Origin of the sequence: Microcoleus sp. FACHB-1515 (assembly GCF_014696105.1) — a bacterium.
Classification (GTDB): Bacteria; Cyanobacteriota; Cyanobacteriia; order Elainellales; family Elainellaceae; genus JAAUTJ01.
In genome coordinates this window covers 115,344-227,353 of record NZ_JACJPO010000066.1, presented here as the reverse complement: position 1 = coordinate 227,353, position 112,010 = coordinate 115,344, and the positions used below count along the sequence as shown (strand labels likewise).

114 protein-coding genes, 1 other RNA gene, 1 pseudogene and 1 riboswitch (2 of these 117 cut by a window edge) are annotated in these 112,010 nt (G+C 53.0%); of the genes and pseudogenes, 61 read left to right on the top strand and 55 right to left on the bottom strand.

Annotated features, from left to right (window positions below; all coding sequences use genetic code 11):
* A protein-coding gene (locus H6F67_RS23325) for an FHA domain-containing protein (protein WP_190769045.1) crosses the window boundary here: on the top strand, positions 1-220 show its 3' portion. 203 nt of this gene lie to the left of the window's left edge; 220 of the gene's 423 nt are visible here — the last part of the coding sequence; the start codon falls outside the window, past its left edge; it ends in the stop codon at positions 218-220.
* A gap of 33 nt (positions 221-253) precedes the next feature.
* Here the strand turns inward: H6F67_RS23325 and H6F67_RS23320 are convergent, their stop codons facing one another.
* The gene (locus H6F67_RS23320; protein ID WP_190769044.1) at positions 254-601 is read right to left on the bottom strand and encodes a hypothetical protein; all 348 of its coding nucleotides are present in this window, start codon (positions 599-601) and stop codon (positions 254-256) included.
* A gap of 327 nt (positions 602-928) precedes the next feature.
* Between H6F67_RS23320 and H6F67_RS23315 the strand changes: the two genes are divergently transcribed.
* On the top strand, positions 929-1,285 hold the full coding sequence (locus H6F67_RS23315; RefSeq protein ID WP_190769043.1) for a hypothetical protein: 357 nt from the start codon (positions 929-931) through the stop codon (positions 1,283-1,285).
* 101 nt (positions 1,286-1,386) lie between these two features.
* Here H6F67_RS23315 and H6F67_RS23310 read toward each other — a convergent pair whose 3' ends face one another.
* Both H6F67_RS23310 and H6F67_RS23305 read right to left on the bottom strand, forming a co-directional pair.
* Positions 1,387-2,349 (bottom strand): glycosyltransferase family 10 domain-containing protein, encoded by a 963-nt coding sequence (locus H6F67_RS23310; RefSeq protein ID WP_190769042.1) that lies wholly within the window; start codon positions 2,347-2,349, stop codon positions 1,387-1,389.
* Positions 2,350-2,406: 57 nt separating this feature from the next.
* Complete coding sequence (locus H6F67_RS23305) at positions 2,407-2,691, bottom strand: DUF2470 domain-containing protein (RefSeq protein ID WP_190769041.1); 285 nt, start codon at positions 2,689-2,691, stop codon at positions 2,407-2,409.
* A gap of 407 nt (positions 2,692-3,098) precedes the next feature.
* Here H6F67_RS23305 and H6F67_RS23300 point away from each other — a divergent pair, with 407 nt between their 5' ends.
* Both H6F67_RS23300 and H6F67_RS23295 read left to right on the top strand, forming a co-directional pair.
* Positions 3,099-3,728, top strand: coding sequence for an SAM-dependent methyltransferase (locus tag H6F67_RS23300; RefSeq protein WP_242020759.1), 630 nt, complete (start codon positions 3,099-3,101; stop codon positions 3,726-3,728).
* 148 nt (positions 3,729-3,876) lie between these two features.
* A complete protein-coding gene (locus H6F67_RS23295) occupies positions 3,877-5,082 on the top strand; it encodes a class I SAM-dependent rRNA methyltransferase (protein ID WP_190769039.1) in 1,206 nt (401 codons plus the stop codon).
* Positions 5,083-5,131: 49 nt separating this feature from the next.
* Here H6F67_RS23295 and H6F67_RS27430 read toward each other — a convergent pair.
* Positions 5,132-5,383 (bottom strand): annotated as a pseudogene (locus H6F67_RS27430) (ester cyclase); the annotation flags it as partial.
* Positions 5,384-5,721: 338 nt separating this feature from the next.
* Positions 5,722-6,312: a hypothetical protein gene (locus tag H6F67_RS23285; protein WP_190769038.1), complete on the bottom strand. Its 591-nt coding sequence runs from the start codon at positions 6,310-6,312 to the stop codon at positions 5,722-5,724.
* On the opposite strand from H6F67_RS23285, the gene rpsL reads away from it, so the two are divergent.
* The 6 genes from rpsL (at position 6,311) to H6F67_RS23255 (ending at position 11,915) form a co-directional block, all read left to right on the top strand.
* Positions 6,311-6,685 (top strand): 30S ribosomal protein S12, encoded by a 375-nt coding sequence (gene rpsL / locus H6F67_RS23280; RefSeq protein ID WP_190769037.1) that lies wholly within the window; start codon positions 6,311-6,313, stop codon positions 6,683-6,685. The two genes, H6F67_RS23285 and rpsL, sit on opposite strands and share 2 nt — an antisense overlap.
* A gap of 25 nt (positions 6,686-6,710) precedes the next feature.
* Entirely contained in the window at positions 6,711-7,181 is a 471-nt protein-coding gene (gene rpsG / locus H6F67_RS23275; RefSeq protein WP_190769036.1) for a 30S ribosomal protein S7, read from the top strand.
* Between the two features lie 168 nt (positions 7,182-7,349).
* Positions 7,350-9,470, top strand: a complete 2,121-nt coding sequence (fusA, locus tag H6F67_RS23270) for an elongation factor G (RefSeq protein ID WP_190769035.1) — start codon at positions 7,350-7,352, stop codon at positions 9,468-9,470.
* A gap of 25 nt (positions 9,471-9,495) precedes the next feature.
* The gene (gene tuf, locus H6F67_RS23265) at positions 9,496-10,725 is read left to right on the top strand and encodes an elongation factor Tu (RefSeq protein ID WP_190769034.1); all 1,230 of its coding nucleotides are present in this window, start codon (positions 9,496-9,498) and stop codon (positions 10,723-10,725) included.
* Between the two features lie 100 nt (positions 10,726-10,825).
* A complete protein-coding gene (rpsJ, locus tag H6F67_RS23260; RefSeq protein WP_272120102.1) occupies positions 10,826-11,134 on the top strand; it encodes a 30S ribosomal protein S10 in 309 nt (102 codons plus the stop codon).
* A 142-nt stretch (positions 11,135-11,276) separates the two neighbouring features.
* On the top strand, positions 11,277-11,915 hold the full coding sequence (locus H6F67_RS23255) for an LON peptidase substrate-binding domain-containing protein (protein WP_190769033.1): 639 nt from the start codon (positions 11,277-11,279) through the stop codon (positions 11,913-11,915).
* Positions 11,916-11,930: 15 nt separating this feature from the next.
* Here the strand turns inward: H6F67_RS23255 and pheA are convergent, their stop codons facing one another.
* Entirely contained in the window at positions 11,931-12,758 is an 828-nt protein-coding gene (gene pheA, locus H6F67_RS23250; protein ID WP_190769032.1) for a prephenate dehydratase, read from the bottom strand.
* 230 nt (positions 12,759-12,988) lie between these two features.
* On the opposite strand from pheA, the gene H6F67_RS23245 reads away from it, so the two are divergent.
* Positions 12,989-13,573, top strand: a complete 585-nt coding sequence (locus tag H6F67_RS23245; RefSeq protein ID WP_190769031.1) for a DUF1997 domain-containing protein — start codon at positions 12,989-12,991, stop codon at positions 13,571-13,573.
* On the opposite strand, the gene H6F67_RS23240 is transcribed toward H6F67_RS23245, so the two are convergent.
* From H6F67_RS23240 to H6F67_RS23225, 4 genes are all read right to left on the bottom strand, one after another.
* Positions 13,570-14,154 (bottom strand): ribonuclease HII, encoded by a 585-nt coding sequence (locus tag H6F67_RS23240; RefSeq protein ID WP_190769030.1) that lies wholly within the window; start codon positions 14,152-14,154, stop codon positions 13,570-13,572. The two genes, H6F67_RS23245 and H6F67_RS23240, sit on opposite strands and share 4 nt — an antisense overlap.
* A gap of 16 nt (positions 14,155-14,170) precedes the next feature.
* Complete coding sequence (locus tag H6F67_RS23235; protein ID WP_190769029.1) at positions 14,171-16,207, bottom strand: Rne/Rng family ribonuclease; 2,037 nt, start codon at positions 16,205-16,207, stop codon at positions 14,171-14,173.
* A 436-nt stretch (positions 16,208-16,643) separates the two neighbouring features.
* Positions 16,644-19,229, bottom strand: a complete 2,586-nt coding sequence (locus H6F67_RS23230; RefSeq protein WP_190769028.1) for a TIGR03960 family B12-binding radical SAM protein — start codon at positions 19,227-19,229, stop codon at positions 16,644-16,646.
* 203 nt (positions 19,230-19,432) lie between these two features.
* Complete coding sequence (locus tag H6F67_RS23225) at positions 19,433-19,771, bottom strand: STAS domain-containing protein (protein WP_313926918.1); 339 nt, start codon at positions 19,769-19,771, stop codon at positions 19,433-19,435.
* A 529-nt stretch (positions 19,772-20,300) separates the two neighbouring features.
* On the opposite strand from H6F67_RS23225, the gene H6F67_RS23220 reads away from it, so the two are divergent.
* The gene (locus H6F67_RS23220) at positions 20,301-20,495 is read left to right on the top strand and encodes a hypothetical protein (protein WP_190769027.1); all 195 of its coding nucleotides are present in this window, start codon (positions 20,301-20,303) and stop codon (positions 20,493-20,495) included.
* A 117-nt stretch (positions 20,496-20,612) separates the two neighbouring features.
* A complete protein-coding gene (locus H6F67_RS23215) occupies positions 20,613-21,785 on the top strand; it encodes a pyridoxal phosphate-dependent aminotransferase (protein ID WP_190769026.1) in 1,173 nt (390 codons plus the stop codon).
* Here H6F67_RS23215 and H6F67_RS23210 read toward each other — a convergent pair.
* Positions 21,776-22,129, bottom strand: coding sequence for a hypothetical protein (locus tag H6F67_RS23210; protein WP_190769025.1), 354 nt, complete (start codon positions 22,127-22,129; stop codon positions 21,776-21,778). The genes H6F67_RS23215 and H6F67_RS23210 overlap by 10 nt on opposite strands.
* Before the next feature lie 308 nt (positions 22,130-22,437).
* Here H6F67_RS23210 and clpS point away from each other — a divergent pair, with 308 nt between their 5' ends.
* Positions 22,438-22,725: an ATP-dependent Clp protease adapter ClpS gene (gene clpS, locus H6F67_RS23205; RefSeq protein WP_190769024.1), complete on the top strand. Its 288-nt coding sequence runs from the start codon at positions 22,438-22,440 to the stop codon at positions 22,723-22,725.
* A gap of 6 nt (positions 22,726-22,731) precedes the next feature.
* Positions 22,732-23,613, top strand: a complete 882-nt coding sequence (locus H6F67_RS23200) for a CPBP family intramembrane glutamic endopeptidase (RefSeq protein WP_199304590.1) — start codon at positions 22,732-22,734, stop codon at positions 23,611-23,613.
* Positions 23,614-23,671: 58 nt separating this feature from the next.
* On the opposite strand, the gene H6F67_RS23195 is transcribed toward H6F67_RS23200, so the two are convergent.
* Complete coding sequence (locus H6F67_RS23195; RefSeq protein WP_190769022.1) at positions 23,672-24,379, bottom strand: HAD family hydrolase; 708 nt, start codon at positions 24,377-24,379, stop codon at positions 23,672-23,674.
* Positions 24,380-24,759: 380 nt separating this feature from the next.
* On the opposite strand from H6F67_RS23195, the gene H6F67_RS28230 reads away from it, so the two are divergent.
* Complete coding sequence (locus tag H6F67_RS28230) at positions 24,760-24,882, top strand: hypothetical protein (RefSeq protein ID WP_277874624.1); 123 nt, start codon at positions 24,760-24,762, stop codon at positions 24,880-24,882.
* Between the two features lie 104 nt (positions 24,883-24,986).
* On the top strand, positions 24,987-25,574 hold the full coding sequence (locus tag H6F67_RS23190; protein ID WP_190769021.1) for a DUF3611 family protein: 588 nt from the start codon (positions 24,987-24,989) through the stop codon (positions 25,572-25,574).
* Positions 25,575-25,577: 3 nt separating this feature from the next.
* Here H6F67_RS23190 and H6F67_RS23185 read toward each other — a convergent pair whose 3' ends face one another.
* The gene (locus H6F67_RS23185; RefSeq protein ID WP_190769020.1) at positions 25,578-27,029 is read right to left on the bottom strand and encodes an ATP-dependent DNA helicase RecQ; all 1,452 of its coding nucleotides are present in this window, start codon (positions 27,027-27,029) and stop codon (positions 25,578-25,580) included.
* Positions 27,030-27,360: 331 nt separating this feature from the next.
* Here H6F67_RS23185 and H6F67_RS23180 point away from each other — a divergent pair, with 331 nt between their 5' ends.
* From H6F67_RS23180 to H6F67_RS23165, 4 genes are all read left to right on the top strand, one after another.
* Entirely contained in the window at positions 27,361-28,413 is a 1,053-nt protein-coding gene (locus H6F67_RS23180; protein ID WP_190769019.1) for an aspartate-semialdehyde dehydrogenase, read from the top strand.
* A 22-nt stretch (positions 28,414-28,435) separates the two neighbouring features.
* A complete protein-coding gene (gene dapA / locus H6F67_RS23175) occupies positions 28,436-29,326 on the top strand; it encodes a 4-hydroxy-tetrahydrodipicolinate synthase (RefSeq protein ID WP_190769018.1) in 891 nt (296 codons plus the stop codon).
* Positions 29,327-29,432: 106 nt separating this feature from the next.
* Positions 29,433-31,220 carry a ribonuclease J gene (locus H6F67_RS23170; protein ID WP_190769017.1) on the top strand — a complete coding sequence of 596 codons (1,788 nt, stop codon included), beginning with the start codon at positions 29,433-29,435 and terminating at the stop codon, positions 31,218-31,220.
* Positions 31,221-31,527: 307 nt separating this feature from the next.
* On the top strand, positions 31,528-31,881 hold the full coding sequence (locus tag H6F67_RS23165; RefSeq protein ID WP_190769016.1) for a Mo-dependent nitrogenase C-terminal domain-containing protein: 354 nt from the start codon (positions 31,528-31,530) through the stop codon (positions 31,879-31,881).
* Positions 31,882-32,027: 146 nt separating this feature from the next.
* On the opposite strand, the gene H6F67_RS23160 is transcribed toward H6F67_RS23165, so the two are convergent.
* A complete protein-coding gene (locus tag H6F67_RS23160; RefSeq protein WP_190769015.1) occupies positions 32,028-32,195 on the bottom strand; it encodes a DDE transposase family protein in 168 nt (55 codons plus the stop codon).
* A gap of 87 nt (positions 32,196-32,282) precedes the next feature.
* Positions 32,283-32,425: riboswitch (cobalamin riboswitch) on the top strand.
* Positions 32,426-32,456: 31 nt separating this feature from the next.
* Between H6F67_RS23160 and H6F67_RS23155 the strand changes: the two genes are divergently transcribed.
* The 4 genes from H6F67_RS23155 (at position 32,457) to H6F67_RS23140 (ending at position 36,007) form a co-directional block, all read left to right on the top strand.
* Entirely contained in the window at positions 32,457-33,197 is a 741-nt protein-coding gene (locus tag H6F67_RS23155; RefSeq protein WP_190769014.1) for a ferredoxin--NADP reductase, read from the top strand.
* 41 nt (positions 33,198-33,238) lie between these two features.
* Positions 33,239-33,832, top strand: a complete 594-nt coding sequence (gene lepB / locus H6F67_RS23150; RefSeq protein WP_190769013.1) for a signal peptidase I — start codon at positions 33,239-33,241, stop codon at positions 33,830-33,832.
* A gap of 116 nt (positions 33,833-33,948) precedes the next feature.
* Positions 33,949-34,734 carry an S-adenosyl-l-methionine hydroxide adenosyltransferase family protein gene (locus H6F67_RS23145; RefSeq protein ID WP_190769012.1) on the top strand — a complete coding sequence of 262 codons (786 nt, stop codon included), beginning with the start codon at positions 33,949-33,951 and terminating at the stop codon, positions 34,732-34,734.
* Between the two features lie 145 nt (positions 34,735-34,879).
* Positions 34,880-36,007: a hypothetical protein gene (locus H6F67_RS23140; protein WP_190769011.1), complete on the top strand. Its 1,128-nt coding sequence runs from the start codon at positions 34,880-34,882 to the stop codon at positions 36,005-36,007.
* An 82-nt stretch (positions 36,008-36,089) separates the two neighbouring features.
* Here the strand turns inward: H6F67_RS23140 and H6F67_RS23135 are convergent, their stop codons facing one another.
* Positions 36,090-37,136, bottom strand: coding sequence for a glycosyltransferase (locus H6F67_RS23135; RefSeq protein ID WP_190769010.1), 1,047 nt, complete (start codon positions 37,134-37,136; stop codon positions 36,090-36,092).
* 630 nt (positions 37,137-37,766) lie between these two features.
* On the opposite strand from H6F67_RS23135, the gene H6F67_RS23130 reads away from it, so the two are divergent.
* Positions 37,767-38,768, top strand: a complete 1,002-nt coding sequence (locus H6F67_RS23130; protein ID WP_190769009.1) for a glycosyltransferase family 2 protein — start codon at positions 37,767-37,769, stop codon at positions 38,766-38,768.
* Between the two features lie 50 nt (positions 38,769-38,818).
* Here H6F67_RS23130 and gndA read toward each other — a convergent pair whose 3' ends face one another.
* Positions 38,819-40,339 carry an NADP-dependent phosphogluconate dehydrogenase gene (gene gndA, locus H6F67_RS23125; protein ID WP_190769008.1) on the bottom strand — a complete coding sequence of 507 codons (1,521 nt, stop codon included), beginning with the start codon at positions 40,337-40,339 and terminating at the stop codon, positions 38,819-38,821.
* A gap of 250 nt (positions 40,340-40,589) precedes the next feature.
* On the opposite strand from gndA, the gene H6F67_RS23120 reads away from it, so the two are divergent.
* Complete coding sequence (locus H6F67_RS23120; protein ID WP_190769007.1) at positions 40,590-40,868, top strand: DUF4090 family protein; 279 nt, start codon at positions 40,590-40,592, stop codon at positions 40,866-40,868.
* Positions 40,869-41,071: 203 nt separating this feature from the next.
* Here the strand turns inward: H6F67_RS23120 and radA are convergent, their stop codons facing one another.
* Positions 41,072-42,505, bottom strand: a complete 1,434-nt coding sequence (gene radA / locus H6F67_RS23115) for a DNA repair protein RadA (RefSeq protein ID WP_190769006.1) — start codon at positions 42,503-42,505, stop codon at positions 41,072-41,074.
* A 169-nt stretch (positions 42,506-42,674) separates the two neighbouring features.
* Between radA and rpaB the strand changes: the two genes are divergently transcribed.
* Genes rpaB through H6F67_RS23100 form a run of 3 tightly spaced genes read left to right on the top strand, consistent with a single transcriptional unit; the run spans position 42,675 to position 45,505 of the window.
* Positions 42,675-43,403: a response regulator transcription factor RpaB gene (gene rpaB / locus H6F67_RS23110; RefSeq protein WP_190769005.1), complete on the top strand. Its 729-nt coding sequence runs from the start codon at positions 42,675-42,677 to the stop codon at positions 43,401-43,403.
* 57 nt (positions 43,404-43,460) lie between these two features.
* Entirely contained in the window at positions 43,461-44,507 is a 1,047-nt protein-coding gene (gene plsX / locus H6F67_RS23105; protein WP_190769004.1) for a phosphate acyltransferase PlsX, read from the top strand.
* Positions 44,507-45,505: a beta-ketoacyl-ACP synthase 3 gene (locus H6F67_RS23100; RefSeq protein ID WP_190769003.1), complete on the top strand. Its 999-nt coding sequence runs from the start codon at positions 44,507-44,509 to the stop codon at positions 45,503-45,505. The genes plsX and H6F67_RS23100 overlap by 1 nt, the downstream gene beginning before the upstream one ends.
* A 14-nt stretch (positions 45,506-45,519) precedes the next feature.
* On the opposite strand, the gene H6F67_RS23095 is transcribed toward H6F67_RS23100, so the two are convergent.
* Together H6F67_RS23095 and H6F67_RS23090 are read right to left on the bottom strand one after the other, a co-directional pair.
* A complete protein-coding gene (locus H6F67_RS23095; protein WP_190769002.1) occupies positions 45,520-48,444 on the bottom strand; it encodes a GAF domain-containing protein in 2,925 nt (974 codons plus the stop codon).
* A gap of 190 nt (positions 48,445-48,634) precedes the next feature.
* On the bottom strand, positions 48,635-49,471 hold the full coding sequence (locus H6F67_RS23090; RefSeq protein WP_190769001.1) for a DUF1206 domain-containing protein: 837 nt from the start codon (positions 49,469-49,471) through the stop codon (positions 48,635-48,637).
* 129 nt (positions 49,472-49,600) lie between these two features.
* Here H6F67_RS23090 and H6F67_RS23085 point away from each other — a divergent pair, with 129 nt between their 5' ends.
* The gene (locus H6F67_RS23085; RefSeq protein WP_190769000.1) at positions 49,601-50,401 is read left to right on the top strand and encodes an RMD1 family protein; all 801 of its coding nucleotides are present in this window, start codon (positions 49,601-49,603) and stop codon (positions 50,399-50,401) included.
* A gap of 17 nt (positions 50,402-50,418) precedes the next feature.
* On the opposite strand, the gene H6F67_RS23080 is transcribed toward H6F67_RS23085, so the two are convergent.
* From H6F67_RS23080 to rimP, 6 genes are all read right to left on the bottom strand, one after another.
* A complete protein-coding gene (locus tag H6F67_RS23080) occupies positions 50,419-50,883 on the bottom strand; it encodes an MgtC/SapB family protein (RefSeq protein ID WP_190768999.1) in 465 nt (154 codons plus the stop codon).
* An 80-nt stretch (positions 50,884-50,963) separates the two neighbouring features.
* Complete coding sequence (locus H6F67_RS23075) at positions 50,964-51,338, bottom strand: DUF1815 family protein (RefSeq protein ID WP_190768998.1); 375 nt, start codon at positions 51,336-51,338, stop codon at positions 50,964-50,966.
* 508 nt (positions 51,339-51,846) lie between these two features.
* Complete coding sequence (locus H6F67_RS23070) at positions 51,847-52,059, bottom strand: DUF2839 domain-containing protein (RefSeq protein ID WP_190768997.1); 213 nt, start codon at positions 52,057-52,059, stop codon at positions 51,847-51,849.
* A 53-nt stretch (positions 52,060-52,112) separates the two neighbouring features.
* Entirely contained in the window at positions 52,113-53,480 is a 1,368-nt protein-coding gene (gene trmFO / locus H6F67_RS23065) for an FADH(2)-oxidizing methylenetetrahydrofolate--tRNA-(uracil(54)-C(5))-methyltransferase TrmFO (protein ID WP_190768996.1), read from the bottom strand.
* A gap of 167 nt (positions 53,481-53,647) precedes the next feature.
* Entirely contained in the window at positions 53,648-54,976 is a 1,329-nt protein-coding gene (gene nusA / locus H6F67_RS23060; RefSeq protein ID WP_190768995.1) for a transcription termination factor NusA, read from the bottom strand.
* Between the two features lie 64 nt (positions 54,977-55,040).
* Positions 55,041-55,502: a ribosome maturation factor RimP gene (gene rimP, locus H6F67_RS23055; protein ID WP_190768994.1), complete on the bottom strand. Its 462-nt coding sequence runs from the start codon at positions 55,500-55,502 to the stop codon at positions 55,041-55,043.
* Positions 55,503-55,589: 87 nt separating this feature from the next.
* On the opposite strand from rimP, the gene H6F67_RS28225 reads away from it, so the two are divergent.
* The 6 genes from H6F67_RS28225 (at position 55,590) to H6F67_RS23030 (ending at position 58,523) form a co-directional block, all read left to right on the top strand.
* Positions 55,590-55,712: a hypothetical protein gene (locus H6F67_RS28225; RefSeq protein ID WP_277874623.1), complete on the top strand. Its 123-nt coding sequence runs from the start codon at positions 55,590-55,592 to the stop codon at positions 55,710-55,712.
* A gap of 42 nt (positions 55,713-55,754) precedes the next feature.
* A complete protein-coding gene (locus H6F67_RS23050; protein WP_190768993.1) occupies positions 55,755-56,153 on the top strand; it encodes a hypothetical protein in 399 nt (132 codons plus the stop codon).
* A gap of 15 nt (positions 56,154-56,168) precedes the next feature.
* Positions 56,169-56,519, top strand: a complete 351-nt coding sequence (locus H6F67_RS23045; RefSeq protein ID WP_190768992.1) for a DUF433 domain-containing protein — start codon at positions 56,169-56,171, stop codon at positions 56,517-56,519.
* A complete protein-coding gene (locus tag H6F67_RS23040) occupies positions 56,497-56,856 on the top strand; it encodes a DUF5615 family PIN-like protein (protein ID WP_190768991.1) in 360 nt (119 codons plus the stop codon). The genes H6F67_RS23045 and H6F67_RS23040 overlap by 23 nt, the downstream gene beginning before the upstream one ends.
* Before the next feature lie 272 nt (positions 56,857-57,128).
* Entirely contained in the window at positions 57,129-57,746 is a 618-nt protein-coding gene (locus H6F67_RS23035) for a superoxide dismutase (protein WP_190768990.1), read from the top strand.
* 108 nt (positions 57,747-57,854) lie between these two features.
* On the top strand, positions 57,855-58,523 hold the full coding sequence (locus H6F67_RS23030; RefSeq protein WP_190768989.1) for a class I SAM-dependent methyltransferase: 669 nt from the start codon (positions 57,855-57,857) through the stop codon (positions 58,521-58,523).
* Between the two features lie 3 nt (positions 58,524-58,526).
* On the opposite strand, the gene H6F67_RS23025 is transcribed toward H6F67_RS23030, so the two are convergent.
* From H6F67_RS23025 to nth, 3 genes are all read right to left on the bottom strand, one after another.
* Positions 58,527-60,920, bottom strand: coding sequence for a type II CAAX prenyl endopeptidase Rce1 family protein (locus H6F67_RS23025; RefSeq protein WP_190768988.1), 2,394 nt, complete (start codon positions 60,918-60,920; stop codon positions 58,527-58,529).
* A 144-nt stretch (positions 60,921-61,064) separates the two neighbouring features.
* Entirely contained in the window at positions 61,065-62,735 is a 1,671-nt protein-coding gene (locus H6F67_RS23020) for a DEAD/DEAH box helicase (protein WP_242020758.1), read from the bottom strand.
* Positions 62,698-63,414 carry an endonuclease III gene (nth, locus tag H6F67_RS23015; RefSeq protein ID WP_190768987.1) on the bottom strand — a complete coding sequence of 239 codons (717 nt, stop codon included), beginning with the start codon at positions 63,412-63,414 and terminating at the stop codon, positions 62,698-62,700. The genes H6F67_RS23020 and nth overlap by 38 nt, the downstream gene beginning before the upstream one ends.
* Positions 63,415-63,572: 158 nt before the next feature.
* Here nth and gcvT point away from each other — a divergent pair, with 158 nt between their 5' ends.
* The 8 genes from gcvT to H6F67_RS22975 all read left to right on the top strand — a co-directional run bounded on the left by gcvT (position 63,573) and on the right by H6F67_RS22975 (position 69,502).
* The gene (gene gcvT, locus H6F67_RS23010; protein WP_313926914.1) at positions 63,573-64,691 is read left to right on the top strand and encodes a glycine cleavage system aminomethyltransferase GcvT; all 1,119 of its coding nucleotides are present in this window, start codon (positions 63,573-63,575) and stop codon (positions 64,689-64,691) included.
* A 78-nt stretch (positions 64,692-64,769) separates the two neighbouring features.
* The gene (gcvH, locus tag H6F67_RS23005; RefSeq protein ID WP_190768986.1) at positions 64,770-65,159 is read left to right on the top strand and encodes a glycine cleavage system protein GcvH; all 390 of its coding nucleotides are present in this window, start codon (positions 64,770-64,772) and stop codon (positions 65,157-65,159) included.
* 82 nt (positions 65,160-65,241) lie between these two features.
* On the top strand, positions 65,242-66,156 hold the full coding sequence (speB, locus tag H6F67_RS23000; RefSeq protein WP_199304588.1) for an agmatinase: 915 nt from the start codon (positions 65,242-65,244) through the stop codon (positions 66,154-66,156).
* Positions 66,157-66,357: 201 nt separating this feature from the next.
* Positions 66,358-66,897 carry a thioredoxin family protein gene (locus H6F67_RS22995; RefSeq protein ID WP_190768985.1) on the top strand — a complete coding sequence of 180 codons (540 nt, stop codon included), beginning with the start codon at positions 66,358-66,360 and terminating at the stop codon, positions 66,895-66,897.
* An 82-nt stretch (positions 66,898-66,979) separates the two neighbouring features.
* Positions 66,980-67,708: a UMP kinase gene (gene pyrH / locus H6F67_RS22990; protein WP_242020771.1), complete on the top strand. Its 729-nt coding sequence runs from the start codon at positions 66,980-66,982 to the stop codon at positions 67,706-67,708.
* Complete coding sequence (gene frr, locus H6F67_RS22985) at positions 67,695-68,243, top strand: ribosome recycling factor (RefSeq protein WP_190768984.1); 549 nt, start codon at positions 67,695-67,697, stop codon at positions 68,241-68,243. The genes pyrH and frr overlap by 14 nt, the downstream gene beginning before the upstream one ends.
* Before the next feature lie 128 nt (positions 68,244-68,371).
* On the top strand, positions 68,372-68,953 hold the full coding sequence (locus H6F67_RS22980) for a Uma2 family endonuclease (RefSeq protein WP_190768983.1): 582 nt from the start codon (positions 68,372-68,374) through the stop codon (positions 68,951-68,953).
* A gap of 135 nt (positions 68,954-69,088) precedes the next feature.
* On the top strand, positions 69,089-69,502 hold the full coding sequence (locus H6F67_RS22975; protein WP_190768982.1) for a hypothetical protein: 414 nt from the start codon (positions 69,089-69,091) through the stop codon (positions 69,500-69,502).
* Here H6F67_RS22975 and H6F67_RS22970 read toward each other — a convergent pair.
* Positions 69,499-71,007: a UbiD family decarboxylase gene (locus H6F67_RS22970; RefSeq protein ID WP_190768981.1), complete on the bottom strand. Its 1,509-nt coding sequence runs from the start codon at positions 71,005-71,007 to the stop codon at positions 69,499-69,501. The genes H6F67_RS22975 and H6F67_RS22970 overlap by 4 nt on opposite strands.
* Positions 71,008-71,292: 285 nt before the next feature.
* Here H6F67_RS22970 and H6F67_RS22965 point away from each other — a divergent pair, with 285 nt between their 5' ends.
* The 4 genes from H6F67_RS22965 to H6F67_RS22950 all read left to right on the top strand — a co-directional run bounded on the left by H6F67_RS22965 (position 71,293) and on the right by H6F67_RS22950 (position 73,001).
* Positions 71,293-71,544, top strand: a complete 252-nt coding sequence (locus H6F67_RS22965) for a hypothetical protein (RefSeq protein ID WP_190768980.1) — start codon at positions 71,293-71,295, stop codon at positions 71,542-71,544.
* Between the two features lie 113 nt (positions 71,545-71,657).
* The gene (locus H6F67_RS22960; protein ID WP_190768979.1) at positions 71,658-71,966 is read left to right on the top strand and encodes a DUF4258 domain-containing protein; all 309 of its coding nucleotides are present in this window, start codon (positions 71,658-71,660) and stop codon (positions 71,964-71,966) included.
* 2 nt (positions 71,967-71,968) lie between these two features.
* On the top strand, positions 71,969-72,211 hold the full coding sequence (locus H6F67_RS22955; RefSeq protein ID WP_190768978.1) for a YgiT-type zinc finger protein: 243 nt from the start codon (positions 71,969-71,971) through the stop codon (positions 72,209-72,211).
* Between the two features lie 85 nt (positions 72,212-72,296).
* Positions 72,297-73,001, top strand: a complete 705-nt coding sequence (locus H6F67_RS22950) for a cytochrome b/b6 domain-containing protein (RefSeq protein WP_190768977.1) — start codon at positions 72,297-72,299, stop codon at positions 72,999-73,001.
* Here the strand turns inward: H6F67_RS22950 and H6F67_RS22945 are convergent.
* Together H6F67_RS22945 and H6F67_RS22940 are read right to left on the bottom strand one after the other, a co-directional pair.
* Entirely contained in the window at positions 72,994-73,482 is a 489-nt protein-coding gene (locus H6F67_RS22945) for a CYTH domain-containing protein (protein ID WP_190768976.1), read from the bottom strand. The genes H6F67_RS22950 and H6F67_RS22945 overlap by 8 nt on opposite strands.
* The gene (locus H6F67_RS22940; protein WP_190768975.1) at positions 73,472-74,452 is read right to left on the bottom strand and encodes a PfkB family carbohydrate kinase; all 981 of its coding nucleotides are present in this window, start codon (positions 74,450-74,452) and stop codon (positions 73,472-73,474) included. The genes H6F67_RS22945 and H6F67_RS22940 overlap by 11 nt, the downstream gene beginning before the upstream one ends.
* 176 nt (positions 74,453-74,628) lie before the next feature.
* Here H6F67_RS22940 and H6F67_RS22935 point away from each other — a divergent pair, with 176 nt between their 5' ends.
* Positions 74,629-74,991: a hypothetical protein gene (locus H6F67_RS22935; protein WP_190768974.1), complete on the top strand. Its 363-nt coding sequence runs from the start codon at positions 74,629-74,631 to the stop codon at positions 74,989-74,991.
* Between the two features lie 86 nt (positions 74,992-75,077).
* Here the strand turns inward: H6F67_RS22935 and H6F67_RS22930 are convergent, their stop codons facing one another.
* A complete protein-coding gene (locus tag H6F67_RS22930) occupies positions 75,078-75,779 on the bottom strand; it encodes a hypothetical protein (RefSeq protein ID WP_190768973.1) in 702 nt (233 codons plus the stop codon).
* Between the two features lie 188 nt (positions 75,780-75,967).
* Here H6F67_RS22930 and H6F67_RS22925 point away from each other — a divergent pair, with 188 nt between their 5' ends.
* Positions 75,968-78,226 carry a Tex family protein gene (locus H6F67_RS22925; RefSeq protein WP_190768972.1) on the top strand — a complete coding sequence of 753 codons (2,259 nt, stop codon included), beginning with the start codon at positions 75,968-75,970 and terminating at the stop codon, positions 78,224-78,226.
* Between the two features lie 27 nt (positions 78,227-78,253).
* Here H6F67_RS22925 and H6F67_RS22920 read toward each other — a convergent pair whose 3' ends face one another.
* On the bottom strand, positions 78,254-79,030 hold the full coding sequence (locus H6F67_RS22920; RefSeq protein WP_190768971.1) for a PepSY domain-containing protein: 777 nt from the start codon (positions 79,028-79,030) through the stop codon (positions 78,254-78,256).
* A 250-nt stretch (positions 79,031-79,280) separates the two neighbouring features.
* On the opposite strand from H6F67_RS22920, the gene H6F67_RS22915 reads away from it, so the two are divergent.
* Positions 79,281-80,336 (top strand): Fe(3+) ABC transporter substrate-binding protein, encoded by a 1,056-nt coding sequence (locus tag H6F67_RS22915; protein ID WP_190768970.1) that lies wholly within the window; start codon positions 79,281-79,283, stop codon positions 80,334-80,336.
* A gap of 72 nt (positions 80,337-80,408) precedes the next feature.
* Here the strand turns inward: H6F67_RS22915 and H6F67_RS22910 are convergent, their stop codons facing one another.
* Together H6F67_RS22910 and H6F67_RS22905 are read right to left on the bottom strand one after the other, a co-directional pair.
* Positions 80,409-80,906: a pentapeptide repeat-containing protein gene (locus H6F67_RS22910; RefSeq protein WP_190768969.1), complete on the bottom strand. Its 498-nt coding sequence runs from the start codon at positions 80,904-80,906 to the stop codon at positions 80,409-80,411.
* Complete coding sequence (locus tag H6F67_RS22905; protein ID WP_242020757.1) at positions 80,903-82,561, bottom strand: iron ABC transporter permease; 1,659 nt, start codon at positions 82,559-82,561, stop codon at positions 80,903-80,905. The genes H6F67_RS22910 and H6F67_RS22905 overlap by 4 nt, the downstream gene beginning before the upstream one ends.
* An 80-nt stretch (positions 82,562-82,641) precedes the next feature.
* Here H6F67_RS22905 and H6F67_RS22900 point away from each other — a divergent pair, with 80 nt between their 5' ends.
* Positions 82,642-83,703, top strand: coding sequence for an ABC transporter ATP-binding protein (locus H6F67_RS22900; protein ID WP_190768967.1), 1,062 nt, complete (start codon positions 82,642-82,644; stop codon positions 83,701-83,703).
* A gap of 77 nt (positions 83,704-83,780) precedes the next feature.
* Here H6F67_RS22900 and H6F67_RS22895 read toward each other — a convergent pair whose 3' ends face one another.
* From H6F67_RS22895 to H6F67_RS22845, 11 genes are all read right to left on the bottom strand, one after another.
* Entirely contained in the window at positions 83,781-84,215 is a 435-nt protein-coding gene (locus H6F67_RS22895) for a hypothetical protein (protein ID WP_190768966.1), read from the bottom strand.
* 18 nt (positions 84,216-84,233) lie between these two features.
* Positions 84,234-84,605: a phasin family protein gene (locus tag H6F67_RS22890; protein ID WP_190768965.1), complete on the bottom strand. Its 372-nt coding sequence runs from the start codon at positions 84,603-84,605 to the stop codon at positions 84,234-84,236.
* A gap of 99 nt (positions 84,606-84,704) precedes the next feature.
* An RNA gene (gene ffs / locus H6F67_RS22885) (signal recognition particle sRNA small type) lies at positions 84,705-84,801 on the bottom strand.
* Between the two features lie 38 nt (positions 84,802-84,839).
* Entirely contained in the window at positions 84,840-85,829 is a 990-nt protein-coding gene (locus H6F67_RS22880) for a permease (protein WP_190768964.1), read from the bottom strand.
* 76 nt (positions 85,830-85,905) lie between these two features.
* The gene (locus H6F67_RS22875; RefSeq protein WP_190768963.1) at positions 85,906-87,048 is read right to left on the bottom strand and encodes an FHA domain-containing protein; all 1,143 of its coding nucleotides are present in this window, start codon (positions 87,046-87,048) and stop codon (positions 85,906-85,908) included.
* Positions 87,049-87,084: 36 nt separating this feature from the next.
* The gene (locus H6F67_RS22870) at positions 87,085-87,762 is read right to left on the bottom strand and encodes a carbonic anhydrase (RefSeq protein WP_190768962.1); all 678 of its coding nucleotides are present in this window, start codon (positions 87,760-87,762) and stop codon (positions 87,085-87,087) included.
* Between the two features lie 103 nt (positions 87,763-87,865).
* Complete coding sequence (locus tag H6F67_RS22865) at positions 87,866-89,503, bottom strand: acetolactate synthase large subunit (RefSeq protein WP_190768961.1); 1,638 nt, start codon at positions 89,501-89,503, stop codon at positions 87,866-87,868.
* 66 nt (positions 89,504-89,569) lie between these two features.
* Positions 89,570-90,949 (bottom strand): NAD-dependent succinate-semialdehyde dehydrogenase, encoded by a 1,380-nt coding sequence (locus H6F67_RS22860; RefSeq protein ID WP_190768960.1) that lies wholly within the window; start codon positions 90,947-90,949, stop codon positions 89,570-89,572.
* A gap of 32 nt (positions 90,950-90,981) precedes the next feature.
* Positions 90,982-91,188: a hypothetical protein gene (locus H6F67_RS22855; protein ID WP_190768959.1), complete on the bottom strand. Its 207-nt coding sequence runs from the start codon at positions 91,186-91,188 to the stop codon at positions 90,982-90,984.
* A 366-nt stretch (positions 91,189-91,554) separates the two neighbouring features.
* Positions 91,555-92,382, bottom strand: coding sequence for a hypothetical protein (locus tag H6F67_RS22850; protein WP_190768958.1), 828 nt, complete (start codon positions 92,380-92,382; stop codon positions 91,555-91,557).
* Positions 92,383-92,659: 277 nt separating this feature from the next.
* Positions 92,660-93,157 carry a helix-turn-helix transcriptional regulator gene (locus H6F67_RS22845; protein WP_190768957.1) on the bottom strand — a complete coding sequence of 166 codons (498 nt, stop codon included), beginning with the start codon at positions 93,155-93,157 and terminating at the stop codon, positions 92,660-92,662.
* 554 nt (positions 93,158-93,711) lie between these two features.
* Between H6F67_RS22845 and H6F67_RS22840 the strand changes: the two genes are divergently transcribed.
* From H6F67_RS22840 to H6F67_RS22825, 4 genes are all read left to right on the top strand, one after another.
* Positions 93,712-94,155, top strand: a complete 444-nt coding sequence (locus tag H6F67_RS22840; RefSeq protein WP_190768956.1) for a hypothetical protein — start codon at positions 93,712-93,714, stop codon at positions 94,153-94,155.
* Between the two features lie 55 nt (positions 94,156-94,210).
* On the top strand, positions 94,211-94,723 hold the full coding sequence (locus H6F67_RS22835; RefSeq protein WP_190768955.1) for a hypothetical protein: 513 nt from the start codon (positions 94,211-94,213) through the stop codon (positions 94,721-94,723).
* A gap of 93 nt (positions 94,724-94,816) precedes the next feature.
* Positions 94,817-95,230, top strand: a complete 414-nt coding sequence (locus H6F67_RS22830; protein WP_190768954.1) for a CAAD domain-containing protein — start codon at positions 94,817-94,819, stop codon at positions 95,228-95,230.
* 115 nt (positions 95,231-95,345) lie between these two features.
* Positions 95,346-96,785, top strand: a complete 1,440-nt coding sequence (locus tag H6F67_RS22825; protein WP_190768953.1) for an alpha/beta fold hydrolase — start codon at positions 95,346-95,348, stop codon at positions 96,783-96,785.
* Between the two features lie 52 nt (positions 96,786-96,837).
* Here H6F67_RS22825 and H6F67_RS22820 read toward each other — a convergent pair whose 3' ends face one another.
* Positions 96,838-98,304: a TldD/PmbA family protein gene (locus tag H6F67_RS22820; protein ID WP_190768952.1), complete on the bottom strand. Its 1,467-nt coding sequence runs from the start codon at positions 98,302-98,304 to the stop codon at positions 96,838-96,840.
* A 67-nt stretch (positions 98,305-98,371) separates the two neighbouring features.
* Positions 98,372-98,665 (bottom strand): hypothetical protein, encoded by a 294-nt coding sequence (locus H6F67_RS22815; RefSeq protein ID WP_190768951.1) that lies wholly within the window; start codon positions 98,663-98,665, stop codon positions 98,372-98,374.
* A gap of 295 nt (positions 98,666-98,960) precedes the next feature.
* Between H6F67_RS22815 and H6F67_RS22810 the strand changes: the two genes are divergently transcribed.
* Positions 98,961-99,347, top strand: a complete 387-nt coding sequence (locus H6F67_RS22810; protein WP_190768950.1) for a M48 family metallopeptidase — start codon at positions 98,961-98,963, stop codon at positions 99,345-99,347.
* 345 nt (positions 99,348-99,692) lie between these two features.
* Positions 99,693-100,934: an S-layer homology domain-containing protein gene (locus H6F67_RS22805; protein ID WP_190768949.1), complete on the top strand. Its 1,242-nt coding sequence runs from the start codon at positions 99,693-99,695 to the stop codon at positions 100,932-100,934.
* A gap of 34 nt (positions 100,935-100,968) precedes the next feature.
* Here H6F67_RS22805 and H6F67_RS22800 read toward each other — a convergent pair whose 3' ends face one another.
* Both H6F67_RS22800 and H6F67_RS22795 read right to left on the bottom strand, forming a co-directional pair.
* Entirely contained in the window at positions 100,969-101,574 is a 606-nt protein-coding gene (locus H6F67_RS22800) for an L-threonylcarbamoyladenylate synthase (protein WP_190768948.1), read from the bottom strand.
* A gap of 82 nt (positions 101,575-101,656) precedes the next feature.
* On the bottom strand, positions 101,657-102,760 hold the full coding sequence (locus tag H6F67_RS22795; protein WP_190768947.1) for a serine/threonine-protein kinase: 1,104 nt from the start codon (positions 102,758-102,760) through the stop codon (positions 101,657-101,659).
* Positions 102,761-103,154: 394 nt separating this feature from the next.
* Between H6F67_RS22795 and H6F67_RS22790 the strand changes: the two genes are divergently transcribed.
* Positions 103,155-104,504 (top strand): sensor histidine kinase, encoded by a 1,350-nt coding sequence (locus H6F67_RS22790; RefSeq protein WP_190768946.1) that lies wholly within the window; start codon positions 103,155-103,157, stop codon positions 104,502-104,504.
* A gap of 206 nt (positions 104,505-104,710) precedes the next feature.
* Here the strand turns inward: H6F67_RS22790 and sppA are convergent, their stop codons facing one another.
* The 4 genes from sppA to H6F67_RS22770 form a co-directional block, all read right to left on the bottom strand.
* Complete coding sequence (gene sppA, locus H6F67_RS22785; RefSeq protein ID WP_190768945.1) at positions 104,711-106,480, bottom strand: signal peptide peptidase SppA; 1,770 nt, start codon at positions 106,478-106,480, stop codon at positions 104,711-104,713.
* Positions 106,481-106,555: 75 nt separating this feature from the next.
* Positions 106,556-107,368 (bottom strand): YwqG family protein, encoded by an 813-nt coding sequence (locus tag H6F67_RS22780; protein WP_190768944.1) that lies wholly within the window; start codon positions 107,366-107,368, stop codon positions 106,556-106,558.
* Positions 107,369-107,395: 27 nt separating this feature from the next.
* Positions 107,396-108,454 (bottom strand): type 2 isopentenyl-diphosphate Delta-isomerase, encoded by a 1,059-nt coding sequence (gene fni / locus H6F67_RS22775; protein ID WP_313926913.1) that lies wholly within the window; start codon positions 108,452-108,454, stop codon positions 107,396-107,398.
* Between the two features lie 109 nt (positions 108,455-108,563).
* Complete coding sequence (locus H6F67_RS22770; protein WP_190768943.1) at positions 108,564-109,529, bottom strand: sterol desaturase family protein; 966 nt, start codon at positions 109,527-109,529, stop codon at positions 108,564-108,566.
* A 310-nt stretch (positions 109,530-109,839) separates the two neighbouring features.
* On the opposite strand from H6F67_RS22770, the gene H6F67_RS22765 reads away from it, so the two are divergent.
* Entirely contained in the window at positions 109,840-110,517 is a 678-nt protein-coding gene (locus tag H6F67_RS22765) for a gamma-glutamylcyclotransferase (protein ID WP_190768942.1), read from the top strand.
* Between the two features lie 283 nt (positions 110,518-110,800).
* Here H6F67_RS22765 and H6F67_RS22760 read toward each other — a convergent pair whose 3' ends face one another.
* On the bottom strand, positions 110,801-112,010 hold the 3' portion of the coding sequence (locus H6F67_RS22760; RefSeq protein WP_190768941.1) for a DUF3084 domain-containing protein. 233 nt of this gene lie beyond the right edge of the window; the window shows 1,210 of its 1,443 coding nt (coding positions 234-1,443); its start codon lies off the right edge, out of view; it ends in the stop codon at positions 110,801-110,803.

Genomic DNA, 112,010 nt, shown 5'->3' with positions numbered 1-112,010 from the left:
CGATGGCAACCTCAAGGGCAAACCTAGCGCCAATGGCCTGCTGATCAACGGTCGCAAGCTGCAAGCTCATAACCTGCAAGACGAAGACAAAATTGTATTTGGCCCGCAGGTTCACGCGATCTACTATCTGCTCAAGCGCGATGCGGTTGCCACCGTGCCGCCCGATGAGTTTGACATTACCTTGATCAGTCCCGGTATGGTGGGCGACCCCGAAGAATAAGCTGTTCGCTTCAATCGCCTGCAAAGCGCCGCTCTAGCTAGCGGCGCTTTCGATTAAGTGCCACTGGCGATTTTCTGCGATCGCCTGATTCACCTGATTAAACACTTGACGGCAGTGGTTATCGACCTTCAGGGGCAATTCTTCGTTTTTTACCACGAAGTTCATCCGCACTTCGTCATCAGTGGTCGGAAAGCGATCGATCAGCACTTCGACGGTGACGAGCTTGGCGTAGGAAACGCGCCCCGGAGTTTCACGGGCAACCAGATAGTCACCAGAATCATAAATAATGTCAAACTGGCAAGATTTAAGCAGATCAATCAGCAAAAGCCGCAGGCTGTCGATCGAAACGGCGATTGTAAAGAGACTGGTGTAGCGAGCCATAGGCAACCCCGGCAAATAAGAACACGGCTTGATCATATCTCTAGCCACAACCAACTTAAAATCGATTGCAACCAAACAATAAATTTAATTTCAGATGCACACTATCCCTAGCATACTAACTCGTTCTCTAGCGAATACTGAATCGCCAGCAGACAATTTGCCTTTGTCGTTGCTGCGACGATCGCACCGCGCAGGTTGTTCCTCAATCGATTTCACACTAGATGCACGGGTCATACAACCGCTGCCAAAATCGATAGGCTAGAAGCAGCAATCTCGCCCTCGACCTATTGCAAATCAATCCGGACGCGCTCAACGGTTGCCCTGCCCATGAAACCCGATCGCTTTGGCACTGAAAACATCAATCATCTGCGGCTGTTTATCTACCTTGTCCCTGTTGTTGGCTTTTTCCCCGCTCTGTGGACGCTGTATCGCGGGCGCGGCAGTCGCGAACAGCGATCGCTCAGCCGTTTGGTGATCACGCTGGCGATGGCTTGGCTGCTGGGCTATGTGCTGCTGGGAACCGGAGCGCAAACCAGCGATACGATGGCGCTGCCGCTGCTGGTGATGAGTAGTTTGCTCTCGTCAGGCTACTTTTTGGTCAATTTCTGGCTGATGGTGCGACTGTGGCAGCGCAAATCGTTGAGATTGCCGATCGTCAGTCAGATAAGCGATCGCCTGCCCTAGCGCCAAAGAGTCGATCGAAGTTGGTAAGGTCACATGGGAACATTAAGAGACTTCGATTGCTGCCTTAAGTAATGCCTTGCTGTTTGATGAAGGTGACTGACCTACAAACTTCCGACATAGTTTGATAGCCAGTTTAGTAAGTTTAATTCGTATAAAATTATCTCTCTGGCTTGCGCGATCGCGCCGTGTGCCGCCATCCAAGCATCCGGTGTGGCGGTCACTTCCCGAATAAAATCAATTCCGGCTTGGTCAAAGCTGGGCAAACGCAAAAAACTTCCTGGCGGTAAGAGGCGATCGGCAGCAGAACCGCCGTAGTAAATCGGTAAACACCAAGCTAATAACGCATCCCAAAGCTTTTCAGTGGCGTACCATTCGTTCTCGGCGTAGTTTTCGATCGCCAGATTATAAAAATACGGAGCCATGCCGTTCCATTTATTCGCAAGCACTCCTTTACTCTTCACCCAATCAGGTAAACCGCGCCCATACAAATCAAATTCAAACTGTTGCTGGAGCTGCTGTAAAAAAGCGAGTCGTTGCCGATGATTTGCGGTGCGATCGATTCCCGATGTAATCCAAGAACACGATCGAGTTTTCGCTGGTGCGGGCATTTCAGCGAATTCTCGAAACGAATTCACGTGATACCAAATCGCAGGCATATAGTCGGGAATCGGAGCAAATTTATCGGGACCAGAAACATAACCGCAGTAGTGTTCTGAAAGCGCATAGCCTGCGATTCGTTGCGATCGCTTCTCTTCAAACGGCGGTTCTCGCCATAAAGAGATAATTCGTTCTTTTGGTAAATAGTTAAGTTTTTTTTGAATTTCAGCTTCACTCAAAGAGTGATGAAATTGCCAATTGAATATTTTTTTTAATTTGTTGAATTGAGCCGGAGAGCAATCGAAATCATGGCAGTTATATAGCAGCAAGAAATCCGGTTGCGCTGCGGTTGCCTGCATCTGAATGTTGCCCCAACGTCCAAACGGATGTGGCGTTTGCTGCCAGAGCCAATCGCTTTGCTGAATGCCGCTGTAGGAAGTGAGCATTCCAATCATGCTAATTCCCATTTCGATCGCTCAGTGCAGTTAGATTGCTGTCGTGATCTTTATTGATAGTTTGACGAACTACACTGACAGTTTGCGAGCCTGCTTCACCATATCAATCAGAGTATGATGGGCATCTTCAGAATCTTTCAATTCGTGGTCAAAAGTGATGCGAATGGGCGTGGTTTCTGACTCAGTTTGAACCATTAAATCCATACCTTGAGCATCAATTTTTTCCATTTGGGCAGCGATCGCATTCTCCGCACCACCAAACACGCGAGCATACAGCACGATCGCATCAGCATGGTCGTCATTCATGTGAGCGCAAATGCGATCGCTGATTTCAGAAGAAAAGGAGTTTGTCATGACTGTCTTATCCGTAAGCTAATTAGACTTTGTAGCAATAAGTACAATGATGTAGAAGTAACTTCAAAGTGTTTACTTGAGCTTCGATCGATTCAAAGAGATGTGACCCTTCCTTCTAGCCTAGTTTGTGCAACTTTTAGCATCTTACAGCCTGTAATTGCGAGAAAGATACAAAAGTTGTTCCGCCGTAAGATCACGGCGGGAACTAATATTCTGTTAATTTAGTAACACTCCTAAAGGTAGATGCTCTTCGTGCGAGCAAAATTTTAACTTTCAAAGAGTTGTTGAAAAACTTTTGTATGGTTCTCTCATCTAACGCGCGTCGTCACGGCTCCGCTCAGAAGTCGCTTCGAGAAGTTTTCTTCTGCCCGGAAGAGTCAAACTTTTATTCTTACTGCTTAGAATCAATGGTTTTGAACAATCGTGTCGATCGAGATGCGATCGTTGAATTCGGCTCTGGGGACGGCTCTCCCGTAATCAAAGCGCTGCTGCGATCGGACTTTAACGGCACAGTACACGGCTTTGAACTAAACGCTTCGGCCTGCGAAATTGCGAGCGCTCGCGTCCAGGAATATGAGCTAGAACCGCACTATCAGCTTTACAACACTTCATTTTTTGAGGCTGATCGACCGATCGCTTCGGTAATTATTTCTAATCCGCCTTATTTGCCTGCGATCGACAACAACCTTTATCAACCGCTGCTACATGGCGGCATCGACGGCATCACCATCACCAAAAAACTGCTCGAACTCGGCTACGACGAAGCGATGATGATGATATCAAGCTATTCCAATCCGAAAGGACTGATCGATTTCGCTGAAAAACAAGGTTACTGCGTCAGCAATTTTCTAGTTTCACCGCTGCCGTTTGGCTACTACAGTTCTGATCCAAAAGTGAAATCTCGCATTACCGAAATGCGCGAGCAAGATCAAGCATTCTATTCCAGCCAAATGTATTGTTTGGCAGGCGTTTTGTTTAGCCAGCGTTGTGAAACTGACCTGACTGAAGAGTTTTTGAAGGTGATTACCACGCTGTAAAAAGTTGGAGCGCGATCGCAAAAATTGCGCTCTGTTCAACCTCAATAAAAGCAATCAGAAGTTTGATAATTATTGCACTTCTGGCTGCTTTTAACGCTTCAATAATCTCAAGATAGAATTATTTAATTCACCTCGCTCGATCGCACCCATGCCGCTGCGCGAAATTCGACTCTCTCCCACGCTCAAAGAGCGATTAGCGCAAGGCCATCCCTGGGTCTACCGCAATCACGTTCCGCCCGATGTGCATCTGCCGTCTGGAACCTGGGTGAAAGTCCGCTGCGCCAACTGGACAGGCTTCGGACTCTGGGACGCGAAAGGGTCGCTCGCCATCCGCATCTTCTCCACTCGCCAACTTCCCGATGCTCACTGGCTGCGCGATCAGGTGAAAGCGGCGTACTCACTGCGATCGCCCCTCCGCCAGCAAGACTGCACCGCCTATCGCTGGCTATTTGGTGAAGGCGACGGTCTTCCCGGTATCACGGTCGATTTGTACGGTGAATTTGCCGTCGTCCAAACCTATATGGAAGGCGCAACGGTTCTGCTCGATTGGCTCGTCGATGCGCTCAAGTCGATCGCTTCCTTGCAAGGTGTGCCCCTTCAGGGAATCGTGCTGCGATCGCAACATATCGCTAACGAAGGTCTGCGAAGCATTCGAGACACCGAATCAACCGGAAAAACGCAGCTCCTCTGGGGCAAAAATCCCCCGATCGATCTCGTCGTCCGCGAATACGGCCTGCAATTTCAGGTGAATCTGCAAACCGGACAGAAAACCGGATTATTTCTCGACCATCGCGACAATCGCCGTTTCGTCGAAGGCATGAGCCGCGATCGCACCGTCCTCAACTGCTTTTGCTACACGGGCGCATTCTCGCTCTACGCGCTGCGAGGCGGAGCTAGTCACGTCACTAGCCTTGACATCGGCAAAGGTTTAGCGGAAGCTGCCGAGATTAATGTTTGCTTGAATGCGCTGGATGTCGATCGCCACACGTTCGTCACCGCAGACTGTTTCGACTGGCTCGATTCGATCGTTTCTCAAAAAACTTTCGATATCGTCATCCTCGACCCGCCCAGCTTCGCCAAAAGCAAGCAAAATCGCTTCGCCGCCCTCCGCGCCTACACCAAGCTCAACGCGCTTGCCCTCCGCTGTGTTGCTCCCGGTGGCTTTCTCGTCACGGCAAGCTGCACCAGCCAAATTAGCCCAGAAGCCTTTAAGGAAATGCTGGCGACGGCAGGCGGAAACTGTCAGAAACAGGTGCAAATTATTCACGAGGCAGGACAGGCGATCGATCATCCCGTCCCCGCCCAATTCCCCGAAGGCCGCTATCTCAAATTCATCGTCGGTCGCGTTCGGTAATTGCTGTTCTCTAGTTTGCAATTGTTGTAGCGATCGCCCCAAATCGAAATCAAGCCTTCTTCTTAAACAGCTTAGCGATCGAGTTTCTAGCAATCTGCGGTAGAAGTTTAGAACTCGGTAGAAACATAATGCCCAACTGCTGCATTAAACCCTGTGCATCGCCTTGTCCCCAATGCTCGACAATTTTGCCGCTCTCAACGCGATCGATGTGCATCACCGCTAACTGAATTTGTTTACCTGTTGCAGGCAATCCTTGAAATTCACCTGAATGTCTTGCCGTAAAGGTTCCACAGGTAACGACCTTATTGTCTGCAACATTACCTTATCAAACCGATGCTGACCGTTCATAAAAGTCGAGTAGAACGACATTCCAAATTGCTTGAAGCCTTCACTGTTGAGCAGTTCAGGAACTCTATCCAGATGAGCAATGAAGTTAGGCGCGAGAAGTACGAATGCTTGTTCGATGTTGCGATCGTCAAAAGCTTTGTAGAACTGAAGAACAATTGATTTGTTTTGCTCGAGCGATATTATTAGAGGTTTCCTAAGTAAAGAAGTTACGATTAGGATAGTCAAGCTACTTAGATTAGTTGTAGCGACTTCCGCCATTCGATCCATCGCTAATTCGATCGCTTCGCTGCATCAGTACATTGCCCAGACTTGTTTCAATTTACAGTTGAGTATCGTTTCGATTAACTCGATTTCTCTTTCTGTTAGATCTCCTCTATTTGGATTGCGTACTGACAATACGAAGCGAGCAAATCCTGCTGGTGCTCTGTAGTCAAGCTTCTCTAGCGAGGTTTGTTGGTGACAGCAAGGTGTGGTGATGGACAAATCCTCAAATGCGGCTTCATAGGCTGCGTCCATCGCATCTCCCCACCAAGCTACTAAATCTGCCCCGCAAAAAGGACAGCGCACGTACTCGAAGTTTTCTCCTTGATCAATAAATTCTGTCGTTTTGTAAACTTCTAGATAAATATCACCTTCTGGAAACAAACGCGAAAGCGCCTCTTGTGCCACCGAATGGGTTGATTCTGGAGGAATGTAGTGCAAACTTGTTGGGATTAGCCGTAGGTATAGAACTGACATAATTAAACTTCTTTGTAGGTTGCGGCTGGCAAGCTGACTCAAAGCCTTTGACGATCTTGCATTTGACACAATGGCAAATCGATCGCTACGATTAGAGATCGTTGCAAGTTCATCCCCGCAAAAAACAGCCTGACGGTAACTCATGCCCACGATTCAACAGCTTATTCGCGACGAGCGCCAGAAAACCACACAGAAAACCAAGTCACCCGCCCTCAAAAGCTGCCCTCAGCGTCGAGGCGTTTGCACCCGCGTTTACACAACCACGCCCAAAAAGCCGAACTCCGCACTGCGTAAGGTGGCACGGGTGCGCTTGACTTCCGGTTTTGAAGTGACGGCGTACATTCCGGGCATTGGGCACAACCTTCAGGAACACTCGGTTGTGATGATTCGCGGCGGACGGGTCAAAGATTTGCCGGGAGTCCGCTATCACATCATTCGCGGTACGCTCGATACGGTCGGCGTCAAAAACCGGATGCAAGGTCGATCGAAATATGGCGCCAAGCGTCCCAAATCCTAATTAACCTTTTCACTGCAAGAAGTCTATGTCCCGTCGCACAAAAATCCCCAAGCGCCCGATTCCGCCCGATCCCGTCCACAACAGCCGTCTCGTCACGATGATGGTACGCCGTCTGATGAACAGCGGTAAAAAATCGATCGCCTTCAACATCATTTATGATGCGTTCAAGATCATCGAAGAGCGCACGGGTGGCGATCCGCTCGAAACCTTTGAAAGAGCAGTGAAGAACGCCACGCCCTTAGTTGAAGTCAAGGCGCGTCGGGTCGGTGGTGCAACCTATCAGGTTCCGATGGAAGTGCGGAGCGATCGCGGTACTGCCTTGGCTCTGCGCTGGCTCACCCAGTTCTCTCGCGCTCGTGCAGGCCGAACGATGGCAGGCAAACTGGCGAACGAACTGATGGATGCCGCCAACGAAACCGGAAGCGCAATTCGCCGCCGCGAAGAAACGCACCGGATGGCCGAAGCGAACAAGGCATTTGCCCACTATCGCTACTAGGCTCGGCGCTACTGAAGTTCGGTCGAATGTGGATCTCCGAATCTGGCGTTCTATGGATGCCAGATTTAGCGCTTCTAGCTGAAGGTCGATCGCCCTGTCAAGGGCAAAAAAGTATAAAATCTTAATAGAGCCGCAAAAGAAGCCCTGCGGCAGTTTAAGGAGGTAACTGTGGCACGTAACGTCCCACTTGAACGGACACGGAATATCGGAATTGCCGCGCACATCGACGCGGGCAAAACAACAACGACAGAACGCATTCTGTTTTATTCCGGCGTGGTTCACAAAATTGGCGAAGTTCATGAAGGGACAGCCGTAACGGACTGGATGGCGCAAGAGCGCGAGCGGGGAATCACCATCACCGCCGCTGCGATCAGCACCACCTGGACGCGCCGCGATCCCGAAAATCCGACTCAGCCACTCGCAGGCGAACCGGAACATCAAATCAACATTATCGACACGCCCGGACACGTTGACTTCACGATCGAAGTCGAGCGATCGATGCGCGTTCTGGACGGTGTGATCGCGGTGTTCTGTTCGGTGGGCGGCGTTCAGCCTCAGTCTGAGACGGTGTGGCGGCAAGCGGATCGGTACAGTGTGCCGCGCTTTGTCTTCGTCAACAAAATGGATCGCACCGGAGCCAACTTCTATAAGGTCTATGGTCAAATTCGCGACCGACTTAGAGCCAATGCCGTGCCGATTCAGTTGCCGATCGGTGCTGAGTCGGATTTCAAAGGCATTGTCGATCTGGTGCGGATGAAAGCCTATATCTACAAGAATGATATCGGTACGGACATCGAAGTGACGGACATTCCGGCTGACATGGCCGACTTGGTCGAAGAATATCGCACCAAGCTGATCGAATCAGTCGCAGAAACCGATGACGCTCTGACTGAGAAGTACCTCGAAGGCGAAGAACTCACCGAGGAAGAAATTCGGACGGCGCTGCGGAAGGGCACGATCGACGGATCGATCGTCCCGATGCTCTGCGGTTCGGCCTTCAAGAACAAAGGTGTTCAGCTCATGCTCGATGCGGTCGTAGACTATCTGCCTGCGCCGATCGATGTTCCCCCGATTCAGGGAACGCTGCCGGATGGCGAAACCACTGTCCGCCACGCCGACGATTCAGAACCGCTGTCGGCTTTGGCCTTCAAAATCATGGCCGATCCCTATGGTCGCTTGACCTTCGTGCGCGTTTACTCTGGTGTCCTCAAGAAGGGCAGCTATGTGTTGAACTCGTCGAAAGGCAAGAAAGAGCGGATCTCCCGTTTGATCGTGTTGAAGGCGGACGATCGCATTGAAGTCGATGAGCTTCGGGCGGGCGACTTGGGTGCGGCACTCGGTCTGAAGGACACCTTCACAGGTGACACGATCAGCGACGACAACGCTCCGGTCATTTTGGAGTCGCTGTTCATCCCGGAACCTGTGATTTCGGTAGCGGTCGAGCCGAAGACGAAGCAGGACATGGAAAAGCTTTCCAAGGCACTGCAATCGCTGTCTGAAGAAGACCCGACCTTCCGCGTCAGCGTTGATCCCGAAACGAATCAGACGGTGATCGCCGGAATGGGCGAGTTGCACCTGGAAATTCTGGTCGATCGAATGCTGCGCGAATTCAAGGTCGAAGCCAACGTCGGCGCACCGCAAGTCGCCTATCGCGAAACGATCCGCAAGCCTGTCCGCGCTGAAGGCAAGTTTGTCCGTCAGTCGGGTGGTAAAGGTCAATACGGCCATGTTGTGATCGAAGTGGAACCGGGCGAAGTCGGAACGGGCTTTGAGTTCGTCTCGAAGATCGTTGGTGGCGTTGTGCCCAAGGAATACATCGGCCCTGCTGAGCAAGGCATGAAGGAAGCTTGCGAATCGGGAATCATTGCGGGCTATCCGGTCATCGATCTGAAAGCGACGATGGTGGATGGTTCTTACCACGATGTAGACTCTTCGGAAATGGCCTTTAAGATCGCCGGATCGATGGCGATCAAAGAGGCGGTGCAAAAGGCTTCGCCCGTCCTGCTAGAGCCGATGATGAAAGTTGAAGTCGAAGTTCCTGATGACTTTTTGGGAACGGTGATTGGCGACTTGATCTCGCGACGCGGACAGATCGAAGGTCAAAGCTCAGAAACGGGACTTGCCAAGGTGTCAGCCAAGGTTCCCCTTGAGCGGATGTTTGGATATGCTACTGATATCCGGTCTAACACCCAGGGTCGGGGCATATTCTCGATGGAGTTTAGCCACTACGAAGAGGTGCCTCGCAGCGTGGCTGAAACGATCATCGCAAAGAACAAAGGGAACGCTTAATCAGTAGAAAGGAACGGAAAGATTCATGGCACGCGCAAAGTTTGAACGGACAAAACCCCACGTCAACATCGGCACGATCGGTCACGTCGATCACGGCAAAACCACCCTCACCGCAGCGATCACGATGACGCTGGCGGCGGGCGGTGGCGCTCAAGCCAAGAAGTACGACGAGATTGACGCGGCTCCTGAAGAGAAAGCTCGCGGCATCACGATCAACACGGCTCACGTCGAATACCAAACCGAAAGCCGTCACTACGCTCACGTGGACTGCCCCGGCCACGCGGACTACGTGAAGAACATGATCACGGGCGCAGCGCAAATGGACGGCGCAATCCTCGTCGTTGCGGCAACGGACGGTGCAATGCCCCAGACGAAGGAGCATATCCTGCTGGCTCGTCAGGTTGGCGTTCCCAGCTTGGTCGTCTTCCTAAACAAGGTTGACCAAGTTGACGACGAAGAACTGCTCGAACTGGTGGAACTCGAACTGCGCGAATTGCTCAGCGACTACGAATTCCCCGGTGACGACATCCCGATCATTCGCGGTTCCGGCCTGATGGCATTGGAAGCAATGCAGGCCAACCCGAAGACGGCTCGCGGCGACAACGAGTGGGTAGACAAAATCTATGAACTCATGGACGCTGTGGATTCCTACATCCCCACGCCAGAGCGTGACGTTGATAAGCCGTTCTTGATGGCCGTTGAAGACGTGTTCACGATCACGGGTCGCGGTACGGTCGCCACTGGCCGGATCGAGCGTGGAAAAATCAAGCTTAACGACACCGTCGAACTGGTTGGCATCCGCAACACCCGCAGCACCACTGTCACGGGTATCGAGATGTTCAAGAAGAGCCTTGACGAAGGTTTGGCAGGTGACAACGCAGGTCTGTTGCTGCGCGGTTTGAAGAAGGAAGACATCGAGCGCGGCATGGTGCTGGCTAAGCCCGGTTCGATTACACCTCACACGCAGTTTGAAGGCGAAGTGTACGTGCTGCAAGAAAAGGAAGGCGGACGCAAAACGCCGTTCTTCCCTGGCTACCGCCCGCAGTTCTACGTCCGCACCACCGACGTGACCGGAACGATCACCGCCTTCACCTCGGATGATGGTAGCGCCGCCGAGATGGTGATGCCGGGAGACCGGATCAAAATGACGGTGGAACTGATCAACCCGATCGCCATCGAACAGGGAATGCGCTTCGCCATCCGTGAAGGTGGCCGCACGATCGGTGCAGGCGTCGTCTCCAAAATCGTCAAGTAGTCTGCTGCTTGTACAATTGATTTGATTGATCAGCAGTCAGTCGCAAGGCTGGCTGCTGATATTTGTCCGTTTGTCGCCCAAACTCAAGATCATGGCAACGATTCAACAGCAAAAAATTCGCATCCGGCTCAAAGCCTTCGATCGCCGCCTCCTCGACACCTCCTGCGAGAAGATCGTCGATACTGCCAATCGCACGAATGCCACTGCGATCGGTCCCATTCCCCTCCCGACCAAGCGTCGCATCTACTGCTTGCTGCGATCGCCCCACGTCGATAAAGACTCCCGCGAACACTTCGAGACGCGCACACATCGCCGCATCATCGATATCTATCAGCCTTCTTCCAAGACGATCGACGCTTTGATGAAGCTTGATCTGCCTGCGGGCGTCGATATCGAAGTGAAGCTCTAGTAAATTCTCCTTGTGTCTCCCTTGAGGGATTGGAACAATGCGATAAGCTATATATTAAGGTTGCTTAACAACTTTTATTAAACGCCTTCGATTCGCAGCTTTGTTCTAAATCTTTGTAAATCCCCCAAGGGATCAGACTGCAATGACATTTTCCTCGGTTGCCGTGCGCGAACTTCCGCTATTTCCCCTGCCCGATGTCGTTCTGTTTCCGGGCAGACAACTTCCGCTACATATTTTTGAGTTCCGCTACCGGATCATGATGAACACCATCCTCCAGAGCGATCGCCGCTTTGGAGTCTTGATGGTCGATGCGGTAGACGGCAAAGTTTCTAACGTTGGCTGCTGCGCCGAAGTGATTGATTATCATCGGCTGCAAGACGATCGCATGAAGATCGCCACTTTAGGACAGCAGCGCTTTCGTGTCCTCGAATATGTGCGGCAAAAGCCTTACTACGTCGGATTGGTCGAGTGGATTGAAGATGAACCGACCGATCGCGACCTTCGACCGTTAGCAGGCGAAGTCGATCAGCTTTTGCGCGATGTCGTGCGACTGTCCGCCAAGCTGATGAGCGAAGACATTCAGCTTCCGAACGATATTCCCGACTTGCCGCTAGAGCTTTCCTACTGGGTCGCCGGAAATCTGCATGGTGCAGCCCCCGAACAGCAAGCCCTGCTCGAAATGCAAAGCACGGCAGCACGATTAGAGCGCGAAGCCGAAATTCTCACCTCGACGCGCAATCATCTTGCAGCCCGCACCGTTCTCAAGGATGCGCTGAATTAATCGAAACCTGCCAAGCTACGCTAGCGCATAGCTTCCAAACACTTTCAGGGTTTCTGTGTAGTCTGCTAGTTCGCTTAAAGCCGCCTGCACGATCGGCTGACTTGAATCTGCCTCGATATCCACGAAAAAGCGATATTCTCCCAGCGATCGCTTCGTTGGACGCGATTCAATGCGACTGAGGTTAATTTCGCGTTTGGCAAACGCCTGGAGCGGCTGAACCAGTGCGCCGGGGCGATCGGGTAAACTGAACGCCAGTGAAGTATGATCGCCACCCGGAGCCGGATTTAGACTCATCACCCAGAAGCGAGTGCAGTTGTCGGGATGGTCGTTAATCGGATGCGCGAGAATTGGCAGATTGTAAAGTTCGGCGGCGCGTTGAGAGGCGATCGCTCCGATCGAAAAGTTTTCTTCTAGATGCTGAAGTGCCTCGGTTGTCGAGTTGGTCGGCACAAGTTGAACGGTCGGCAAATGTTGCTCCAGCCAATCTTGACACTGAGCCAGCGCTTGTGGATGCGAATAGATCGTTTTGATTTCAGTGAACGCCTGAGCTTGCGAAATCAGCGCGTGTGAAATTGGCAAAATTAGCGCTTGCTGCACCTGGAGGCGATCGAGATGCCAGAGTGTATCGAGCGTCATCGTGACACTGCCCTCGATCGAATTTTCGACAGGCACGACTGCCCATGCTGCCTGTTCGGTTGCGGCTGCTCGTAGCGCTTGGGCAATGCTCGGACAAGCAAGCAGTGTCGGATTTTCACCTGCTTGATGAAGTCGAGCACTCCAGCGCAGGGCAGCGACTTCTGCGTAGGTTCCGGGGGGACCAAGATAGGCGATCGACGTTGCCATAGTGCATTTCGCGAAGCGGTGAAAATCTCAGTGCGATTTACACTATGCCCTAAAACTGAGTGTCCTGTGAAAATCCGGGCAGTTGTTGCATCTGTACAAAAATCAATCGCCTAGATGATAAATAAGTCAGAGTTTTCTGAGAAATTTCTGCATCTTGAAAATGATTTGTAAAATAAATGTAAAGGATCATGTAAATACTCGTATGCTGTAATCACAATGCAGCAATTTTCATGAACATTCACTTCAGCGCGATTCAGGCCGTCGAAATTGCGGTTACTACTCAGCCGATCCCAATTCAACATTATTTGCGCCAGCCTCAACGCCTTGTTGCCGCGCTCGTTGATCCAACACGGGTTGAGCAGCTAGGCGAAGACTGTTTTCGCCTGAAGATGCGACCGTTGAGCTTTATGATGCTGAGCATTCAGCCGACCGTTGATATCCGCGTGTGGTCGGAGGCCGATGGTACAATTCATGTTGAATCAACGGCCTGTGAAATTCGCGGCGTTGAATACATCGATCGCCGCTTCAGCCTCAAGCTTGTTGGTCGATTGTCGCCGCGATCGCTCCGCAACACCACGATGCTTTGCGGTCAAGCCGATCTCGATGTGCAGGTTGAGCTGCCGCCTGCACTGTGGTTTACGCCACGCCCCATCCTGGAAGCGACAGGCAACGGTTTGTTAAAAAGCGTGCTGCTGACAATCAAGCAGCGATTGACGCACCATCTGCTGCAAGATTATCGGCAATGGGCAGCAGTCCAGCTTGAAGCTCAGCCGGAAGCCGCTCGATCGAATCTGGGTCTCAGCTTTCCGACTTAGCGGCAGGGGCTAAACGAGCGGCGATGGTGGATTGTTACGCCAAATTGCGCGATCGCCTGACGATGGCCGATCGTGCCGTAGCCCTTGTTGGTTGATAAACCGTACTGCGGATATTTTGCCGCCAGTCGATCGAGCAAAGCATCACGCCACACTTTGGCGATGATGCTAGCAGCGGCAATTGCCAGCGAAGTTTGATCGCCTTTGACGATCGTTTGCTGTGGCATCGACAGCCCTGGAACTCGTTGGTTGCCATCGATCAGACATAGGGTTGGAGCTGGATCGAGACGGACAATCGATCGCCGCATTGCCAGCAGAGACGCTTGCAGGATATTGAGGCGATCGATTTCGCGTACCGAAGCGATTCCAATACGACAAATTGCCGTTTGCTGAATTTGAGCAGCGAGGATTGTGCGACGCTGTGGCGTTAAGCGCTTACTGTCTGTGACGCCAGCCAGCGTGAGCGGTTCAATCGCTGAGACAGGAAGAATGACGGCAGCAGCTACAACTGGCCCAAACAGCGCTCCTCTCCCAACTTCATCGACTCCGGCAATTCGTTTGCCAGCCTGCGGGGTTTGCAGCATGACACCTGCGCCGAGCTTAGCTTTCTTCGGGCTGGGCCATCGCCGCATCTAGATCAGCAGATGAACGGCGGCGACGACGACGGCGATGAGTGAGTGTGCTTTCCTCTTCTGGCTCCGATTCACTCGCTTGCGCTTCGGGCTGAGTCTCGATCGCTTCACGAGGTGGCGCAGATTCAGCTTCTACTGTTTCGATCGGCTGCTCAATTTCCGCTGGTGCAGGCGATGCGGCAACGCTTCCATTGCGAACTGCACCACTTTCACCCGGCAGCGTGACCGTGATCACAGTGGATTTTGGATCTTTCACCGTTTCTGTACTTAAAACGAGCGGCGAAACGCCCATAACTGCATACACATCTTGTTCTTCAGGTGTCATCTCGATCGCAATGACCTGAGGCGGTTCCGCAGGCGGACGTTCGCGGCGATTGCTGGTGCGCTGGCGATCGGGTCGTTCACCGCGATCGCTGCGGTCGCTGCGATTTTCGCGGACTGGAGTGATCGTCGGAGTTGGAATCGGTTCAACTCGGATCGGTTCTTCGATTGCGATCGCAGTGGTGTCTTCCGTTTCATCTGGACGAGGCGATCGACCAAACGGTTCTTTGCCGACACGACGACGACGACGACGATTGTTTGCGCCGTTGCGGTCTTGGTAGCTGGGATGATTGGTTAGATCAAGCTCTTGTAAATCCGGGGACGGATCGTGGTCATACTCATCGGCTGTGAATGTGTCGGGCGGCGCAATTATTTGAGGGGCACGAGTCGGGGCGGGAATATGGCGAGCTTCACGAACTTCGATCGGTTCGGCCAACGCCCGCTCAGATTCGCCGGGCAGGTGAACCAGATGACCCAAACCGCCACAGGTCGGGCAGGGACGGCCAAACAGTTCGTAGATGTTTTGGCCTTGGCGTTTACGTGTCAGTTCAACCAGTCCCAATTCGGTCAACTGAGCAATTTGCGGACGAGCTTTGTCAGCACGGAGGGCTTTGTTGAACTGCTCTAGGACTTGAAGCTGGTCGCGCCGTGCATCCATGTCGATGAAGTCCACGATGATCACGCCTGCAATGTTGCGTAACCGCAGTTGACGAGCGATTTCAGTGGCAGCTTCGCAGTTTGTCCACAGTACGGTTTCGCGGGCAGTTGCCGATCGCGTAAACGACCCAGAGTTCACGTCGATCACGGTTAAGGCTTCCGTCCGCTCAATGATGATGTAGCCGCCGGAAGGCAGATCGACTCGCGGCTTCATGGCTTCACGAATCGCAGCATTGACGCGGAAGTATTCGAGAATCGGGGCGCGATCGCGGTGATGATCGACCAAAACACCCTGCGGACTTTTGCCGCCGCTCCAGCCAACCAAGTGCTGCTTGACGCGCTTCATGCCCGTATGGGAATCGACGACAATGCGATTCACGTCTGCACTATACATGTCGCGCAAAACGCGCTGAATAAAGTCATCATCGCGATTGAGCAAGCTAGGAGCGCGAGTCGTCATCGCTTCTTGCTGCACATTTTCCCATTGCTTCTGCAAAGCTTCGAGATCTTCTAAAATTGCTTCTTCAGCAACCCCTTCTGCCTCAGTTCGCACCAGCAGCCCCATTCCTGCGGGCTTGATCAGCACGGCAAGGGCGCGGAGGCGGTTGCGTTCGCTTTCGCTGCGAATCCGGCGAGACAGGTTTACGCCGCGACCAAACGGCATCAGGACAAGGTAGCGACCGGGAAGGCTGACGTTTCCAGTCAGGCGCGGACCTTTGTTGCCCGTTGGTTCTTTCATCACCTGCACCAGCACTTTTTGCTGGGGGGCAAGCAGTTCAGTGATCGATCCGGCAGCGCGTTTAAGGCGGAGCGGACCCAGATCGGTAACGTGAATAAAGCCGTTGCGCTCGGTATCACCTAGATTGACAAAGGCGGCGTCAATGCCAGGGAGGACGTTTTCAACGACGCCCAGGTAAATATCACCGACTTGGTGACTGCCTGTGGCAACAATGAGTTCTTGAATTTGATCTTCGGAAAAAACAGCGGCAATGCGATGTTGTTCGGCAATAATAATCTGCTTGGACATTCAACTTCCTCAAAAATTAGCAGACACAACGGCTCTAAATTTGGTAGAGCGCCGTTGCGCTGGTTAGAAAAGGGTGGAGAAAAAACTCGACGGGGAGACAACGAGGCTGCTCCTACCTGAAATCAACAAAAAGCCCAGCAGTCCCAGAAAGGCTGGACGGTTTGACAAACAAATAGCTAGCATAGCCAGCAACGAATCCTAGATAAGATGCTTGTGCCTGGGAATAAAGCACCTGATGCTAAGAGCGTCCGAAAAGCTTTGCGGGTACGAATCTTGCCCTACCTCTTTTGCCCATTGACCACAGGACAACCAGGACATTTGAGATTCGTATCAGCCGCTTTTGAAAAGCATTATAGCGCAAGTTACCGCAATGCTACAGTAGTAGATTTATTTTGAAGCATTGCTTTTTAATTTGAAACTTTTCTTAATTTTTGAGTCAATTTGTAGCGATCGCTTCTGCCGCCAAAACCAATTGCTGCCGATGTACATGCAGCAGTTGAAATGATTGGTTTGTGATTTGCTCCAGCATGAAAATTAAATGTTCTGGCCTTAGCATTGTTCCATCCGGACGGCAGCTTCCTTCATAGCAGAGCGTTTGAGCGTCAGGTGAAGCTGACTTGATTTCTAAACGAAATAGGCGATCGCGCAAATTAATCATCTGCCGTTTACCCGACTTCGTGATTTGCTCATACGCGATTGCTTCCGCTGCCAGAATTCGATCGATCCAAGCTTGCCATTGATAGGTTGAATCTTTAGTACGGACAGTGATTTCATAAACAGCACGATCGAGCCATTTGTTCGCAGAATCAGCATTAAGCGCGATCGACTCGACGCTGTAGATCGGCACATCAGCGGGCAGTGCTGCCGCCAACCTCGCCTGAAATTCTTCCGGTGCAATCGCTTGAGTCAATTCAAAATCAGCAATTTCGCCGGAACTGGTTGCACCGAGCGGCAGGGCAGACGCGATCGAAATGCGCGGATTAGGATGAAAGCCGTTTGTGAAGGCGATCGGCAAGCTGGCGCGGCGGATGGCGCGATCGAACAGACGCACCATGTCGAGATGGCTGACCAAGCGCATATCGCCCAGTTTGCCAAAGCGGATGCGGAGTCGCTGAGCGCGATCGGATGGCTGAAACGCTCCAGCAAATGCGGGAATCGGTGGCGGTTCAATCACAATATTGTGGCCGAAGTCTGAGCCGCAAACGCCGCAGTGCGAACACTCATCAAACGAGCAGTCAGGGACGATCGCCGCCTCTAGTGCCCGCTGCAAGTCGTCTTTGAGCCACTGTTTATCAATGCCTGTATCCAGATGATCCCAAGGAAGCGGACTATCCAGCGTCGAGGTAGCAGCTTGGTCTGAGAAAACATTCCATTCGCCATTGGCAACCTGACGATACTTCCAGTCCAAGCCAGATTCAGCGATCGCATCTTGCCAAGCAGCAAACGCGCGATCGAGACTTTCCCACCAGGCATCCATGCCTGCACCAAGTTCCCAGGCTCGACGGATGACCGAGCAAAGGCGGCGATCGCCTCGTCCGACAAAATCTTCCATTGCCGACAAGCGAACATCGGTAAAGTTCGCTTTCAGGCCGCGAATCCGACGAAACGCCTGCTTCACTAACGCCTGCTTGCGCTCAAATTCCGATGTCGAAACGGAGTGCCACTGAAACGGCGTATGCGGCTTGGGCGTGAAGTTGGAGATTGTGACGTTGAAGCTGATCGACTTGCGCCGCGTGTTGCATTCCTGCTGAAGCCACTGAATCGTTTCGGCAATGCCCAAAACATCTTCGTCGGTTTCTCCCGGCAGGCCGATCATGAAGTAAAGCTTTACTTTGTCCCAGCCTTGTTCGTAGGCGGTTTTGACGCCGCGCAAAAGTTCTTCGTTGGTTAAGCCTTTGTTGACGATATCGCGCAATCGCTGCGTTCCGGCTTCGGGTGCGAAAGTGAGGCCGCCCTGTCGATTGCCGCCGATCACGTTGGCGATCGTTTCGTCAAATCGATCGACTCGCTGACTTGGCAACGTCAGGCCGATATTGTCTTCGCGAAGCCGATTGCGAATTTCAATGCCGACTGCGGGCAACGCGAGATAGTCTGAACAACTCAGCGACAGCAGCGAGAACTCGCTGTAGCCTGTGGCTCGCATTCCCTGCTCGATCGATTCAACGACCTGAGCAGGTTCGACATCTCGCGCCGGACGAGTCAGCATTCCTGGCTGGCAAAAGCGACAGCCCCTCGTGCAGCCGCGTCGAACTTCGATCGTGAGGCGATCGTGAACCGTTTCGACCAACGGCACCAGTCCGATCGAATACGCTGGAATCGGAGTGGCGACGCGCCGCAAGATGCGATCGGGCACATCTGGACGGTTGGGCTGAACCGAGCCATCCCCTGCCATGTCATAAAACTGCGGAACGTAAACGCCTGGAATCTGCGCGAGATCGAGCAGCAGCGCTTGACGGCTCAAGTTGGCTGCTTTGCCTTCCTCCAGAACAAGACCAATTTCGGGCAAAAGCTCTTCACCATCACCCAAGACGATGAAGTCAAAAAAGTCTGCATAGGGTTCAGGATTTGAGGTCGCGGTCTGTCCACCTGCAAAGATCAGCGGATAGTTGCCGTTTGCTCGATCTTGCCAAGTTAGAGGAATGCCCGTCAGATCGAGCATTTCTAGAACGTTGGTTGCACCAAGTTCATAGCTCAAGCTGAAGCCGAGAATGTCAAATTCGAGGAGCGATCGCCGCGACTCAACGGCAAACAGCGGCGTTTGGGTCGATCGCAGCTTTGCACTCAGATCGGGAGCGGGCAAATAAGCGCGATCGCATAGTTGCCGAGGCTGCGCGTTGAGAATGCTATAGAGAATGATGTGACCGAGATTAGAAGCGCCAACTTCGTAGATTTCTGGGTAGGTCAGCACCCAGCGAACTCTTGCCGCTTCCCAGCTTTTGTGGACGGCTCCAAGCTCGTTGCCAAGATAGCGGGCAGGGCGGAGAATTTCTGAACTAAGAAGCGCTTCAACGGCAATAGTCACGGCTGCGATCGCAAAGGTGGAGCTTACTGACTCCACTATACTGAACATCGCGATCGCCCACTGTCGAAACGAACCTGCGATGTGCCGAACAGACTGGACAGATGCACCCCAATACGCAAGAACCTCCAGTTGCCTGCGTGAGGACAATCAAATTTATGGACAGTGGAGGGTCAAGCGCGACTTTTCGCAACAGGTAACGATTGCTAGACGATGGTTGCTTCGTAGGCTGTGCGGCTCTCAAAAATTTCAAACACGCGATCAAGCTGAGTCAGTTCAAAAATAATCCGAATCGCAGGTGGAACGCAGCAAAGGCTAAAGCGCTTGTCTACCTGCTGTGCGAGTGTGAGGGCGGCAACGAGCGCCATCAAACCTGCGCTGTCGAGTGATTCGACCTGGTGCATATCCACAAGTAGCCGCGAGCACTCTTCTGAGGTGACGATCGCTGAAAGTTGCTCTTTCAAAAGATCTGCGTTTGCGGCATTGAGATGGCCCTTGGGCGCGATCGTTTCTGTTTTGGGAAGTACAAGAACATTTTGCATCATTACAATCCTGCCTGATCTAGCATTGAATCAATCGCATTTTGGATATCTACAAACCATAGCTGCTGATCTCAAGATGAACCAGCAGTCTTGCTTCATTTTGCTGAAACTTTATTTGTCAAGTCCAGTAATTTAAAGATTCCAATAAGTATTTCTGCTAAAAAGTGTGCAGAGCTACAAATCACCGTAGGAATACGAGTTCTATTTCAAATTCACGGTAAACCAACTGAGGTGAATTGTTCGCCGTTTTCAGTAAGTGCACGGTCTTCACAGCACTAATACTGCCTTATCTCTATTATTCGGTAGACGACGAGTGGTCGCAACCGTACTTGCACGGTAGTAGAAATACGAGGAGTCGAGCAGGTCGATCGATTACTAAAATTGTCATTACTGTGAATGACGAAATTACTGATGGATCGACGTGATTGAGATCACTAATGTCCCTAGGGCTGGATCACTTCGCAACCTGTTGATTGCACCGAAAATGACTGTTACATCAATGCTCCATACCTAAATAGCGGCAGCACTTGCCATGAAAACAACCTACGCCATTCGCAAACTTGTTCAAGAGGCTTTGCACATTCGCAAGCTGACACCTGCAATTGAAAATGAAATTAACTACGAGCTAACTCGCTTGGGCTACATTTCTGATGCGGACTATGAAGCGCTGGAGTTACTGATGTCTGAAATGGATGCAGGTCGCGTTCAGCTTGTTCCCAATCCTTAAAGTCAGCTCATCCTACGATCGAACTTGCGTGGCGAAAGCAGACAAATTTTCGATCGCGGTACGCTCAACGGTAGACTGTTTGAATCAACTCTTCCTTGAGGATCGTGCTGCGCCGTCATGCAGTTTGCCAAGCGGTTAGAAAAAATTCCGCCCTACCTGTTTGCTCAACTCAACCGCCAGCGGCAAGCGCTTCAAGCCCAAGGCGTTGATGTGATCAATCTCAGCGTTGGCGATCCCGATCGCCCCACACCAGCGCATATCGTGCAGGCGATGCATCAGGCGATCGACGATCCCACGACGCACAGCTATCCGCCCTATCAGGGAATGCCGGAATTTCGACAGGCAGCAGCAGACTGGATGGCGCACCGATTTGGCGTTGCGGAACTTGACCCCGATCGCGAAATCATTGCTTCGATCGGCTCGAAAGAAGCAATTCACAACACGTTTTTGGCCTTTGTCGAATCAGGCGACTACACGCTAATTCCCGATCCGGGCTATCCGGTTTATCGAACCGCAACGATTTTTGCGGGCGGGGAACCTTTTGTGATGCCGCTGTTGAGCGATCGCGGCTACCTGCCGGATCTGAGCGCCATTCCTGAAGCAGTTGCCGATCGTGCCAAGCTGCTGTGGATCAACTACCCCAACAATCCGACGGGCGCAGTTGCTCCGCTGGAATTTTTCGCTGAACTGGTGGCATTCTGTCACAAGTACCAAATTTTGCTGTGTCACGATCACGCCTATGCAGAAATGGCCTATGAAGGCTATAAGCCACCGAGCGTTCTGCAAGTTCCGGGCGCAAAAGAAATTGCGATCGAATTTCACAGCTTGTCAAAGTCATACAACATGACGGGCTGGCGCGTTGGCTTTGTGGCCGGAAATCCAATTGGAATTAAGGGCTTGAGTCAGGTAAAAACCAATGTCGATTCTGGCTTGTTCAAAGCGGTTCAGCAAGCGGCGATCGCTGGGTTCAAAACGGATGAAAGTCAGCTTCAGCAGCGCATGGCGATCTACGAAAATCGGCGCGACCTGATTGTGGCCGGATTGCGATCGCTCGGCTGGCCGATCGAACCGCCCAAAGCCACGCTGTATGTTTGGGTTCCGGTTCCTTCTGGCTACAGTTCAACCGAATTCGTGATGCTGCTGATGGAAAAATGCGGCATCGTGGTTGCGCCCGGCATCGGATATGGTGCGTGTGGCGATGGGTATTTTCGGATTGCGCTGACGATCGCGGCGGAACGAATGCACGAAGCGATCGAGCGGATGCGCGAAGCCGGAATTCGCTACGCCTGATTTGCCTGCCACACCTGCTGCATCAAGATTTGAAGCTGCTGACGAGCCGCCCACACTGCTTCTGGCTGTGCGGCTTCCTTAAGCTGCGCCAACAGCGGCAGCACTTCTGTGTCGATCGCCGCTCGAAACGCATCGATCGGCCACAGCAAATCGGCGCACTGCCGCAAATCATGCCGCAGCGTCAATCCAAAATTGCTCGAACCGTCGGCTTCTGCCAGCATCAGCGGACGCACCCAGCACATCTGGCGCGGCTCGGCGACCTGAATCACTTCGACATAGAGACGCAGGCGATCGTGTTCGAGGCACAAAATTTGGAGTGGCTGAAAGTTAACGGCAGATTTCATCGATCGAGGGACAGGCTGGAAAGAGCGATTGCCTGCGCTGGCTTCTATTGTATCGATCGATTGTGAAGTTCCGTGACAGCAGTGGACGGCGATTAGTGCAGTAAGTTCCGGCTAAAAGCAGCGCTCTTCTCCAAGTGAAAGTGATATAAATGAAGTAATGTCACGAACGGCAAAAGCTGAAGCAATCAGCCGCTTGTTTGTGTCGTTGCGTTTTCGATTCGCCGCAGCGATCGAACATTTCCAGCCGAGCCGCTGCGAGCCAATGATTTTTCCACAAGCCCATCTTTCGATCAAAACGGAGATTTGCCGTGCCAGTTGAAACGATTCAACAGAGTTCAACCTCAACGATTCGCAAGCCCGCGCCTCGCTATCGCGTCTTGCTGCACAATGATGACTTCAACTCGATGGAGTATGTGGTCGAAACGCTGGTGAAAACCGTGTCAAGCTTGACTGTGCCGCAAGCCGTCTCGATCATGATGGAAGCTCACACGAACGGTACAGGTTTAGTGATCATCTGCGCCCAAGAACATGCCGAATTCTACAGCGACACGCTGAAAGCACACGGACTGACTAGCTCGATCGAACCGGACGAGTAGTTGCGCTTGCTTCTCGCTCGACTCGATCGCACGTCTGCTCCTGTTCGCCTGCTGGCCTTCATCGGACTGCTGGCGATTTTTTGGCTGCCGCCCTATGTTCTGATTCGCGCCACTGTCACCGATCGCAACACGGTCAGCATTCTGGCGATGACGCTGCTGTTTATTGAATTTGTGCTGCTGCTGCGCTGGTGGACAAAGCGAATTTATCGCGCACCAAATTGGCTGCGGCACTATGGCCTGCAACCCACTCGGCAAAACGGTCGATTGCTGCTGCTGGGTTTTGCGATCGGTTCTTTTAGTTTATTCACGCTCTTTGCGATCGAACTCAGCTTCGGTTGGCTACGCTGGCAGTGGCCGACTTTGCAGTTGATTCGGATCGCGATCGAAGGCTTGCTTGTCGCGATCGGCGTCGGACTGGGCGAAGAACTAATCTTTCGCGGCTGGCTCTTACAAGAACTAGAGCGCGATTATCGTCCTGTTACGGCATTGCTGGCGAACAGCTTAATCTTTGCGCTGCTACACTACACCAAACCGATCGAGGGCGCGATCGTGACGCTGCTCGGATTGCCCTTCGACTGGTCAGCCGTGCTGCGATCGCTGCCGCAGTTTCCCGGTTTGCTGCTGCTCGGCGTTCTGCTGGTCAGGGCGAAGCAAGTCAGTCGGCAGCAGTTGGGATTGGCGATCGGACTGCACGCGGGATTGGTCTGGGGCTACTATCTGGTGAATGTCGGTGAACTAGTCGAGTATGGCGATTCCGTTCCGCAGTGGGTGACAGGAATTAATCAAAATCCGCTGGCGGGTGTGATGGGAATGTTGGCGTTGGTTGGGTTGCTGTTGGGTATGAAGTGGTTTGGGAGGTGGGGTGAGCGATCGAAATTTACGAATTAAGCACTAACGATGCCCATCACCCGCCGCGAATAACCTCTCAAACTCAACCAGTAACCTTTCAACGGTCGGGTGCATGGGCATCGTTAGCTGGCTGGCAATTACTTTCAAATTGCTCAAGAATCGAAGGAATTTCACTGAGTTCGTCAATGATTGCATCTGCCTCCTTTGCCTCTTGCCAGTACGAACTGCGTTTCCAAATTGCTTTCATCTCTGCGTTCTTTGCGCCCATGATATCCGCTTCGGGGTGATCTCCAATAAACACACTGTTCTTAGCGGTCACTCCTAATCGCTTCGCGGCTCGATGAAAAATTTCTGCTTGTGGTTTTCTCATTTGCTCGATTTCAGAAATCAGGATCACTTCAAAGTAGTCTTGAATCCCCAACCCCTTGATAGCACGAGTTTGAAACGTTCCCAAACCATTACTTACAATTCCCAACGAGTAACCTTGCTGTTTCAACCCACTTAGCACCTCAACGAGAGAAGGAAAGGGAACACAATAATCCTGAAACTGTGTTTCATAGTCCTGAAGCAACGCCTGCCAACTCAACCTCCGAATCTCAAACTCTGTCACTATCTTTTGATAAACCTTATCCTTCCAAACATGACCTCGACAGTCTAATTCGATGAATCTGCTAACGTAATCGGATTGAGGAATGTGGTTCAAGTGCGTGATGAGTCTTTCATACTGGGCAGCAACAAACTGTTGAATTGATGTATCGCGATCGAGCAGTGTTCCATCTAAGTCGAAAAGAACTGCTTGAATCATTTATTGAACTCCCAACGACTATTTCACAAGTGCGCCCCAACGACCGAAACGAAGCTAGCTAATGATTGAGTTGAGCCGCAACGCCGACGTGCCGTCTTCGTGCGGCTAACCGTTGGCGTTGTCGGCTCTAACGAGGTTGTTCTACTGAACTGGTAGTTGTTATGGTGTTCCCATCGAGTAACATTTAATAGCAGTTCTATGGGACGATCTGTACAGATCTACTATGCCTAATCTCCTGATACGGGGAGTTATGCAGACTGCTTGCTGTTTATTTGTCTAAATTGGGCATGATGAACAGCAAGTAGTCTGCATAATACCTCTAGTTCGGTGGATTAGACAGAGTAGCTCCGTCTATTTTTTCCAAGAGGATTTCTTGCTAGTTGAGCGAAGATAGAGAGGTGGGTGCGATCGCCCATGCGCCCAAATCCCACACTCCGCAAACCTGCCTTGCAACTTGGCAGCGATCGCCCCCACGCCTCACCGAATTCCCCTCGCAACAGTGAAAAAATCCTGTTAGTCTGGTAGGCACAGCGAATCCATTTCGCCAGCTCAGGCGAGTCCGGTTTGGCAGCGCTGAAGCGATCGATTTCTCTCTTCAGGTCGTCCCATGACAAGCGACAAAATCGAATCCTACTCTCCTCTTTCACCAGCAGTGCGGCGCGTTGCCAGCGCGTTTCGTGTCGTCGGCACGATCAGCTTTTGGGTGCAAATCGTCCTCGCCGTTGTCTCGACGCTGGTGCTGATCTTTTCGACGACGACGCTGAGCCTGCGAGCAGGCAGCGGCAATCCTGGAACTGGAGCAGGCTTGCTGTTTGCCGTCTTTGGCGTGCTGGTGCTGTTTGCCGGAGCGTACTGGGCATTTCGCTACACGCAAATCGGGAAGCAGTTGCGTTCTGGAGATGCCCGGACTCGGCCAAAGCGCGGCGATGCGATTCAAGCGTTGCGATTGGGGATTGTCATTAACTTAGTGGGTCTGCTGTTGACGCTGTTGGGAGCGCAGGCAACGGTCGGGGTGCTGTTGGCGAAGTCGCTGTCACAGCCGCAGGGAACCGCAATCTTCGATCCGAGCCAGGTGACGCGCTTGATTCAGCCGCTCGATATTTTTGTGGTGCAGGCAAATATCAATACGATCTCGGCGCATTTTGTGGGAGTCGCTGCTTCGCTGTGGCTGGCACGGACGATGAGCCGCCAGTAGCGCTCAGCTTGTGCAGCGATCGCAATGCCCACACCGCCACTGCGAATCTTGAGCAAAACCAAACGCCGACAACAAAAATCGCCAGCGACACTGCTTTGAGTTGGCAAAAGCTGAAAGATCGATCGCGGCTGTCGGAGAATCGATCGCGGTTGACAACAGTTGATAGTTGAAGGGATCTTGCCATTCGAGCGAACCCGATCGATGCAGCAGCGCCAGCGTGGTCGCCACATCGTCTGCCCGAATCGATCGCGCCTGCAATGGTCGGATCGCTTCGCTCAGATTGCCCGCTAGCGGAAGCTGTTTGGCGATCGATCGTGCTTTTTGCTGCTGAAGCTGGAGGCGATCGCGCCAAAATCTCTGCCGCTGACGGTCTTCTGGATCAAGCCAACTGCTCATCAACGTCAGCGCGTGGGCAGGCTTGCCATCACGTCCGGCGCGGCCAATTTCCTGCATGTATTCCCACAGCAGAGCGGGCGCGTGAAAATGCACAATCCAACGAACATCCGGTTTATTCACGCCCATGCCGAAAGCGGATGTGCAGATCACAAAAGGCAGCGTTCCAGAAAGCCATGCGGATTCGATCGATCGTCGCTCTCCCCCAGTCAGTCCGGCATGATAGGCGGCAGTTCGAAAGCCCTGTTCGCTCAGCCAGTCGGCCAACTGCTCGCTTTCACGGCGCGATCGCACATACACCAATCCAGTTTCGCGGGAATTTTTGATCTGCTTGAGGAGTTGTTGACGGCGAGCGCGTGGCGTTGAAATCCGGTTGACGCTGAGATGCAGATTCGATCGATACGGACTGACGCAAATCGTTTGCGGGGAGTTCAGCTTGAGCGCGGCGCGGATTTGCTGTTGAGTTTGCGGGTCGGCGGTGGCGGTGAAGGCGGCGATCGCCATTCGACTTCCAGGCGGCTTTGACTTCAGTAAGGCAGGGCGGACGGCTCCCAAGCGGCGATAGGCAGGCCGGAAGCTGTCGCCCCAGTGAACGAGGCAGTGCGCTTCGTCGAGGATCAGGCCATTAATTTGAACATGAGGGAGACAAAGCCGCTGCCAAACGGGTTCGCTGAATAGCGTTTCAGGTGAGAGATAAAGAAGACGAAGCTGCTGTTTTTCGATCGCCATCAGGGTTTGGCGACGCTGATAGCTCGACTGTTCGCTGTGCAGCAGGGCGGCAGGCAGGCGGCGATCGCGCAAATCCTGCACCTGATTTTCCATCAGGGCGACGAGGGGCGAAACGACCAGCGTTAATCCGGTTCGCAGCAAGGCCGGAAGCTGAAAGCAAATCGATTTGCCTCCGCCTGTCGGCATCAGGACGATCGCGTCTTGGTGCGCCAGCAGAGCGCGAATTACTTCACCTTGCGGTGGACGAAAATCTTCATAGCCCCAAATTTGCTGGAACGTGCTGCGAACATGACTCCAGGCAGTCGGCTCAAAAGACGGCTGGGCAGAAAACATGATGGCGATCGATAGGGACAACTTCAGCGTTCCCACTGGCGATCGTGAGCATTTCGGTGTTTTCCGCAGCTTCGCCGCGCAAAGCAAGATGTCTTTCTATCAGCAGGCTTGTTTACCTTTATGCAATATGAGTTGAATTAGGCAGCAGGGCGCGATCGAAAGTGGTAGATTGATGGAAAGCAAAGATGAGCTTGTTAAAAGGATCGCAATATCTAAGCTGTGGTATCTGCCGAAATTATTTAGTGCCGTTATGATGAATGGCGATCGACGCGATCGCGGCTAAGAAAATTTTGATTGCTGGGTTGATTTGCAGAGTTGAGGAGGAAATCGTTTGTCTGAAGCTTTTCGCGTTGCCATTTTAGGCGCAACGGGTGCAGTTGGTACCGAGTTGCTGCAATTATTAGAAGAACGAAATTTTCCGATCGCCAGTCTCAAACTGCTGGCCTCGCCGCGATCGGCAGGTCAAACCGTCACCTTTGAGGGCGAGGAAGTTGCGATCGAAGCTTTGGGTGACGACGCTTTTGCGGGAATTGATATTGTCCTGGCATCGGCGGGCGGCAAAATCTCTAAGGCTTGGGCGGCAAAAGCGGTGGAAGCGGGAGCCGTTTTTATTGACAACTCCAGCGCATTTCGGATGGATGCGGATGTGCCGCTGGTTGTGCCAGAAGTGAATCCCGAAGCGGCGCGATCGCATCAGGGCATCATCGCCAATCCCAACTGTTCAACGATTCTGATGAATGTGGCAGTCTACCCGCTGCATCAAGTCCAACCTGTCCAGCGCATCGTTGTTTCTACCTACCAGTCGGCCAGCGGAGCCGGAGCGCGGGCGATGGAAGAAGTCAAGCGGCAGGCGCAGGCAATTCTCAATGGCGAGACGCCGGAAACTGAAATTTTTCCTTATCCGCTCGCCTTCAATTTGTTTCCGCACAACACGCCGATCAACGAGGCGGGCTACTGCGAGGAAGAAATGAAAATGATCAACGAAACGCGCAAGATTTTCGGAGATCCTAACATTCGGATTTCCGCCACTTGCGTTCGGGTTCCGGTCTTGCGGGCACACTCAGAAGCGGTTAATTTGGAATTTAGCAGTCCGTTTGAGGTTGCCTCTGCTCGTGAAATTCTCAGCACGGTTGCGGGGATCAAGCTGGTGGAAGACTGGCAGGCCAACCACTTCCCAATGCCGATCGAAGCGAGCGGCAAAGATGAAGTTCTGGTCGGTCGCATCCGTCAGGATCTTTCGCATCCAAACGGGCTAGAGCTTTGGCTGAGTGGCGATCAAATCCGCAAAGGAGCCGCGCTAAACGCCGTGCAGATTGCCGAACTGTTGATTCAAGAATCTTGGTTGCGCCCTCAGCAGCCAGCGGCGATCGGTCTGGGCGTGTAGGCAGGGAAAAGAGGAGTATTGCGTGACGGAATTTGGACGAGTTGTAACCGCGATGATTACGCCATTTACCTCCGATGGCGAAGTCAACTTTCCGGTTGCAGAAGCGCTCGCCGCGCATCTAGTCAGTCATGGCACGGATGCGATCGTGGTCTGCGGCACAACCGGAGAATCACCGACGCTAAGCTGGGACGAGGAATATGAACTGTTTCGCGTCGTTCAGCAAGCCGTATCTGGAAAGGCAAAAATTATTGCGGGAACCGGGTCAAATTCGACGGAAGAAGCGATCGCAGCTACGCAAAAAGCCGCTAGAATAGGAATACATGGTTCGCTCCAGGTTGTGCCCTATTACAACAAGCCTCCGCAGGCGGGACTGTATCAGCACTTTCGAGCGATTGCCGAAGCAAGCCCAGATTTGCCGCTGATTCTATACAACATTCCTGGACGTACCGGACAAAACTTGCTGCCAGAAACGATCGCCCGTCTTGCCTCTGTGCCAAACATTGTCGCCGTCAAAGAAGCCAGCGGCAATCTCGATCAGGTCAGCCAAATCCGCCGCATCACCTCGCCTGATTTCAGCATTTATTCCGGCGATGATTCTTTGACGCTGCCGATGCTTTCAGTTGGGGCAAAGGGCGTGATCAGCGTAGCAAGTCATTTGGTGGGCGATGCGATTTCCCAGATGATTCGGGCTTATGCCAGCGGTGAGACGCAAACCGCAAGCCGCATTCATCTTCAGCTATTTCCGCTGTTCAAAGCGCTGTTTGTCACGACGAATCCGATTCCGGTCAAGGCGGCGCTGAGGCTGCAAGGTTGGCAAGTGGGCGCGACCCGATTGCCGCTGCAAGACGATTCGATCGATCTCGATTCTCTGCTGCAACCGCTCCTCGACGAACTGGCGCTTGCGACGGTCTAGCAACCCGAAGTTTCCCCACAACCGAATAGCTTTTCTTCCCGCAGCTTAGACATTGTTCGTCTACAGACTGCCACGGTTTTCCTTTTACTGTTCATACGAGTACCACATGACATCTGAAACCCAATCCGCCCTCAAAATCATTCCGCTCGGCGGCCTACACGAAATTGGTAAGAATACCTGCGTTTTTGAATACAACGACGAGATCGTGTTGCTGGATGCAGGTTTGGCCTTTCCGACGGATGGAATGCACGGGGTCAACGTTGTCCTGCCCGACATGACCTATCTGCGCGAAAACCGCCACAAGATCAAAGGCATGATCGTGACGCACGGCCACGAAGACCACATCGGCGGCATTCCCTTTCACCTCAAGCAGTTTGATATTCCGGTCATGTACGGCCCGCGCTTGGCAATGGCCTTGCTGGAAGGCAAGCTCGAAGAAGCAGGCGTAGCCGATCGCACCGAGCTTCGCACCGTTCGACCTCGCGACATGGTTCGGATCGGCAAATCCTTCCTGGTTGAGTTCATCCGCAACACCCACTCGATCGCAGACAGCTTTACCGTCGCCCTACACACTCCGGTCGGCGTGGTCATCCACACGGGAGACTTCAAGGTCGATCACACTCCGGTCGATGGCGAGTTCATGGATTTCCAGCGCTTAGCTGAGCATGGCGAAAAAGGCGTTCTGTGCCTAATTAGCGACTCGACCAACTCGGAAGTTCCGGGCTTCACGCCGTCTGAGCGATCGGTCTTCCCGAATCTCGATCGTGCCTTCTCACAAGCTCCCGGTCGCCTTTTGGTCACAACCTTCGCCTCGTCCGTCCATCGCGTCAACATGATTTTGGAGCTTGCTAAGAAGCACAAGCGCCAGGTTGCTGTTGTCGGTCGATCGATGCTCAACGTGATTGCCCATGCCCGCAACTTGGGCTACATCAAATGCGAAGACGATCTGTTCGTGCCTTTGCACATGGCGAACAAGCTGCCGGAAGACCAAATCTTGATTCTGACAACCGGATCGCAAGGTGAGCCGATGGCCGCACTGACGCGGATCGCCAATCAAGCCCATCAGCAGATCAAGATTCGCAAAGGTGATACGGTCGTGCTGTCCGCAAACCCGATTCCGGGCAATACGATCGCCGTCGTAGAAGTGATCGACAAGCTGATGATGCAGGGCGCAAACGTAATCTACGGGCGCGACAAAGGTTTGCACGTCTCTGGTCACGGCGCACAGGAAGATCAAAAGCTGATGATCGGCCTGACTCGTCCGAAATTCTTCCTGCCCGTTCACGGCGAACACCGAATGCTCGTTAAGCACGCCCAAACCGCTCAGAGCATGGGCATTCCTGCCGAGAACATGGTGATCATTAACAACGGCGATGTCGTCGGTTTGACGCCAGACAGCATCAGTGTGATCGATCGCGTGCCTGCTGGTATCGAACTGGTGGATGCTTCGCGATCGGGCGTTGTCGATCAGCGTGTCCTCGAAGAGCGTCAGCAACTCGCTGGAGATGGCGTGTTTACGCTGGCCGCTTCGATCGGCTGGGATGGCAAGCTGACCGCGAAGCCGGAAACGCATCTGCGCGGAGTTGTGACGACGATCGATCACGCTCGGCTCGACTCGATGATTACGGGTACGATCGAATCGCTGCTCGAAAACCGCTGGAAAGAGTTCGTTCACAACTTCGGCTCGGATGAGATTGAGGTAGACTGGACGAAGCTTCAGGCGCAAATTGAAATGGAGATTCGCCGCTTGTTGCGCCGTGAGTTTCAGAGCAATCCGCTCCTCGTTGTGCTGCTGCAAACGCCGATCGAGCCGCCTGTTAAGGCTACGACCGGACGCCGCCGCACCCGCAGCAGCGCGGTTGATGCTGAAGCGCCGACCAAAGTTGCATCGTAGCCGTGCAAAAGCTGCATCTTCGCTGAAACTTTTCGATCGAGTCAGTTGTATAAAGTCTTGATAGGGTCACAGAAATTTCTGTGACCCTTTCGGCTCAAGCGACTATAACCGAAGAAGTTTGGTTGACTGATTCTGTTGACATATCGCTGTAATTGGGAATTCTCACTTCAGAAAGAACAGATGCATTGCAACTGTCGGCTACAATCGAAACATAACTTCAATAAGTTTCGTCAGTTTTACCCGACAAGCACACTTCATCTGCTGTAGTACCGGATAGAACTAGCCTCTCTTCACCAAAGTACAAGTCATGAGTGTTTCAGACCGCACTTCTTCCAACCTTGTTCTCGAAAGCTGGACTTACAACCAACCCAAGTCAGCTTCATCTCAAAAACCGTCTCGCCCGATCGCTCCCCTCAAGCCGCTGCGCCAGTGGCTCGACAACGTGACCGTCCGCAACGACAAGCAAGCTCACGCCATCTGCAAGCACATTCCCGCTCAGTGCCCGTTTGAGCGCGACGTGAATCTGTTTGGCCGCACCTTGTTTCACATTCCGCCGCTGTGCAAACTCAATCCGCTCTATGACGAACTGGTTGGTCTGCGCTTCCGCGCCCTGTGCTATCTGGCTGACGAGTGCGGCGAAGACATTTCGCAATACTGCTAATCGAATTCACTGACCGCTTTTCACTTTGCAGCGATCGATCCCATCAGTTCGCCGCATTGAATCAAAGCTTTTTCCATAGAAACCGCTCAAAACTCCGCGATCGCTTCAATTACGGAGATGGGCGGTTTCCACTTTCTTAGTCTGAATTAGACAGGCAGACATTTTCCCGATCGAATCAATCCGACCCGACGAGCGATCGCTTCTCCCTGCGACTCAAACGGTCCCCACTTTTCTGCTTTCTCGGCAGGTGGAGTTGGCACGATGGCGCAGTGTCCGTCCGCCTGTTTGACGATGTACCATTGCGATTCGCTCATCTTAAACTCTCCGAAAATTATGGCCTTAGCGTAGCCGAATTTGCGCTACAATCGCCAAGCCGCTTCAGAAATTGTCTGGGGGAGTCAGCCCAGACACAGCGATCGGATTCGCGCCAGCGCTTCGCGATCGCTGAGGGAAAGCCAGTGAAAGTCTGGCGCTGTGCCGCAACTGTGAGCGAGTTTTGTGCAAACTCCGAGCCAGGATGCCTGTTTTTGAGGCTTTATCCACCTCGCCGACTCGCGCTGCACGAGTCGAAGTGAATGATGCAAAGCTTAGAACTAGTACGTCCGTCCAAGGCGATGGACTGTATTGCGACCGTTGTTGCGTCCGACTGGCTGACGCCGACGATTAAATCAATTCGACTGGATTTGCACAATCCTGATTTCGCGTTTTTGCCAGGACAGTCGGTTTGGCCGAAGTTTGAGCGGGACGGCAAGCGATTTAGCAAAATCTACTCGATCGCTTCTTCCCCCTCCCAATGTCCGATCGTGGAGCTTTGTGTCTCGCGCGTTGGCTGGAGTTCGGCCTACTTGCAGGATTTGCCGATTGGCGCGTCGCTGCCCTTGCGCGGACCATATGGCTTGATGACGATCGATCGCCTACCCACACTGCCGCGCCTTTACATCGTGGAAGGGTCAGGAATCGCGCCGATTAAAAGCCAAATTGAGTGGCTGTATGAGCAGCAGTATGAGCACCCCGTGTGGCTGGTGCAGGCAAATCCTGAAACGCCAGATGAACTGCCGTATGAAGATCTGTGGCGATCGCTCACTTTGCAGTGGCCGCAGTTTCGCTATTTCGAGACGATTCGGCCAGAATCAATTTTGCAGACGATCGCCAGCTTTCGCAACGGCATCGTCAGCTTTCGCAACGGCATCGATCTCGATGATTTTGAAATTGATATTTGCGCGGTAGACGATCGCAGCAGCCAAATTCGCGATGCGGTTTTGGCGCATGGGGCAAATGCGGCGGCTGTGCGATCGGAAAGCTTTCACGCCTTTTAACGTGGGAAGATAGAACGCTGGAGCCAAAATTTAAGTTTGCTATGCCCTCTAAACCGACCGAAGCCGCCTCAACCACACCGCCTGCCAAATCAACGGTCAAACCGAACTTTTGGCGATCGCAAAAAGACAACCTGCAAATTCTGGCGATCGCCTTGGTGCTGGCGCTGTTCATTCGCACGTTTGTCGCTGAGCCGCGCTTCATTCCATCTGACTCGATGGTGCCGACGCTGCATGTGGGCGATCGCTTGGTCGTCGAAAAAGTTTCCTACCGATTTCATCCGCCCATTGATGGCGATATCGTCGTCTTCGAGCCGCCCGCCCCACTGATCGAGCAGGGATTTCGCCCGGATCAAGCTTTGATTAAGCGCGTGATGGCAACACCGGGACAGACGGTGCGCGTCGAGGCGGGAACCGTTTTTGTGAACGATCGCCCGCTCGATGAGCCGTACATCGCGGAGCCGCCTGCCTACCAAATGCCCAGCGTCACGGTGCCGCCGGAAACGGTGTTTGTCATGGGTGACAATCGCAACAACAGCAACGATTCGCATGTCTGGGGATTTTTGCCGCAAGAAAATATTATTGGTCGAGCATTTTTTCGGTTTTTTCCGATCGATCGCATTGGCGGTGTTCGGTAGCGTTTGAGTATGGCGATCGAGTCAACCATTGACACAAGCAAACTCAACCTACAATCTTTGTGCAGCCTCGGCTCGAATGGCTATTTGCAAAACTTGTAGGGAAGTAGGCAAACACGATGTTTATCAGCCTGATCGCAGACTACGGCAACGGCGATCCCGCCTTTCTGGAAGTGACGCAGCGCTTGCTGTTAAATCTGCCCGACGCGCAAATTCACTGGCTTTCGGTTCCGCCCTTCAGCACCTTGGCGACGGGCTTTTGGATTGCTCAGTTGGGCCTGAATGAAGGTCTCAATCCTCGCCTCATCTACCACAACTGCGCGCCCCGCCAAGACGATCCCGACGCGCGACGCGACAACGAAGGCGAAGGCTTGACCTATGCACTCCTGCCCAACGGTGTCAAAGTGGTTGGCGTCAATGCTGGATACACGCTGTCGTTTATCAAAAACCACGCGAAAGTGCTGCATACGGTGAATGTGTCGAGAGGCGGGTCGCAGTTTCGATCGCGTGATGTCTTTCCCAGTGCAGCGGCGGCGATCGCTCAAGACGATTTCAGCTTGCTTGGAGAGCAGCTTTCGCCCGCTCAACTTCCCGATGCGCCGCTCGATCGCATTGCCTGGGTAGATGGCTATGGCAACATTAAGACGACAATTCCGAGCGATCACGTTCAGCTTGAGCGCGAAGCCAAAGTCGTGATTCGGATTGGGGATGTGGTAAGCGATGCAATTTACTCGGACGGCAGCTTCAAAGTACCGGAAGGAACGCTGGCCTTTGCGCCCGGAAGTTCCGGCTGGGAAATTGACGGCCAGCCGCGCCGCTGGATGGAACTGTTTTTGCGCGGCGGCAGTGCGTGGGAACGATTTGGGCGACCGCGCCTGAATCAAATTGTGACGCGCCTGCTGTGACGCAACTGCTGTAGGCTGTTTCAATTTCTGGAACTCGATTGAAATTGCGGCGAGTCTAGAAGATTATCGAAATAGGCGGAGGTGGTGATAGTTCGCTCCTCAGTTGCAGCCTCCGCTCGATCGAACCATTCAACGGAAAGCAGATATGAACCACAACTCGAATTTTCACTGGCCGCGACGAGCGGGCGCACTGCTGCTGGTGGCAGGAACGCTGCTGGCTGGAGAACTGGCCGGATCGACTGCGCTGCTGGCGACCCCAATGCAGCTTGCTCAAGGTCAAACAGAATTGCCGATTGCCCCAACCCCGCGTTCCGATCGAGCCTTGCAATCGGTGCGGCAAGCCGTCCGGCGCGATCTCGCTCAGCATCTCAACATTCCAAGAGGACAGGTGCAGATTGTCTCGATCGATCGTCAAACCTGGCCGGATGGCTGTTTGGGTTTGGCGGAGCCTGGTCAGGGTTGCACTCTGGCGGTAGTGGAAGGCTGGCGCGTCACCGCACGAGCCAATAATCGAACTTGGATTTATCGCACGAATCGAACAGGGACAGCGGTGCGACGAGAAGGTAATGTGCCCTCAACGCCGAATGCTCAACTGCCTGCGGCGGTTCGCACTGCCGTTTTGCGATTTGCCTCAGAGCAGTTTAACGTTCCCACAAATCGGCTGCGCGTCATCCAGGCCGATCGCCGCACCTGGGATGGCTGCTTGGGCATTTCCGAGCCGGACATCATGTGTACGATGATTGCACTTCCGGGCTGGCGCGTTGTTATTGCGGATGGCAATCAGCGGTGGGTTTACCACACCAATCAGGACGGAACGCAGGTGCGGCTCAATCCCGCAGAAAGTTCGATCGGCGGCACAATTTCCCCCATCCAAATGCTGCCCGAAAATGTGCCGCAGCCGCTTAGACGAGGCGTGGTGTTTCGATCGATCGCCAATGGTGGAATGCTGCCGCGCCAAACCACGACAACGCTGTATGAAGATGGGCGTGTGGTGGTTGAGCAAATTGATTCGGGTCGCAGATCGGAGCGCAGCTATCGCGTTTCTCGGCAGCAGGTTAATCAGTTTCGTCAAACGCTTCAGTCGTTCGATCGCTTCGATCGACTGGACTTCTCTGCGCCTTATGGAGCCGCCGACTACATCACGGTCATGCTCATCAGTCAAAATGGCGTAACGCAATATGCGGATTCACTCGAAGGTCGCTTGTCGCCTGCCCTTCAGCAGGTGATTGAGGCGTGGCGGGACGTTGTGCAGGCGCAACCGGGGCAGCCTTAATGCGGCGATCGACTTGCGGCCAATCCTGCTGATGGGTAAGATGGGTGGTCTGTTGAGTCTACCCATCTTCAATCTTGCTCGTTTAGCGAATCATGAGCGGAACATCAGCCTGATCGGGTTGCCGCTGAACAATCTCGGCAAAGTTGACCCGAAAATGACACAGTATCAAGTTCAGGTCGGTTGCTGCTTTGTAGCGATCGAGCAGGACGGCAGCGAGCTTTGATGGCAACAGTGTGATTGCAATTTTCCGAATCGCGTTTCTGACCACACAGCGAGCAGCCGGATCGGTGATCATCGATCGATCGTTGATCACTACATTCAGCAAAAACCAAGCGGCAGCAATGCTTTTTCTGCGATCGAGCTGGCACTCAAACGCTTTAAAGGTGAGATATTTGTAAATGTTGCCGAGGCTATAGGGCTTGAGATATTGCAGCGATTGCGGAGCTTGGGCGAAGGCACGATCGATCACTTTGCGGCAGCAGGCTTCGAGCGCGAATACATTGGCCGAAATCGAATTGGTAGAAAGGCGATAGAAAATTTGCACTTCAGAAACGGCAACAAATTCATAGCGAGCTGCCAAGCGCAGCCACATATCCCAGTCTTGGCAAGCGGTTAGACATTCATCAAAGCCGCCGACTTCGATCGCCGCCTCGCGCAAAATAAGTGGATTTGAGCCGTTTTCAACAAAGTTGGTAATCAGCAGTTCAGCAAGGGCGTTGCCGTTCACGCTCAGGTAGCCGCCACGCCGCAGATAGTTTCCTTGCTCGTCAATGCGGTCTGTCCAACTGTAGGCAACGCCAGCCTTAGGATGCGATCGCAGCGCTTGCAGTTGTGCTTCTAGCTTGTTGGGTGTCCACAAATCGTCGGCATCGAGAAAAGAAACGTATTCGCCAGAACTTGCGTGCAGTCCACGATTGCGAGCGACATTCGCCCCGGCATGAGCACCCGCAATGACTTTTAAGCGTGGATCGGCGATCGCGGCAAGAACGGCGATCGTGTTGTCTTGCGAGCCATCATCTACCACGATGATTTCTAGGTCGCTGAGGGTTTGTTTTTGGACAGATTCGATCGTTTCTTGAATCGTTTTGGCGCCGTTGTAGACCGGAATCACAACAGAAATCAGCGGCATACGTGATGAACCCTCTTCAACTGGAGTGGCAACAACGAGTCAGCGGTGTCCTTCGATCGGTAGTACAGCAGGGTACCCAGTCGCCATGTTTCTAGCATTCCCGATCTTTGATCGATCTGATCGCAATTCAGGCAGATTTTACAACTGCTTTATACGCTGGTGATCGAAACAACATCTATAGCAGTAAAAATACCAAATGCTAGCACAGATCCAGGCTAAAACCGATGACATCACTCAATTGACATTCCTGAAAAGAAATTACATTCTGGTGTTGAGCGATCGAAATGCGGGAGCAACGGTCACCCTAGTACAGGTCAGCGAGCCTGCATGGAACTCGGTAATACGAACCGAAGTCCAATGCCTCAACCCTGTGTGTGCAGGAGCAAGCAAACTTAGACCCTGCATCGCTTCTAGCCAACAAGCAGGACTGACGCAATGGCAGCCAGAAATTAATCTCCTGGCTCAAAGCAAGGTCCGTTGAAACTAACTCAGAGCACCAACCCATTTGAATGGGTTTGAGCTTTCAGCCAGAAATTGATTTCACGGCTTTTGCTCTAAAAGCGTGACGATCGCCCCTTGTGCGCTTCCGTGATAGCTTAAGAGTTTCGCAGCCGATTTGCCGTTTTGTGCATGAGTACGTCGTTTGAACCTTACGCCCCTGTTTCTACCGCTGTCGCCCCACCTGTGATCTCAATCGTCGTGCCGATCTATAACGAGGTCGAAAGCCTGATGCATTTGATCAATGCGATTGCCAGCACGATGCAGGATTATCGCATTTCCTACGAATTAATTTGCGTTGATGACGGCTCAACCGACGGTTCGACGGATTTGCTCAAGCAGCTTGTGCGCGATCGATTTGACCTGAGAGCTGTGCTGCTCCGACGCAACTACGGACAAACCGCAGCAATGGCAGCCGGATTTCACCACGCCAAGGGACGAGCGATCGTTACGCTCGATGGCGATTTGCAAAACGATCCCGCCGACATTCCGCGCCTGCTTGCCAAATTGGAAGAAGGCTACGACTTGGTGAGCGGCTGGCGCAAAGAGCGTCAAGATGCGGCGGTGACGCGCCTGTTGCCCTCGCGAATTGCCAACTGGCTGATTGGTCACGTCACGGGCGTGAAGCTGCATGACTACGGTTGTTCGCTCAAGGCATATCGGGCGGAACTGGTTGCAGACATGAATTTGTACGGCGAACTGCACCGCTTTTTACCCGCGCTGGCCTACATCGAAGGTGCGCGAATTGCCGAACTGCCTGTTCTCCATCATGCTCGCCGCTTCGGAAAGAGCAAGTATGGGCTGGGGCGAACGATTCGCGTCCTGATGGATTTGTTTACGATTTTTGCGATCAAAAAATTTTTGACTCGCCCGATGCACGGCTTTGGTGTGATTGGCTTGGGGTCGATCGTCCTTGGCACCAGTATCGGCCTTTATCTCACGTTCATCAGGCTGGTCTTGGGGCAAAGCATTGGCGATCGCCCGCTGCTGATTCTTGCCGTTGTCCTGTTTCTGGCAGGCATTCAGCTTTTCAGCTTTGGCCTGCTGGCGGAACTGTGTATGCGTACCTATCACGAATCGCAAAATCGCCCGATCTATCGCGTCCGCGAAGTGGTCGAGCCAGATGCAGATTGATCAATTGCGGTAGGGGCACACGCCGTGTGCCCCTGTGGGAAATCGATCGCTTACGACTTGGTTTCGACCGGAGCCGTTTCGACCACTTCGCGAGGTGCTTCGTTTTCCTCGACGTGAGCCAAGGGAACTTCTGGGGTAGAAATTTGCAGCGACTCTTTCGCCAGTTGCGTCCATTCGCTGTGGAAGATGCCTTCCTTATCGGTACGCATGTAGGTGTGTGCGCCGAAGTAGTCGCGCTGTGCCTGCGTCAGGTTTTGCGGCAGGCTGGCGCGGCGGTAGCTGTCGAAGTAGTCGAGCGAGGCGCTAAAGGCCGGAACGGGAATGCCCGTCTTCGCAGCAGTGGCAATTACTTCGCGCCAAGCAGATTGGCGATCGAGAATCGTCTGCTTAAACTCTGGAGCCAGCAGCAGATTTGCCAAATTCGGATCGTGCTGATACGCAACTTTGATCTTGTCAAGGAATCCGGCTCGGATGATGCAGCCGCCTTTCCAAATTCGCGCCATTTCGCCCAGATTCAGATTGTAGTTGTACTCTTTCGAAGCGGCTCCCAGCAACGCCATCCCCTGCGCGTAAGAGCAAATTTTTGAGCAGTAGAGCGCATCGCGCACCATGTTGATGAACGCTTTTTTGTCGCCGTCGAATTTGATTGAGGGACCTTCCAAAATTTTGGAAGCGGCGACCCGTTCTGCCTTGTAGGACGACATAATCCGCGCTGTCACCGCCGCTGTCATCGTCGGAGTGGCAACGCCGAGTTCGAGCGCACTGGCGATCGTCCAGCGACCCGTGCCTTTTTGTCCGGCAGCGTCGAGAATCAGTTCAACAAGCGGCTGATTCGTGTCCGGATCGATGCGGCTGAAGATGTCAGCGGTAATTTCGATCAGGAACGAATTGAGTTCGTCCGTTGTGTTCCACTCAGAAAAAATTTCGTGCAGTTCGCGATCGCTACAGCCAATCACGTTCTTGAGCAGATCGTAGGCTTCTGCAATAAGCTGCATGTCGCCGTACTCAATGCCGTTGTGAACCATTTTGACGTAATGGCCTGCCCCGCTGGGGCCAATGTAGGTGACACAGGGACCATCATCGACCTGAGCGGCGATCTTGGTGACGATCGGTTCGATTTCGCGATAGGCGGCTTCGGTTCCTCCGGGCATGAGGCTGGGACCGTTCAGCGCACCTTCCTCGCCACCGCTGACGCCCATGCCGATGAAGCGCAATCCGGTCGATTCCATTTCGGCGACGCGGCGATCGGTATCGGTGAACAGCGAGTTGCCGCCGTCGATGATCATGTCGCCTTCTTCGAGCAGCGGCTTAAGTTGATTCATGACGGCATCAACGGGCGCACCCGCCTTGACCATGATCAAAATTTTGCGCGGACGCTCTAGTGATTGGACTAATTCTTCGAGCGAATACGTGGCGACGACGTTCTTATCTTTCGCGCGGGTGGAGATAAATGCATCGGTTTTGTCACGCGATCGATTGTAGACCGAGATCGGAAAGCCGTTGCGTTCGACGTTGAGCGCGAGGTTTTCACCCATCACTGCCAAGCCGATTAAACCAAAACTTTGTGCCATATTTCCCTATCCGTTGGTGTTGAGTTTTTGTTTGTGTGTCGATGGGCGGGGAACGATTTTTCCTATACCTCCTGCCATAGGTAGCAAACCTTTTTGGAGAAAAAATCTATCTTTCGCAAAAGGTTTTGACTTCCAGACTAGTCAACTTTTTTCGATTCGGGTCTGGCTCAAAGGTTTTCTTTATGCCGCTGTTGGGATCGCTGCTTTGATAGAATGCTGGCGTAACAATCGCGACAAAATTTCAGCAATTATGGCAGACACCACCGGGGCAGACGCGATCGATCGCGCCATTGCCGAAGGCATCGACTTTGACGGCTCTCCGATTCCCGCCGCCAAACTCGACCTCTACAACAAAGTGATGGGACTCGAAGCCGGACGGCAGCGCAGCGGCGTGTCGAATACGATGCGATCGCGCATTGTCCGCATTGGCGCAAAGCACATTCCGCAAGATGAACTGAATCAAATGCTGCGCGATGCCGACTTTGCTCCACTAAAAGAAAAAGAAATCGCGTTTTACTACAGCAAATAAATTTCCAAATCAAAATTGCTCAGGTCTAGGGCGTGTTTGAAAAGCTTCTCGTGATTGCAACGCCTCGTGGAGATCCCCCTGTCCCCTTGAGAACCCGGACTTTGAGGAGCGGTTCGGCTCCCTCCTTTTTTATGGGGTGAGGGAGGATCAGAGGGTTTTCAAACACAGCCTAGGGGTGTCGGCTAAGCCTGAGCAGGAAGAAACTAGCGGGCGGCTAAAGCAGCTCCGATCGCATCCACCACGCGGGCAACCGGGATAATTTCCATTCCCACGTCTGCGTAGGTTTGGCTGGCGGGCACGATCGCTTTCTTGAAGCCCAATTTCGCCGCTTCCTTCAGGCGCAACTCCATCTGCGGCACGGCGCGAACCTGTCCGCCCAAACCGACTTCGCCAATCAAGACGATGCCGGGATCAACGACGCGATCGCGAAAACTTGCCGCCACTGCAACGGCCACGCCCAAATCTGCCGCAGGCTCTCCGACATTTAAGCCGCCGGATGAAGCAACGTAAGCATCCAGCTTGGACAAGGGAATGCCGACGCGCTTTTCAAGAACGGCCAAGATTTGCAGGAGGCGATTGTATTCCAATCCCGTCGTCGATCGACGCGGCGAACTGTAGCTCGTCGGACTCACCAAGGCTTGCAGTTCTACGACCAAGGGGCGTGTGCCTTCGCAGGCAACGATCGTGGCCGTTCCTGGACTCTGTTCGTCTCGGTTGCCCAAGAACAGTTCCGAGGGATTTGTGACTTCCACCAAGCCCTGACCGACCATTTCAAACACGCCGATTTCGTGCGTTGCGCCGAAGCGGTTTTTCACCGATCGCAGCAGTCGATGGCTGGCAAATCGATCGCCCTCAAAATACAAAACCGTATCGACCAAGTGTTCGAGGACTTTCGGACCTGCGATCGCGCCTTCCTTGGTCACGTGTCCGACGATGAACAGCGTGATATGTTCGCGCTTGGCAAGCTGCATCAAAGCCGTTGTACACTCGCGCACCTGAGAAACCGAACCGGGAGCAGAATTGAGTGACGGCAGATAGATCGCCTGGATACTGTCGATCACGGCGACTTGCGGACGCAGCGATTCGAGTTCTTGCAAGATGACTTCGAGGTTGGTTTCGGGCAGGAGGTAAAGATCGGCTTGTGGAGGTCGCTCGATCGCCTCTGGTGCTGCATCTGCACCGACACCTAGCCGCTGTGCTCGCAATTTCACCTGTTGCCCGGATTCTTCGGCACAAGCGTAGAGCATTCGATATTGCTGCGAAAGACGGTTGGCAACTTGCAGCAGCAACGTGGATTTACCGATACCGGGATCGCCACCGATCAGCACGAGTGAACCGGGAACGATGCCGCCGCCCAAAACCCGATCGAGTTCACTGTAACCCGATGGAACTCGCGTCAGCGGATGATCTTCAAGCTGTGGAAGGGTAAGGGCGCTTAAAGGTTGTGGTGGAGTGGATTTGGCGCGTTTGGAGGTCGATCGAGTGGCGGTTAAAGTGCTGGTGCGATTGGCGGTTGTGGAGGTGGCAACTTGTTCAACCATCGAATTCCAACTGCCACAAGAAGGACACTTTCCGAAATACTGCGGAGTTTCGGTTCCACATTCATTACAGACGTAAAGCGATCGTAATTTTGGCATTACTTTCTTTGACGAATTTTCGCCTAGTTGAATGAATCTTAAGAAACCCTGAAATGCAACAACAACGGGATTTCTAGCGTTCTGATGAAATTTATATGAGGTACTATCTTAATGATAAGGTGTGAAAAATTAATCAACCGAGAAATACCCTTAAGGAGCGTTAAGTAAATTGGAAAATCACAAAGAAAAAATTCTGGTTGTAGACGACGAAGCCAGCATCCGCCGCATCCTTGAAACGCGCCTTTCGATGATTGGCTACGATGTTGTCACCGCTGCCGACGGCGAAGAAGCCCTCGACACCTTCCGCAACGCCGATCCCGATCTGGTCGTGCTGGACGTGATGATGCCGAAGCTGGACGGCTACGGCGTCTGCCAAGAACTCCGCAAAGAATCGGACGTGCCGATCATCATGCTCACCGCCTTGGGCGACGTGGCCGATCGCATCACTGGCCTTGAACTTGGCGCAGACGATTACGTCGTCAAGCCCTTCTCCCCGAAAGAGCTGGAAGCCCGCATCCGATCGGTTCTGCGTCGTGTCGATAAAGTGGGCGCATCCGGCATTCCCAGTTCCGGCGTCATCCAAATCAACAACATTCGCATCGACACCAACAAGCGTCAGGTTTACAAAGGCGATGAGCGGATTCGCTTGACGGGCATGGAGTTTAGCCTTTTGGAACTGCTGGTGGGTCGATCGGGCGAACCGTTTTCGCGATCGGAAATTCTACAAGAAGTCTGGGGCTACACGCCGGAACGTCACGTCGATACTCGCGTTGTGGATGTCCACATCTCGCGCCTCCGCGCCAAGCTCGAAGACGATCCGAGCAACCCCGAACTGATCCTCACCGCTCGCGGCACGGGCTATCTGTTTCAGCGAATTGTCGAACCGGGAGAAGAATAGGCGGAGTGAGGGGAGGAACCATCTGATAGAATTTTTGAGGTTTCTATCAACTGCGTCATGGGATCAAGTCGAGCCAGAATTGCGATCGATGCGATGGGCGGCGATCACGCGCCTGCCGAAATTGTGGTTGGAGCGCTGCGAGCGCAGGCCGAACTGGGCGTGGATGTGTTGCTGGTGGGCGATCCGCAGCAGATCGAAGCATCGCTCAAGCAGCACACGACTTCGCATCAGCTAGAAGTTGTGCCGTCTGAAGGCACGATCGAAATGCACGAAGAACCGCTCAGCGGCATCAAGCGCAAACCCAAAGCGTCGATCAACGTCGCGATGGATCTGGTCAAGCAAAAGCGAGCCGATGCCGTCGTTTCTGCCGGACATTCAGGCGCGGCAATGGCAGCCGCCTTACTCCGACTCGGACGGCTGAAGGGAATTGACAGGCCAGCGATCGGAGCCGTTCTTCCCACCTTGATCGCCGGAAAGCCCGTTTTGATTTTGGATGTCGGCGCAAACGTCGATTGTCGCCCGAAATTCCTCGAACAGTTTGCCGTTATGGGATCGGTCTATTCCCAGTACGTGCTGGGCACTGACAAGCCGCAAGTTGGTCTGCTTAACATTGGCGAGGAAGACACCAAAGGAAACGATTTGGCTTTACGGGCGCACGAACTGCTCCAGAAAAACGATCGCCTCAACTTCGCCGGAAACGCCGAAGGCCGCGATGTCCTCAAAGGCCAGTTTGATGTGATCGTCTGTGACGGTTTCGTCGGAAACGTCCTGCTCAAGTTTGCCGAAGCGGTCGGAGAAGTCGCGCTGCAAATTTTGCGCGAAGAACTGCCGCAAGGCTTAAACGGCCAAATTGGAACCGCACTCCTGAAGCCGAATCTGCGTCGCATCAAGCAGCGAATGGATCACGCGGAACACGGCGGCGGTTTGCTGCTGGGCGTGTCCGGAATTTGCGTCATCAGTCACGGCAGTTCTCAAGCTCCCTCGATCTTCAACGCGATTCGGATGGCGAAAGAAGCCGTCGATCACGAAGTTCTCGATCGAATTCAATCTCAATACAAAAAAGTCTCGGCAGGCGCGATCGATGCCGAACCCAATCAGTCCTAATGCACCAATCTTTTCCTTCTGGCGTTGCCATCATCGGCAGCGGCTCAGCCACACCCGCTGTCTGTATCGATAACGATGCGCTCAGCCAGTTTGTCGAAACTTCTGACGAGTGGATCGCTTCGCGGACGGGAATTCGCCGCCGCCACCTTGCAAGCGCAGATGAATCGTTGCGATCGCTGGCCGCCGCCGCTGCCCGAAATGCGATCGAGATGGCCGGAATCGACCCGCTGGACATCGATCTAATTCTGCTGGCAACTTCCAGTCCTGACGATCTGTTCGGAAGCGCCTGCCAAGTCCAAGCGGAAATCGGTGCGCTCAAAGCCGTCGCGTTCGATCTCACCGCAGCCTGTTCCGGCTTCATGTTCGGACTGGTGACAGCCGCGCAGTTCATCCGCACCGGAGCGTATCGAAACGTGCTGCTGATCGGCGCAGATATTTTGTCGCGCTGGGTGGATTGGAACGATCGCCGCACCTGCGTTCTGTTTGGCGATGGAGCCGGAGCGATCGTCATGCAGGCATCCGAGCGCGATCGACTCTTGGGCTTTGAACTCCGCAGCGACGGCACGCAAAATCATCTGCTCAACTTGGCCTACCAGCCGGAACCGCTGACGCTGACAGAAGGCGTGACGGTCGCGCAAGGCAAGTTTCAGCCGATCACAATGAACGGTCAGGAAGTCTATCGGTTTGCGGTTAAGCGCGTCCCAGAAGTGATCGAGAAAGCGCTGCATCGATCGAACCTCACCATCAACCAAATCGACTGGCTGCTGCTCCATCAAGCCAATCAGCGCATCCTCGACTCGGTTGCCGATCGGTTAGGCGTTCCGCCGGAAAAAGTCATTAGCAACATGGCCGACTACGGCAATACCGATGCCGCCTCGATTCCCCTCGCACTGGATGAAAGTGTCCGGGCAGGAAAAATCAAGGCAGGCGAAATGATCGCCGCTTCCGGCTTTGGTGCAGGTCTAACTTGGGGAGCCGCAATCTTCCAGTGGGGCTAATGCCTATTGGGTAATTACGCGACAGCAGGATCGCCGCTTGGCTGAATGGTTCCTTGCTGTATGGCCTCGGACTTGCGCTGCTCGATCGGCAGTCGAATGACGAATGCTGCGCCCTGACCGGGATGGGAAATACATTCGAGCTTGCCGCCGTGCTGTTCTACAATCTGGTAGCTGATCGACAAGCCGAGTCCTGTTCCTTTGCCGACGGGTTTCGTGGTAAAGAACGGGTCGAACAGGCGATGCTGAATGCTGGCGGGAATGCCGTTGCCGTTGTCTTGAATGACGATTTGGGCGTGATCGGGATCGATCGCTTCTGTCCGAACCGTAATTTTGCCCTGCATCTGCGGCAATCCGGCTTCGCGCTGCTGGTCTTGCGTGTCGCGCAGCGAATCGATCGCATTGCTGAGCAGATTCATAAACACTTGATTTAGCTGTCCGGCGCTGCATTCGACCAGCGGTAGATTGCTGTACTGCTTGACGATCGCAATTTCGGTGTGCGACGAATCAGCCTTGATGCGGTGCTGCAAAATCATCAGCGTGTTGTCTAGCCCTTCGTGGATGTCCACAGGCTTCATTCGAGCTTGATCGAGGCGCGAGAAATTGCGGAGGCTCAGAACAATTTCGCGGATGCGATCGGCTCCGACTTCCAGCGAGGCGAGCAGATGCGGCAGATCCGAGGCGACAAATTCCAGGTCGGCTTCTTCGGCATAGTGCTGAATTTCTGCGTTCGGTTCTGGGTAGTGCTGCTGATAAAGCTCGATCAGCTTCAGGAGCGATCGCGTGTAGCTGCTGACATGGCTGAGATTGCCGTAAATGAAGCTGACCGGATTGTTGATTTCGTGCGCCACACCCGCGACTAACTGACCCAAGCTCGACATTTTTTCGCTTTGAATCAGGTGCGTTTGCGTCCGCTGGAGATGTTCGATCGCCTCGCTGAGCTGCTTGGCCTGCTGCCGAGTCCGCCCCAGCAAAACCGCGTGCTGAAGGGCAACGCCAATTTGAGCCGCCACCTGCTGCGTAAATTCGATTTCGCGCTGCTGCCAGTGGCGCGTGGTCGTACATTGATGAACGCACAGCAAGCCCCACAGCCGATCGCCCACCAGCAGCGGCACAATCAAATCGGCCTTGACCTGAAACTGCGCCAACATCTGCACGTGACACTCGGTCAGCCCAGCTTGATGTAGGTCGTCGATCGCCCGCACATTTCCTTTGGCGTAGGCGATCAGCCGCGATTTGCCCATGCAGCATTCTGACAGCTTGGCATTGAGAATCGACGGAAATTCAGACAAAACTGCTTCAGAAACGACTTCACCGCTGCCGTCGCCTGCTTCGGGATCAAAGCGGTAGATCACAACGCGATCGGCGCTGAGCAGTTCTTGCACTTCAGTCGCCGCCGCTTTGAAGATCGCATCGAGTTCGAGTGAGGCGCGGATTTTTGCAATGATGCGGGCGAGTGCCTGCTGGTGATCGACTGATTGCTGAAGTTCCAGGGTCGATCGCTGAAGTTCCAAGTTTGATTGCTGCAATTGCGCTGTGCGCTCTTCTACCTGATGCTCAAGATTGCTGTTCAGCCCTTGCACCTGCTGATAGAGGCGATATTGCTTCACGGCCATCGAGAAGCGTTCGCCAAAAGCTTTTGCCAGCTTCAGTTCCGCTTCTGTCCACTGCTGTGCCTGTCCGCTCTTCAACTGTCGCCACACTTCAAACGACTGCCGCGCCATCATCTGCCGTGTATCCGGGTCATGTGCGCCCGCCCAAAGAATTTCGGTATTGACCTCGTCCCGAAACACCGTCAGACAGCCAACCACTTCTGTTCCATAAGTGAGCGGCAAAATCAGCATTCCGCGAATTTTGCTGTCTTGAAAGAACGGAGCCATAACGCGCAACAGCGGCTCTTTGTAGATATCGCTGATTGCCCACAGGGATAAATCCGGATCAGTCGCATCCAACACCGGAGTCAGCGCATAAACCGATCGCATCCATTCGACTGACCAAGGCCGAACTGCTTCGGCTGAGTGCGAAGGAAGAGCAGATTTGAGATAGTTTTGCCACAGCAAATTTTCTTCGATCGGGCGTTTTGTCGCCTGGTCAAGATGCTGCGGCTGGTCGCCACAGGTATAAAGCTCGATCGCCTGCGTCGGTTCGTTTGCCAGTAGATATAGCCTGCCGCCTGATCCGGCAAATGCTTCAACTGCGGCTTCGAGTGCGGCCTGAAGCTGAACGGTGGGCGTGGTGTAGAGCAGGGCGGTAACGTGGTTGATGTGGGCTTCTTGCTGGGCTTGATCGCGGACGCGCTGAAGCAAAATCGATTGTGAAATGGCGATCGCCATCTGGTCAACGACCGACTGAATAAACTGCAACTCTTGGTCAGTGACTTGACGCGATTCCGAATGGTGCGAAACCAGCAAGCCCCAAAGCTGTGCATTCACGTCGAGGGCGGGCGGCTTGTGCGTTCCGGTTTCCGAGTTTGCCAGCACGATCGGCACGACAACCGAGGACTTAACTCCCATCGCCGTCAGATATTCAACGTGGCAAGGATCAACCGGACGATAGCGAATTGGCTGCGATCGCAACGGTTCTCCGGTTTCTTCAAGCTCCATTGGACTGAGGCCAATTTCAGCCGCTTCCAAGTTGACGATCGAACGCTGGCGCGATCGGACAAACAGTTCGCGGGCATAGAGCGGAATATCATCGGCAGGAAAATTCAGACCCAGCAGCGAGGGCAAGCGGCCTGCTTGGATCGATTCAGCGATGACAACGCCGTGACCATCGGGGGCGAACTGGTAAACCTTGACGCGATCGGTTCCCAGGTAAGACCGCACCTCGGCAACCGTCGCAGCTAAAATTTCTCGAAGTTCTAAAGATTGACGAATGCGATTAGCAATGCGGTGAAGCAACACTTCTTGAGTGAGCATTGCGGACTGCGGTAGCGATTCCATTACGCGAGCGGCTCATTATGCAAGAGGTGACAAAAACCAACAGGCGACGGAGATGCATTATTTCTAAGATAATGCACTGCGATCCCCGATGGCAGTGTCTCATGTTGAAGTTGGTTCGATCAGCCGTAGAAGTACGGTGCGGTTAAACAGCGATCGCACAATTCAGCAATCTTACTTTACTCCAAAGTATTTATCGCGACCGAGCAAGCGGATCGATCGGGTTGTCGATCGCGGGTGCATTGATTTTGCCATAACGGGCTTGCACCAGCATATGAATTCCGTAAGCCACCAATCCCAACGCGACTAGACCGAGCAGCCATGCTCCCTGCGGCTGCTGCGCCAGCGTTTGCAGCGCTCCGTCCAGTCCTTGCACTTGGTTAGGATCGCTTTGCCGCGCCGCCTGTATCAAAAATAGTCCGGTCAGCGTGAGAACAAGGCCACGTGCTGCGAGTCCAAAGCGTCCAACGCGAGTTGCCCAAGTGCGCTCTGTATCGCTCATTTGATTGAGGTTGAGCCGCTTGCGAAAGCTGGCTTTATACGCTTCATAGAATTGATAGAAGCCAATACCAATGACGCCCGCTCCAATCAGGCCAACCAACCATTGGCCAAACGGTTGCGCCAGCAGTTGCGCGGTAGCGTCTTGCTGCCCGTTGCTGCTGCCTGCTGACCCTCCCATCGTTAACTTGAGCGCACTCAAGGCCAATCCAGTATAAACTGCACCATTGAGCAGGTAGCCAAGTCGCTGAGCAATGCCTTTTGCATCTTTGCCTTTGCCTTCGGGATCGTAGATCGCTTGAACAACCCGCCACAGCACGTATTCGATTAGCCCGATCGCCACCAACGCCAGCAGAATTTGACCAAATGGCTGAGCGGCGATCGTATTCAGTGCGCCTTGTGTATCGGTTGTTTGGCCGCCCGCACTGACTGCCGCCTGCACTGCTAGAACGCCAACGATGCCGTACACAATTCCTTTTGCAGCATAACCAAATCGTGCGAGCCGTTCTACCCAGTCTGTGGTTTGTGCCATTGCTGTTGATGAATTCCTAATTTTGAGCTTGCACGATCGATTCCTTCACTGCATCTATCCACAGAACAAATTTGTCGAACGCGATATCTTGTGTGCCTGCATCCTCTAGCCAACATGCATAATCGAGATATGGAGAAAATTCTTTTTGCGGAAAAAGAAAGCGTTAAAGGGCGAGCGATATTTCTAGGGGAGCGGCTGAATCTGGCGGCACTGGAGACGACCGATAGCTTAGCAACTATGCCGCTAGTGGTTTCGGCGGGCGATCGCGGCTGTGCGGTTCTGTTTCGCTATGGGGCAGTTGTGCTGTTTGGCCTAGAGCCGATCGAAGAAGCGTCATTTTTGTTACAGCTTGAGCCGCTGGTTCTCGATCCGTTTGCCAAGCGCGAAACCGAAGAAGTCGTGCTTCAGCTTGAGCCTGCCGGAGCGGGGCGCGTCGAAAACGGCATGATCTGGATTCAAGCGTTTAGCGTCGAATGTTTGCAGATCGTCGCGGATGTGCTGGCAAAAAGCGTTGTTCTGGCGCACTACGAAGCCGGAACTGCGAAAGTGTTTGACCAGATTGAGCCGTTTGCTGCCAGCCTGCAAACTAGCACAAACCGCGAACGGCAGGGCAAAGAACTGTTGCGGCAGTTGGGCTTGAGCCTATCAATTCAACACAAAATTATCGGTCGGGTGGAAATTAGCGATAAGCCGGAACTGCTGTGGGATTCGCCCACGCTGGAGCGGCTGTATCGCCGTTTGGACGATGAATATGAAATTCGCGATCGCCACCTTGCCCTAGAACGCAAGCTGGATTTAATTTCGCGGACGGCGGAAACCGTGCTGGATCTGCTTCAGCACAATACGGGTTTGCGCGTCGAGTGGTACGTGGTGATTTTGATTGTGGTGGAAATTTTGCTGTCAATGTATGACCTGTTTTTGCAGGTGTAGCGGTTTTGCTGCGCCCGCTATGAATCGGTATCATTGTCGAGCTTCGATCGCTCTTCAATCTGCTTCACGCCCCACAGCACAAACAGCGTCAGCAGTCCCCCCGTAACGCCGATAAACCACAGCCCTGCGCCGATCGCCACGCCCAACGCTGCCGACACCCAAATCGCTGCTGCCGAAGTCAAGCCGCGCACTTGAACTTTGCGGCGATCGGTGCGTGAAATGATCTCTCCGGCTCCCAAAAAGCCAACGCCCGTCGTGATCCCCTGAATGACGCGAGTGTGATCCCCAGAATCGATCGCGCTACCGCTCAACCCAGAAAGCACGAAGATGGCGGCTCCCAGGCTCACCAGCATGTGCGTTCGCAGTCCGGCAGGTTTGCGATCGAGTTGGCGCTCTAATCCGATCAAGCCGCCGACCACGATCGCGAGAACCAGGCGTAACAAGACATGCTGCCAATCGATCGGCAGCGAAATTTCGGACATGTTGCTACTTGAACCATTCGATTCCTTCCATTTAACCAGAAGTTAACCTGGCTGACGGGCAGAAGGAAGCGATCGCACCTCTAGATTGTGCCGATGTTGGAAGCGGGTTTGCGGTCGGGACGTGCCAGCGTTGGGCTGCACTCAGATGGCTTGGTTTGGTATTTCACCAGGTTGGCAAGCTCTTGAAGCTGGCTGATGGCTTCGGCTCCTTCGAGCTTCATCAGTTCGCGATCGTCTCGCATCTCCGTCCAGGTGATCCCGTAATCTGACACCAAAAAGCGAATGAGATGGTCGTTACCCAAACTCACCATAAACGACGCGCTGTTCATCTGACCGCCACAGGTGTAGCAAGACGCCAGGTAGCCCCGACGCTCTAGCACCAAGGCGAGCGCCTGAAGATTCATTACCAGGTCTTGCACAAATTGACGATGCTGGTCTGCAAGTCTTAAAAACACACTTGACCTCCTATCCCCACACTACATTCTAAACCTTTCTAAAGGTTTTCTTAAGATTTGTGCCTGAAGCGGTAGAGCCTTTAAGTAACACTACCCAAAACTGCTTAGTCATCGCCTGGAGTTAAGTCGTGATAAAGCGAAATAAAACGGCTTTTAATGGGTTACAAGCAATAAACGCGAGTGAAGCGGGTTCCCACCGAAGTTCAGACCTTCTGTTCTAGCCGAAGTATCAATCTCAGCCGTAAAAGCTGCATCCGTACAAAGAAGTAGATAGCGCCCGATCGCAGTCTAAGCGAAAACTGCCAAAATGGGTGAAACTTAACTATCTCTTCCAATCGCGATCGCCTCATTCCGGCTACTTTACTACATCTTTAGAAAACGGAGTAGCCAAAAAAATCTGTATGATTAAGCACAACTTCACAAATCTCACTGGCGGGATCGCCGAATTAAAAAGGAGTCGATCGATTCGATCGACTCCTTTAACGGAATTTATGAAGATCCTGAACGATTACTGAACCTGCCACCAGCCCAAGGAAGGGCCGATGAACCGTACCGTCACCCAATAGGCGACCAGCAGGCCGATTCCCACCCAGGCGCCCTTTGTGCTCAGCTCGACAAACTGTTGGGCTTGAGTTTTGGTAATCGGCAGCCAGGGCAAGATGGTTGCTTCCTGGCCGTATTTATCTCCCAGTGTTTCTTTGCGTCGTTTTGCGTCACCCATAGCACAGCTACCTAAAATCAACTTCTCCTGACTTTGATGATAGCGGTTGAGCGTTAAGCTCCGATCGCCACAGGATTGTGCTGAGTCAGCCAGCTTTTCAGATCAGCAAGGGCGCGATCGCGATATTGGCCGTAGCGATCGCGCTTGTTGCGAATGCGCTGCGGCAGTTCGGGCAAAATGCCGAAATTGGGCGGCATCGGCTGAAAATGTTTCGGCTCTGCCGTGCTGATGAAGTCAATCAGTGCGCCAAGCATCGTTGTAACAGGCAGCGCGACGGGTGGGCGATCGAGAATGAGCCGTGCGGCATTGGTTCCAGCCAGCCAGCCGCCTGCTGCCGCTGCCGTGTAGCCCTCGGTTCCAACGAGCTGTCCGGCAGCGAAAAGGGTCGATCGCGACTTGAATTGCAGCGTCGAGTGCAACAGTTCCGGTGCGTTCAGAAACGTGTTGCGGTGCATCACGCCCATGCGGACAAATTCGGCATTCTCCAAACCGGGGATCAAGCGAAAAACGCGCTTTTGTTCGCCCCAGCGCAAATTGGTTTGAAAGCCCACCAGATTCCAAAGCTGCCCTGCCTTATCTTCCTGCCGCAACTGCACAACTGCGTAAGGCCGCTTGTCGCGATTGGCGGGATCGCGAAAATCACCGAGTCGAGCGTCAAACAGGCCAACTGGCTTCAACGGGCCGTAGCGCATCGTGTCTTCGCCGCGCCGCGCCATTTCCTCGATCGGCAAACAAGCTTCAAAAAACTTGGCCGACTCGCGATCGAACGCTTTCAGTTCTGCCTGCTCCGCTTCACGCAACGCCTGCCAAAATTCGAGATATTGATCCCGACTCATCGGACAGTTTAGATAGGCGGCTTCACCGCGATCGTACCGAGAGGCGAGAAAGGCGATATCGCGATCGATCGATTCACCCTCGACGATCGGGCTGGCCGCATCAAAAAAGCTGAGATATTCCATTCCCGTCAGCTTCCGCAGATCTTCGGCCAAGGCGGAACTGGTCAGCGGGCCAGTCGTCAGCACGACGACGCCTTCGGTCGGCAGTTGCGGCACTTCGTCGCGTCGCAGTTCGATCAGCGGATGGTTTGCCAGCGTTTTCGTTAAGTCACGGCTGAAAACAGCGCGATCGACCGCCAGCGCACCACCCGCAGGCACAGAATGCTCATCTGCTTTGGCAATCACGATCGATCCCAGCCGCCGCAGTTCCTCATGCAGCAGGCCAGAAGCGCGATCGCTCGATTGCGCCCCAAACGAATTGCTGCACACCAGTTCGGCCAAATGCTCGGTGTGATGCGCGGGACTCGTGCAGTGCGGACGCATCTCATGCAGCACAACCGGAACTCCCGCCTGAGCAATCTGCCAAGCCGCTTCAGTTCCGGCTAAACCGCCGCCAATCACCTGCACTGGAATGGATTTGTTCATGTCGATCGCGCCACATCACTTCTTTCAGGGTACAAGCTGGGTGTTCGGTGTCGGCAGAAAGAAGTCGGAGGGAAGCGAGCCAACACCGTTGTACAGTCCTGCCTCTGTCGTTTCTCCTCATTGAGCAGCGCTTTCACTGCCGACACCAGCGATCCGGCATCTTTTGATTATTCAGGCCGACGCAGGGCATCTCCGATCGCATCCCCAAATCCATCCGCACTGGGGCGATCGGCTTCCTCTTCCTCAAACTCCTCGTCGTCGTCGTACTCTTCGTATTCTTCAGCTTCGGCTTCCGCATCCGCAGCTTCCTGAGCGCGACGACGTTCTTCTGCCAGTTCCGCGATCTTGCGGTTTTCGGCTTCATAGTCGTATTTGGCCGAGTCTTTGATGTCAATTTTCCAGCCTGTCAACCGAGCCGCGAGGCGGACGTTTTGGCCTTCTTTGCCGATCGCCAAACTCAACTGATCGTCTGGAACCAGCACATGCGCCTGTCGCTCTTCAGGATTCACCAAGCGCACTTCATCCACTCTCGCCGGACTCAGCGCATTGGCGATGTAGGTGGCCGGATCGGGCGACCAGCGAATCACGTCAATCTTTTCGCCGCGCAGTTCGTTCACCACAACTTGAATGCGCGATCCCCGTGCGCCAATGCAGGCTCCGACCGGATCAACGTCGCGCTCTAAGGTATCAACGGCGATTTTGGTGCGGGGGCCAACGGATCGCGACGGCGGATTTGCTTCACGCGCAACGGCGACAATCCGCACAATTTCGTCTTCAATTTCCGGCACTTCAGTCGCAAACAAATCCACCACCAATCCGGCATCTGCCCGCGAAACCAGCAGTTGCGGACCGCGATGTGCGCCTTCGGAAACGCGCTTGAGAAACACCTTAAACGTGGCATTGGCACGATAGTTATCGTTCGGTAGCTGGTCGCGCTTGAGCAGTTCCGCTTCCACTTCCGGCTGACCAAAACCGCTGACAACCGCCATAATCACCGACTGCCGCTCAAATCGCACGACGCGCCCTTGCAAAACCGTTCCTTCCAATTCCTGAAATTCTTCTTGAATCAGTTTGCGCTGCTGGTCGCGCAGCTTTTGCGCCAAAACCTGCTTGGTTTGAATCGCCGCCATCCGGCCAAAATCGCGCTGATCCGGCGTCACGTCCAGCACAACCGTATCGCCTAGCTGCGCTTCGTCTGCGACTTCCTGGACTTCTTGCAGCGAAATTTGATGGTCGGGATTGTCAACCGCCTCGACGATCGATTTGGTCGCCAACACGCGAAAGCCTTCATCTTCCACGTCCAGTTCGACCTCAAAATTGTTGAAATACTCTTCGTCAAAATTGGGAGCATCAGCGCGATGGGTGCGGCGATAGCGTTCATATCCTTTCAGCAAAGCTTCGCGCAATGCCGACTGAACCGCGTGTTTCGGCAAATTGCGCTCACGGCTAATGCTGTCGATCATGTCTTGCAAACCGGGTAGGCTGACGAGCGACATGGGGGGAACCTCCGTAGATATTCGGTTTGGGGTGTGAGGGTAGAAAACGAGCGTTGCAGCGAACCTATTGGCGATCGTCCAATTGAACGGAAGCAATCACGTTGCGGGGAATCGCGATCGATCGACCTTTGAGACTGAGATACACGGCTTTGTCATCACGGCGAATCAAATTGCCCGATCGCTTTTTTTGCCCGTCGTGCGGTTCCGTCGTCGTCACGGTGACGGGAAACCCTTTGAACGAAATGAATTCGCGATCGGTCGTCAACGTCCGCGAAATGCCCGGACTGGAAATTTCCAGCACGTAAGCATCCGGAATGAAATCCGCTTCGTCCAAGGCAACCTCTAGCGCCTGACTCATGCGTTCGCAGTCTTCCAATCCCGTATCTTGCGTGTGATTGCGAATGTCAACCCGCAAAACCGGAGGATTTTGGTTGGTGTGAAACACGGCTCCGACCACTTCTAGGCCAAGCGAATCGGCAACGGGAGCGGCCAGATCAAGAATCTGGGGGATCAGGGGATGAGACATAAGCAATCTTCCCAACAGTGAAGCGCCGCATCTGAGGAAACACAGACAATAAAAAAAGCGGGCGATCGACCCACTTCCACAGAAAAGATGCGGCAGTCGCAAGAAGCAGTCGTCCTTGCGGTTTCCAGTGTAGCGCGGGTTTGGGCGATCGTGGGGCGGCGATCGGGAATTCAATCCCAAGTTGTGATCTGGGAAGAAGTGTTGTTTTGAAATGATTGATAGAGTGGCAATAACATTTCATCTTTTCAGTCGATGAGTCGTTCTAAATCAGATTCGCCCTTGCGAATTTACCGCCCGCTTCCCTTGTTTGCCGATCGCAAGCAGATTGAAGAAGTATTGCGTCACGGCTCAATTCAAGAACTTCTCATCCTGCCATTGGCATTGGGTGAGCATTGCCCAAATTGGAAATACGCGCAGGGTGTATGTTTAGGTCTAGCTGAACACTCCGATCCTGCGGTTCGTGCCAACGCCTGTTTAGGACTTGCATACATTGCACGCACAAAGCAACGCTTAGAAAAACACCTGGTTAAGCCAATTCTGCTTCGTGAACTTCGCGATCAAATTGAATTTCGTTGGCGCATTGAAGATGCAATTAAAGATATAAATCATTATTTGAAATGGAATTTAGCAAACAAGCATGAAGACAAGTAAGACTGGAGGAAATTGATGCACCTGGAAGACTATTTTGACTTTTTTGCAGAAAACGATATTCGACTCAAAGGACCCAGAGTGGGGATTGAAACGATTCTGCATGATTTTTTGTATTGGAAGCGATCGCCCGAAGAAATTGCTCAGTCTTACTCCACACTGACATTGGAGCAAGTCTACGCTACAATCCTCTACTACCTGCACAATCAGGAAGTGATGACTCAATACCTAAATGAGTGGCAAGAAAATAATCGAAAGAGACGAGAAGTACAACGGCTAAATCCTTCACCTGCTGCCTTACGATTGCGCCAGTTTAAAGCAGAGCAAGCGGCAATGAAGTCGGAGCATGATGAAGTTTCTGCTGGATGAAAATGTCGATCGAGCCTACAAAATTCAACTGCTTCAACAAGTTTCTCAGCTAGAAGACATGATCATTGGTGAGGCAGGTGCACCACCCAAAGGAACCCTTGATCCAAAAGTTTTAGAGTGGTGCGAGCAGAACGATTTTGTACTCGTTACTAATAACCGAAGCAGTATGCCTGTTCATTTGGCTGAGCATTTAGCTTCCGATCGCCATATACCCGGAATCCTCATTCTGAATGCGAATCTCAGCATTGGCAGAAATCTTGAGGAATTAATTCTCATTGCCCTGGCAGCATTCGATCAGGAGTTTCAAGACCGAATCGAACATTTGCCCTTGCCATAGTTGCTGATGCATTCAAAGTAGCGCGATCGAATTGGACATCGCCAAGCCGCCAGATAAGTGTGCTTTGTGGATTGGGCAGCCGCAACCGAGCTTGAATTTCAATCGATCGCATTGGCTATCGCGGCTTGAAGTTGCGATCGAGTCCCAATCCCCGATCGATGCAGTTCGGTGATTACAACCAAAATTTTTGAGAATAACTAGCAAAAGGACTTGAATTTCAAACTCATACTGACTACATTTAGATTATTGAAGTCATTCCGAGTTTGACAAATATGGCTCAGACATTAGCCCCGCTTCCTTACGACTACGCTGCTCTCGAACCGTACATTGACGCCCAGACGATGCAGCTTCACCACGACAAACACCACGCTGCCTACGTCAACAACCTCAATGCCGCTCTTGAGAAGTATTCTGAACTGCAAGGCCGCAGCGCTGAAGATTTGATCCGCGATTTCAACCAAATTCCCGAAGATGTGCGCGGAGCCGTTCGCAATAACGGCGGTGGTCACGTCAACCACACGATGTTCTGGCAAATCATGGCTCCGAATGCAGGCGGTGAACCGACTGGCGCGATCGCCCAAGTGATTTCCGAAACCTTTGGCGACTTCAACAACTTCAAGCAGCGCTTCAACGACGCTGGCCTGAAGCAGTTTGGCAGCGGTTGGGCTTGGCTCGTGCTTGATCAAGACGGCAAGTTCCAAGTGACGGCAACGCCGAATCAAGACAGCCCGATCACCGCAGGCCAAAAGCCGATCATGGGCAACGACGTTTGGGAACATGCCTACTATTTGAAGTACCAAAATCGCCGCGCTGACTACCTGAATGCTTGGTGGAACGTGGTGAACTGGGAAGAAGTCAACCGCCGACTAGAGCAAGCCCGCGCAGCGTAATCGATCGCGCAAAAAGCAGTTCAACGCTAACCTAACCTAGGCAATTTCAGCCCAGCCAGTTGTTCGATACTGGTTGGGTTTTGTATTATAAATTCAAGAAAAGTCGTTATGGGAATTCAACTGAAATCGATCGTGCCTTGGGGACGCAATGCCGAGGAATATCAGCGGATGTTTGATTTGCATTTGGTAGATCGATCGAGCAAAATTCTCGACTGTGGCGGCGGCCCTGCTAGCTTTAATGCTGAAATGACTGAGCAAGGCTATTCGATCGTTTCTTGCGATCCGCTCTATCAGTTTTCAGCCGCAGAAATTGAGCAGCGAGTTGAAGCAACTTGGCGATCGCTGCTGACAAAAATCGAAGCCAATCGATCGAGCTATGTTTGGGACGATCGGATCGCTTCACCACAACAACTCGGACAGGTACGGCTGGCTGCAATGCGAAGATTTATTCAAGATCTGTCGATCGGGCTATCTGAGAATCGCTATGTTGTTGCCGAACTACCAAATTTGCCGTTTGCTGATGATCGATTTGATCTCGCTTTGTGTAGTCACTTGCTGTTGACCTATTCGGACTTGCTGCCGATCGAATTTCATCTCCAGTCGATCGAAGAATTGCTGCGTATTGCCAAACAGGTGCGAATTTTTCCGATTTTGAATGCGTCTGGAGCGCGATCGATTCACCTTGAAACCGTTCTCAATTCTTTTCGCGCCAAGCTGCAAATTGTTCCCTATGAATTTCAAATTGGCGGAAATCAAATGCTGGTGATCGATCGCTAATTCCTAGGAATGAACTGGTTTTTGTAGTCTGGATAAACCGCCAAAATACAGCAGCCAAAGCACAACGATCGCCCAGTGAATCACGACGATTACGAATAGCGATCCCGTCAGGCGATAAGCGATCGTGCAAACGATCCCCAGCAGTCCAGCCAGTGCTAAAAATGTCGGATTGCTAAACGTGGATGCACCTGCGCGGTACAGCGTTTTGGCGTTGAGCGGATGGTAGAGGACAAACACGATCAAGCTGGCAATTCCCCACAGCCACCAGTTCGCTTCTTGAATAATTGTGCTGGGGTGCGGCAGGAAAAGGACGCGAAACAGCAATTCTTCAAACAAAGCGGGAGTGAACAGAACGCGCAGGCTCAGCAGGCCAATTTCGATCGAATTCAGATCCGCAGATTCGAGGCGCAACAGGCGATGGCGGAGACCGATCGGGATGGCGATCGCCGCATAAATTCCCAGACTTGCCGCGACGATCGAGATGTCGCGCCAGTTGGGAAGCGAGAGCGATGCGAGAAGGCGATTGAGCAGCGTCGTGGCAGGTGAGATTTGCGTGTTGGGGATCGTAATTTCACCGAGCAGAGCAGTGGGAGCCAGCGGTGCAATGCTGCCGTCCCAACCGCCGACCTGATTCGTCCGAAAAATCCACAGGGCAGCATTACGGCGAAGAAACTGGATCGCGAGTTCGTCTTGTGCCTGTCGGGGCGTCAGCGTCCGCCAGGTCGTCAAGCCTGCCCAAATGCTGGGATCGCGGAACGGCTGGTCTTCCACGCCTGCGATCGCCGCCTGTTCTCTGGCACTGTCCCAATCAGCGCGGACAATGCCCAGCGGTTGCAGGTCGGCCTCGATCGCTTTGCCAAAGGCCACGAGTTTTTCAAACCGCTGCGTCTGCTCGTCGTCAGGATGCGCGGCTAGCCAAGCTTGAATGCGGGGATCGCTGGCCTGCTGCTTGAGACGAGCGATCGCCACAAACAACGCCTGACTCGAATCTTGAATGCACGAGGTCGCGGGCGTGACGGTGGCGCTGCCTGTGCCGTCTCCGACGCGATAGCGAGCCATCATGATTCGCAGTTGCAGCAAAAATTCAGACAGGGGCGAAAAGCGGACGCCATCAAAGTCGTAATCTTCCAAAACCGGATCAAAGCGAATCAAAATATCGGCAACGGGGCGCGTGCCGAGCCAGCCGCGATCGAGGTTGCCCATGTAGTTTTGCCACAAAGTTGAACCCGAAACGATGCCGTTGGGATTGTGGGCGTAAACCTGCTCATATTCAATTCTCCAGCGCAACTGGTTTGAGAGCGGGTCGCGATCGATTCGCCCCGATCCAAACGCAAAATGTCCGGTAATCGTGTTTGGGACGCCCAGCGGCTCGGCCTTTTCGCCGCCAATGCCGCCAAAGACGTGCAAGACCAAAGCGCGATCGCCTTCCTGCCAGCGCGATCGGGCTTCGTCCTCGCTCGTTGCCGTCGGGTCGAGCAGCGTCGTTTGCACCGTGCCCTTCGTCAAATCTGCCCAGAGCGAATTGCGGGCATAGCTGAGGCTGGCGTCGCCGATGATCACGCGATCGGGATCAAGCTGAACGAGCGATCGCGGCTCGATCGATTCGACGACAAACAGACCCGATTGATCTTTCGCGCCAAAAATGTACCAGCCCGCTTGTCCCGCTGGAGATTTTGTGATGTCGCGATTGGTCGAGGGAAAAATGCCGTTGTGATCCGCAGGTAACTGGGGAAGCTTGATCGTTTCGATCGCCCCGTCAAACGCACCGGAACTGGCACGAAAATGCTGGACGCGAAAAAATTGGCTGGGGCAAGGCGGATCGCCCGGACAGGCAGCAGGCAGCGGCTTTCGATCGACAGGCTCCAGCAGCTTCACCAGTCCATAAAACTGACCTGTCACCTGAATCGGGTCGCGATCGAGCCTGAGGATCACGTTGCCCGATTCCGCTTCGACCTGCGGGCGATCGAGCATCACCGTCACCGAGTCTTCTGGCCTCGCTCCGGCCAGCGATTGCAGTGCGCCGACTTGGTTGCGTCCGTTTAGCCGATCGGGATGAACGTTGCCGCGCTTTTGGCTGTCGATCGTCGCCGTTGTGAACCGGACATTCCGCGTCACCGCTTCGAGATAGGCTTGCGTGTCGGGCTGCGAATTCCAGGTGAGGCGGACGGTTTGGCCGTTCAGGTCGGCAATGGGCGCGTGTTGCACTTCCAGCCACACCCAATCGCCCGGAAAACTCGCTTGTTGGCTAGAGGTGGGCAAAATCAAGCGGCCAATCCACTGCGCGATCGGCTGATAGTCGGCACTGTAGACCGGAGTGGCGATCGACCCTCGACTCAGCCCCAAGGCGAGAGCCAACATCAGCCCGATCAGCCAATTAATTTTTCGCCAACGAGCCATCTTGCGCCTCGATCGATGCCATTTTTTCTAATTTGCTTATTTCGATTAAAAACCAGATCGATCGCTTCACAGTGGAACGCTCTGGGTTTTCTTCATTTGGATCAAATCCTGTCTACCGATGCAGCAGGCAATTTTCCAGATGATTCATTGAAAGAATGTTTGCCAATTTTCCGAGCCAAATTCTTCCTGAAATTCTTCGATTACCCAGGCGATCGACTTGCCATATTGCTTCGCAACGCGCACCAAATAATCGCGATAGGCTATTTTTTCCGCGTCAGTCGGATTGTCGCCAAAAATTGCACCAAAGTTCCAGCCTGCTTCGGGAAAGCTGCCAAATTCTTTGAAAAAAGCGCTTTTTGTCCAGTTGGGTGCAGCACCTTCGCGATAAGTTTTTTGGCGTTGAGTACGGTAGAAATCGTACATTTTGCGGCGTTCAATTTGCCGCAACAGTTCTTCGCTGTAGACTTCCACCAGTTCTCCGCTGTGGACAGGCGCGATCGTTTCCCAGGCATAGCCGCAGCTTGGACAGGTCATCACAAAGCCCCAGACGAGGCGATCGCACTGTGGACATTGCTTTTTGGCGGGGGGCGGCGCGTCTCCGGGTTCGCGGCTGGTCGGCAAATTGTAAAACTGGATGTCTTCGGGAAAGCCGAGCCTGAGCAAATTGTTTGCCTGATCGAGAATGATGCCGCATGTTTTTCCGGTCTGGGGCGAAATCCTGAGTAGTCTGCCGACCTGCTGATAGTGCAGCGCTTTCGACTGCGTAGGCCGCAACAGCAAGCCAACCTCGACGCTCGGTTCATCAAAGCCGATGCTGATCACGTTGCAGGAAGTCAGCACCAGCAGTTTTCCTGTTCCCAAATCGCGATATTTGCGCTGTCGTTCCTTAATTGGTGTGCTGCCGTCCACCACGTCTGAGGGAACGCCTGCTTCGCGAAAGGCGGCGGCGACATGGCGGGCATGTTCGACATCGACACAAAAGGCGATCGTCCGCTTTCCCGGTGTCAACCGCTGCCATTCTTCGACAATTCGCTGCACAAGTTCCGGGCGATCGCAAGCGTTCTTCAGGTCGCGATCGTCAAAATCTCCGGCCACCGTCCGCACGTCATCCAGCTTGATTTGCGAATCCTTGGGCACGCCGTAATACTGCATCGGCGCAAGATAGCCCATCCGCTGAAGCTCAGCAGGAATTGGAGAGGCGACAAAGGTTTCCATGTGATCGCCCAATTGCTCGCGTCCCAGTCGATACGGCGTCGCAGTCATTGCCAGATGCACGGCTTTGGAATGCGTTTCGTAGATGATTTCCTGCCCGATTTGGCTGAAAACGGTGGTGTGGCCTTCGTCAAAAAAGACGACGTTGGCAGGCCAGTCGCGCCACCACGATCGCTTTTCCATCGTTTGAATGCTGGCGATTTGAATCGGCGCGTCCGGGTCTTCTTTCCAGCCGGATTTGATGAAGCCGCAGCGCAAGCCAAACGCTTCCATCTTTTGATGCGTCTGTCCGACGAGGACATCCAAATGCACCAAAAACATTAGCCGCAAGCCACGCGCCGCAGTATCCGCGCAGATTTTGCCGCCGATCACGGTTTTGCCCGCTCCGGTTCCGGCAATGATCGCCACGCGCCGATAGCCCTGTCCGAGCTTGACGTACAAATCTTTAATCAACTGCTGCTGATAGGGTCGCAGCGTGGGAGCTTCGATCGCGGAAGAAGGCATGGAAAACGGCGGCGCAAAGAAGTCTAATGTACTATAGCGCCGTGCAAATGGCGATCGCGCTTCAGGTTCGATCACCCAATGCCGTCGCCGCAATTTCATCCATCCGCACAGGCACGATCGGCGGCGTGACTTTGGTTAAATCCACTGAGGGGCACAAGTCGGCCAAGGCACAGCGATCGCAAGCCGGATTTCGCGCCATGCAGACGGCGCGACCGTGATAAATAATCCGAATCGACCAGTTTTCCCAGTCCGGCTGCGGGAGGAGCTTCATTAGATCGCGCTCGATGCGAACCGGATCAGCGTGTTTCGTCATGCCCAAGCGATTGCTCAGCCGTTTAACGTGCGTATCGACCGTGACGCCTGCATGAATGTCGAAAGCATGAGCCAGCACGACATTGGCTGTTTTGCGAGCGACACCGGGAAGCGTCAGGAGGTCTTCCATCCGCTTCGGCACTTCGCCGCCAAACTCCGTCATGATGCGCGAACAGGCGGCCTGAATGTTTTTGGCTTTGTTGCGGTAGAAGCCCGTCGATCGAATCAAATTTTCCAGTTCTTCCAGTTCGGCTCCAGCAAGCGCAGGTGCGTCAGGGAATCGATCGAACAAAGCAGGCGTCACCTTATTCACCCGCTCATCGGTACACTGAGCCGAAAGAATTGTGGCAACCAAAAGCTGAACAGGCGTTTCATAGTTCAGCGTACAGGGCGCTTCCGGGTAGAGGCGTTTGAGGCGCACCAAAATTTCCAGGGCACGCTGCTGGATAGCGGATTTACGAGGCACGAGGGAGCGGAGCGAAAAGACTCTTCTATTTTAGGGGTTAGGAATTAGGAGCTAGAGCGAGTTTGGAATGCTGCGATCGCTCCCTATGTCAACACTTGACACTTGATCTCCGACACCCGTTATAGGATCGAAACAGTGCTTTGAGGAACTTTGCGATCGTGGTGAATTCTGACCTGTTGCGAACGCCGCTCTATTCGATTTATCGAGAATCCGCCAGACTCGTTCCCTTTTCCGGATGGGAGATGCCCGTGCAGTTCGCGGGGATCAGTCGAGAACATCAAGCCGTCCGTCAGCAGGTTGGCATGTTCGACATTTCGCACATGGGCAAGTTTGCCTTGCAGGGAACGCGAGTGATCGATCGCCTCCAAAAGCTTGTGCCCTCCGATCTCGATCGTCTTCAGCCCGGAATGGCTCAGTACACCGTTTTCCTCAATCCTGACGGCGGCATTATTGACGATCTCATCATTTATCATCAGGGCGAAACAGCAGGTGCGGAGCGGATTTTCATCATCGCCAATGCTTCTACGATCGCCAAAAATAAAACATGGCTGCTTCAGCAGTTTGACGAACGCGAATTCACCGATCTTTCGGCTCGCAAAGTGCTAATTGCCGTGCAGGGAAGGAATTCGATCGCCACCCTCGCTCCACTGGTCGAGGCCGATTTAACTGCGATTCCCCGCTTCGGCCATCTGGAAGCAAATTTGCTCGGTTCGCCCAGCTTTTTTGCCCGGACGGGATACACAGGCGAAGATGGCTTTGAGATCATGCTTGATCCCGATGTTGGGCTTGAACTGTGGCGATCGCTCTCCACATCCGGCGTCACGCCTTGCGGACTGGGCGCACGAGACACGCTGCGGCTGGAAGCAGCAATGGCGCTCTATGGTCAAGACATTGACGAAACCACAACGCCGCTGGAAGCTGGACTAGGCTGGCTGGTGCATCTGGAGAGCAAAGGCGACTTCATCGGGCGATCGATTTTGGAGCAGCAAAAACAGCGAGGTGTTTCACGTCGTCTAGTCGGGCTGCAAATGCAGGGGCGCAACATTGCTCGGCACGATTATCCGGTTCTGCACGAAGGCAAAGCGATCGGAAAAATCACAAGCGGAACGCTTTCGCCCACTTTGAATCAGGCGATCGCGCTGGCTTACGTTCCGACGGAATTCTCGAAAGTTGGGCAGGCGATCGAAGTCGAGATTCGCGGCAAAGCGCATCCGGCGATCGTCGTGAAGAAGCCATTTTATCGAGCAGAAGCGGCGGTTTCCCCGATGTCGAAATAGCGCCATCCCGCTCCACAAGCTGTGCGATCGCCCGCATTTTGCGAAATAATTTACCTCAGCACCAAAAGGATTCAACCAATGGCTTTTGAATATCCCAGCAATTTGAAATATCTCGATACGCACGAATACGCCGGACTCGAAGGCGACATTGCCACGATCGGCATTACTGCTTTTGCCGTTGATCAGCTTGGCGACATTGTGTTTTTGGAACTGCCCGAAGTCGGCGACGGCATCGAAAAGGGCGAAACTTTTGGTACGGTTGAATCGGTTAAAGCAGTGGAGAATTTGAACGCACCTGTTTCGGGCACGATCGTCGATCGCAACGACCCGATTCTAGACGCGCCCGAACAGTTGGCCGAAGATCCTTATGGTCAAGGCTGGCTGATCAAGGTGCGTGTAAACGCGCCCGAACAGCTTGAGGAAGCAATGTCGGCTGACGAGTATCGCGAAAAAGTCGAAGGCGAATAGCGCTTTGGGAACGGTGTAGCATGGCCGCTGTGTCGATCGCCCCGTTCTTGTGTCAAGATCGAGTGTTCCTTCCGGGCGATTGATGATGCTGACTTCTACTGCTTTGGCCGATTTGCCGTTTCTGGGTGCGGATGTTGCCACTGACTACGCAACGGCTCGCGTCGTCATCTTGCCGATTCCTTACGAAGCGACGACGACCTACCGACGCGGCTGCGAAAACGGCCCTGCCGCGATTCTCGACGCCTCTCAGCAGGTCGAGTATTACGACGAAGAACTCGATCGAGAAGTGTGGCCTGTCGGCATTTACACGCACGAATCGATCGCGGACACGCGCAACGGGCGATCGGTTGCTGCTGAAGAAATGCTCGATGTGACTCAAAAAACCGTCGCCAAGCTGATTGCAGACGGCAAATTTGTGATCGGACTCGGCGGTGAACACAGCATCACAACCGGACTCGTTGCTGCCTATCGCGGAGGCGAACCGTTTACCGTTGTGCAAATTGACGCACACGGCGACCTGCGGCACGAATATGAAGGCTCGATTCACAATCACGCCTGCATCATGCGGCGCGTGGTCGATATGGAAATTCCGACGGTGCAAATCGGCATCCGCAGCATTTGCAAAGAAGAAGCGGATTTGATCAAGGAAAAAAATCTAACCGTCTTTCGCGCTCGTGAAATTGCCGCCGATCCCGGTTGGATCGATCGCGCGGTTGCCAGCATTTCCACTCGCAACGTTTTCTTTACGATCGACCTCGACGGCATCGATCCCACTTTGATGCCGGGTGTCGGCACACCAGAACCAGGCGGACTCAACTGGTATGCCCTAATGACCTTCCTGAAAAAAGTCTTCGATCGCCATCACGTGATCGGCTGCGACGTGATGGAGCTTGCCCCGATTGCCGATTCGGTCGTCTCTGAATTTACCGCTGCCAAGTTGGTTTATAAATTAATTGGATATCAAGCGATCGCGCAAAACTGGATTACGAGAGATTAGGGGTTGGGGTGAGTTTTAACAGCCATCGATCCTGCCCCACCCCATAAAAAAGGAGGGAGCCAAACCATCGCTCAAAGTTCCCCTTGTTAAGGGGGATTCAGGGGGGATCTCTGCCAGAAAATCACACAACCAGAAGGTCTTCAAACACACCCTAGCCTCCAGCTTTCGCTAACTCCCAATACCCGACACCTCCTCAATGCTATGACTGGAACTGCGATCGGCAGCTACGCTCCAGATTTTGAACTGCCCGCCACTGATGGCACCGTTCATCATTTGGCTCGCTATCTCGAAAATCATCGGGCAGTGGCCGTGATTTTTATGTGCAATCACTGTCCGTATGTGCGGATGTATCTCGATCGCCTCAAGCAGATTCAGGCGGATTTTGTCGATCAGGGCGTGACGCTGATCGGCATCAACGCCAACGACGACAAAACCTATCCCGAAGACAGCTTCGAGAAGATGAAGGTGTTTGCTCAGGAAAATGGATTGAACTTTCCGTATTTGCGGGATGTGACGCAAGACGTGGCGCAAAGCTTTGGTGCTTCTCGAACGCCAGAAGTTTATCTGCTCGATCGCCAAGGTGTTTTGCAATACAGCGGCTCGATCGATGACAGCGCTCAAGATCCGCAGGCCGTTCGCTCGTCCTATTTGCGCGATGCGATCGCCCAATTGCTCAAGGGAGAAGCGATCGCATCGCCTTCTACCAGTGCGATCGGCTGCTCAGTGAAATGGCGTCAATGAGTAAAACTACTCGTAACCATAGACAAAACAGGGATCGGTAGCTTAATTTGGAATCAATTTGAGTTCAAAAATTGTCACAAATATGGGAATGGCGTACCGACGGGTTTTACTCAAGCTGAGCGGTGAAGCCCTGATGGGCGAGTTGTCCTACGGAATTGATCCGGCGATCGTTCAAGAAATCGCCCAGGAAGTTGCGGGTTTAGTTGCGGAAGGCGTTGAAGTGGCGATCGTCGTGGGCGGTGGCAACATTTTTCGCGGCGTCAAAGGCGCAGCCGCAGGCATGGATCGGGCAACGGCTGACTACATCGGCATGATCGCGACGGTGATGAATGCAATGACGCTGCAAGACGCGCTTGAGCAAATTGAAGTGCCGACCAGAGTGTTGACGGCGATCGAAATGCAAGAAGTCGCGGAACCGTACATCCGTCGTCGCGCCATCCGCCACTTGGAAAAAGGCCGCGTCGTGATTTTTGGTGCCGGATCGGGCAATCCGTTTTTCACGACCGATACGACTGCCGCGCTCAGAGCAGCGGAAATCAACGCCGAAGTCGTCTTTAAGGCAACGAAAGTAGACGGCGTGTATGACTCTGACCCGAAGAAAAATCCAAACGCCAAGCGCTTCCAGTCACTCACCTACAGCTATGTTTTGGCGCAAGACCTCCGCGTGATGGATGGCACGGCGATCGCGCTGTGCAAAGATAACAATATCCCCATCATTGTGTTTGATCTGTCGGTTAAGGGCAACATTCGCCGCGCCGTGATGGGAGAATCGATTGGAACGATTGTTGGAGGATCTTGTGAAATTACCTGACGTTGAAGACCACATGCAAAAGGCAGTTGAAGCCACGCAGCGATCGTTCAACACGATTCGGACAGGCCGCGCCAATGCCTCAATTCTCGATCGAATTACGGTCGAATATTACGGCACACCAACGCCGCTCAAATCGCTCGCCAGCATCAGCACACCCGACGCCAGCACGATCACGATTCAGCCGTTCGATCGCAACACGCTCAACCAAATCGAAAAGGCGATTTCGCTTTCGGATGTCGGCCTGACGCCCAACAACGACGGCTCGATTATTCGCCTGAACATTCCGCCTTTGACTGCCGATCGCCGCAAAGAATTTGTTAAGCTCGCCGCCAAATTTGCCGAAGAAGGCAAAGTCTCAATTCGCAATATTCGTCGCGATGCGGTCGATGCGGTTCGCAAGCAGGAAAAAGGCGGTGAACTGCCAGAAGATCAAGCCCGCGATCTGCAAGACAAAATTCAAAAGCTGACGGACAAATACAGCAGCAAAATTGAACAGCTTCTCGCTGAAAAAGAAACCGACATCAAAACGGTTTAAGCCGTCCAATGTTATCCAAATCCAAAATTAGCCTTGCGCTGTGTCGATCGCATCCATGCCGCGCAGGGCAATTTTTGTGGAATCAAGATCGCGATCGCTAAAATTGCTGTAGCGCCAAGGTGAGGACGATGAGCCAAACTACTGCCAAAAAACTGCTGACCTTTGAGGAATTTCTCGCTTTCGACGACGGCACAGACATTCGCTACGAACTGGTTGATGGAGAATTAGTTGAAATGCCGCCTGAAAGTGATGCGAACAACAATATTGCAAAGCGATTGTTTGCAGAACTGCTCAAGCATTTTCCCATTCTGCTGATTGCTTACAAAGACACCGAAATTGAAGTCACTGGACGGCGATCGAGATGCCGCATCCCCGATCTGATCGTTCATACTGAAGAATCAAAGGCCGCATTGAACGGCACAACTCGCGCCACCATTACCCGCGAAATGCCGCCGCCCGCTCTGGTAATTGAAGTCGTTTCTCCCGGTGCAACCAATCGTGCCCGCGACTATCGCCACAAGCGTACCGAATATGCCGCCAGAGGCATTCAAGAATATTGGATTGTTGATCCTGAAACTCGGCAAGTGACGGTTTGTAAATGGGTGGATGGTCAGTATGAAGACACGCTATTTACAGGCGAAAGTCGAATTGAATCAGATGTGGTTCCGGCTTGGGAAAGTTCGATCGATCGCATCTTTCAGCAAGATTAACGGGCGATCAGTTCATTCTATCAACTCAGCTTCATTGCAACTTCGCGCCGTTTGAGCAAACCTTTACGCTACTGATGCTGCTATGTAAAACGAAGCGGGAATAATGAATTTAATCCCCTTCTTGTCTCAGTTGCAATGGAATCTACTCTTTGGGTTTGGCTCGCTATCAATATGCTCCTGTCATTGTTTTGTGTGGTAGCTGTGGTTGTGATGTTGCGCGATCGCGATCGCAAAAAATCGCTTCACAGCAATCTACTGAAGGCGCACATTCAGCAACTAGAGCAGTTGAGTGAGATTATGAAGCGCCTAGAGCTACTTGAAAATGGGCAAACAGTAACTAAAGACTGGCTTACATCGTTGACTGAACAAATTGATGGATTAATTGAATTTTCCAAAAAAATAGAGAAGACAGGAGCTGATCTGGGCACTGGGCTAGAAACCGCGAGGCAAATTTTAAAGATCGTGCAAAGCAAGCAAAGCACTTTAACTAAGCTACTTGACTCAACTCGGCTACTTACCTCACCCAAACAACTCCCAACTTCTCGTTAGCGCATATCGTAGCCAAACAGATTTGGATCGACTTCGCCAGCCTTAAGATCTGCAAGTCCATATTCTGCCCAGCGTCGATCGACCATCCTCGCCGTATCTGCATCCGATTCCAGCGGCGCACCCCACTCGTGATCGGTTTCGGGTGGAATTTTCGTGGTTGCGTCGATGCCCATGCGTCCGCCCAAACCGATTTTTTCGCTAGCAAAATCCAACGTGTCGAACGGCGTTTCCGGCAGAATGAACACATCGCGGACGGGATCAACCTTTGAGGTAATCGCCCAGACAACTTGACGCGGATCGCGAATGTTGATCGACTTATCCACAACGATCACAAATTTGGTGTAGGTGAACTGCGGCAACGCACTCCAAAAGGCGAGCGCAGCGCGGCGAGCTTGTCCGGGATAGGCTTTATCGATCGAAATAATCGCCGCCTTGTAGCTCAACGCCTCCATCGGCAAAAAGAAATCAACAATTTCCGAGACTTGCTGGCGCAAAATCGGCGTGTAGATGCGGTTGAGGGCGATCGCCATCATCGCTTCTTCCTTTGGTGGACGCCCGCTGAACGTCGTTAGATAGATCGGGTCGCGCCGATGCGTCATGCAGTGAAAGCGAATCAAAGGCGAATCTTCGACGCCGCCGTAATAGCCCATGTGATCTCCAAACGGCCCATCAGGAAGCACTTCACCGGGAGTAATCGTGCCTTCCAGAACAAATTCGGAATCCGCAGGCACTTCAAGATCAACGGTTTTGCACTTCGCCAAATTCACGCCCGAACCGCCATACAGTCCAGCAAACAGCCATTCGGACAGATCAACTGGAATCGGCGTGGCGGCGGCCATGATGATCAGCGGATCGACACCCAGCGCGATCGCCACCTCCAACTTTTTCCCGCGCTCAGTGGCCTTCCGCAAATGCCTCGCCCCGCCGCGCACCGACAGCCAGTGAACCGTCATCGTTTTATTCGACTGCAACTGAAGCCGATAGACGCCGACATTGGGCGTTCCCGTCTCGCAGTCTTTCGTAATCACCAATCCCAATGTGATAATCTTGCCCGCGTCACCGGGATACGGACGAATCATCGGGATCTGATTCAAGTCCAATTCGTCTTCGCGCACGACGACCTGATGGCAAGGCGGCAACAGATCGCGCTGCGGCTTCGCTTTCACCACGTCGAAGAGGACTTTGCCAAACTCGATCGCCTGCCCGATCTTTTTCGGGGGCTTCGGTTGCTGAAGCATTCCCAGCTTTTTGCCCAGCGTTTCCAGTTCTTCAGGCCGCTCCATGTTCATCGCCCAGCAGATCCGCTCGACCGTGCCCATCGTGTTGACGGCGATCGGATAGGGCGACCCTTTCACGTTTTCAAACAGCAAGGCAGGTCCGCCCTGCTGCAACATCCGATTCGAGATTTCCGCCACTTCCAGGTCGGGATCGACCAGCGCTTGAATCCGTCGCAGTTGCCCGCGCTGCTCAACCTGTCTGAGGAATCCCCGCAAATCTCTCGCCATCGTAAATCTATGTAAAGCGTCTTCTCTCATTATGACGGCAGATTGAGGCTGAACGCTTCACGCAGAAAAACTTGGTATATTTCTGGTCAATCCTATGCTAGTATACGCAGAATTCCTGTGCGGCAGGGTCTCAAGCTAGCCGCACAGGAATCAGGCAATTTGTTTTTTGTAAGGAGATTACTCACCGTGAGTCAATCAGTTTTTGATGCTCGATCGATGACTTTAACCCTGACCCTACGTTTGTTGATTGACTGTCAATCATTATGTTGGCCGATCAACCCAAATTTGTCAACAACTCGAAATCAAGATGAACAGAGCGAGGAAGACGAAGATGCTTGGGACGCTGTGCGGGCAGACCGAGCCGAGGAGCCATACCGATCACTCGATCGGCTATCCGAGATTGAGGAAAAGCTCAACGACCCGAAGACGCCACAGCCCGAAAAACAGCGTTTGAAAAAAGAGCGATCGACTTTGCAGTGCGAGTCGCATCCTGATTCACTCGACGGTTGTTCGATCGCAGACTGGGAGAGCGAATAGATGGCAGACGATTGAGAACTGCAAGTTTTTGAGGCGATCACCTAGCCATTGCTTTTCTGCATGGGGGCGATCGCCATTCCAAGCAAACCTAGCTGCGCGATCATTGACACTAAATGGACATTGACGACATCATTCAGGCCATCGAGACAGATCAAATCCGCATTACCGATCATGCCGTTGATGCTGCGGAAGACGACGAACTGACGCTAGATGAAATTTTCTTCTCGGTTTTTCGAGGTGAAATTATTGAAAGCTACCCGGAGGAATGTCCGCCGCGCTGCCTTGTGTTTGGTAAAACGGCTAACGCAAACCCAGTTCACAGCGTTTGGGCATACAATAGTCAGAACCAGTGGGCTGTGCTGATTACGGTGTATCGTCCCGATCCTGCCCGATGGATTAACTGGCGTATCAGAAGATTTTAGCCATGATGCCATTTCCCGAATGTCCGATCTGCGGCGGCAAAATGGTCGAGAAAGAAGTGCAGAAGTTGCTTTATGGCGGTATTCACATGGCTGTCGTCAAAGTGCAGGCTGAAGTTTGTTTAGAGTGCGGTGAGCGGCTGTATTCTCAGGAAACGGTGAGACGGTTTGAGGAAATTCGATCGAAACTCAAGCGTCAAGAAACTTCTGACTTCATTCCACTAGGACAATCTTTCCAAGTCGTCTAATTGCCTCTAGCGCAACAGCTTCAGAATTTGCCATATTGTAATAAATCTTTAGATTTTGTTCGTTCTATAGATTTCACTCTATCTTATGAAATCATCTGCGCCCTATCAGCCGCTGTTGTTGCGCCTGCTGCATGGACTGACCGGACTGTTTGCGATCGCCGCTATCCTCACCGCTTATTGGACATACGACACCTACGACGGACGCTGGGGCAAAATTCCTCTACCACATTTTCCTGAAATTGAAGGCATTCACGGCACGTTTGGACTCTACACGCTGCTGGTTTTTCCGCTGTTTGTGCTGTATTCGTTTCAGCGTGGACAGCAGCGCTTAGTTCAGCCAGATTCGATCGCCAAGCTGGGCAAGGTGGGAACGCCGATTTGGTGGATGACGCTGCATCGAATCGGCAATACCTTTGCGATCGTTGCCCTCGCGTTTGCGCTGTATTCCGGCAAGATGATGAGCAGCGAGTGGCTACCGCGAGGCGAACTGAATCACGCTTGGTATTACGCGCATTTGATTTCCTGGGTGATCCTGCTGGGATCGATCGCCCTGCATCTGCTGATGAGCGTCAAGGTGGGCGGCGTTCCGCTGTTGCTGTCGATTGTGGATTGGAAATGGCGCGATCGCGACAGTCCGAAGTTTTGGCCGCAGCAGGTGAAGCAGTGGCGTCAGCAAATGAGTTGGCGGGCGATCGCTCAATGGCTGCGCCCCACTTCAGGGTTAAAACTGCTGGAAATTTCAGTAATTCTCAGCATCATCGCCGCCTGGGTGATTTCGGCTTTCAAGTAGACCATTCAGTAAACGGATGTCTTGCCAGATTGGAATTGTAGTAGCGCGGGTCGGTGGAGACTTCCTCGCCGATCCAGTCGGGCAGATCGATCGCTTGATTGGCGTCTCTCAGTTCCACTTCCGCGATGATCAAGCCTTGGTTTGCGCCGAAAAATTCATCAACTTCCCACACGACGCCATCCAGGGGAATTTTGGTGCGCGTTTTTTCAATCAGTGGCGGATCGCACAGTCGATCGAGCAAGGCTTCTGCATCCGTGAGTGGAATTTCGTATTCGTATTCGGCGCGAGCGATGCCCTCGGTTGATCCTTTGATCGTGATGAACCCCTGCCCGGAGGAGGCGAAGCCACCGCCTGCCACGCGGATTCGCACCGATCGCCGTTCGTCTGCGGTCAAATAGCCTTGCCGATAGCGGACGGGCGTACCGAGCGATCGCCACTCGTCGCCGGAAACCAAAAACTTGCGCTCGATTTCAGTGCCCATAGTGGAGATGGAGAAACGCTTCAACTTCCACTGCGGTTGGCTGAGCGGCGATCGCTCCGGGTCGAAGGGTCGTCAACGCTCCGACTGCGCTGGCATAGGCGACGACTTTTTCCGCGACCGATCGATCGCGCATCGCCTGCAAGCCCTGCTGACAAAGCTGATGCACCACGCCTGCCACAAAGCTATCGCCCGCGCCCGTCGTATCTTCGACTTCGACCTTGAAGGCGGGCAGTTTGCCTTCATTGCCGCCCAAGGCATAAGCACAGCCGCGATCGCCATCCGTCACCAAAACGCCTTCCACACTACCCAGACGATGTGCGATCACGCCCGGATCTTGCGTGTCAAACAGCCATTCGGCTTCTTCCGCTGAAAGCTTAAGGAAATCCACGCGCTTGACGAATTCTTGAATCGTGCGGCGGGCGGCTTCTTCATCCGACCAGAAGACAGGTCGCCAGTTGACATCCACAAACAGCTTAACGAGATGCTGATCGGCCAGTTCGATCGCCCGCTCGATCGCCTGCCGAGTATCGGGATAGGCAAGCTCTAGCGTTCCCAGTACGAGGTAATCGGCATTAGCAAATTGATCGACGGGCAGCACTTTCGCCTGCAAGCGCGTGTCGGCAAATTCCGCCGTGTTTCGATCGCCAAATCCGGCAAAGATGCGATCGCCTTCTGCCGTTCTGACCACGTAAATTTCTCGCGTTGGAGCGGTGGCGTGTCGCTGAATTCCGCTGGTGTCTACGCCGCTTGATTGCAGCAAATCAACCAGCTCTTTTCCAGGCGCATCTTCCCCGACGCAGCCAACAAAGCCCGCACTTGTGCCCAGCTTTACCAGCGCACAGGCAACATTAGCAGGCGCACCACCGGGATAGTGTGTCCAAGACGTGACCGCTTCGAGCGGGCATCCAGGCTGGTCAGAGATGAGATCGAACAGAATTTCACCAAAGCAAAGGACACGCGGAGTATTCACAGGCAAGTAATTTCGGGGGCGATCGCTTCCAGCCTATCAAACCCGTTTACGAAGTGCTTGAGAATTTACGGAAATTTGGCAATTGCTTCTTTAACCAAGTTCCCAAATTCCCCTGATCCATGCTGCATCTGCAATTTGGCAGGCTAGGCTATGAATTTTTGATTAAATTTAGACTCATGATTTCGCAAGCGCGATCGAGTTCACTCACTGGTGCAGCCGTGTTAATTGCGGTCACTGTCATCGCTGCCGCTGTGCCCAGCTACTTCAACCTCAAAACTCACTCGCCTGCTGAGCAGCAAGCCATCCAACTCGCCAGTCAGTTGATGACGCTGAGCGAGTTTGAACAAATTCATCCTGGCTTGACGATCGCGCAGGTGAGTTTGCTGCTGGGGCGATCGGGTGAAGAAATCAGCCGTGCTGAAGTTCCAGAGGCTCCTGCCACTGCCCTTTACCTTTGGCAAAACCCAGACGGTAGCCGCATCACCGTCACCTTTGAAAACGGTGCGGTGGTCGCAAAATCGCAGTCGGGTTTGCGCTGAAGGCGATCGACGCTGTGAAACAAATGGGTAGGGGCATGACAGGTCATGCCCCTACGCGAGATTTTCATGAAATTTCACCTGCTGGATTAGGCACAGCCCTCAACCCAGGTGACTTCTGAAAGCTTGCCCGATCGAAACTGCGTCACAACGCCGTTTTCATCAGTTTCAAACACGAGGCGGTAGTTGCGATCGGCAGCATCGTTTGGCACAAACATGAGATAGTGCCCGCCCGGAACATATTCATGCGGCGACACTTCGATTTGACCGGGATAGATCGCTTCGATTTCTGCTTCGGTATTGCCGATGCCCGCACCGCTCAAGGTGGCGATCGAACTGCCGCGTATCACATCCACGCGAGAAATCCGACCTTCCGTCACCATAAATGACAAGCCGTCGATGCCTTGTGGCTCAAAGTAGCTACAGCTTTCGTTGCCGCTATCGCCTGCCGATCGAATCGGAATGCCTGCCGCTGCTTCAGCCTGAGCAACGGTCATTCCCACGCGCACTGGCCCAATTCCATCAATCGTCACGGGCGATCGACGGCTGAGCGGTTCTGGTGTGGGTTCCGCTGCGGGACGCTCAGGTGCAGGTGCGGGACGCTCAGGTGCGGGCGTTGAAGGAGTCGGGGACGCGATCGGAGCAGTCGAAGGCGTGGGCGTTGAGGGCGTGGTGATCGGTGTGGGCGTCGGTCGAACGTCCGGCGCGGACTGATGGACGGTGGCGATCGCGGCTCCAACTGCGGCAGAAACTGCAACGATGCTGGGAATTAAAACGTAAGCGATTTTCATAGGGAACACACAAAACAAAAGATTCAGGTTCCGAACTGGAGAGCCTGTTTGACATCACCAGTCCGCTGTCCTATGAAAAGACATCAATCCTGCTTTACAAGACTTCGGATGCTGTAGGACAGTTTCTCAACTGCCTCCTCCCGCCATCCGCCTATAGTGGAAAATGATTTGTTGCTCGATCGCCTGCCATGTCCAGCCTCGAAATTCTGCTCGCTCAAGAACTCAACCTGCGTCTCGCTCAGGTGCAAAATGCGCTGGCACTCCTTGCAGAAGGCGCGACGGTTCCCTTCATCGCTCGCTATCGCAAAGAGCGAACTGGTGAAATGACCGAAGTGCAGTTGCGTGACTTGGCCGATCGCCACGCATATTTAACGGAACTGGCCGCTCGCAAAACCGTGATCTTGCAGTCGATCGCGGAGCAAGGCAAACTCACTGACGACCTGAAGGCCAAAATCGAAGCCGCTCAGCAAAAAAACGAACTGGAAGATTTGTACCTGCCGTTTCGTCCCAAACGTCGCACTCGCGCCACGATCGCTCGCGAAAAAGGACTGGAACCACTGGCCGACTGGCTGCGGGCACAAAATCGCCCGCAGGTTGCACAGGTGGCGGCCAGCTTCGCTGATCCGGAACGGATCGAGCCGGAAGCGCAAAAATATCTGTCCGAAAGCGTGACAACCGTTGAGGAAGCGCTCAAAGGCGCGGCGGATATTTTGGCCGAAGCGGTGGCAGAACAGGCCGACCTGCGATCGCACCTACGCGACTTGCTGACGCGATCGGGCGTGTTTGCCGCGCAAATCAAAAAGGATTTTCCTGAAGGCAGCACGAAATTTGAAATGTATCGGAATTATCGATCGAAGGTGAGTGCGATCGCGCCGCACAATTTTCTCGCGCTGCTGCGCGGTGAGGCGGAGGGCGTGCTTGCGTTCGCGCTGGAATTTGACGAGGCGGCAATCTTGACGGAACTGGAGGCCAGCCAGATTCGCACGAAAGCACCTGCGCTGCGAGCGTTTTATCGCGACATGCTCAAAGATGCGTTTGGCCGTTTGCTGAAGCCGTCGCTGACGAGTGCGATCGTTGCCGAGAAAAAAACTTGGGCGGATGCTGAATCGATCGCCACGTTCGAAGCAAATTTGCGCGATTTGCTGCTGGCGGCTCCGGCAGGCATGAAGCCGACGTTGGCGATCGATCCGGGTTTTCGCACTGGATGCAAAGTCGTTGTGATCAGCGAAACCGGAAAGTTTCTGGAGCATCAAACGATCTATCCGCATCAATCAACGGCACAGCGCGAACAGGCAGCAAAAACGTTGCGATCGCTCTTGGGCAACCATCACATCGAACTCATTGCGATCGGCAACGGCACAGCCGGACGCGAAACCGAAGCGTTTGTCACCGAAGCGCTGACGGGAATTGAATGTCCACCGATTCGCGTGACGGTGAACGAAGCGGGCGCGTCGGTTTATTCTGCAAGTCCAGTGGCGATCGCAGAATTTCCGAATCTTGATGTGACGATTCGCGGGGCAATCAGCATCGGACGGAGATTGCAAGATCCGCTAGCAGAACTGGTGAAAATTGATCCAAAATCGATCGGCGTTGGACAATATCAGCATGATGTCGATCAAAAGCTGCTGAAGAAAAAGCTGGAAGAAACGGTAGAAAGCTGCGTCAATTTTGTCGGCGTTGACCTGAATACGGCATCGAAAGAACTGCTGACGTTTGTATCCGGATTAAATGCCAGCGTTGCAAATAATATTGTCACTTATCGCAATCAAAATGGGGCATTTCGCGATCGCCAAGAGCTGCTGAAAGTTCCAAAGCTTGGCGCAAAAGCGTTTGAGCAGGCAGCCGGATTTTTGCGAATTCGCGACGGCAAAAATCCGTTAGACAATACGGCAGTTCATCCGGAAAGTTACGGTATTGTGCAGGCGATCGCTCAAGATTTGCAGATTTCGCTCAGCGAGATTTCGCAGTCCGATCGCTTCAAAAAAATCGATTTGCGTCGCTACGTTACAGACGCAATTGGTGAACCAACTTTGCGCGATATTGTGAGCGAATTGGAAAAGCCTGGACGCGATCCGCGAGCTGAATTTCGCTATGCCACGTTTGATGCTGGAATTCAGGAAATTGCTGATCTCAAAGTTGGAATGGAGCTTGAAGGTATCATTACCAATGTGGCGAATTTTGGCGCATTTGTGGATATTGGCGTGCATCAAGATGGATTGGTGCATGTGTCGCAACTGGCCGATCGCTTTGTCAGTGACCCAAAACAAATTGTCAAAGTCGGGCAGGTTGTGAAAGTGCGCGTCTTAGAAGTTGACGAAAAACTAAAGCGAATTAGCTTATCGATGCGATCGGCAAATGCTGCACCTCCAACCCGATCAAAACCGCAGCCGAAAGACGCTTCGATCGCCGATCTTCAAACAAAATTTGGACGCAAACCGCGACGTTAAATCAACCTGATTTTGAAGCATTTAATTTCAAAGTCCAGCAGCTTGATTTAATTCTTCAGGCGTCATTTGCGCTTCGGTGAAGAGATATCGGGTTCCCTGCAAGGTTGAAACCAAGTTGAGATATCGAGGAGGTTCGCCTGGTTTGGATAAGCGATAAACTCGTCGTCCGGTGTCATCGGCCAGCGGAATTTCGGTGAGTTCATACCCTTGATCGCGCAGAGTTTGCTGAAGATTGCGGGCGATCGATCGCCACTGCGTATCCGGCGTTTCCCAGCACTGATCTGATCCCAGACAGCCTGCGATCGCTCCTTCAACCAGCGGCACTTCAGAACTGGGGGTCGAGGTCGGGCTAGGCGATGGCGATGGCGATGGCGATGGCGATGGTATGGGAGTTGGGCTAGGAGCAGGAGTCGGCGTCGGGCTGGGGCTAGCGATTGGAGGAGAGCTAGCGATCGGGGTTGGGGTCGGCGTGGGCTGTAAGGTGGGGGCAGCGGTGGGCGTGGCGATCGAAGTGCGACGCGCTGTGGGAATCACCAGTGGCGCAGATGGACGATCGAGCGGCGAAGCGACAGGTTTCGGGGTGGGCGGGGGTGACGGCAAGGCAGCAGGCGTGAGCGTAACGGACGGCGTGGGGGTTGGAATTGCAGCGGGCGAAGGAAGCTCGGTGATGCTGATCTGTTCGATCGATTCTGACGTGGGAATGGGCATATAAATCAAGATGCCGTGCAGGACGAGCGAGACGGCAAACCAAGGACGGATCAGCAATCGCAGGGGAGCGGGCAAGTTTTTCAAGGTGGATTTCAACGCGACTACTGAAAATTCCTGCTATTAGTGCCAAAAATGACCGAAACCGCGAACTGCTGCTCAGATGCTTTTGGTTTTTGAGCAGAGAAGTTCTAGTTCTGAGGATAAACAGAATTGGACGATCGCAAAAGCACTCAAAGCTAATTAAGAATCACTTGCATTAATGTACAATACTTTTGAATTAAATTAGGGCGATTGTTTCCACAGCACTCGCCGATTTTGCAGTGGCCATCGTTAGGAGCAATGTCACATGAAGATGTCTCGGCGCGTATTCATCAGTTCTGGTGCGGCAATGGCAGCGATCGCTGCTCATCAGTTCAGCCGCCCCAGCGCGGTTAGAGCGCAGTCTACTGGCGGACAACTCAATCTTTATTCGGCGCGACACTACGACACGGATGATGCGCTCTATCAAAGCTTCACCGAGCGGACAGGTGTGCGCGTCAACCTGGTGGAGGCCGAAGCCGATCAGCTGATCGAGCGGATTAAAAGCGAAGGGACAAACAGTCCGGCAGATGTGTTCATCACCGTAGATGCAGGTCGGCTCTGGCGGGCACAGCAAGACAATTTGCTAGAGCCAGTTTCTTCACAAATCCTCACCGCTGCCGTGCCTGCGAATCTGCGCGACCCGGATGGACACTGGTTCGGTTTGTCGAAGCGGGCGCGAGTGATTATGTACAGCAAAGACCGCGTGAATCCGTCTGAGCTATCGACCTATGAAGATTTGGCCGATCCCAAGTGGCGCGGACGGCTGCTGGTGCGATCGTCCACCCATGTCTACAACCAATCGCTGACAGGTTCGATTTTGGCTGCACGGGGCGCACAGGAAACCGAAGAATGGGCGCGGGGCGTGGTGGCAAACTTTGCGCGTCCGCCCGAAGGCAACGACACCGCTCAAATCCAAGCGATCGCAGCCGGACTGGGCGACATTGCCCTCACCAACACTTACTATCTGGCGCGACTGATGAAGTCGGAAAATCCCGAAGATCGATCGATCGCGCAGCAGGTCGGCGCGTTCTTCCCCAATCAGCGCGATCGCGGCACACACATCAACATCAGCGGCGGCGGCGTTTTAAGAACGGCTCCGAACAAAGCGGCGGCGATTCAGTTCCTCGAACACATGGTCAGTCAGGAAGCGCAGGAAATTTTTGCCAAGGGCAACAACGAATATCCGGTTGTTCCGGGTACGCCTGTTGATTCGGTGGTGCAGAGCTTGGGACAGTTCCGCGAAGATGAACTTAACGCTGCCGTGTTTGGCCGCAACAATCCCGAAGCGCTGCAAATCATGGATCGGGCAGGCTGGGCTTAAGCGAATGGCGCGATCGGGCTGGTCTCGATCGCGCCTTGATTGCTACGGGCTGCGTAGGGATACGCCCCGCCCCTACTGCGGCTGAATTTTGGCATCGGGCATAATTGCCCCCTGCAAATTTGCGCCTTCTAGCTTTGCGCCGTCGAGGTTGGCGTTGCTCAGATCGCTGTTGCGGAGATTTGCGCCCGTAAGATTAGCGTTTGTGAGGTCGGCATTGCGTAAGAATGCACCTTCCAGATTCGCTTTGGTCAAATCGGCACCGTTGAGATTGGCCGCAGACAGCGCAGCAGCACTGAGATTCGCTTCCGCCAAATTTGCGCCGCTGAGGTTGGCGCTGTCAAGCAGAGCGCGGCTGAGATTGGCCTGATTGAGGTTGGCGTTTTGCAGATTCGATCGATTCAGCCGTGCTTCGCTCAAATCGGCCTGTGCCAGTTGTACTTCTGCCAAGTCGCAGTCAAGGCAGTTTTTGGTTTCGAGCAGTTGTTCTTGCGGAGCGGGTTTGGCGCAACTCCACAGCAGGGCAAGGGTCAAGGCGATCGAGAATTTCGTCAAATTCTTTCTTAAATTCATAGTCGGGAAGGATCAACGTCGCGAGATTGCAGTTGCCAGCTTAGAAGCAGCACGGGCAGCAGGCCAACCAGGACGATCGCCAAGGCGGGCGCGGCGGCTTCGGCCAGTCGTTCATCTGAGGCAAGCTGATAGACGCGCACAGCCAGCGTATCAAAGTTGAACGGGCGGACGATCAGCGTGGCCGGAAGCTCTTTCATCACGTCCACAAACACGAGAATCGCCGCCGTCAGCAGTCCACTCCGCATCAGCGGCGCATGAACGCGGATCAGCGTTTGTCTGGAATTGTGGCCGAGCGATCGCGCTGCATCATCCAAACTCGGCTTAATGCGTCCCAAACTTGCTTCCACTGCTCCCAGCGAAACGGCCAAAAACCGCACCAGATACGCAAAAATTAAGGCGGCGATCGTGCCGCTGAGCAGCAGTCCGGTCGAAATGCCAAAGGTCGATTCCATCCAGGCATCGATCGCATTGTCAAATCGACCCAGCGGCACGAGAACGCCAACCGCAATCACCGATCCGGGAATCGCATAGCCCAACGCGGCCACGCGGACGGACAGCAGCATCGATCGACTCGGACGCAAGCGCAACCCATAAGCCATCAGCAAGGCGATCGCCACACCGATCGCCGCCGTCAGGATTGCCAAAATCAAACTGTTGCGGGCAAATTCCCAAAAGCGCGTGTTGCCCAAGCCGCGATCGATCGTCATTTGCAGCAGCAAACCCGCAGGCAGGACAAAACCTAGCAGGAGCGGCAGAACGCAGGCAATTTGGGCGATCGTGGCTCGCCAGCCTTGCAGGACGTAGTGCGATCGGGGCTGCTGAGAACCCGCTTGGTAGTAGCGCTGCTGACGGCGAAACCACTGCTCAATCAAAATCAGCGCCAGCACAAACAGCATCAGCAGTGCGGCGAGTTGAGCCGCCGTCGTGCGTTCGCCCATGCCAAACCAGGTACGGTAGATGCCCGTTGTGAAGGTATCGACGCCGAAATACTGCACGGTTCCGTAGTCGCTCAAGGTTTCCATGAGGGCAAGCGCGACTCCGGCGGCGACAGAGGGACGCGCCAGAGGCAGCGCGACGCGCCAAAAACTGCGCCAGGGATTGCAGCCCAAAACGCGACTGGCTTCCAGGGTGCAAACCGACTGCTCGATCAGCGCGGTTCGCACCAGCAGGTAGACATACGGATACAGCACCAAGGTCAGCAGCACGATCGCCCCGCCGATCGATCGCACATCGGGAAACCAGTAGTCCATTGCCGTGCGCCAGCCGAAGGCCGCGCGGAGCGATCGCTGCACGATGCCATAGTAGTCAAGCAGTTCGGTATAGGTGTAGGCCAGCAGGTAGGCCGGAGCCGCAAGGGGAAGCAGCAACGCCCATTCTAAAATCCAACTGCCGGGAAAGCGACACATCGTTACCAGCCACGCCGTTCCCACCCCGACGATCGCCACGCCCAGCCCAACGCCGATCATCAGTCCAAATGAGTTTGCGATGTAGCGGGGCAAAACCGTCGCGGCCAAATGTCCCCACAAATCGCTTGAGGTTTGAAACACGCTGCCCAAAACGACGAGAACTGGAACAGCGACGAGCGCGGCCAATCCGCCCACGAGCAGCGTCCAGCCGGACAAACCGGGTTTGGGGTTGATGCGAATTGCTTTCAAGATTTTCGAGGGCGATCGCGGTATGATTGTTGCTGATTTATAGCAATAAGCTTTTTTGCGGCTAAACGCAAGTAATTCGCATGACGACGCTGCCGATTTTGCATCTGGATCAAGTGTCCAAACAGTTCGATCGCCACTCGTGGCGTCCCGGAACGGCATCGCGCACTTCGGTTCCCAAACTCGGCGTTTTTGAGGTTTCGTTTGCGCTGCATTCGGGTGAAATTTTGGGACTGCTGGGGCCATCCGGCTGCGGCAAAACCACGTTGCTGCGGTTGATTGCTGGATTTGAGCAGCCCCAGAGTGGGCAGATTCAGCTTGCCGATCGTATCGTGGCCGACTCGACCCGATCGATTCCGCCCGAACAGCGATCGATCGGCATGGTGTTTCAAGATTTCGCTTTGTTTCCGCATCTGACCGTCGCGGAAAATATCGCGTTCGGTCTTTCAGGTGGTTCTACGGTTGCGGCGGTTCAGTCTGCCCTCGCTTTGATTCACCTGGAAAGTAAGGCGAACGCCTACCCGCATGAACTGTCGGGCGGGCAGCAGCAGCGCGTCGCTTTGGCACGAGCGATCGCGCCGCGTCCCAAATTACTGCTGCTCGATGAACCCTTGAGCAATCTGGATGTGCAGGTGCGGCTGCGGCTGCGGCAGGAAATTCGCGACATTCTCAAAGCGACACACACAACAGCGGTTTTTGTCACGCACGATCAGGAGGAGGCGCTGGCCTTGTGCGATCGCGTCGCCGTCATGCAGGACGGACAGATCGCGCAGATTGACACGCCCGAACAGATTTACCGCGAACCTGCCACTCGCTTTGTGGCCGAGTTTGTGACGCAGGCAAATTTTCTGCCCGCCCGCTGGCAAAATCAAGCGTGGCAAACGGAGATCGGCGCGTTTGTCGTTCCGGCATCCCGCCCGGCTGAAGCTGCCGATCTGATGATTCGGCAAGAAGACATTCAGCTTGCAGCGGACGAAGCAGGCAGCGCAACAGTGCGCGATCGCCAGTTTCTAGGCCGCGACTATCGCTACTTTTTGCACCTGTCCGGTCAGCTTTTGCAGGTGCGATCGCCGCTGAATTTGGCGATCGGAACAACTGTCCGGCTAAGCGTGTCGCCGCAGGCGGTGCGGGTTTTTCTAAACTGATTTGCGTTGAGCGCTCCTTTTGACAAAAAAGCTTCCAATCGAATCGATCGGAAGCTTTCTAGATTTCACCAGAATGCTTAATTCTCGGAATGCGGCCAGGTCGATTCCCAGTCTGGGCATTTTTCATCTTCCCAGCCATAGGGATGCATTCCACAAACTAGCGTTGTGCCGCCGTAGCTTTGACCGTGATAGTGCCGACAGCCAACGCAAGCGGGATGCTGATTGAGCATTGGTTCAACCGTGTGCGTGACGGGAGAAACCACTTCGCCCATTGTGGCTTCGATGCCGTTGAGGAAGGCGAGCAGCGGATCGATCCAGTCGTCTAGCGTGTCGTCGGCTTCGTCAAACGTGGGCGTGAGCGATCGCTCCACCTGTTCAGCCACTTCTTCAGTGAAGCCGATCAGCGCGTCTGTGGCGGCTTCCAACTCTTCGACCACATCCGTAACGAAACGTTCAATTTCTTCTGCAACGGTTTCCAACATTTTCCACCAGTCCTGCTGCCAGCCTTCCATGAGCGTGTGTAAGTTCAACTAAGGGTTTTGAAGACGGCGAAGTTCTTCTTGGAGTTTGGAGACCTGCTGTCGGAGGTCATCCGTCGGATCGGACTGCGAAGTCGGTTCGTCGTCAGAGAGAATTTCGATGCGGCGAGGTTCGGCAGGGCGTTCTTGCGCTTCGGCTTTTGGCGGCGTGTCGGTTTGCTGCTGAGCGCGATTCACCATGTCATTGACAAACCGTTTGGCTTCTTCGGCGTTCATCTCGCCGCGAGCGACCATTTCATCAGCCAATTTTTGCGCTTGCGATCGCAATTCGCTAATCGCCCCGCCCGCCTTTTCTCCGGCATAGGACGCAACCCCAACACCGAGATAAAACGCTTTTTGCACCAAATCTCCAAAACCAGGCATGTGAAGCACCATCCCCAATTCTTTGCTTTTTCTCCAGGATAGGAGACGATCGACCTGACTGCCCAGCCCAGCGGATTTTTGCAGCGCACCCGCATAAAAAGCGGCCCGGAGTTCACGCCTATTACAAGCGTCCCGTATTGCTGCTACCTTCCGGTCCTGACAAGGTTTGGGCGTTGTAATCGCATGAGTCCAGGCCATGCTCATCATAACACGACAAAGCAGCCATACGGCAAATCAGCCACCGTAGAGATTAATCAGCAGCGTTAGTAAAAAGGTGAGCTGGGCGGCGAGGATGAAGATGTAGGCGATCGCTCGTCCCCGAAAAACGGTCAGCAGCAAGCCAATATTTTTCAGATCAATCATCGGCCCAAACACAAGAAAGGCCAGCAGCGACCCGCTTGTAAACGTGGAAGCGAACGAGAGCGCGAAAAATGCATCAACGGTCGAGCAAATCGAGACGACAGCGGCAAGCACCATCATCGCTACGATCGAAGTGACCACGCCTTGCCCCAAGCTCAAAATTACCTCGCGAGGCGCGGCGACCTGAACGATCGCGGCGATCGCGCTGCCGAGAATGAGAACGCCGCCGAGTTCGCGCAATTCCTGAATCATGTTGTCAAACATCAGTTGCAGCCTTGCGCCGATCGGTTTCGACAACACTGGATTTTCTGCCGTCGCTGCAATCACGTTGGCATCAAAGCGCATCGGCTGACCGGAACCCAGCAGGAATGTACCCGATTGCAGGAGATCTGGCTTGTTGGCAACGGGAACGGATTGAGCGATCGACGGCTGCAACAGCGGCCTCAAATCTGCCTGCGTACTAAACACCCAACCGATGATTGTCGCAATCAGCAGTGAGAAGCCGACGCGCAGAAAGACCATTTCCGGCTGGTCACGGAATGCTGTCCAGGTTGCCCAAAACACGATTGGGTTGACGGTTGGGGCAGCGAGGAGGAAACCGATCGCCATTGAGCTTGGCGCACCCTGAACGATCAATCGTCGCGCAACCGGAACATTGCCGCATTCGCAGACGGGAAACAAAAAGCCAATCAAGCTTCCGGCAAACGCGGCAAGCAGCGGATGGCGCGGCATGGCGGCAATCAGCTTGCGCTCATCGACAAACAGCAGCAGCAAACTCGAAAAAAACACGCCCAGCAGCAAAAAGGGCATGGCCTCAACCAGCAAGCTAAAAAACAGCGTGACCGCGCTATTAAGTTGATTCATGAGCAGCGAAAGTGTAGAGCCACAGCAGCAAGTCTGAAAGGCTATTCTACCGGATGTGCGATCGCTCCGGTCGAAATTAAAGCGTGCGATACCGTTCCGCAAGCTCGCGATCGCTCAACTGCTGAATCAAACTTTGCGCTTCAAATGTTTCTTTGTGATAGTTTTGCGGTGGAAAATGAAGCTGTTTGAGAATTTGTTCGATCGATCGCACAAAGTCAGGCGCTCCCGCAACATAAACGGTGCGCTCGTCTAAATCCGGTACAACGGTGGTGAGCAAATCTGCGGTAATTCTTCCGGTTAATCCCAGCCAAGATGAAGTCAATTGAGGCTGTGTGGTTGTGATGACGAGGCGAAATTTGGGCAGGTGCATCGCCATCAATTCGAGTTCTTGCTTAAAGGGAATGTGGTCGGGCGATCGCGTACTGTGCAGCAGCGTCACGTCACAATCCGCAGCCGTATCATAAATCCATCTCAGCATCGACATCATCGACGCAATGCCAATTCCTGCCGAAGTTAATAAGATTTTTTGAGGCGGATGAGGAAAACAGGTAAAGCTGCCGCTTGGCTTAGTGAAATCAATAAGTTCATTGCCGACCTGCATCGACTCAAAAAACCAGTTTGCCAATCGATTGATTGAGCTTTTTGCGATATCTGTGCCAAAGGTTTGCTTTAGCGTCACATCGAGCAGCGGACGAGTTGGTGAAGAAGAAATTGGGCAGAAATAGGTAAAGATTTGATCTTCTGATTTGACAGATATCGGTAAGACTTGACCTGGTTGATAGGGAAAAGCGATCGCAGGTTCCAACAAAAAGCTAAAAGTTTTGGTATCGATCGCTTCCTCCACAATTCGCACACACCGCAAGACTTGCGGTGATTTCGCAGGTGCTTTTAATGCCAAACCCGCTTCAACTTTCTCAATCCAAAGAATGAAGCTGCCAATCGAGATTGCGTCTTCTTCTCGCAGAACGCGATCTTCATTGAGATTTACTTCTTGATTGTTGATGCGGAGGCCATCGGTGCTGTGTAGATCGTTGAGCAAATACTGTTGATTTTGAAAGATGATTTTGGCATGAAAGCGACTGACATCGGGGCTGTTGAGCATCAGATCGCAAGTCGAACTGCGACCGATTAGGCATTCACTTTGTGGGTTAGATTCCGGTGAGAGAACGGTGTGGCGAAACTCGCCTGTTTCAATGTTGATGATTTTGAGGTAGAGCATACATAGAAGAAAGCATAAGCGGATCGATCGCAAAAACTAAAAAGCATGAATATGATTGACTTGAATAGTCGATCGATGATTCGTAATTACATTAAAAATGGAAACCTTGCCCGTTTCTAAATCAAAATATCCACCGATAATTTTAATTTGCTGCTGTTGAAGTAAGTCACAAACGATCGAAGATTCCTTCAGCCGTTCCATCTGCCAAAACACATTTTCGCGAATGGCATTTTCGAGGCGATCGCCGGGTTGCTGAAGCGATCGATCAACGGCAGGCTGAATCGAATCAATTAAAGTGTTCATCTGTCCTAATAAATTTCCGCCCTTCAACGTCGCGCTAACGGCTCCACAATTTTTGTGACCCAAAACAAACAGAATTCTCGTTTTGAGAACGGATGCACCATATTCAATGCTGGCGAGTTCGGTAGGCGTGACGATGTTGCCTGCCACGCGAATCACAAAGAGATCGCCTAAGCCCTGATCAAAAATGACTTCGATCGGAACGCGAGAATCCGAGCAGCCCAAAATTGTTGCAAACGGCTTTTGTTCTCGCACCACTTCATCCAGTCGAGACAGCGTTTGATTGGGGCTTTTCGATCGCTCATAGATGAATCGTTGATTGCCCGCCATTAATTTTTGCAGCGCATCATCCGCTGACAAATTTTCGTTTGTCAGTGCGGCAATTCGAGCGGTTTGTGATGCAGCAGGTTCCATTGTGCGATCGATTCGGAATCATCCTTTTAAGGGATTCTTGTTTCTGAATCATCTTCCGGACAGTTTGGAAAACTCTTGATTTGAAGAATCGATCGCATTTGAACTAGAGCGGACAACTGAGATCGCCCGATCGCTGCGAAAACTTCAAATTCTCGCGATAATCGACCGGACAATCGATCACGGCGGGCACATCTTGAGCCAGCGCATCTTTGAGCATCGGCACAAAATCCGTACTCGACTCAACGCGGTAGCCTTTCAGCCCCATACTTTCCGCCAGCTTGACAAAATCAGGATTGCCAAATTTGATAAAGGCGGATTCGCCATAGTGGTTGATTTGCTTCCACTCGATCAGACCATAGCCGCCATCGTTGAAAATCAGCGTTACGAACGGCGTTTTGCAGCGCAGGGCGGTTTCGAGTTCTTGACAGTTCATCATGAAGCCGCCGTCACCTGTGGCCGCGACCACTTTGCGATCGGGCGCAACCAGCTTGGCCGCGATCGCACCCGGAATCGCGATCCCCATTGCCGCAAAGCCATTCGAGATGATGCAGGTGTTGGGGCGATCGCAGTGATAGTGCCGCGCGATCCACATTTTATGAGCACCCACATCTGAAATCAAAATGTCTTCTGACCCCAATACCTGCCGCAGATCGTAAATTAGCTTTTGCGGCTTGATCGGAAAGCCGTCATCGTTGGCATATTCTTCATAGTCATGGCGGATGTCGTCGCGAAGCTCAAAGGCAGCGGGTGCAGGCAGATTTTGACGGCGCGATCGACTCAAAATTTCGGCAAGCGAATCAGAAATATCACCAATGACTTCGGCCAAGGGGATATAGCTGCTGTCAATTTCAGCAGGCGTTTCATCAATGTGAACGATCGCCAAATTGCCCGCTGGATTCCAGCGTTTTGGTGAATATTCAATCAAGTCATAGCCGATCGCAATCACCAAATCCGTGCTGTCAAATCCGCAGCTAATGTAGTCGCGCTGCTGCAAACCCACTGCCCACAGCGCGTTCGGATGCGTATAGGGAATCGCACCTTTGCCCATAAAAGTGTTAACAACCGGAATATTCAACTGCGTGGCAAACTGCGTGACGGCTTCACTCGCCCGTCCACGTAAAGCGCCATTCCCAACTAGAATAAGCGGATTTTTTGCTTCCGAAATTGCCATCGCTGCGCGATCGATGCTGTGAAATGAAGCGAACACTTTCTCACGCGCATCCGTGCGGAGCGGCTGACCGATCGCAGGCATCGCCGCAATGTTTTCCGGCAAATCGATGTGAACGGCTCCCGGTTTTTCTGTCTGTGCGATCTTAAAGGCCTTCCGTACAATTTCTGGCGTATTGCTGGGACGAACAATTTGCGTACTCCACTTCGTCACAGGCGAAAACATTGCCACCAAATCGAGATATTGATGCGATTCAATGTGCATTCGATCGGTTCCCACCTGTCCGGTAATCGCAACTAAAGGAGCGCGATCGAGATTTGCATCTGCTACGCCCGTCATTAGATTGGTTGCTCCTGGCCCCAACGTGGACAAGCAAACTCCGGCTTTTCCGGTCAGTCGCCCGTACAGATCGGCCATAAATGCGGCTCCCTGTTCGTGGCGCGTTGTGATGAATTGAATTGACGAATTTTTTAAGGCTTCTAACACCTGAAGATTTTCTTCTCCGGGCAGGCCAAACACATATTCGACGCCTTCATTTTCCAGACATCGAACGAGCAATTCTGCGGTATTCACTTGGAAAACTCCTCTTGAAATTGAAACACTTTGAAGCGATCGCGTATTTTCCCAATCGCGTGAAAACTACTGCACCCAAACGGTTTTGATATTGACAAATTCGTGGATGCCTTGAATTCCTAATTCACGTCCGTAGCCCGATCGCTTAATGCCGCCAAACGGCAAGCGCGGATCAGATTTGACCATGCTGTTAATAAAAACGCAGCCCGCTTCGATGTCGTGAATGAGACGATTTTGTTCTTCAGGAATGGTTGTCCAAGCACTTGATCCCAAGCCGAACGGACTGCGATTTGCCAGAGCGATCGCACTTTCCAAATCCGGCACGCGAAACAGCAGCGCAACAGGACCAAAAAACTCTTCATCTGCGGCAGGCGTTCCCGGTGGAATCTCAGCCAAAATCGTCGGCGGATAGTAGTAGCCCTGCTTGAGATGTTCCGGTAATTCATTCAAACTGCCACCGATCAACGCTTTTGCACCTCGCTCGATGCAAGCCTGCACAAGCTGATCAAGTTCAGTGCGAATTCCCGGCGTGGAAAGGGGGCCAATTTGGATATTGGGATCGAGCGGATCGCCAACTTTGAGCGATCGATATCTCTCGACCAGCTTTGATGTGAATTCGTTCGCGATCGATTCCTGCACGATAAACCGCTTCGCTGCGATGCAAGACTGACCGCTGTTAATCATTCGCGCCGTCACTGCCGTCGAAACTGCCGCATTCAAATCTGCACTTTCCAGCACAATAAACGGATCGCTGCCGCCCAACTCCAGCACGGTTTTTTTGATTTGCGCTCCGGCAGCACTAGCGAGACTTGCGCCTGCGGCTTCGCTTCCGGTCAAAGTAGCAGCGCGGACGCGATCGTCCTCAATCACCTGCGGAATTTGGTTTGCGCCAATCAGCAAGGTTTGAAATGCGCCTGCGGGAAATCCAGCTTCAAGGAGGATGGATTCGATCGCCAGCGCGGACTGCGGCACGTTGGAGGCGTGCTTGAGCAAGCCGACATTTCCGGCCATTAGCGCAGGTGCAGCAAAGCGAAACACCTGCCAAAACGGAAAATTCCAGGGCATCACGGCCAGCACAATGCCCAAGGGCTGATAGCGAACAAAGCTGCGGCTCGCATCCGTGCCAATCACCACATCGGCCAGGAATTCTTTAGCGTGGTCAGCATAGTAGCGACAGACCCAGGCCGATTTTTCCACTTCTGCGATCGCCGCTTCGATCGGCTTTCCGACCTCCAGCGTCATAATTTTGCCGTATTCGGCTTTATTCGCTGCCAAAATTTCTGCCGCCTTGTGCAGCCAATTCGATCGCTGCTCAAAACTTGTGTGGCGATATTGCTCGAAGGTGTGTTGCGATCGATCGAGCTTCGCTGCAATCTCCTCAGTTGCCAAGGGCGCAAAGGTTTTTAACGTCTCTCCGGTCGCCGGATTGACGGTGGCGATACCCATTTCGCCTGCTCTCCTGTTGCGTAACTATAAATTCAGCCGTTCAAGGCTTCTATTTCCAGTGTTCCAGTAGTTTTAAGACTCTGCCGCAATTGGTAAAGATTACGCACAAAACTTTGTGATTGTTTAGATTGAACAATGTTTCGAGTCGTAGAATCAGCTTGCCAAAGTTGAGCGATCGCGTTTGGAAAACCCTGCTCTAAATTGCCTTGCGTAAACTTAAGAACGATAAGCTGACTCATGGCGATCGAGGGGGAAGGCGGCGATCGAGTCCAAGAGACGCAAATCGCAGCTCAACTATTGAATGAATCTCGCTTTCGCGGCTTTGCCTCCATTGTTACTCGCCCAGAGAAACAGAAAAACGATCTTACTTAAAGTAGTAAAGTGTGGTTCAAAACAGAACGATCTAGATAGGCGAGACGCAGATCCAAATTGAATTTAGCGATCGGTCAAATGCACGTCGTCCCCACACAAAAATTTTCTTAAACGCCAATTGAATTAATACTAAATACAAGGTTTGTAGGGACATAGCACTGCCATGTCCCTACGATCGATCCGCCATCTGTTCAATTGCTATGAATTAAAACGGCGGCGATCGCCAACTTAAACTATGCAGGCATCACCTGAACGGGAATATCCAGTTTAGAGAGCAAATCGCTCAAGCCTTGCAAATTTTCAGGACTGCGATCGAGCTGTGCCATCAGTTCCACGAGCGTTTGAGATTTCTCCAGATTGTCAGCTTCGGCAAAGCGCGATTCCAGCAGTCCTCTCCGCACAGGCTCCAGCAGATCAAGATCGATCGGACGGATGATGATCGGGCCACCGGGTTCCGGCACAATTTCGTTCAAACCTTTGCCGCTGGCGATCGCCAAGGGATAGTTGATCTGGTCAAAATCGCCATTGGTAGCGGTCGGGAAGTTGTTCGGGAGAAACGTGCCGCGCACTTCAGGATTCAGCAGCACCTTCACTGGCGCATCGCTTTGTGGCTCGGTGAACAAGCTAAACGGCGGAGTCGGACGGCGCAGAGCCGGAAGCGTCAGCGACACATAGCCACGCACTTCCAGATCCGGTTCTGCTGCGGCCAGCAGTGGAGGCGTCAGGCGCGGCAGCAGTTGCACCGAAGCAGTTTGGCCTGCGGGCAGACGGAACGAACCACGAAAACGATTGGCAGGCAGAGCAGTCAGCGTAATCGGATTGTTGGCTCCGGCAATGTCAAAAATCAGGTCGGCGTTGTTGAGCAGGCTGCGATCGGGATCAACCGGATTCGGATTGCTTTGCACAAACTCCAGCCGAAAGGTGAGATCTTTGCTGTCGAGGTTGGAAATCGTTAGGAAGTAGCCTTGGACAACGCGACGTGCTACAGCGGTGATCGCAGGGTTGCCCAAAATGCGCGGAGCGATCGGTTTAACGAGCAGTTCAAAGGTTGAAATTTCCATCGGTTCAGAGGTTGAAGTGAGAGTGACCGTGCAGTGTTTATGTTTATAGCAGGACTGACGCATTAGCAATTAGGAAATGAATTTCCAAAGCTCAAAGCTCAAGTCAGTTGAACCTGACTAAGCCCGTCGAACCAACCCACTTGAATGCGTTTGCGCTTTCAGCCGGAACTTGACACGGCTTTTGCCTCAGTCCTGTCTAATCTGCAACTGCTGCAATCTTGGCCTTGCTTAATCTGAACCGACAGCACCCTTTCGGGTACTCTCTATTGTCAGCAGGCTAGTTGACTGGCGTTGATTTACTGATCTTTTTGCCTTTGAGAAATTGCGCTTTAATGATTTCAAATGACTGTTTATAAAGCTGAAAATCCGAGGGTTTTTCGGCCAGCGGAACGCTGCGAATCGCTTGCTGAAAGGCGTGATAGACACTATTTAAGCTGGCGATCGCATCTTCAATTGGAATCGATCGCGTAATTGCTTTGCCGTTGATGTGGGTGGTGTAGTTTAAGCGATTTAGGTTTGATAAATTCTCGATCTTATTTTCATGAACGAGTCGCGCGACTTCTCTTAAATCTGCTCCAATCACCTGTGCAATTCGCTTCGCCGTTTCTTCATCAGGACCGCTGCGCTTGAGACAAATCCAGCCGAGGCCAGCGCGAGTAATTCTGACTTGCTTGGCAAGCTGGCTCATATTGGTGTGTGGATTGTTCTGCAAATATTGCAAAACTAACTGCCCGAACGCAGAACATTGTTCAGGGCGAAGCTTGAGAGAATTCATAGGAGCAGGTTGAATTAGCACAAGTTAAAGCGGCTAAAAAGTTTGGCTTTATTGGTTTTATGACTTTAAGTTGCAGTCTAGTGAATCGATCGAAGCAATTTCGCCATCCCAACGAGACAAATCGAATGCACCCGGCTATGCAATCGGCGCAATCACGTCAACCACTTCTTAACTTATTGTATCAATCTTACTGATTGTATCAATTCTGCTTTCAAGTAAAACACGCGCTTTAGCTTCAGACTTGCCGATCGCAAAAGCAGCGATCCCCAACGGGGCGATCGCTCAAATGCCGACAGACCATTCGTTGCAGGCAATTTTTCCTGGAGAAATCAGCAGATGTCCTGAACTAGAGAGAGAACCGAGTCTAACAAAGCTCTATCGCAAGGAGAATGTCGGAATTTTCTTGAAATCGCAGGATGAAGTAAGAGAAGTAATTTTACTTGAACCGTTGCTCGCGGAAGTCGATAAAGCGGCTGTGGGTCGATCGAACCATCACCCGGATGCGAGCAACACTATGAAATCGGGCTGTAGATGTTTCAAATTGGGAGGATAAAATGCAGTTTTTTCAACAGTTTCGTCGGCTCATTATTGCGTTTTGCTTGGGCGTTGTTTTGCTGACAACTTCGGCCTGTGCAGGCGCAACACAAGCTTCGACTCCGGTGATCGAGCAGCCGAGATTAGGCGGCACACCGTCTGGAATTGAGCGCGGCACAACGCCCGCCGGACAAGCTTATGGTGATTGGCTGGTGCAGTCAAGCAAGGATTTGGTGACCGATGCCTATGTGCGCGACGGCAATCAGGTTGGTGTTGTGATCGATCGCAAAGTCAAGCCGACTGAGGTGCGATCGCTGGCTCGATCGGTGGCGCAAAGCTTCCGCCAAAACTTTCCCGATCGCGATCTCACTGTTCGGATGTACGCCCCAGACAAAACTTTGATTCTGACCGCGCGATACAGCAACGCTACGCAGCAAATCGAGTACGAAGCACCGAAAAGCTAACTTAAAAAATTGCTTTTCAAACACTTGATCAAACATTTGTATAGAGGTTGAAGAAATGTCTAGTAGCGACCAGTACAAACGCCAGATTATGAACGATTTGGCAAAGGGAAATGTGGAATCTTTGGGTGCACCTGAAGACACGCACTACGAAAATTTTGATGACTTCGCGCAGCGATCGAGCCGCGAAGAACGTCGACGAATCTTTGGCCGCAATCTGCATCCGAACACCATTCCCACTCAGCAAATGGAGCCGGAATTGCAAAAGGCGATCGCCCAAATCAGTCCTCGCGAACGCGACGATGTGGCCCGGGAATTTCTCAAACAGCTTGAAAAGCGTGGCTTGAAAGAGCGCGATCTGGAAAAACAGCTTGGTCTTTCGACCCATCATGCCAGCCGCATGAACGCCGATGATGTCAGCAAGCTTGCCGCTTTCACCTATCACAATCACCCTGACATCTTTCAGGATGTGCTGGCCGACCAGCCCGGCATTCTCAAGTTTCTGAGCAATCCGGTTGTGGGCGCGGTAATGGGCGCGATCGCGGCCAAGTGGCTGCACGGTCGCCGCTAATTGGATCGAACCTAGCTGACAATTGAGCAATTCGATCGAGCAAAATTGTCAGCTTCTTTTAAAATCCACTATAAATCTAAGAGGTGAATTAACATGACTGCCCAAATGACAAACAACGAATCTGGTACGGAACTGGTCGTGAGCGAACCCGCCGCTGAGGTGCGCGTTTCGGTGGATAGCGAGAATTCTGAAATGGCAACCTGGCGCAAAGTCGTCGAAAGCGCAACGGACATCATCAGTGATTTGCCGGAATACATCGGTCGTTTCTTCCATCAAAATGGCTCGCTGATTTCGGCGATCGGCTGGCTGATCGTTGCTCTGCTTGGCATTCGCGTTTTGAGCGCGTTGATCGGCACGATTAATGGCATTCCGCTGTTGTCGCCGCTGTTTGAACTGGTTGGCTTGGGCTATTCGATTTGGTTTGTGAATCGCTATTTGCTCACCAGCGGCAAGCGCCAAGAACTCTCGCAAGAAGTCAATCGCATCAAGCAGCAAATTCTCGGCTAGTTGTGGTTTGATTGCCTCGAAAGCGCCTGGTATAACTTTCTGCTGGGCGCTTTTTCATTGAATCTCGATCGACCTGACTATCATCAAGAGAGGTTGTCTAGCAGGAGCAGAAAGATTGAATCGGCAGCGTTTGGGATTGATTTTGGTGGCGATCGTGCTGATCGTCGCCTCCTGGCTCGGCATCGCCTCCGCCCGCAGCGGATTAATCATCAAGTCGCTGGATCGTGAATCCTTACCGCTCCTTTATGTTGCGCCTCGTGTCTCGCCCGCGCCCGGAGTTCTAGTGGCACATGGCTTTGCAGGTTCAAAGCAGTTGATGCTGGGCTATGCACATGTGCTGGCAAAAGCAGGTTACGCCGTGATGCTGTGGGACTTTAACGGACATGGTGCCAATCCGGTTCGGCTAGAGCGCTACGAGTTGCAGAACAATCTCGCAACTGCTTTGCAAGTGCTGCAAGAACAGCCGGAAGTCGATCGCGCTCAGTTGGCTTTGCTGGGTCACTCGATGGGCAGCGGCATTGTGATGACGGCTGGCGTTCAAGATGCAGCGCAGTTTGCGGCGACGATCGCCATTTCTCCCACAGGTGCAGCCGTCACTCCGACCGCTCCGCGCAATCTTCAGCTACAGGTTGGCAGCGGTGAAGGGCGATTTATTCAAAATGCCGATCGACTCCTCACCCAAGCAGGCGACGAAAATTCCAGCCTTGCAGCGGGCACAGCACGAGAACTGATCGTTATCCCGAACGCGCAGCACATCACGATTTTGTTTAGCGATGTGAGTCATCAGGCGGCTGTGCGCTGGCTAGATGCGACGTTTAACCGGACTTCCGAGAGTCAGTACGTCGATCGCCGCATTGGTTGGTATGGGCTGCATCTGCTCGGCTGGCTGCTCGGTCTGACGGCGATCGCGCCGATCGCGGCCACACCCCTACCTGCGCTGAAAATTAATCCGCTTCAGCGTTGGGCGGGACTGCTTGTTGCGCCGATCGCGGCCATTTCCGCAGCTACCCTACTCAATCAAAGAATTGAACTTGCAAGTTTGGGCGGCGTACAGGTTGGCGGTGCGGTCGGCGTTTGGCTGCTGATTGCGGGGATCACTTGGCTGACAGTGCTGGCGCAGGTTTCGCGTCCGACAGGCCGAAGCGTAGCGATCGGGCTGGCGCTCTTCGCGATTTTGTGGATCGCGTTTGGGGCAATGGCGCAGGTGGTTTGGCTTCAGTGGTGGCTAATTCCCAGTCGGCTGAAAGTGTGGTTGCCGATCGCCGCTGCCTGTTTTCCCTGGTTTCTGGCGGCGGGGATGGTGCAGCAGTCGATCGGCACGGGCAAGCGGATTCTCTGGTGGCTGGCGCAAAGCGCAATTTTAATTCTTGGCTTTGGCGCAACCGTCTACCTAATTCCGCAGCTTGGCTTTATGTTCTTGCTGCTGCCGCTGTTTCCGCCGATTTTGGGACTGTTGGCGATTGTCGCAGGCTGGCTGAACGATGCATGGGCGTATGCGATCGGTTCAGCCTTGTTCTTTGCGTGGCTGCTGGCGGCTGGATTTCCACTTTCTTAAGGAGCAGTCGTCTTGCGGGGAACTTGGCACTGCAAATTCCCCTCGATCGCGCTTAGCGTCCGCCGACCGTAATCGAATCGACCTTGATGTGCGGCTGACCAACCGTCACGTAGATGCTGCCGCTGACCGAGCCGCAGAAGCCCGCTGCCAATCCCAGATCTTGGGAAGACATCGAGATTTTGTTCATCACGTCTTTGGCTTCCCCGATCAAGATTGCGCCTTTGAGCGGTTTGGTGAGCTTGCCATTTTCGATCAGGTAGGCTTCTTCGACCCCGAAGTTGAATTCTCCGGTTGCGCCAACGCTGCCGCCGCCCATTTTTTTGCAGTAGATGCCTTTGTCGATCGAATCGAAAATCTGCTGCGTGCTGTATTCGCCCGGAGCAATGTAGGTGTTTCGCATCCGGCTGGCAGCGGCGAAGGTGTAGCCCTGTCTGCGTCCGCTGCCTGTGCGCGGATGTCCGGTTCGCATCGAGCCAGCGCGATCGGCAATGAAGTTTTTCAAAATGCCTTTTTCAATCAGCAACGTGCGCTGAGCAGGCATTCCTTCGTCATCCATGTCGATCGTGCCGAACTCGCGATCGCTCAATCCTTCATCCCAGGCGGTCAGATTTTCGTGCGCGATCTTCTGGCCTTTCATATTCATGAACGGCGTGGTTTTGCGCTCGATCTGTGTCGTTTCCAGCAGATGCCCGCAGGCTTCGTGGAAGATGACGCCGCCAAAGTGGTTCGCCATCACGATCGGATAGGTTCCCGACTCGACATAATCGGCGGTGAGCATTTTGCCTGCGGATTCGGCAATGCCCTGAGCGGATTTTTCGTAGTTCCAGGTGGTCAAAAAGGCGGGATCGCTGGTGTTTCCGGCGCGTTCTCCGATGCTCGATCGATTTGCACCATCAGCACACAGCAGGTTATAGCCGACCGACTGATTGAGGCGGATATCGCGAGCAAACGTGCCGTCACTCGCCGCTACCAAAACTTCTTGCCAGTCGCGAAAATACGAAGCGCGGCGCGACTGGACGTGATTGGCAACGCGCCCCAGCTCCGCAGTGGCGCTCAGCAGCACGTCGCTCATGTCGCGCATCGAGGTGCAGTTCGGCAACCAAACTTCTTTATTGCGGACGGTGGCATAGTCGCGCAAGAGTTCCAGGTTGATCGGCGGCACAAAGGAATTGGCGGCGGGCAAATGCAAACCCATGATCGCCAAAGCTTTTTCCAGGGCGGCTTTGAGGCCGTTGAACGAAAGGTCGTTGGTGCTGACATAGCAGTCGGCTTTGCCCACGAAGACGCGCACTCCCGCTCCGGTTGAGAGGCTGGGCGAAATGCTGGTAATCGCGTCGTCTTCGGCCAAGCAGCTAATGTAGTTGACGCGCTCTAGGAAAAATTCGACCAGATCGGCTCCGGCTGCACGTCCCAAGCCCAGCAAAATCGCGAGCGGTGCTTCCCACGATTGATCGAAGCGATCGCGAGTCTGGCTGTATTGCAGCGTCGGCAGTTCTTGTGACAAAAGGGTTGGCGGCATGAGAAGCGTCTTGCGTGAAGAGATTGTGAAGAATTTTACCTTCCTTCAGTCTAACAAGCTCAAAACCCTAGAACTCGATTCCGGCATCTTGGGCAGCCTGCATCACCTGAATGGCGGCTTCGATCAGTTCAGGGAACGGTACATCGGTCGATCGCACTTCTGCGTCCGACTGTTCGTAAGCTTGGGCGCGATCGCTCAAATCTTCGATCAGCCAGTCCTCATCGAGCGCTTCATAAAAATCAACTTCTTCAGATTGCTCATCGAGCCAGTTTTCGCCTTCGGATGCCTCAGCATTTAGCGAAATGCGCTCTTCATCGCGAAGCGACTCGCTGGCACCGTGATAAGGCGTGTAGTCAGTCATCACCTGAGATTAGAACAACTAGAACAATTGTACTGTATGCGCCAAAGTAGCTGCTGGATGGACACGGATGACGGGAGTGTACTCTGCTCAATATGATGGAACTGTGAAGCTTCGCTTTTTAGCTTCATCAACTCTTCACTGATCCTAGCCCTAGCCCCCTGGAGATTGAGTGGAGTGTTCGAGATCGCCTTGATTGCGATCTGGAGTTCCTGTTCGTAGCGCATCTAGTCGCGGTGTCGAGGCTGCGGCACCGCATTTGCGCTTTCTTCGTCCTCTTAGCTACAGGTTGTCTACCATGTCCAATGTCGATCCCGGTCAGGCTTCTCCCATGCTGACAAGCGTTTCTGCTGCCGCAAAAGAGCGAGCGCAACGGCATTACCAGCGGGCGATCGATCGTCTCAAAATGCGGAACACAAATACGGCAGTGCAAGAACTGCGCGAAGCGATCGAAGCTGATCCCACCACGAGCGACTACCACGCGCTGCTGGCAAAAATCCACCTCGACAAAGGACTCGTCAGCCTCGCCAAAGTCAACCTGCGGCAAGCGCTCAAGCTCAATCCCAACGATGCGATCGCGCAAGAGTGCCAGAAAAAGCTAGAAGCCCAAGCCGTTCCTGCCACACCGCCACCTGCTTCTGATCTTGGCACGCGCCTCAAAAACTTCTTAAACCGCAAGCTGTAACGGCTAGAAATCGCTGAATCTGAAATCAAAGGGGACTGCAACACCGGATTGCGTCCCTAATTTAGGCTGGCATCAATTTTTGCGGTGCTCGTGCGATCGCTGACTGGCTGTGTTCTTCAGCAGGGGTTGACATTCTTGAAACTTTATGGTTCCGCTTGCCGTCACAAGAAGGGTAGACGTTAGATGCGATCGCAGATTTTGTAAAATCTGGCATTTTTTCCGCTGCTTCTGTCGAAAAACGGCAATTTGACTTTTTTCCACAGAGCAGGAACTAACCGCAGCCAGGTTTGTCAAATTACTTAGCACTACGTTAAATTACGCAACCTTTTCTGGAGAATTTGTTAAATGGCTACTTTGCATTCCTGGCAGTCGGGGACTGCCTTGCTGATGGCGCTTGGCATCACAACTGGAGCCGTTGCGCCGCTGATTGCTCAACCCGCCCAAGCCCAAACCGCCTTTTCCGACGTGCAGTCGAACTACTGGGCAGCAGAATTTATTGACGAACTCTCAGATCGCGGTGTGATTCGCGGTTTCCCGGATGGATCGTTCCGCCCGAATGATCCGGTGACGCGGGCACAATTTGCGGCAATGGTGCGGCAAGCGTTCGATCGCAACCCGACCCGCAGCGCGATTAACTTCCGCGATGTGCCAAGCAACTACTGGGCATACAGCGCCATTCAAGAAGCTTATACAACCGGATTTTTGAGCGGCTACCCAAACAATGTGTTTCAGCCGAATCAAAACATTCCCCGTGAACAAGTTCTTGTGTCACTCAGCAGCGGCTTGAACTACGCGGTGAACGGTTCGGCCACCACTGCTCTGTCGGTGTATCGCGATGCCAGCTCGATCTCGAACTTTGCCGTGAACGGCGTTGCCGCCGCGACGCAAAAGCAAATTGTGGTGAACTATCCAAACGTGGAGTTCCTCAGCCCCAACCGCAGCGCGACTCGTGCTGAAGTTGCCGCCTTTATCTATCAGGCGCTCGTCAGCACCGGACAGGTGGCCTCAGTCGAGTCGCCCTACATCGTTGGTCAAGTCGCCGTGCCGACTCAGCCGCAAACCGTTCAGATTCCACGCGGCACAGTGCTCCCGATTCGCTATGCCGATGATGCCGACAAAATCTACATCTCGCCCGAAGAACCGGAACCCGTTCCGGTGACGCTGACGATCGATCGTGATGTTGTCTCGCAGTCGGGTACGGTTCTGATCCCGGTCAACAGTCAGGTGGTCGGTGAACTGCGTCCTGTCAATGGTGGCGTGCAGTTCTTCGCTCGCGAAATCGTGCTCACCAACAATCGTCGCCTCAGCATCAACGCTTCCTCGCAAATCGTGACGACCACTGAAACGATTCGTCGGGGTGCAGACGCAGGCCGGATCATTTCTGGTGCTGCCCTCGGTGCTGCTGCTGCCGCTGCGATCGCAGGCGTAACGGGCGATGATGCGATCGCCACCGAAGAAGTTTTGGGCGGCACAGTGGCCGGAACCCTGCTGAGCATCTTCTTTGGACGCGAACGCGCCACGCTGTATGTGATCAATCCGAATGACGACCTCGACCTGACGCTGAACGCACCGCTGACGCTGCAATAGGCTGTTAGAAGTTAGGGGTTAGGAGCCAGCCAGTCTAACCCCTAAACTCAATGTTGCCCTGGCGAAGCACTTTCCAGCCCTCGATCGTCCACTGAGCGACGGTTGAGGGAAGTCCACTGGGGGGTGGATTATCAAAACCAGAACGCTCCAATCGATCGATTTCCGACGGTTGGAGCGTTTTCACATTGGGAAATTGAGTATTGATCTGATCGAAATGAAGAAGTGCAGGCTCGCCCGATCGATTGACGCTGGTGGTTGCCAAGACGCCCGTTTGAGCCAAGAGATGCCGCGCGATCGGATGATTGGGAACGCGCAGGCCAACGCTGGTGGGATCAGCAGGATTGATGGCGGGCGGCAGGCGATCGCTGGCAGGCAAAACGAGCGTCACGGCTCCTGGCCAATAGCGATCGGCGGCTTGCTGCCACTGGGGTTCAAGCGGCTGCACAAACGGCCACAGATCATTTGCCGTTGCGCCCATTAAAATCAGCGGCTTGGTCTGACTGCGCTGTTTCGCCGCAAAGATCAGTTCAGCGCGATCGGGTCGGACGGCAAGGGCAGGAACGGTATCGGTCGGAAAGCTCAGCAAACTATCGCCCTGCTGCGCTGCCGCAATCCATTCAGCCAGTGTGACTTGAGGCATAAATCAAACTCGAAAAACCGCTGCCAACGATTGTAGAAGCGATCGACTGCTGCAAGCTCACTAAGCGAATGACGAGCGAACTTTAGTGGCCGAGAAAATCAGCGGTAAATAGAGTTGAAAAATCGTCGGGTTTGTTGGCCTGCCGCTTGCGGCGCAGTTCGAGGCGCTCACGCCAATCGCGAATGGCCGAAGCGGTGCGGGAAATCGGCGGCACATAGCCATCACCAGCACTTTCGTCTTCGATCGATCGATGGCGCGTCGTGTGCATACAGTCTGCAAGATTGTCTAGATGCGCTTCAAGGTCGAGAGCACGCTGCACTTGGGCAACCGACTGGTAGCGATCGCGCGGCGAAATCTTGATCATCTTTGTCAAAATCTTGCCAAAGTGGTCGCTCACCTGCACCATGTCTTGCCAGTTGATTTCGCCCGTCGCCGCATCATAGTCAAACTCCATCGGTGTGCGTCCGGTCAGCAAATACAGGCAGGTGACACCGATCGCATAGATGTCGCTAGCATAGATCGGGCGCAGGGCAAGCTGTTCGGGCGGAGCAAAGCCCACTGTGCCCACAAAATGCGTTGTCGGTACTTTCTGGCTGCCTTCGCCCAGTTCGGCAATTTGCTCTTTGACGGCTCCAAAATCAATGAGAACGAGGCGATTGTCATCCTGGCAGCGAATGATGTTTGGCGGCTTGATGTCGCGGTGGATAACTTGGTTTTGGTGAATGTAGTCTACGACCGGAAGAATTTCGCGCAAAAAGCGCTTGACGGCAAATTCCGGCTGAGGACCGTGATTTTTGATTTCTTTAACCAAGGTTGAGCCGCGCACATATTCCTGCACCAGATAAAACTCGCCGTCCATCTGGAAGTAGTCAAGCAGTTGCGGAATTTGGGCGTGGCTGCCAAGCTGACTGAGCGTTTTGGCTTCTCGCTCAAACCGCTCGCAGGCTTTCTGTAAAATTACGGGATTGTGAACTTTTGGACAAAGCTGCTTGATGACGCACAGCGGCGCACTGGGCAACGTAGCATCGCGAGCTAAGAAAGTGACACCAAATCCACCCCGACCCAACGCTTTGATGATCTTGTAGCGATCGCGAAAAAGCTGCTTTGAGCCGCACAGTTGACCCAACTGCGTTTGATGCTGAGGCGAAGACCGAAGAGATGACAGCGTTGCCACAGAGCCGTGCATGGAGAGGGAGAGGGAGATTTGATTACCCTAGGCTAATACTAGCGCGAGGCTGGCGTTTCCAGTACGATCGCGCATTGAGTTCTAACATTCGGTAGATAATTTTGTCACTGCGGAAAACGAAAGCCGTCGTTTTCAGAGAGCTGCAACCAGTTTGGCAAAAGATCGCAACGATCGAGACGCTGCGTCGATCGAGCTTTCAGTAATATTACGGTCTTGTAAAGATTTGTTGAAGCCCTGCTCATGATTGCGGGATTTCAAACCCTGCTTTGACTTTACCTTTGATGAAGAATTGGATGAACAGTTTGACGATCGCAACTGAGCAGAACGAGCCGTAGCGGTATCGATCGCCGCAAGGCGGGCATTCTAGCCGCATCGGTTTGTTACTGCTATACCCATGCCACCGCTGCGATCGAACATCTTGCCACCGCTGACCGATGAAGCGAGCAGTCAGCCGCTCAATCTTGACTCGACACTCGCCGCCCTGACACTGCATCAGTTTGAGGTGGAATCGACCTGCAATGGTCGAGAGATAGCCCGACTGTTCGAGCAATATCCGGCGATACCTGGCGTGATTGTGACGACGCAGGGCAAATTTTGCGGCATGATTTCGCGATCGCGCTGGCTAGAGTTTTTCTTGCGTCCGGGCGGAATCGAAATGGCTTTGATGCAGCCGATCGCCGTTTTGCACAGCTACGCTCGCCGCTCTAGCTTGATTGTGCCGCACACGATGCCAATTCTCGCTGCCGCACAGCGGGCACTCCGGCGCGATCGCGACCAGCAAGCAGAACCAATCCTCGTGCAGTTTGACGCACAAACCTTTCGCCTGCTCGACGTGCATGAACTGAATATTGCTCACTGGATGCTGCGTGGAATCGAAATGCAGGTGCGCTGTGAACGGATGCAGATGCAGATGATTCAAATCGAAAAAATGGCGAGTTTGGGACGGCTGGTTGACGGTGTGGCGCATGAAATTCTTGATCCGGTCGGCTTTATTTGGGGCAATTTGACGCATGTTTCAAGCTATGTCGAACAGCTTTTGCAGCTTGTTCAGGCGTATGAGCAAGCCAAGCTGCCAGAGGCGATCGCTCAACTGCGCGAAGCTATTGAACTCGATTATTTGCGTCAGGATTTGCCCAGATCGATCGCTAGCATCAAAACAGGAGCCGATCGGCTTAAAATTCTCGCAGCTAGCCTCCAAAACTTTTGTCATGTTGATGAGGTTTATCCCAAGCCAGCCGATCTGCATGACTGTCTAGACAGCATTTTGCTTCTGTTGAAAAGTCGGCTGAGCGGCAGCATTCACGTAGTCAAAAACTACAGCCATCTGCCGCCTGTTACCTGCTACGCCGGACAGCTTTCTCAGGTTTTTATAAATATTTTGATCCATACGATTGAACTTTTGCTCAATCAAGCTGTCCAGCGAGATATTGGCACAACAATGAGCAGCTTTCCACTGCCGTCTGATTCGCCGCAAATTACAATTACAACGCAAGTTTGTTGTCTAGAGCGCGATCGATTATCTAACAGCAACAAACGCTGGATATCGATTCGGATTGCCAACAATGGAACAGAGCTAACGCCCGCTCAGCATCAGCAAATTCTCAATTCATTTTCGATCGAACAGCGGGCTGCAAAAGAAACAAGTCTCGCGTTAAGCTATCAAATTGTGACGGCAAAGCACGGCGGACAGTTGAGATTGAACGATCGCGGCAAAGAGTTTGAAATTTTGCTGCCACTGACATAAGTTTCATCTTCGGTTAGACATTTTGGCTTTTGGGCATCCTTCTACTGAGTTGTTCTTGAGGCGAGAAAACCAAGTGCAGTGAATTGACTTTCAGCAAATCGTCTTGTAATTGTCGATATGAAAATAAACCTTCGATTGTTGAGCAGATTGAAACGGCTTTGAATGCTCCAAATCAGTGAATCAGCGAAGCTTGAAGCAGTAGCGATCTAATCAATCTCAAAGTTAATCGGCAATCGCATATAGGTTCCTTGGGGATCATTGAGCGATCGCAATGTTTCTAATTGGCTTTGAAGCTGCTGAAGCTCGACTGAAAACGGATCGCCTTGTTCCTGATTGCTGAACAAATCTCGGAAAAACTGTTCGCGGAAGCTGCGCGATCGAGGATAGGAATCAATTTCAAAATCTTCTCCAAGCTTGGCGCGATCGGCAGCAGATTGAATTGCGGCATTCAGCCCACCCAGTTGATCAACCAGCCCGATTTTCTCCGCTTGAATGCCAGACCAAACCCGACCCTGCGCGATTTCATTAACGCGATTGCGATCGAGCTTGCGGCCTGTTGACACATCGCTAACGAAGCGATCGTAGATTTGATTGACGACGCGCTGACCAATTGCTAATTCTTGCGGCGTTTTGGGACGCGCGATCGTTTGACTGTCGGCAAACGGATTGGTTTCGACAGTATCCCAGGTGATGCCGTTGTTGTTGGCGAGTCTCTGCACGTTGGGCAGCAGTCCGAACACGCCGATCGATCCGGTAATCGTGTTGGGCGAGGCAAAAATCTCGGTGGCGAAAGTGGACATCAAGTAGCCGCCCGATGCTGCGGTGTCGCCCATTGAGATGATTACGGGTTTGCGATCGGCGCTCAGTTTGACTTCGCGGGCAATCACGTCAGACGCGCTGGCACTGCCGCCTGGAGAGTTGACGCGAATCACGATCGCCTTCACGTCGTCATCTTCGCGCAGTTTGCGAATCTGCTCGGCCAGCGCATCGCCGCCAATTTGTCCGCTGCCGCCCTCGCGATCGACGATGTTGCCTTCGGCATAAATTACCGCAATTCGATTGCCAGAACTACGCTCCGGGTCGATCGCCGCCAGGTAATTGGGCACGCTGATTTGCCGAAACGCTTCCTCGCCATCCGGCTTGTCTTCTCCGGTCACGGCGCGAAGCTGAGCAGCAACTTCATCCGGGTGAGCAACGTCATCTGCAAGTCCGGCTTGGACGGCTTGGTCGGCCAGCAGCAGTCCTTGCGTATTGGCGATCGTCGTGAGTTGGCGCGTGGTTAGCGTCCGACTTTTGCCGACGCTGGCAAGAAATTCGCCCCAAATATCGTTGAGAAGCTGCTGCGTTTGCTGACGACTTTCGGGACTACTATTCGGGCGGATGAACGGCTCGACCGCCGATTTAAACCGCCCAACTCGCAAAATCTGCACGCCAATTCCAAACTTTTGCAGCGCATTGGCATAATAAGCCGTCTCCGATCGCAACCCGTTAAATTCGATCGCCCCACTCGGATTCACCAGTACGGTATTTGCCACCGAATTCAAATAGTATTCGCGCTCGCTGCCCTGCGTTTCATACGCAAAAATTGGCTTTCCTGCCGCTCGAAACGCTTCTAAAGATTGCCGCAGTTCGCGTAAACTTGCCCAGCCCAGTCCGCTCGTTAAATCGCCAGAAAGATAAAGGCCGCTAATGCGATCGTCTTTCGCTGCTTGGTCAATCGCTCGCGTCACCGTTCGCAAAGCGATCGTATTAGGTGTGCTACCTGTAATCAGCGAACTGACTCCGGGCGTACTGCTCGCATCGGCAATGTTGAGCGAGAGATCAAAAGCAAGAATCGTGTCGTCTTTGATCGCAGGTTTGCTGCTGCCGATCGCAGTCAGCGCGGCAATCAGTAAGGCAAATCCGCCGACGCCCAAACCCACAAACAGCAGCAACGCAACAAAGCTCGCTAGGACTGATTTGAAAAAACTACGCATGGAGAAGTGAAGGGTGAGGAGTGGGCGATTGAGAAGAATTAGGTGGCGCTCAAGCTGACAACAAATGTATCATTTTTAGCCGCAGTCCCAATTATAAAGAACCTTAGAAAAATCCAGGGTTTGCAGTGCTTTTTCCTCAATGAAAAAATTGCCCACTCCTGCATCTCCCCACATGATGTCACCTTGATCTGACCCTGCAATTTGTAAGAGAAGTAGCCAGTTCTCATCGGGTGGAGCTAGAGTCCGAATATCTACCTGGGTAAAGGAAGCATATCCACCAATCTTGCTGACTTGATGAGCAACATCATACAGCAAATGCTCCATTCTCTCTTCTTCGCTGAGATTTGAGTAGTCAGGAAAGTTATTTCCAAAGATTTGTTCAAATCTATAATCGTCTGAGTGAATCAATTCTTCTCTCAAAGAAAAATCCAACCTACAAGGACGATCAACAGGTAAGAACTCGAACTGCGGCAGAAATTCAAAAGAAGTTTCGAGTAAATCTAAATCTTGAAAAACTTCTGGGTAGTAAATGACTCGAAAATTATTTTGTTGTTGTTGAAGCTGAAACTGGTCAGATTCGTTGTACGGCTCAGTGAATTCAAGCCCCATCAAATCATTGTCCCAAATGAAAAACTGGAGGATACCGGAAGTGGGATAATGCTCAAGCTTTGGAACTTCTGAGAAATTAATTTGGGCAAGCAATGCTAATGGCCTACCGCTTGTACCCTGTGGATACGGTGTGCCTTTGGGCAAGTAAGGAATACCCCGATATTTGCTTGCCCAAGGCTCTAAAACTTCATCTGTTTCAAACGGCTCGATATGCACATACGGCACTTTAGTTGCAAGCAGTTCTTCTTGTCTTGATTGCAATGCCTTGGGAATTTGCATGAGGCGATCGCCCTCGTTCAAACAAAGCTACTTGACCTGTTCTAACACTTCAGGCCGACGCAAATCTGCAATTGCCGCGCTTCCCGTACAAAACAAAACGGTTGAGAGTTCCACTTTCAGCGCGTGAATCAACTCATGCAAAGCGGCTTCCGATTCAAATGCTGCTTGCAAGAAGGGAAGCGCTAGACCTGCCAGATCTGCGCCCAGCGCGATCGCCTTTGCCGCATCCAACCCATTCCGCAAGCCGCCAGAGGCAATCAGCGGTAGGTCAGGCGCGATCGCCCGAATCGTCTTGACACACTCGGCTGTCGGAATACCCCAGCTGGCAAAAGTTTCGCCCAGCCTGCGCTGAAGCGGATCTTTGGCGCGTTCGCCTTCGACTTTTGCCCAGGATGTACCGCCCGCTCCGGCCACGTCGATCGCCGTCACGCCCGCGTCGATCAGCTTCTGTGCCATTGCTGCCGAGATGCCGTTGCCGACTTCCTTGGCGATCACGGGGACGGGCAACTGCCGACACAGCACGGCAATTTTACCGAGCAGTCCGCGAAAATTCGTATCGCCCTTCGTCTGCACGGCTTCTTGCAGCGGATTGAGGTGCAGGACGAGCGCATCGGCTTGGAGCGAATCGATCGCCCGCCGACATTCTTCAAGGCCATAGTCATAGTTCAACTGCACCGCACCCAAATTGGCGAACAGCAAAATGTTTGGCGCAACCGATCGAACGTTGAACGTGGCCGTAACTTCAGGATTTTCGATCGCCACCCGCTGCGACCCGACGCCCATCGCCAATCCGTGCGCCTGCGCCGCCTCTGCCAAGCGAAAGTTAATCGTCTGTGCCAGTTCGGTTCCTCCGGTCATTGAAGAAATCAAGAGCGGTGCAGCCAGAGATTTGCCAAGAAATGTCGTGGTGAGATTGACATCGGCGCGATCGAGTTCTGGCAGACAGCAGTGCGCGAATCGATAGCGCTCCAGTCCGGTCGTTTGGGCAAACTGCACGTCTTCTTCCAGACAAACGCGCAAATGGTCAGCTTTGCGCGACTGGGTGACGGCAGCAGAATTGAACGGTGTTTCGATCGAGGAATTCACGGGCGATTGACGAAAAAAGTTGATATCGACCTAGTTTCGCACGATCGCCGCACCGGAAAATCGCGGTTCACAATTCTGAAAAGGTACGCAGGAGGCAAAAGGTTTTGCATCATCCTTCTAGTCTCTGTCTTCGATCGCTGCCAAACAGTTTCCAGCGGCGGAACGGATAAGTCATCTGTCCCCACAGCGAATTGGGCATTGCCTCGGAAATGCCAAAGTTGCGCGGTTGCTGATGGCGAGGCATGTAAAACGTCCCGAAGATCACATCAAAAATTGGGAACAGTCCACTAAAGTTTTTGCCTAGTCCCGCTTCATCCGTTGTGTGATGCCAGCGGTGAAAAACCGGACTGGCAAATACAGAGCGAAATGCACCATAATCCCAAAATATATTTGCATGAATGAGGGCAATGTATACGGATAAAAATGGAACGTAGGCTTCGACGGCGATCGGCGAAAAACCAAGCAGCATGACAGGAGAAGCGGTAATCACGCGAGACAGCATATCGTTAATTGGATGCTGTCGAACTGCCGAAAGCCAATCGATAATTTCGCCGCTGTGATGGACGGCATGATAGTCCCAAAGCAGCCGCGAATGATTCATTCGATGTGTCCAATAGCCGAGAAAATCGCCGAGTATGATTGCGATCGCCCCCTGCACCCACAGCGGCCAGTGCGACACAAGGCCATAGCCTGCGAGAATTTTGCTCCAGTCTAGAATCAGCGTGCCATTTTCGATCGAAACTCGGCCAATGAACAGATAGATCGGCAAAAGAAACAGCACGATCGAGATAATGCTCATTGTCTGAATCACCATTGGCGTAAAGAACCAATACACTACATCCGTCCAAACACCCGGACGCAGTTTAGGCTGATTGGCAATGCTCGGCCAAAAGCGCTCTATCAGGGCAAACATCGGCACAACAATTACTAGTAGAAACAGCGCTCGATTCAAACGCTGGGTCATCACTTGAGCAGTTTCTTTGAAAGGAATGCTTGTCCAATAGTGCGTTAGCAGACCTACAACGATCGTCAGTAAAATTGCCAGAATCAGGATTTCAAAGAACCGCTTGCTCATGGCTTGAATTGTGCTTAAAAACTTTTCTTACATTTATCCTCGATCGAAGAATTACTGCAAGTAAAAGCGAATTAAGTCACTCTAAAGTTAACGTTTAGACTTGTTGCTTATTATTTCTTAATTACTTCACTGTAAATCGCAAATCGATCGCTTGCAATATAACAGTTCAGTAACGTCTACTACGAATTTCAAGCCAAATTAAATGATAAAATTAACGCACTGCGATCGCGCTTTTTTCACAAAGATGCACTCCCAGTCGCAGCGCGATCCGAATTGAATTGCTTAACTTCTACGCTGCTCAATATTCTAAATGTCTTTGACCCGAAGCGATCTTGAAGCTCAGCGCATCCAGCAAATGGTTCGGCAGGCAAATTTGGGCTTAAAAGTGCTGACGGATGAAGAACTCCAAGCATCGATCGCCTCGGTTCTAAGTCAGCACCCCAACCAAACGGAAATCTGGATTTTTGCTTACGGTTCTTTGATTTGGAATCCGATTATTCAGCACAGCGATCGCCGCATCGGAACGATTTACGGCTGGCATCGCCGCTATTGCCTTCGCACTCCGGGCGGACGCGGCACACCCGAACATCCCGGATTGACGCTGGCGCTCGATCGCGGCGGCAGTTGCCAGGGCGTGATTTATCAGCTTGACGCGCCCGACCAACTGGCGGAACTGCTGCTGCTGTGGCGGCGCGAAATGGTCGTCGGCTCATACATTCCGCGCTGGGTGAAAGTTTTTTCCGGCACATCTTTGGCTACAGAGGAACGCTTTGCCATCGCCTTTACGATCAATCCGCAGCATCCGCTCTACGTGCCGAAACTGTCGCTCACCGAAACCGCCGAAACGATCGCAACGGCAGCAGGCGCACTTGGCTCGTGTAAAGACTATTTGCTGCAAACGATCGCAGGCTTGGCAGAATGCGGCATTCGCGATCGCGGTTTGCTGAAACTGCGCGATGCCGTCCTCAAAGTCAGTGAGAAGGATTGAGGCTCAAACCTAACTCAGTCTTCAGCACTTTCTAAGGATTGAACTTGTTGAGGATGGGCTTGAATTGAAAGAACGCTTGCAGCATTACGGAAATGAGAACTGAATCTTTGATTCCTTTTCAATCTCTTTCAGCGCTTCCACCCTTTGTAAAGTTTGATTTGCTACACAACTAGCTAGACAAGTCGATGCTGCGGTTTAGATTTTGCGAACCCATCAAATTGGCGGAGATGATTCGGCCATTGAGCCGATCGCGCCGATGACACTGTAGCGATCGCCGCCCGCTTTATTGCGTTCCAAAAAGCACCTGATTGTTTTGTGAAGCATACAGTTCGATCGTCAGAGGATCGCCTGTGTTGGTTGCGCTAGCAGCAACCGCCTGAAGATCAAGCGGCTGATTGTACTGCTTAATTTGGTTGAAGAAATTGACGATCGTTTCCGATCGATTGTCGGCCACTTGAATTGATTCGATCGAAATTCCCGCCTGCTGAGCGCGAAATCGAGCTTGAGCAACAAGCAGTTGAATTCGTTCAATCAAGCGAGCGTTTGACATGGTGGTGGGGTCAACCGTTGTGGTTGCAATTACCTGACCTTGAACAAACACCCGCTGATTGAGAACAACCGAGCCGTAGACATTCACGCAGGCTTCTCCTGCCAGCACGCAAGGCTCGCCCACAAAATAGTTGCTCGCCGCCAAAATTCGCACAACATAATCGCGTCCGTCTTGAATCTGGCTCCGCAACTGCTCCACTTCGGCATTGGTAATTTGAATCACCTGCTGATTGCTGTCTTCGGAACCGGGCAGAATGCGTTGCCGGGCGGTTTCGTTCGCTTCCAAAATCAAGCGATCGATCGCCTGCGGAGCCGCATTTGGATTCACAATCCGCACAATGCCAGCGGCCAACGGCTGATTGCGCGACAGGGCAACATTGCCTTGCCGCAAGCCTTGCAGTTCGCGCTCAAATCGCTGCACTTCCTGCTCTAAAATCGATCGCTGGCTTTCCAAATCCTGCAAAGCCGATTCGCGACTGGCAATTTCCTGATTGCGGTCGGCAAGGGCGCGATCGCGTTCGGCAATCGCTCGTTCGCGATCGGCAATTTCGGCATCGCGCTGATCAATCTGCTCGCGCACCGCCTGCTGCTGAGCCAGCAAAATTTGCCGTTCGCTTTGCAACTGCTCGATTTCGCCGCGCAGTTCGTCAGCTTGACCAGACACCGATCGCAGGCGGTCTTGTGCCTGCTCAAAGTTGGTTTGAATTTGACTGAGGCGAGTTTGCGTTTGGCTCAGGCGCGTCTGCGATCGATCGAGCTGATCTTCGGTTTCGGCTTGGCGTTCGCGCGTGTTGCGGAGGGCGCGTTGAGCGCGGGATAGCTGGCGATCGGCGGCTTGCTGCTGACGGCGCGACTGATTCAGTTGTCGCTCGATCTGGCGGTTTTCGGTCGTCGTGTCTTGCAAATCGCGCCGCGCATCACGCAGATCATCTTGAATTTCACTC

What these genes read in the sequence shown, in the direction of transcription:
- H6F67_RS23130 (WP_190769009.1), top strand. Translation starts at nt 37,767, where the DNA reads ATGAGTACGTCGTTTGAACCTTACGCCCCTGTTTCTACCGCTGTCGCC.
- H6F67_RS23165 (WP_190769016.1), top strand. Translation starts at nt 31,528, where the DNA reads ATGAGTGTTTCAGACCGCACTTCTTCCAACCTTGTTCTCGAAAGCTGG.
- H6F67_RS22860 (WP_190768960.1), bottom strand. Translation starts at nt 90,949, where the DNA reads ATGGGTATCGCCACCGTCAATCCGGCGACCGGAGAGACGTTAAAAACC.
- H6F67_RS23185 (WP_190769020.1), bottom strand. Translation starts at nt 27,029, where the DNA reads ATGTTTTCTGCCCAGCCGTCTTTTGAGCCGACTGCCTGGAGTCATGTT.
- H6F67_RS23255 (WP_190769033.1), top strand. Translation starts at nt 11,277, where the DNA reads ATGACATTTTCCTCGGTTGCCGTGCGCGAACTTCCGCTATTTCCCCTG.
- H6F67_RS22830 (WP_190768954.1), top strand. Translation starts at nt 94,817, where the DNA reads ATGACTGCCCAAATGACAAACAACGAATCTGGTACGGAACTGGTCGTG.
- speB (WP_199304588.1), top strand. Translation starts at nt 65,242, where the DNA reads ATGATGCTGACTTCTACTGCTTTGGCCGATTTGCCGTTTCTGGGTGCG.
- H6F67_RS23170 (WP_190769017.1), top strand. Translation starts at nt 29,433, where the DNA reads ATGACATCTGAAACCCAATCCGCCCTCAAAATCATTCCGCTCGGCGGC.
- tuf (WP_190769034.1), top strand. Translation starts at nt 9,496, where the DNA reads ATGGCACGCGCAAAGTTTGAACGGACAAAACCCCACGTCAACATCGGC.
- H6F67_RS22925 (WP_190768972.1), top strand. Translation starts at nt 75,968, where the DNA reads ATGTCCAGCCTCGAAATTCTGCTCGCTCAAGAACTCAACCTGCGTCTC.
- nusA (WP_190768995.1), bottom strand. Translation starts at nt 54,976, where the DNA reads ATGTCGCTCGTCAGCCTACCCGGTTTGCAAGACATGATCGACAGCATT.
- H6F67_RS23025 (WP_190768988.1), bottom strand. Translation starts at nt 60,920, where the DNA reads ATGGCTCGTTGGCGAAAAATTAATTGGCTGATCGGGCTGATGTTGGCT.
- gcvH (WP_190768986.1), top strand. Translation starts at nt 64,770, where the DNA reads ATGGCTTTTGAATATCCCAGCAATTTGAAATATCTCGATACGCACGAA.
- gndA (WP_190769008.1), bottom strand. Translation starts at nt 40,339, where the DNA reads ATGGCACAAAGTTTTGGTTTAATCGGCTTGGCAGTGATGGGTGAAAAC.
- H6F67_RS22935 (WP_190768974.1), top strand. Translation starts at nt 74,629, where the DNA reads ATGATTTCGCAAGCGCGATCGAGTTCACTCACTGGTGCAGCCGTGTTA.
- H6F67_RS23190 (WP_190769021.1), top strand. Translation starts at nt 24,987, where the DNA reads ATGACAAGCGACAAAATCGAATCCTACTCTCCTCTTTCACCAGCAGTG.
- H6F67_RS28225 (WP_277874623.1), top strand. Translation starts at nt 55,590, where the DNA reads ATGCGGCAGTCGCAAGAAGCAGTCGTCCTTGCGGTTTCCAGTGTAGCG.
- H6F67_RS23305 (WP_190769041.1), bottom strand. Translation starts at nt 2,691, where the DNA reads ATGACAAACTCCTTTTCTTCTGAAATCAGCGATCGCATTTGCGCTCAC.
- H6F67_RS23240 (WP_190769030.1), bottom strand. Translation starts at nt 14,154, where the DNA reads ATGCTGCAAACCCCGCAGGCTGGCAAACGAATTGCCGGAGTCGATGAA.
- H6F67_RS23095 (WP_190769002.1), bottom strand. Translation starts at nt 48,444, where the DNA reads ATGGAATCGCTACCGCAGTCCGCAATGCTCACTCAAGAAGTGTTGCTT.
- H6F67_RS23120 (WP_190769007.1), top strand. Translation starts at nt 40,590, where the DNA reads ATGGCAGACACCACCGGGGCAGACGCGATCGATCGCGCCATTGCCGAA.
- H6F67_RS22840 (WP_190768956.1), top strand. Translation starts at nt 93,712, where the DNA reads ATGCAGTTTTTTCAACAGTTTCGTCGGCTCATTATTGCGTTTTGCTTG.
- H6F67_RS22950 (WP_190768977.1), top strand. Translation starts at nt 72,297, where the DNA reads ATGAAATCATCTGCGCCCTATCAGCCGCTGTTGTTGCGCCTGCTGCAT.
- H6F67_RS22900 (WP_190768967.1), top strand. Translation starts at nt 82,642, where the DNA reads ATGACGACGCTGCCGATTTTGCATCTGGATCAAGTGTCCAAACAGTTC.
- rimP (WP_190768994.1), bottom strand. Translation starts at nt 55,502, where the DNA reads ATGTCTCATCCCCTGATCCCCCAGATTCTTGATCTGGCCGCTCCCGTT.
- H6F67_RS22915 (WP_190768970.1), top strand. Translation starts at nt 79,281, where the DNA reads ATGAAGATGTCTCGGCGCGTATTCATCAGTTCTGGTGCGGCAATGGCA.
- H6F67_RS23145 (WP_190769012.1), top strand. Translation starts at nt 33,949, where the DNA reads ATGTTTATCAGCCTGATCGCAGACTACGGCAACGGCGATCCCGCCTTT.
- H6F67_RS22975 (WP_190768982.1), top strand. Translation starts at nt 69,089, where the DNA reads ATGGAATCTACTCTTTGGGTTTGGCTCGCTATCAATATGCTCCTGTCA.
- H6F67_RS23160 (WP_190769015.1), bottom strand. Translation starts at nt 32,195, where the DNA reads ATGAGCGAATCGCAATGGTACATCGTCAAACAGGCGGACGGACACTGC.
- H6F67_RS22835 (WP_190768955.1), top strand. Translation starts at nt 94,211, where the DNA reads ATGTCTAGTAGCGACCAGTACAAACGCCAGATTATGAACGATTTGGCA.
- H6F67_RS22970 (WP_190768981.1), bottom strand. Translation starts at nt 71,007, where the DNA reads ATGGCGAGAGATTTGCGGGGATTCCTCAGACAGGTTGAGCAGCGCGGG.
- H6F67_RS22800 (WP_190768948.1), bottom strand. Translation starts at nt 101,574, where the DNA reads ATGCCTCAAGTCACACTGGCTGAATGGATTGCGGCAGCGCAGCAGGGC.
- H6F67_RS23320 (WP_190769044.1), bottom strand. Translation starts at nt 601, where the DNA reads ATGGCTCGCTACACCAGTCTCTTTACAATCGCCGTTTCGATCGACAGC.
- H6F67_RS23040 (WP_190768991.1), top strand. Translation starts at nt 56,497, where the DNA reads ATGATGAAGTTTCTGCTGGATGAAAATGTCGATCGAGCCTACAAAATT.
- H6F67_RS23085 (WP_190769000.1), top strand. Translation starts at nt 49,601, where the DNA reads ATGGAGAAAATTCTTTTTGCGGAAAAAGAAAGCGTTAAAGGGCGAGCG.
- radA (WP_190769006.1), bottom strand. Translation starts at nt 42,505, where the DNA reads ATGCCAAAATTACGATCGCTTTACGTCTGTAATGAATGTGGAACCGAA.
- H6F67_RS23070 (WP_190768997.1), bottom strand. Translation starts at nt 52,059, where the DNA reads ATGGGTGACGCAAAACGACGCAAAGAAACACTGGGAGATAAATACGGC.
- H6F67_RS22960 (WP_190768979.1), top strand. Translation starts at nt 71,658, where the DNA reads ATGGACATTGACGACATCATTCAGGCCATCGAGACAGATCAAATCCGC.
- H6F67_RS23030 (WP_190768989.1), top strand. Translation starts at nt 57,855, where the DNA reads ATGGGAATTCAACTGAAATCGATCGTGCCTTGGGGACGCAATGCCGAG.
- rpsG (WP_190769036.1), top strand. Translation starts at nt 6,711, where the DNA reads ATGTCCCGTCGCACAAAAATCCCCAAGCGCCCGATTCCGCCCGATCCC.
- H6F67_RS23090 (WP_190769001.1), bottom strand. Translation starts at nt 49,471, where the DNA reads ATGGCACAAACCACAGACTGGGTAGAACGGCTCGCACGATTTGGTTAT.
- rpsL (WP_190769037.1), top strand. Translation starts at nt 6,311, where the DNA reads ATGCCCACGATTCAACAGCTTATTCGCGACGAGCGCCAGAAAACCACA.
- H6F67_RS23220 (WP_190769027.1), top strand. Translation starts at nt 20,301, where the DNA reads ATGAAAACAACCTACGCCATTCGCAAACTTGTTCAAGAGGCTTTGCAC.
- H6F67_RS22945 (WP_190768976.1), bottom strand. Translation starts at nt 73,482, where the DNA reads ATGGGCACTGAAATCGAGCGCAAGTTTTTGGTTTCCGGCGACGAGTGG.
- H6F67_RS22890 (WP_190768965.1), bottom strand. Translation starts at nt 84,605, where the DNA reads ATGCCTGGTTTTGGAGATTTGGTGCAAAAAGCGTTTTATCTCGGTGTT.
- H6F67_RS22810 (WP_190768950.1), top strand. Translation starts at nt 98,961, where the DNA reads ATGTCCAATGTCGATCCCGGTCAGGCTTCTCCCATGCTGACAAGCGTT.
- H6F67_RS22780 (WP_190768944.1), bottom strand. Translation starts at nt 107,368, where the DNA reads ATGCAAATTCCCAAGGCATTGCAATCAAGACAAGAAGAACTGCTTGCA.
- H6F67_RS22850 (WP_190768958.1), bottom strand. Translation starts at nt 92,382, where the DNA reads ATGGAAATTTCAACCTTTGAACTGCTCGTTAAACCGATCGCTCCGCGC.
- H6F67_RS22820 (WP_190768952.1), bottom strand. Translation starts at nt 98,304, where the DNA reads ATGCCGCCAACCCTTTTGTCACAAGAACTGCCGACGCTGCAATACAGC.
- H6F67_RS23155 (WP_190769014.1), top strand. Translation starts at nt 32,457, where the DNA reads ATGATGCAAAGCTTAGAACTAGTACGTCCGTCCAAGGCGATGGACTGT.
- H6F67_RS23020 (WP_242020758.1), bottom strand. Translation starts at nt 62,735, where the DNA reads ATGAAATTGCGGCGACGGCATTGGGTGATCGAACCTGAAGCGCGATCG.
- H6F67_RS23285 (WP_190769038.1), bottom strand. Translation starts at nt 6,312, where the DNA reads ATGAGTTACCGTCAGGCTGTTTTTTGCGGGGATGAACTTGCAACGATC.
- H6F67_RS22790 (WP_190768946.1), top strand. Translation starts at nt 103,155, where the DNA reads ATGCCACCGCTGCGATCGAACATCTTGCCACCGCTGACCGATGAAGCG.
- H6F67_RS22795 (WP_190768947.1), bottom strand. Translation starts at nt 102,760, where the DNA reads ATGCACGGCTCTGTGGCAACGCTGTCATCTCTTCGGTCTTCGCCTCAG.
- H6F67_RS22995 (WP_190768985.1), top strand. Translation starts at nt 66,358, where the DNA reads ATGACTGGAACTGCGATCGGCAGCTACGCTCCAGATTTTGAACTGCCC.
- H6F67_RS22910 (WP_190768969.1), bottom strand. Translation starts at nt 80,906, where the DNA reads ATGAATTTAAGAAAGAATTTGACGAAATTCTCGATCGCCTTGACCCTT.
- sppA (WP_190768945.1), bottom strand. Translation starts at nt 106,480, where the DNA reads ATGCGTAGTTTTTTCAAATCAGTCCTAGCGAGCTTTGTTGCGTTGCTG.
- H6F67_RS22845 (WP_190768957.1), bottom strand. Translation starts at nt 93,157, where the DNA reads ATGAATTCTCTCAAGCTTCGCCCTGAACAATGTTCTGCGTTCGGGCAG.
- H6F67_RS23080 (WP_190768999.1), bottom strand. Translation starts at nt 50,883, where the DNA reads ATGTCCGAAATTTCGCTGCCGATCGATTGGCAGCATGTCTTGTTACGC.
- H6F67_RS23050 (WP_190768993.1), top strand. Translation starts at nt 55,755, where the DNA reads ATGAGTCGTTCTAAATCAGATTCGCCCTTGCGAATTTACCGCCCGCTT.
- H6F67_RS23140 (WP_190769011.1), top strand. Translation starts at nt 34,880, where the DNA reads ATGAACCACAACTCGAATTTTCACTGGCCGCGACGAGCGGGCGCACTG.
- H6F67_RS23100 (WP_190769003.1), top strand. Translation starts at nt 44,507, where the DNA reads ATGCACCAATCTTTTCCTTCTGGCGTTGCCATCATCGGCAGCGGCTCA.
- H6F67_RS23235 (WP_190769029.1), bottom strand. Translation starts at nt 16,207, where the DNA reads ATGTCCAAGCAGATTATTATTGCCGAACAACATCGCATTGCCGCTGTT.
- H6F67_RS22875 (WP_190768963.1), bottom strand. Translation starts at nt 87,048, where the DNA reads ATGCTCTACCTCAAAATCATCAACATTGAAACAGGCGAGTTTCGCCAC.
- lepB (WP_190769013.1), top strand. Translation starts at nt 33,239, where the DNA reads ATGCCCTCTAAACCGACCGAAGCCGCCTCAACCACACCGCCTGCCAAA.
- H6F67_RS22770 (WP_190768943.1), bottom strand. Translation starts at nt 109,529, where the DNA reads ATGAGCAAGCGGTTCTTTGAAATCCTGATTCTGGCAATTTTACTGACG.
- pheA (WP_190769032.1), bottom strand. Translation starts at nt 12,758, where the DNA reads ATGGCAACGTCGATCGCCTATCTTGGTCCCCCCGGAACCTACGCAGAA.
- H6F67_RS22815 (WP_190768951.1), bottom strand. Translation starts at nt 98,665, where the DNA reads ATGACTGACTACACGCCTTATCACGGTGCCAGCGAGTCGCTTCGCGAT.
- H6F67_RS22955 (WP_190768978.1), top strand. Translation starts at nt 71,969, where the DNA reads ATGATGCCATTTCCCGAATGTCCGATCTGCGGCGGCAAAATGGTCGAG.
- H6F67_RS22870 (WP_190768962.1), bottom strand. Translation starts at nt 87,762, where the DNA reads ATGGAACCTGCTGCATCACAAACCGCTCGAATTGCCGCACTGACAAAC.
- trmFO (WP_190768996.1), bottom strand. Translation starts at nt 53,480, where the DNA reads ATGAACAAATCCATTCCAGTGCAGGTGATTGGCGGCGGTTTAGCCGGA.
- H6F67_RS22765 (WP_190768942.1), top strand. Translation starts at nt 109,840, where the DNA reads ATGTCTTTGACCCGAAGCGATCTTGAAGCTCAGCGCATCCAGCAAATG.
- H6F67_RS23215 (WP_190769026.1), top strand. Translation starts at nt 20,613, where the DNA reads ATGCAGTTTGCCAAGCGGTTAGAAAAAATTCCGCCCTACCTGTTTGCT.
- plsX (WP_190769004.1), top strand. Translation starts at nt 43,461, where the DNA reads ATGGGATCAAGTCGAGCCAGAATTGCGATCGATGCGATGGGCGGCGAT.
- H6F67_RS23210 (WP_190769025.1), bottom strand. Translation starts at nt 22,129, where the DNA reads ATGAAATCTGCCGTTAACTTTCAGCCACTCCAAATTTTGTGCCTCGAA.
- H6F67_RS23195 (WP_190769022.1), bottom strand. Translation starts at nt 24,379, where the DNA reads ATGATTCAAGCAGTTCTTTTCGACTTAGATGGAACACTGCTCGATCGC.
- H6F67_RS23295 (WP_190769039.1), top strand. Translation starts at nt 3,877, where the DNA reads ATGCCGCTGCGCGAAATTCGACTCTCTCCCACGCTCAAAGAGCGATTA.
- H6F67_RS23245 (WP_190769031.1), top strand. Translation starts at nt 12,989, where the DNA reads ATGAACATTCACTTCAGCGCGATTCAGGCCGTCGAAATTGCGGTTACT.
- H6F67_RS23035 (WP_190768990.1), top strand. Translation starts at nt 57,129, where the DNA reads ATGGCTCAGACATTAGCCCCGCTTCCTTACGACTACGCTGCTCTCGAA.
- H6F67_RS23135 (WP_190769010.1), bottom strand. Translation starts at nt 37,136, where the DNA reads ATGCCGCTGATTTCTGTTGTGATTCCGGTCTACAACGGCGCCAAAACG.
- H6F67_RS23300 (WP_242020759.1), top strand. Translation starts at nt 3,099, where the DNA reads ATGGTTTTGAACAATCGTGTCGATCGAGATGCGATCGTTGAATTCGGC.
- H6F67_RS23225 (WP_313926918.1), bottom strand. Translation starts at nt 19,771, where the DNA reads ATGATGCAAAATGTTCTTGTACTTCCCAAAACAGAAACGATCGCGCCC.
- H6F67_RS22930 (WP_190768973.1), bottom strand. Translation starts at nt 75,779, where the DNA reads ATGAAAATCGCTTACGTTTTAATTCCCAGCATCGTTGCAGTTTCTGCC.
- H6F67_RS23315 (WP_190769043.1), top strand. Translation starts at nt 929, where the DNA reads ATGAAACCCGATCGCTTTGGCACTGAAAACATCAATCATCTGCGGCTG.
- H6F67_RS22895 (WP_190768966.1), bottom strand. Translation starts at nt 84,215, where the DNA reads ATGGAAGGCTGGCAGCAGGACTGGTGGAAAATGTTGGAAACCGTTGCA.
- H6F67_RS23045 (WP_190768992.1), top strand. Translation starts at nt 56,169, where the DNA reads ATGCACCTGGAAGACTATTTTGACTTTTTTGCAGAAAACGATATTCGA.
- H6F67_RS22880 (WP_190768964.1), bottom strand. Translation starts at nt 85,829, where the DNA reads ATGAATCAACTTAATAGCGCGGTCACGCTGTTTTTTAGCTTGCTGGTT.
- H6F67_RS22980 (WP_190768983.1), top strand. Translation starts at nt 68,372, where the DNA reads ATGAGCCAAACTACTGCCAAAAAACTGCTGACCTTTGAGGAATTTCTC.
- pyrH (WP_242020771.1), top strand. Translation starts at nt 66,980, where the DNA reads ATGGGAATGGCGTACCGACGGGTTTTACTCAAGCTGAGCGGTGAAGCC.
- H6F67_RS22855 (WP_190768959.1), bottom strand. Translation starts at nt 91,188, where the DNA reads ATGAGTCAGCTTATCGTTCTTAAGTTTACGCAAGGCAATTTAGAGCAG.
- H6F67_RS22805 (WP_190768949.1), top strand. Translation starts at nt 99,693, where the DNA reads ATGGCTACTTTGCATTCCTGGCAGTCGGGGACTGCCTTGCTGATGGCG.
- H6F67_RS23310 (WP_190769042.1), bottom strand. Translation starts at nt 2,349, where the DNA reads ATGGGAATTAGCATGATTGGAATGCTCACTTCCTACAGCGGCATTCAG.